Annotated in this window: 97 protein-coding genes and 3 pseudogenes (1 of these 100 running past the window's edge); 71 read left to right on the top strand and 29 right to left on the bottom strand. The window is 61.7% G+C overall.

What is annotated here, in order from left to right; genetic code table 11:
• The 3 genes in view from NVV77_RS10470 to NVV77_RS10460 are tightly spaced (each overlapping or abutting the next) and all read right to left on the bottom strand, a layout consistent with a single transcriptional unit that may run on beyond the window.
• Nucleotides 1-661 carry the 5' portion of a polysaccharide deacetylase family protein gene (locus tag NVV77_RS10470; protein WP_295412763.1) on the bottom strand. The gene continues 107 nt to the left of window position 1, outside the view, so the window shows 661 of its 768 coding nt (coding positions 1-661); its start codon is at nt 659-661; its stop codon lies off the left edge, out of view.
• Nucleotides 654-1,952, bottom strand: a complete 1,299-nt coding sequence (locus NVV77_RS10465; protein WP_295412760.1) for an O-antigen ligase — start codon at nt 1,950-1,952, stop codon at nt 654-656. The genes NVV77_RS10470 and NVV77_RS10465 overlap by 8 nt, the downstream gene beginning before the upstream one ends.
• Nucleotides 1,942-3,438 (bottom strand): GumC family protein, encoded by a 1,497-nt coding sequence (locus NVV77_RS10460; RefSeq protein WP_295412758.1) that lies wholly within the window; start codon nt 3,436-3,438, stop codon nt 1,942-1,944. Before NVV77_RS10460 ends, NVV77_RS10465 begins: the two co-directional genes overlap by 11 nt.
• A gap of 311 nt (nt 3,439-3,749) precedes the next feature.
• On the opposite strand from NVV77_RS10460, the gene NVV77_RS10455 reads away from it, so the two are divergent.
• The 6 genes from NVV77_RS10455 (at nt 3,750) to nadE (ending at nt 10,960) form a co-directional block, all read left to right on the top strand.
• Nucleotides 3,750-4,865: a hypothetical protein gene (locus NVV77_RS10455; protein ID WP_295412755.1), complete on the top strand. Its 1,116-nt coding sequence runs from the start codon at nt 3,750-3,752 to the stop codon at nt 4,863-4,865.
• A complete protein-coding gene (locus tag NVV77_RS10450; protein ID WP_295412753.1) occupies nt 4,862-6,073 on the top strand; it encodes a GNAT family N-acetyltransferase in 1,212 nt (403 codons plus the stop codon). The genes NVV77_RS10455 and NVV77_RS10450 overlap by 4 nt, the downstream gene beginning before the upstream one ends.
• A gap of 134 nt (nt 6,074-6,207) precedes the next feature.
• A complete protein-coding gene (asnB, locus tag NVV77_RS10445) occupies nt 6,208-8,157 on the top strand; it encodes an asparagine synthase (glutamine-hydrolyzing) (RefSeq protein ID WP_295412750.1) in 1,950 nt (649 codons plus the stop codon).
• A gap of 23 nt (nt 8,158-8,180) precedes the next feature.
• A complete protein-coding gene (locus tag NVV77_RS10440; RefSeq protein ID WP_295412747.1) occupies nt 8,181-8,444 on the top strand; it encodes an acyl carrier protein in 264 nt (87 codons plus the stop codon).
• A 15-nt stretch (nt 8,445-8,459) separates the two neighbouring features.
• Nucleotides 8,460-9,995, top strand: a complete 1,536-nt coding sequence (locus NVV77_RS10435) for a class I adenylate-forming enzyme family protein (protein WP_295412745.1) — start codon at nt 8,460-8,462, stop codon at nt 9,993-9,995.
• On the top strand, nt 9,995-10,960 hold the full coding sequence (nadE, locus tag NVV77_RS10430) for an NAD(+) synthase (protein ID WP_295412743.1): 966 nt from the start codon (nt 9,995-9,997) through the stop codon (nt 10,958-10,960). The genes NVV77_RS10435 and nadE overlap by 1 nt, the downstream gene beginning before the upstream one ends.
• A 9-nt stretch (nt 10,961-10,969) precedes the next feature.
• Here the strand turns inward: nadE and NVV77_RS10425 are convergent, their stop codons facing one another.
• The 3 genes from NVV77_RS10425 to NVV77_RS10415 are packed head-to-tail and all read right to left on the bottom strand — an operon-like array spanning nt 10,970 to nt 12,696.
• On the bottom strand, nt 10,970-11,371 hold the full coding sequence (locus NVV77_RS10425; protein ID WP_295412740.1) for a YciI family protein: 402 nt from the start codon (nt 11,369-11,371) through the stop codon (nt 10,970-10,972).
• Between the two features lie 60 nt (nt 11,372-11,431).
• On the bottom strand, nt 11,432-12,298 hold the full coding sequence (locus NVV77_RS10420; RefSeq protein ID WP_295412738.1) for an EamA family transporter: 867 nt from the start codon (nt 12,296-12,298) through the stop codon (nt 11,432-11,434).
• A gap of 29 nt (nt 12,299-12,327) precedes the next feature.
• Nucleotides 12,328-12,696 carry a GFA family protein gene (locus NVV77_RS10415; RefSeq protein ID WP_295412734.1) on the bottom strand — a complete coding sequence of 123 codons (369 nt, stop codon included), beginning with the start codon at nt 12,694-12,696 and terminating at the stop codon, nt 12,328-12,330.
• 135 nt (nt 12,697-12,831) lie between these two features.
• Here NVV77_RS10415 and NVV77_RS10410 point away from each other — a divergent pair, with 135 nt between their 5' ends.
• The 5 genes and pseudogenes from NVV77_RS10410 (at nt 12,832) to NVV77_RS10390 (ending at nt 18,652) form a co-directional block, all read left to right on the top strand.
• A complete protein-coding gene (locus NVV77_RS10410; RefSeq protein ID WP_295412732.1) occupies nt 12,832-13,893 on the top strand; it encodes an aldo/keto reductase in 1,062 nt (353 codons plus the stop codon).
• A complete protein-coding gene (locus NVV77_RS10405) occupies nt 13,886-14,569 on the top strand; it encodes a fumarylacetoacetate hydrolase family protein (protein ID WP_295412729.1) in 684 nt (227 codons plus the stop codon). Before NVV77_RS10410 ends, NVV77_RS10405 begins: the two co-directional genes overlap by 8 nt.
• On the top strand, nt 14,569-15,663 hold the full coding sequence (locus NVV77_RS10400; protein ID WP_295412727.1) for an AAA family ATPase: 1,095 nt from the start codon (nt 14,569-14,571) through the stop codon (nt 15,661-15,663). The genes NVV77_RS10405 and NVV77_RS10400 overlap by 1 nt, the downstream gene beginning before the upstream one ends.
• Nucleotides 15,664-15,812: 149 nt before the next feature.
• Nucleotides 15,813-17,600, top strand: a pseudogene (locus tag NVV77_RS10395) (cation:proton antiporter); the annotation flags it as partial.
• Nucleotides 17,601-18,211: 611 nt separating this feature from the next.
• Nucleotides 18,212-18,652, top strand: a complete 441-nt coding sequence (locus NVV77_RS10390) for an Rrf2 family transcriptional regulator (protein ID WP_295412726.1) — start codon at nt 18,212-18,214, stop codon at nt 18,650-18,652.
• A gap of 93 nt (nt 18,653-18,745) precedes the next feature.
• On the opposite strand, the gene purU is transcribed toward NVV77_RS10390, so the two are convergent.
• Nucleotides 18,746-19,600: a formyltetrahydrofolate deformylase gene (gene purU / locus NVV77_RS10385; protein WP_295412725.1), complete on the bottom strand. Its 855-nt coding sequence runs from the start codon at nt 19,598-19,600 to the stop codon at nt 18,746-18,748.
• 446 nt (nt 19,601-20,046) lie between these two features.
• On the opposite strand from purU, the gene NVV77_RS10380 reads away from it, so the two are divergent.
• Nucleotides 20,047-20,415, top strand: coding sequence for a hypothetical protein (locus NVV77_RS10380; protein ID WP_295412723.1), 369 nt, complete (start codon nt 20,047-20,049; stop codon nt 20,413-20,415).
• Between the two features lie 396 nt (nt 20,416-20,811).
• Here NVV77_RS10380 and NVV77_RS10375 read toward each other — a convergent pair.
• The 4 genes and pseudogenes from NVV77_RS10375 to NVV77_RS10360 all read right to left on the bottom strand — a co-directional run bounded on the left by NVV77_RS10375 (nt 20,812) and on the right by NVV77_RS10360 (nt 24,869).
• Nucleotides 20,812-21,620, bottom strand: a pseudogene (locus tag NVV77_RS10375) (ABC transporter permease subunit).
• Nucleotide 21,621: 1 nt separating this feature from the next.
• Nucleotides 21,622-22,476: an ABC transporter permease subunit gene (locus NVV77_RS10370; protein WP_295414424.1), complete on the bottom strand. Its 855-nt coding sequence runs from the start codon at nt 22,474-22,476 to the stop codon at nt 21,622-21,624.
• A 95-nt stretch (nt 22,477-22,571) separates the two neighbouring features.
• Nucleotides 22,572-23,722: pseudogene (locus NVV77_RS10365) on the bottom strand (ABC transporter ATP-binding protein).
• A 55-nt stretch (nt 23,723-23,777) separates the two neighbouring features.
• The gene (locus tag NVV77_RS10360; protein WP_295412721.1) at nt 23,778-24,869 is read right to left on the bottom strand and encodes a polyamine ABC transporter substrate-binding protein; all 1,092 of its coding nucleotides are present in this window, start codon (nt 24,867-24,869) and stop codon (nt 23,778-23,780) included.
• 437 nt (nt 24,870-25,306) lie between these two features.
• Between NVV77_RS10360 and NVV77_RS10355 the strand changes: the two genes are divergently transcribed.
• From NVV77_RS10355 to NVV77_RS10345, 3 genes are all read left to right on the top strand, one after another.
• Nucleotides 25,307-26,254: a pseudouridine-5'-phosphate glycosidase gene (locus NVV77_RS10355; protein WP_295412720.1), complete on the top strand. Its 948-nt coding sequence runs from the start codon at nt 25,307-25,309 to the stop codon at nt 26,252-26,254.
• The gene (locus NVV77_RS10350) at nt 26,251-27,135 is read left to right on the top strand and encodes a carbohydrate kinase family protein (protein ID WP_295412718.1); all 885 of its coding nucleotides are present in this window, start codon (nt 26,251-26,253) and stop codon (nt 27,133-27,135) included. The genes NVV77_RS10355 and NVV77_RS10350 overlap by 4 nt, the downstream gene beginning before the upstream one ends.
• Before the next feature lie 66 nt (nt 27,136-27,201).
• The gene (locus NVV77_RS10345) at nt 27,202-27,693 is read left to right on the top strand and encodes a hypothetical protein (protein ID WP_295412716.1); all 492 of its coding nucleotides are present in this window, start codon (nt 27,202-27,204) and stop codon (nt 27,691-27,693) included.
• A 35-nt stretch (nt 27,694-27,728) separates the two neighbouring features.
• Here the strand turns inward: NVV77_RS10345 and NVV77_RS10340 are convergent, their stop codons facing one another.
• Nucleotides 27,729-28,538 (bottom strand): siderophore-interacting protein, encoded by an 810-nt coding sequence (locus NVV77_RS10340; RefSeq protein WP_295412714.1) that lies wholly within the window; start codon nt 28,536-28,538, stop codon nt 27,729-27,731.
• A gap of 120 nt (nt 28,539-28,658) precedes the next feature.
• Between NVV77_RS10340 and NVV77_RS10335 the strand changes: the two genes are divergently transcribed.
• Nucleotides 28,659-29,630 (top strand): zinc-binding dehydrogenase, encoded by a 972-nt coding sequence (locus tag NVV77_RS10335; protein ID WP_295412712.1) that lies wholly within the window; start codon nt 28,659-28,661, stop codon nt 29,628-29,630.
• Nucleotides 29,631-29,647: 17 nt separating this feature from the next.
• Here NVV77_RS10335 and NVV77_RS10330 read toward each other — a convergent pair whose 3' ends face one another.
• Nucleotides 29,648-30,967, bottom strand: coding sequence for a homoserine dehydrogenase (locus tag NVV77_RS10330; RefSeq protein WP_295412710.1), 1,320 nt, complete (start codon nt 30,965-30,967; stop codon nt 29,648-29,650).
• A 163-nt stretch (nt 30,968-31,130) separates the two neighbouring features.
• Between NVV77_RS10330 and NVV77_RS10325 the strand changes: the two genes are divergently transcribed.
• The 4 genes from NVV77_RS10325 (at nt 31,131) to NVV77_RS10310 (ending at nt 34,744) form a co-directional block, all read left to right on the top strand.
• Nucleotides 31,131-31,421, top strand: a complete 291-nt coding sequence (locus NVV77_RS10325) for an STAS domain-containing protein (RefSeq protein ID WP_291421606.1) — start codon at nt 31,131-31,133, stop codon at nt 31,419-31,421.
• Nucleotides 31,418-31,783 carry a response regulator gene (locus tag NVV77_RS10320; RefSeq protein WP_035085423.1) on the top strand — a complete coding sequence of 122 codons (366 nt, stop codon included), beginning with the start codon at nt 31,418-31,420 and terminating at the stop codon, nt 31,781-31,783. Before NVV77_RS10325 ends, NVV77_RS10320 begins: the two co-directional genes overlap by 4 nt.
• A gap of 28 nt (nt 31,784-31,811) precedes the next feature.
• Nucleotides 31,812-34,145 carry a chemotaxis protein CheA gene (locus NVV77_RS10315; RefSeq protein ID WP_295412708.1) on the top strand — a complete coding sequence of 778 codons (2,334 nt, stop codon included), beginning with the start codon at nt 31,812-31,814 and terminating at the stop codon, nt 34,143-34,145.
• 110 nt (nt 34,146-34,255) lie between these two features.
• Entirely contained in the window at nt 34,256-34,744 is a 489-nt protein-coding gene (locus NVV77_RS10310) for a chemotaxis protein CheW (protein ID WP_035085422.1), read from the top strand.
• Between the two features lie 231 nt (nt 34,745-34,975).
• Here the strand turns inward: NVV77_RS10310 and NVV77_RS10305 are convergent, their stop codons facing one another.
• The gene (locus NVV77_RS10305) at nt 34,976-35,380 is read right to left on the bottom strand and encodes a hypothetical protein (RefSeq protein WP_295412706.1); all 405 of its coding nucleotides are present in this window, start codon (nt 35,378-35,380) and stop codon (nt 34,976-34,978) included.
• 154 nt (nt 35,381-35,534) lie between these two features.
• Entirely contained in the window at nt 35,535-35,888 is a 354-nt protein-coding gene (locus tag NVV77_RS10300; RefSeq protein ID WP_295412704.1) for a hypothetical protein, read from the bottom strand.
• Between the two features lie 163 nt (nt 35,889-36,051).
• On the opposite strand from NVV77_RS10300, the gene NVV77_RS10295 reads away from it, so the two are divergent.
• The 19 genes from NVV77_RS10295 to NVV77_RS10205 all read left to right on the top strand — a co-directional run bounded on the left by NVV77_RS10295 (nt 36,052) and on the right by NVV77_RS10205 (nt 61,162).
• Nucleotides 36,052-36,642 (top strand): chemotaxis protein CheD, encoded by a 591-nt coding sequence (locus NVV77_RS10295; protein WP_051960838.1) that lies wholly within the window; start codon nt 36,052-36,054, stop codon nt 36,640-36,642.
• A 171-nt stretch (nt 36,643-36,813) separates the two neighbouring features.
• The gene (locus NVV77_RS10290; protein WP_295412702.1) at nt 36,814-37,656 is read left to right on the top strand and encodes a protein-glutamate O-methyltransferase CheR; all 843 of its coding nucleotides are present in this window, start codon (nt 36,814-36,816) and stop codon (nt 37,654-37,656) included.
• Entirely contained in the window at nt 37,653-38,699 is a 1,047-nt protein-coding gene (locus tag NVV77_RS10285; protein WP_295412701.1) for a chemotaxis response regulator protein-glutamate methylesterase, read from the top strand. Before NVV77_RS10290 ends, NVV77_RS10285 begins: the two co-directional genes overlap by 4 nt.
• 112 nt (nt 38,700-38,811) lie before the next feature.
• Nucleotides 38,812-39,201: a response regulator gene (locus NVV77_RS10280; RefSeq protein ID WP_035085417.1), complete on the top strand. Its 390-nt coding sequence runs from the start codon at nt 38,812-38,814 to the stop codon at nt 39,199-39,201.
• 213 nt (nt 39,202-39,414) lie between these two features.
• Nucleotides 39,415-41,916 carry a methyl-accepting chemotaxis protein gene (locus NVV77_RS10275; RefSeq protein WP_295412699.1) on the top strand — a complete coding sequence of 834 codons (2,502 nt, stop codon included), beginning with the start codon at nt 39,415-39,417 and terminating at the stop codon, nt 41,914-41,916.
• A 153-nt stretch (nt 41,917-42,069) separates the two neighbouring features.
• Complete coding sequence (locus NVV77_RS10270) at nt 42,070-44,136, top strand: methyl-accepting chemotaxis protein (protein ID WP_295412698.1); 2,067 nt, start codon at nt 42,070-42,072, stop codon at nt 44,134-44,136.
• 298 nt (nt 44,137-44,434) lie between these two features.
• Complete coding sequence (locus NVV77_RS10265; RefSeq protein WP_295412697.1) at nt 44,435-46,441, top strand: methyl-accepting chemotaxis protein; 2,007 nt, start codon at nt 44,435-44,437, stop codon at nt 46,439-46,441.
• 161 nt (nt 46,442-46,602) lie between these two features.
• Complete coding sequence (locus NVV77_RS10260; RefSeq protein WP_295412696.1) at nt 46,603-48,642, top strand: methyl-accepting chemotaxis protein; 2,040 nt, start codon at nt 46,603-46,605, stop codon at nt 48,640-48,642.
• Nucleotides 48,643-48,895: 253 nt separating this feature from the next.
• Complete coding sequence (locus tag NVV77_RS10255) at nt 48,896-51,304, top strand: methyl-accepting chemotaxis protein (protein ID WP_295412695.1); 2,409 nt, start codon at nt 48,896-48,898, stop codon at nt 51,302-51,304.
• Nucleotides 51,305-51,654: 350 nt separating this feature from the next.
• Nucleotides 51,655-53,355 carry a methyl-accepting chemotaxis protein gene (locus NVV77_RS10250; protein ID WP_295412693.1) on the top strand — a complete coding sequence of 567 codons (1,701 nt, stop codon included), beginning with the start codon at nt 51,655-51,657 and terminating at the stop codon, nt 53,353-53,355.
• 149 nt (nt 53,356-53,504) lie between these two features.
• Complete coding sequence (locus tag NVV77_RS10245) at nt 53,505-55,127, top strand: globin-coupled sensor protein (RefSeq protein WP_295412692.1); 1,623 nt, start codon at nt 53,505-53,507, stop codon at nt 55,125-55,127.
• An 82-nt stretch (nt 55,128-55,209) separates the two neighbouring features.
• Nucleotides 55,210-55,569: a DUF1801 domain-containing protein gene (locus NVV77_RS10240; RefSeq protein WP_295412691.1), complete on the top strand. Its 360-nt coding sequence runs from the start codon at nt 55,210-55,212 to the stop codon at nt 55,567-55,569.
• A gap of 35 nt (nt 55,570-55,604) precedes the next feature.
• Entirely contained in the window at nt 55,605-55,967 is a 363-nt protein-coding gene (locus tag NVV77_RS10235) for a methylglyoxal synthase (protein WP_295412690.1), read from the top strand.
• 156 nt (nt 55,968-56,123) lie between these two features.
• On the top strand, nt 56,124-56,909 hold the full coding sequence (locus NVV77_RS10230) for an ABC transporter ATP-binding protein (RefSeq protein ID WP_295412688.1): 786 nt from the start codon (nt 56,124-56,126) through the stop codon (nt 56,907-56,909).
• Nucleotides 56,909-57,619 (top strand): ABC transporter ATP-binding protein, encoded by a 711-nt coding sequence (locus NVV77_RS10225; protein WP_295412686.1) that lies wholly within the window; start codon nt 56,909-56,911, stop codon nt 57,617-57,619. The genes NVV77_RS10230 and NVV77_RS10225 overlap by 1 nt, the downstream gene beginning before the upstream one ends.
• A complete protein-coding gene (locus tag NVV77_RS10220; RefSeq protein ID WP_295412685.1) occupies nt 57,616-58,620 on the top strand; it encodes a branched-chain amino acid ABC transporter permease in 1,005 nt (334 codons plus the stop codon). Before NVV77_RS10225 ends, NVV77_RS10220 begins: the two co-directional genes overlap by 4 nt.
• A gap of 50 nt (nt 58,621-58,670) precedes the next feature.
• Entirely contained in the window at nt 58,671-59,906 is a 1,236-nt protein-coding gene (locus tag NVV77_RS10215) for a branched-chain amino acid ABC transporter permease (RefSeq protein WP_295414422.1), read from the top strand.
• A gap of 126 nt (nt 59,907-60,032) precedes the next feature.
• On the top strand, nt 60,033-60,500 hold the full coding sequence (locus NVV77_RS10210; protein WP_295414420.1) for an MbcA/ParS/Xre antitoxin family protein: 468 nt from the start codon (nt 60,033-60,035) through the stop codon (nt 60,498-60,500).
• On the top strand, nt 60,491-61,162 hold the full coding sequence (locus tag NVV77_RS10205; RefSeq protein ID WP_295412684.1) for an RES family NAD+ phosphorylase: 672 nt from the start codon (nt 60,491-60,493) through the stop codon (nt 61,160-61,162). The genes NVV77_RS10210 and NVV77_RS10205 overlap by 10 nt, the downstream gene beginning before the upstream one ends.
• A 3-nt stretch (nt 61,163-61,165) precedes the next feature.
• Here the strand turns inward: NVV77_RS10205 and NVV77_RS10200 are convergent, their stop codons facing one another.
• Nucleotides 61,166-61,759, bottom strand: coding sequence for a bifunctional 2-polyprenyl-6-hydroxyphenol methylase/3-demethylubiquinol 3-O-methyltransferase UbiG (locus NVV77_RS10200; RefSeq protein WP_295412683.1), 594 nt, complete (start codon nt 61,757-61,759; stop codon nt 61,166-61,168).
• Nucleotides 61,760-61,834: 75 nt separating this feature from the next.
• The gene (locus tag NVV77_RS10195; protein WP_295412682.1) at nt 61,835-63,031 is read right to left on the bottom strand and encodes an ABC transporter substrate-binding protein; all 1,197 of its coding nucleotides are present in this window, start codon (nt 63,029-63,031) and stop codon (nt 61,835-61,837) included.
• Between the two features lie 223 nt (nt 63,032-63,254).
• On the opposite strand from NVV77_RS10195, the gene NVV77_RS10190 reads away from it, so the two are divergent.
• The 6 genes from NVV77_RS10190 (at nt 63,255) to NVV77_RS10165 (ending at nt 74,158) form a co-directional block, all read left to right on the top strand.
• Nucleotides 63,255-64,310, top strand: a complete 1,056-nt coding sequence (locus NVV77_RS10190) for a glycine betaine ABC transporter substrate-binding protein (protein WP_295412681.1) — start codon at nt 63,255-63,257, stop codon at nt 64,308-64,310.
• A 155-nt stretch (nt 64,311-64,465) separates the two neighbouring features.
• Nucleotides 64,466-66,037, top strand: a complete 1,572-nt coding sequence (locus NVV77_RS10185) for a bifunctional diguanylate cyclase/phosphodiesterase (protein ID WP_295412680.1) — start codon at nt 64,466-64,468, stop codon at nt 66,035-66,037.
• A 104-nt stretch (nt 66,038-66,141) separates the two neighbouring features.
• Nucleotides 66,142-66,558, top strand: coding sequence for a TIGR01244 family sulfur transferase (locus tag NVV77_RS10180; protein ID WP_295412679.1), 417 nt, complete (start codon nt 66,142-66,144; stop codon nt 66,556-66,558).
• A gap of 107 nt (nt 66,559-66,665) precedes the next feature.
• The gene (gene pyc, locus NVV77_RS10175) at nt 66,666-70,106 is read left to right on the top strand and encodes a pyruvate carboxylase (protein ID WP_295412677.1); all 3,441 of its coding nucleotides are present in this window, start codon (nt 66,666-66,668) and stop codon (nt 70,104-70,106) included.
• Nucleotides 70,107-70,460: 354 nt separating this feature from the next.
• Nucleotides 70,461-72,263, top strand: coding sequence for an ABC transporter ATP-binding protein (locus NVV77_RS10170; RefSeq protein ID WP_295414418.1), 1,803 nt, complete (start codon nt 70,461-70,463; stop codon nt 72,261-72,263).
• On the top strand, nt 72,260-74,158 hold the full coding sequence (locus NVV77_RS10165; RefSeq protein WP_295412675.1) for an ABC transporter ATP-binding protein: 1,899 nt from the start codon (nt 72,260-72,262) through the stop codon (nt 74,156-74,158). The genes NVV77_RS10170 and NVV77_RS10165 overlap by 4 nt, the downstream gene beginning before the upstream one ends.
• 54 nt (nt 74,159-74,212) lie before the next feature.
• Here the strand turns inward: NVV77_RS10165 and NVV77_RS10160 are convergent, their stop codons facing one another.
• Nucleotides 74,213-74,752, bottom strand: a complete 540-nt coding sequence (locus NVV77_RS10160; protein WP_295412674.1) for a glyoxalase superfamily protein — start codon at nt 74,750-74,752, stop codon at nt 74,213-74,215.
• A gap of 336 nt (nt 74,753-75,088) precedes the next feature.
• Between NVV77_RS10160 and NVV77_RS10155 the strand changes: the two genes are divergently transcribed.
• Together NVV77_RS10155 and NVV77_RS10150 are read left to right on the top strand one after the other, a co-directional pair.
• The gene (locus tag NVV77_RS10155; RefSeq protein WP_295412672.1) at nt 75,089-76,060 is read left to right on the top strand and encodes a murein L,D-transpeptidase family protein; all 972 of its coding nucleotides are present in this window, start codon (nt 75,089-75,091) and stop codon (nt 76,058-76,060) included.
• A gap of 52 nt (nt 76,061-76,112) precedes the next feature.
• Nucleotides 76,113-76,841, top strand: a complete 729-nt coding sequence (locus tag NVV77_RS10150; protein ID WP_295412670.1) for a hypothetical protein — start codon at nt 76,113-76,115, stop codon at nt 76,839-76,841.
• On the opposite strand, the gene NVV77_RS10145 is transcribed toward NVV77_RS10150, so the two are convergent.
• Nucleotides 76,838-77,530, bottom strand: coding sequence for a queuosine precursor transporter (locus NVV77_RS10145; RefSeq protein ID WP_295412667.1), 693 nt, complete (start codon nt 77,528-77,530; stop codon nt 76,838-76,840). The genes NVV77_RS10150 and NVV77_RS10145 overlap by 4 nt on opposite strands.
• Before the next feature lie 120 nt (nt 77,531-77,650).
• Nucleotides 77,651-77,935: a 50S ribosomal protein L28 gene (rpmB, locus tag NVV77_RS10140; protein ID WP_291421575.1), complete on the bottom strand. Its 285-nt coding sequence runs from the start codon at nt 77,933-77,935 to the stop codon at nt 77,651-77,653.
• Nucleotides 77,936-78,171: 236 nt separating this feature from the next.
• Here rpmB and NVV77_RS10135 point away from each other — a divergent pair, with 236 nt between their 5' ends.
• The 5 genes from NVV77_RS10135 (at nt 78,172) to NVV77_RS10115 (ending at nt 83,555) form a co-directional block, all read left to right on the top strand.
• Nucleotides 78,172-78,945 (top strand): DUF3108 domain-containing protein, encoded by a 774-nt coding sequence (locus tag NVV77_RS10135; protein WP_295412664.1) that lies wholly within the window; start codon nt 78,172-78,174, stop codon nt 78,943-78,945.
• A 1,169-nt stretch (nt 78,946-80,114) separates the two neighbouring features.
• A complete protein-coding gene (locus tag NVV77_RS10130) occupies nt 80,115-81,686 on the top strand; it encodes a hypothetical protein (protein ID WP_295412662.1) in 1,572 nt (523 codons plus the stop codon).
• A 3-nt stretch (nt 81,687-81,689) separates the two neighbouring features.
• Nucleotides 81,690-82,094, top strand: a complete 405-nt coding sequence (locus NVV77_RS10125) for an RNA-binding S4 domain-containing protein (protein WP_295412661.1) — start codon at nt 81,690-81,692, stop codon at nt 82,092-82,094.
• 187 nt (nt 82,095-82,281) lie between these two features.
• Nucleotides 82,282-82,620, top strand: a complete 339-nt coding sequence (gene fdxA / locus NVV77_RS10120) for a ferredoxin FdxA (protein ID WP_295412660.1) — start codon at nt 82,282-82,284, stop codon at nt 82,618-82,620.
• 368 nt (nt 82,621-82,988) lie between these two features.
• Complete coding sequence (locus NVV77_RS10115) at nt 82,989-83,555, top strand: CarD family transcriptional regulator (protein WP_035085351.1); 567 nt, start codon at nt 82,989-82,991, stop codon at nt 83,553-83,555.
• Nucleotides 83,556-83,686: 131 nt separating this feature from the next.
• Here the strand turns inward: NVV77_RS10115 and NVV77_RS10110 are convergent, their stop codons facing one another.
• The 4 genes from NVV77_RS10110 to NVV77_RS10095 all read right to left on the bottom strand — a co-directional run bounded on the left by NVV77_RS10110 (nt 83,687) and on the right by NVV77_RS10095 (nt 87,620).
• Nucleotides 83,687-85,687: a methyl-accepting chemotaxis protein gene (locus NVV77_RS10110; protein ID WP_295412657.1), complete on the bottom strand. Its 2,001-nt coding sequence runs from the start codon at nt 85,685-85,687 to the stop codon at nt 83,687-83,689.
• A 155-nt stretch (nt 85,688-85,842) separates the two neighbouring features.
• Entirely contained in the window at nt 85,843-86,235 is a 393-nt protein-coding gene (locus NVV77_RS10105; RefSeq protein WP_295412656.1) for a cupin domain-containing protein, read from the bottom strand.
• 15 nt (nt 86,236-86,250) lie between these two features.
• Entirely contained in the window at nt 86,251-86,787 is a 537-nt protein-coding gene (locus tag NVV77_RS10100) for an AAA family ATPase (RefSeq protein WP_295412655.1), read from the bottom strand.
• Nucleotides 86,788-86,789: 2 nt separating this feature from the next.
• Nucleotides 86,790-87,620 (bottom strand): methyltransferase domain-containing protein, encoded by an 831-nt coding sequence (locus NVV77_RS10095; protein ID WP_295412654.1) that lies wholly within the window; start codon nt 87,618-87,620, stop codon nt 86,790-86,792.
• 49 nt (nt 87,621-87,669) lie between these two features.
• Between NVV77_RS10095 and NVV77_RS10090 the strand changes: the two genes are divergently transcribed.
• The 6 genes from NVV77_RS10090 to NVV77_RS10065 all read left to right on the top strand — a co-directional run bounded on the left by NVV77_RS10090 (nt 87,670) and on the right by NVV77_RS10065 (nt 91,405).
• Complete coding sequence (locus NVV77_RS10090; RefSeq protein WP_295412653.1) at nt 87,670-88,476, top strand: ComF family protein; 807 nt, start codon at nt 87,670-87,672, stop codon at nt 88,474-88,476.
• Between the two features lie 31 nt (nt 88,477-88,507).
• Nucleotides 88,508-88,762: a glutaredoxin 3 gene (gene grxC / locus NVV77_RS10085; RefSeq protein WP_295412651.1), complete on the top strand. Its 255-nt coding sequence runs from the start codon at nt 88,508-88,510 to the stop codon at nt 88,760-88,762.
• A gap of 21 nt (nt 88,763-88,783) precedes the next feature.
• Nucleotides 88,784-89,611 carry a carbon-nitrogen hydrolase family protein gene (locus NVV77_RS10080; RefSeq protein WP_295412649.1) on the top strand — a complete coding sequence of 276 codons (828 nt, stop codon included), beginning with the start codon at nt 88,784-88,786 and terminating at the stop codon, nt 89,609-89,611.
• A gap of 64 nt (nt 89,612-89,675) precedes the next feature.
• Entirely contained in the window at nt 89,676-90,101 is a 426-nt protein-coding gene (locus NVV77_RS10075) for a DUF1178 family protein (protein WP_295412647.1), read from the top strand.
• Nucleotides 90,098-90,457 (top strand): MmcQ/YjbR family DNA-binding protein, encoded by a 360-nt coding sequence (locus NVV77_RS10070; protein WP_295412645.1) that lies wholly within the window; start codon nt 90,098-90,100, stop codon nt 90,455-90,457. Before NVV77_RS10075 ends, NVV77_RS10070 begins: the two co-directional genes overlap by 4 nt.
• 81 nt (nt 90,458-90,538) lie before the next feature.
• The gene (locus tag NVV77_RS10065) at nt 90,539-91,405 is read left to right on the top strand and encodes an aldo/keto reductase (RefSeq protein ID WP_295412642.1); all 867 of its coding nucleotides are present in this window, start codon (nt 90,539-90,541) and stop codon (nt 91,403-91,405) included.
• On the opposite strand, the gene NVV77_RS10060 is transcribed toward NVV77_RS10065, so the two are convergent.
• Nucleotides 91,402-92,376: a VOC family protein gene (locus NVV77_RS10060; protein ID WP_295412640.1), complete on the bottom strand. Its 975-nt coding sequence runs from the start codon at nt 92,374-92,376 to the stop codon at nt 91,402-91,404. The genes NVV77_RS10065 and NVV77_RS10060 overlap by 4 nt on opposite strands.
• Before the next feature lie 176 nt (nt 92,377-92,552).
• Between NVV77_RS10060 and NVV77_RS10055 the strand changes: the two genes are divergently transcribed.
• On the top strand, nt 92,553-93,014 hold the full coding sequence (locus NVV77_RS10055) for a hypothetical protein (protein ID WP_295412639.1): 462 nt from the start codon (nt 92,553-92,555) through the stop codon (nt 93,012-93,014).
• A 172-nt stretch (nt 93,015-93,186) separates the two neighbouring features.
• On the opposite strand, the gene ilvD is transcribed toward NVV77_RS10055, so the two are convergent.
• Nucleotides 93,187-95,040: a dihydroxy-acid dehydratase gene (ilvD, locus tag NVV77_RS10050; RefSeq protein ID WP_295412637.1), complete on the bottom strand. Its 1,854-nt coding sequence runs from the start codon at nt 95,038-95,040 to the stop codon at nt 93,187-93,189.
• Nucleotides 95,041-95,757: 717 nt separating this feature from the next.
• Between ilvD and NVV77_RS10045 the strand changes: the two genes are divergently transcribed.
• Complete coding sequence (locus NVV77_RS10045) at nt 95,758-96,483, top strand: DNA alkylation repair protein (protein WP_295412636.1); 726 nt, start codon at nt 95,758-95,760, stop codon at nt 96,481-96,483.
• 3 nt (nt 96,484-96,486) lie between these two features.
• On the opposite strand, the gene ubiG is transcribed toward NVV77_RS10045, so the two are convergent.
• Nucleotides 96,487-97,227 (bottom strand): bifunctional 2-polyprenyl-6-hydroxyphenol methylase/3-demethylubiquinol 3-O-methyltransferase UbiG, encoded by a 741-nt coding sequence (gene ubiG / locus NVV77_RS10040; protein WP_295412634.1) that lies wholly within the window; start codon nt 97,225-97,227, stop codon nt 96,487-96,489.
• A gap of 242 nt (nt 97,228-97,469) precedes the next feature.
• On the opposite strand from ubiG, the gene NVV77_RS10035 reads away from it, so the two are divergent.
• The 9 genes from NVV77_RS10035 (at nt 97,470) to clpB (ending at nt 110,387) form a co-directional block, all read left to right on the top strand.
• On the top strand, nt 97,470-98,735 hold the full coding sequence (locus NVV77_RS10035; RefSeq protein WP_295412633.1) for an aspartate kinase: 1,266 nt from the start codon (nt 97,470-97,472) through the stop codon (nt 98,733-98,735).
• A 69-nt stretch (nt 98,736-98,804) separates the two neighbouring features.
• Nucleotides 98,805-101,072, top strand: a complete 2,268-nt coding sequence (ptsP, locus tag NVV77_RS10030) for a phosphoenolpyruvate--protein phosphotransferase (RefSeq protein ID WP_295412632.1) — start codon at nt 98,805-98,807, stop codon at nt 101,070-101,072.
• 64 nt (nt 101,073-101,136) lie between these two features.
• A complete protein-coding gene (prfA, locus tag NVV77_RS10025; protein WP_295412630.1) occupies nt 101,137-102,213 on the top strand; it encodes a peptide chain release factor 1 in 1,077 nt (358 codons plus the stop codon).
• A 5-nt stretch (nt 102,214-102,218) separates the two neighbouring features.
• Nucleotides 102,219-103,115: a peptide chain release factor N(5)-glutamine methyltransferase gene (gene prmC / locus NVV77_RS10020; protein WP_295412628.1), complete on the top strand. Its 897-nt coding sequence runs from the start codon at nt 102,219-102,221 to the stop codon at nt 103,113-103,115.
• A gap of 340 nt (nt 103,116-103,455) precedes the next feature.
• Nucleotides 103,456-104,082 (top strand): DUF4167 domain-containing protein, encoded by a 627-nt coding sequence (locus NVV77_RS10015; RefSeq protein ID WP_295412627.1) that lies wholly within the window; start codon nt 103,456-103,458, stop codon nt 104,080-104,082.
• A gap of 521 nt (nt 104,083-104,603) precedes the next feature.
• On the top strand, nt 104,604-105,494 hold the full coding sequence (locus tag NVV77_RS10010; RefSeq protein WP_295412625.1) for an alpha/beta hydrolase: 891 nt from the start codon (nt 104,604-104,606) through the stop codon (nt 105,492-105,494).
• Between the two features lie 57 nt (nt 105,495-105,551).
• Complete coding sequence (locus NVV77_RS10005; protein ID WP_295412624.1) at nt 105,552-106,433, top strand: alpha/beta hydrolase; 882 nt, start codon at nt 105,552-105,554, stop codon at nt 106,431-106,433.
• Between the two features lie 278 nt (nt 106,434-106,711).
• Nucleotides 106,712-107,464, top strand: a complete 753-nt coding sequence (locus NVV77_RS10000; RefSeq protein WP_295412622.1) for an Abi-alpha family protein — start codon at nt 106,712-106,714, stop codon at nt 107,462-107,464.
• 307 nt (nt 107,465-107,771) lie between these two features.
• Entirely contained in the window at nt 107,772-110,387 is a 2,616-nt protein-coding gene (gene clpB / locus NVV77_RS09995; RefSeq protein WP_295412620.1) for an ATP-dependent chaperone ClpB, read from the top strand.
• Between the two features lie 52 nt (nt 110,388-110,439).
• Here clpB and NVV77_RS09990 read toward each other — a convergent pair whose 3' ends face one another.
• On the bottom strand, nt 110,440-111,438 hold the full coding sequence (locus tag NVV77_RS09990; RefSeq protein ID WP_295412617.1) for an MBL fold metallo-hydrolase: 999 nt from the start codon (nt 111,436-111,438) through the stop codon (nt 110,440-110,442).
• A gap of 98 nt (nt 111,439-111,536) precedes the next feature.
• On the opposite strand from NVV77_RS09990, the gene NVV77_RS09985 reads away from it, so the two are divergent.
• Together NVV77_RS09985 and NVV77_RS09980 are read left to right on the top strand one after the other, a co-directional pair.
• Nucleotides 111,537-112,454 (top strand): LysR family transcriptional regulator, encoded by a 918-nt coding sequence (locus NVV77_RS09985; RefSeq protein ID WP_295412615.1) that lies wholly within the window; start codon nt 111,537-111,539, stop codon nt 112,452-112,454.
• 59 nt (nt 112,455-112,513) lie between these two features.
• Nucleotides 112,514-112,855: a VOC family protein gene (locus NVV77_RS09980; protein ID WP_295412614.1), complete on the top strand. Its 342-nt coding sequence runs from the start codon at nt 112,514-112,516 to the stop codon at nt 112,853-112,855.
• 3 nt (nt 112,856-112,858) lie between these two features.
• On the opposite strand, the gene NVV77_RS09975 is transcribed toward NVV77_RS09980, so the two are convergent.
• Nucleotides 112,859-114,829 carry a M23 family metallopeptidase gene (locus NVV77_RS09975; protein WP_295412613.1) on the bottom strand — a complete coding sequence of 657 codons (1,971 nt, stop codon included), beginning with the start codon at nt 114,827-114,829 and terminating at the stop codon, nt 112,859-112,861.
• Nucleotides 114,830-115,343: the final 514 nt, after the last annotated feature.

Below are 115,343 nucleotides of genomic sequence, written 5' to 3'. Positions count from 1 at the left end.
CATAGGGCGTTGGATTGGGTGAAAGGTCGTGGCCGAAGAAAATCAGCCAGCCCGGATTGGACACGACTTCGTCGATCAGGCCGCGCATTCCCACTACGCTTTCATCCGGTTGCTGTAGCGCGTAGCTGCGCAGGAAGCTGCGGTCGGTCATGCCGCGATTGATGCCTGGAAGGCCGCCACGACTGGAGCGGTAGCGCCGCGCCAGTTCGGCCCGCTGCCTGAAGGATCCCGAATTATAGGGGAAGGCGAAATTGCGTGGCTGGAGATTGGGGGAGATGGCCGCCAGTGCGTCGGCATTGTGACTGAGATCGTTGTATAGCTGCCTTCGCGAGGCGTGCCGCAGGTTGATGTGTGAATGGGTATGGCAGCCGATTTCGTGTCCTCGCGCCACAAGCTCGGCGCAACCAGCCGCATCGATAAGATTGCGCGCCTCCTCCTCGCGTCCCAGCATGCCCGCCGCGATATAGAAGGTGCCGCGGCCTCCATGAGCCTCGAGTATCCCTGCCCCCTTGCTGAGGGCAGTATCGGGAACGTCGTCGAACGTGAAACTGACTATGGGTGTGTCGGTCCTGACCTCGACCATAGGCCCAGGAAAACGGGTCAGCAGCCGGTTGGTCACGCGACCTGCAAGATTGTCGATCACTTGGATGGGGTCAGGCATTGGACAGGGCCATAGGGTTTGCGCGGGTAGCCCGGCTTTCGGATCTGACCAGCATCGCTCTCGCCTGGAAATGCAGCCCGCAGCACGCCACCACGAAGGCGAACCACATAAGGCCCGTTCGCCCGAAAAAGACGCTTTCCATGCAGGCATTGACGAGACCAAAGAGCCATATTCGAAGGAAGAGGCGGGTCAGGTCTGGATTGTTGTTGTTGTTGAAGGCGGGCTTGATGTCGCGCAATGGCAGGATGATGAACGCCAATATAAAGACAATCGTGCCCCCCAGTCCGATATTGAGGAGAAGATCTATATAGCCATTGTGGGCTGAACCGGCGCCATAGGCCCAGCTTTCTATTTCCCAGCCTCCATAGAGATTTCCATAGGAGCCCCAGAATGTATTGATGCCCAGCCCGGCAAATGAGGATTCCGACATTTTGCCCAGCGCAATGCGCCAGATGTCGACTCTGTTGGTGAAGGTGGCATCGATCCCGAGCGAGGCAATGATTTCGGCGAAATCGGCGGAAAGAGTTACCCCAATAACTACGGCATTGAAGGCGAGAAGGCCCAGGAGGACGAGGGGCCAGCGGATCGGAGGGAAGCGCTCAATCACCCAGCAGACCGTGATGATTACCGGCAAGGAGGCAAGCGCGGTCTTTCCGCCCGTATTGAAGAGGAAAACGGCAGCACCAATTCCAAGCAGATAGGCACGCCAACGCCAGCCCTGGCTGTGCATGTAGAAGGCGCAGAATACCGCAACGACCATTGCCGAAGACGTGAAGTTCTTGTGCAGGAAATGCCCGCGCCACAGGCCGGCCAGCATCGGTTCGGCGATATCGCCAACCTGATGAATAGCGATCTGGGGCAAGGCGACAATACCCAGATAGGACAGGGCAACGGCACCGAACGTGGTCCAACCGAATAGGGCTGCGAAGTCACGCTCGCTTCTGGGCAGGGTAAGCACAAGATAGGCGTTGGCCATGACCAGCAGCTGAAACACGGTATTGCGCAGAGCCTGGCTCTGGTCGGCGGCCAACAGGCTCGACAAAATCAGCCACCCTCCGACCAAGGCAATGGAGCCCAGCCCCAGCACGGGATGGCTTGAGCTCAACAGGTGCGTGCAAACGGCCGATGCCGTGACCAGGAGAAGTATGACCTGCGCCAGCAAGGCGCCACTGTCCGCAAGGCTCGACAGGTCACGAAACGGCTGCGGACCGATCCAGAAGTAGAGCAAGATTGCGCCGGCGAGGCCAAGGCGCAACTTGTCGAGCACGGGGGAGGAGGCGCTATTGGGCATTGGCTCCTGCTGGCTTGGCGCGCGACTTCTTTGTCATCACAAGCAGATTGAAGAGGACCACGCCAAATGCCGCCAGGATGGCTCCGCCGGCAAAGCCCATCCCGATCAGCAGAACTGTGCGCGGCGGATAGCTCCGGCTGAGCGGGGCAATTGCCGGAGAAATCACCCGAACATTATTGGTGCTGAGTTCGCTGCGCTCGGCGATCTGTTGGGCACGCTCGAGATAGGCCTCGTAGATAGTAACCTTCGCCGTCGCGGCGCGCTCGAGTTGGCGCAGTTCGAGCTGGGATTGATCGTCACTGAAGACGGCGGCTTCCTGCTGGCCGGCCGCCAGGTTGAGCTGGTCGAACACGCTCCGGGCCCGTTCGAGGTCGCGACGCGCGGTTTCCACGATTCGGCCGGTTTCCCGGTCGATTTCGGCCTCGAGTGAAGCCAGTTGGGCACGAGCGGTCGTCAGGCCCGGATGTCGTGGCCCCAGGGTTGCCGAAAGGGAGTCGACCTGCTGGCGCGTGGTTGCATATTGCGTGCGCATATTGGCCAGTACAGTTGACTCCAGGGACGCTGCATTGAGCGCTCCTTCCCCGCTTGTGGCGGTGAGACTGGCATAGCGAGCCTCGGCATCGATCAGGCTCTCGCGGGCCGTGGCGATCTGCGTGTTCAGCTGGACCGCGGCCTGGGTGCTCAGTTGATCGGTGCCTATCATCTGCAGGCCGTGGTCGCGTCGATAGTTCGCTACGGCCGCCTCCGCCAATTCGGCGTCGGCGCGCAGTTCGTCCAACCTTTGGTTCAGGCCAGCCGAGGCATTTCGGGCCCCTTGCGCCTCGGCGTCGGCGAGCTCTGCCAGAAAAGCCGACACTACCGCATTGGTCAAAATTGCCGAACGTTCGGGGCTGCGCGCCCAGACAGAAGCCGTGACGACATAGGAACGCTCCTCGCGGCGCACCCGAATCCGTTCCGACAAGGCTCGCATGGCAGTGGTGAAACGGTCTTCAGGACTGTCGGCCGGCAGGAATGCGGCAAAGAGCGAGAAGTCAGGCTCCATCAGGTCCGGGTCATTTTCGAGGCCAAGTTCCCTGACGACGCGGGCGAGCACATTGGTCGAACCCAGCACCCGCATCTTGCTCTCGACATCGAGCAATTGGGCGTCGCCCTGGACATTGCTGGTATAGAGATCGTCGGCGACGACCCGCAAATTGCTGGGGTCGAGCAGAATATCGGAATAGCTGGTATAGCGTGGCTTGACGAGGGCGCCGCTGGCCAGGCCCAAGAGCGCCCCGAGCAGCGCGATGACCAGAATGCTGATCCAGAACCGAACCAGCCAACCCACAATGAGCCCGGCCGTAACCGCTTCAAACAGCCCTGCCTGTGTTGCATCGGGTGCATGACGCCGCTCGGAACCCTGGTAGTCGTTTTGCAGTCCAAGCGTATGGATTGTCCCCGCCGGCGCCGTTGCTGCAGGCCTAGTGGGTTTGAGCGTCTGATACATGAACAGTGGCCGTCCCTGGGATCCTCTATTGCCCTTATAAGTCACTCAAGGCGTGAACTCAGCGCCTTTTGGCCAAGGTAGTTAAGCGATCTTTGTTAACCGCCCCGCGCGATCCATGCCCGTGCTCGGCAGCGCTATGCTATTGAGGCGCATAAGGATCGCCGAGGGTAGGATATGTTGGGGGAAGACCCACTGAGCACGTCGGAAACAGCAAGCAGGGATTTGCCAGTGCCCAGCAATCAGATTTCCGTCGAAGGCTTTGCCGGAGAAGTCTGGAGCCGTCTGATTTCGGATTTCTACCGAGAAGAGCCATGAGCACGATACGTCCGCTGGAGCGGAGCGACCTGACAAAGGTGGCGAATTTGCTGGTGCGTACCTTTCAGGGCCGTGAGGATGAAGCCTCGCCGGAAATGGCCGACTACCTCGGCCAGCTTCTGCTCGATCTGCCCGACAAGGCTTCGGACATCCATTCGCTCGTTTACGAGCGGGAGAAGGGGCGTATTGCTGGGTTCATGGGGGTCTTTACTCAGTCCATGTCCATTGGTGGAAGAACGCTGCGTGCGGCTATCGGAAATTCCCTTGCGGTCGAACGCGATGCATCCGATCCCACGGCCGGAGCGCGGCTTTGCCGCAGTTTCTTCCAGGGGCCCCAGGATATCACGATCAGCGATCGATCCAATGCGACCTCGGTTGCCCTGTGGCGCGGCATGGGGGGCGATGTGCTTCCGCTCTACAGTCTCGACTGGATGCGCGTTCTGCGTCCTCTCGAAGCGGCCACATTCAGACTTCGCCGGCGCTTACGCCTGATTGGTCCAACCCTACCCCTGGTCAGGGGGCTCGATCATGTTGCTGCCGGTCTGGCGCGCCGACGCGGGCGTGACGTTATCGAGGCGCCGCAGCCGCCTCTCCGTCCCAGGGGGCTGAGGCGCAAGGATACCGATGCCGGTACCCTCATCCCGGCTATTCGGACACTGGTTGCCGAGGACCTCTTGCATCCGCTCTGGTCCGATGCGGGGATTGAGGCGCTCCTTGCCCAGGCGGGGCAAAAGCGCGAACTCGGACAGACGGTCATGCAGGTGGTCGAAGACGCCTCGGGACGGTCGGTGGGCGCCTACATTTACTATCTTCCGGTGCATGGCATTGCTCAGGTTCTTCATGTGCTTTCGACGCGGGCAATGACGGGCCCCGTGCTCGATGTCCTGCTTCTTGATGCCTATGAGCGTGGGGCGGTGGCCATTGGCGGCCGTGCCCAACCCCGGTTGATCGAGGCTCTGTTGGATCGCCGCGCAACCCTTTCGAGTGCCTATCGCTGCGTTTTCGGGGCAACCGACCCTGATGTTCTGGCTGCAGTACGGAGCGGCAACGCCGTAATCGGCGGGCTGGTTGGAGAATTCTGGACGCGCCTCAATGGAGATAGGCTCCGATGATGGATTCGCAGACGGTCCGCAGCGAGGATGCTGCCGCCGGCCCAATAGGGGCCTCCCTGGCCTCCTCTTGGCGGATCGAGGTGTTTTCCGATCCTGCCGACGTTTCGCCCGATTGGCCGCGGGGAGCCAGCGGGACGGCCCAGTGTCACGCCTTTCAGACTCTAGCCTTTCTCGAGACCTGGCAGGCCAGCTATGGGCAGTCGGACGACATTGACTTTTGCCTGGTCGAGGTCCGCGATGCTGTCGGCCGGCCCGTACTCATGGTGCCGTTCATCGTTCACCGATCAAGAAGCGGCCGCGTATTGGGATTCGCCGATTTGGGCGCCGCAGACTATAACGCCCCCGTCCTCTTTCCGGTCGAGCATGCCTGGACCATCGCCGGAGCGCGGCGCCTTTGGACGGAAATCACAGCTCTTCTGCCGGCCTTCGATCTGGTTCTACTCGACAAAATGCCGGAAAAGGTGGGCTCTCTGATCAATCCGCTTTACCTATTGGCAGACAGGATCAACCCCGAATCCTGCCATCTCACCCAGCTCGGCCGTCCATGGCCAGAGGTCGAAAAGCAGCTTCAGGGCGTCAAGAACCTGCGCAACCGTACCAGGGCATTGCAACGTTTGGGGGCCTGCGACCTGGTGATTGCCCAGACGGCGGAGCAGAGGGGCCAAATGCTTGAAACCCTTCTGGCCCAAAAGCAGCGGCGCTTTGAAGAGACCCGTGTTCCGGGCTTTGACGAACACCCGGAAAAGCGTGCCTTTTTCACCTTGGGGACGGAGATCATGGCGAGGGCCGGAGCCTTGCATCTGTCGGCTCTCGTGCTCGATGGCAAGATGCTGGCAACCTACTGGGGCTTGGTGCATGGCGGCCACTATTACGGCCTGTTCATTGGCAACGAGTCCGGCGAATGGTCAAAATATTCGCCTGGCCGTGTCCTGCATTATCTGTTGTTGCAGCACCTTAATGCGACCGGCTTCGTGTGCCTCGATCTTGGCATTGGCAACGAGGCTTGGAAGCAGTCGGTCTGCGATGTGACGATTCCGCTGTCCATGATGGTGGAAGCTCAGACATTGCGGGGCAGGTTGTCCTTGCTCTGGCGGGGCCTTCGCGAGCGGCTGGTTGCCACCTCGCTGTGGCAGAAAATTCGTCCACTCAAATGGGTTATTCTGCGCGGTTGGCGTGACAAGGCGGTGGGCAAAGCCTTTGAACAGTAGTGCCGATGCCGGTCGACCTGCCTGACATCCGTTAATGATAAATCCAGATAGTGGCGTGCCGTTCGGAACGTTAATTAGCGGGCTGAGGGGTTTAGGCGCTATGTTGGCCTCATGTCAGCGTTGCGAGGCATTTTGTGTGCGGCCTTGTCGGATATAGTTTAGCAGGATCGGAGCCAGGTCAGGGGCGCGAATTGTTGCGCGCCATGACCGGTGCCATTGCGCATCGGGGACCCGATGCCGATGGGATCTGGTTGGCGCCGGGTGTCGGGCTGGGTCACCGGCGACTCTCGATCGTCGGGCTTGCCGATGGGCAGCAGCCCATGCTTTCCGTGCAGGGTGATCTGGTGCTCGTCTACAATGGCGAGATTTTCAATTTTGTCGAACTACGGCGCGACCTCGAAGCCAGGGGGCGACGCTTCCGCACCGGTAGCGATACCGAGGTCATACTTCATCTCTACGAGGAAATGGGCGAGGCTGCCCTCGGCAAGCTGAATGGCGATTTCGCCTTCGCGCTCTGGGATGGCCGAAAGCGGCAAATGCTTCTGGCCCGCGATCGTGTCGGGGTGCGTCCGCTCTTTTACGCCATGCAAGGCGGCGGCTTCTACTTCGCCTCCGAAATCAAGGCACTCCTGACGGTTCCGGGGATCGAAGCGGAAATCGACCCCTTCGCGCTCGACGAGATTTTTACCCTTTGGGCGCCGATTGCCCCCCGTACCGGCTTTAAGGACATCCTGGAATTGCCGCCCGGTCACTTTATGATCGTTCGGGACGGCGTCGCAAAGATCTCGCGCTATTGGGATTTCGATTTTCCCGATGCTGTCGATGGCTATGATCCGCGCTCCGAGGACGAATTGGCCGAGGAAGTCCTCGCTCTCCTCGATGATGCCACTCGCATCCGCATGCGCGCCGATGTACCGGTTGGCGCCTATCTTTCGGGCGGGCTCGATTCCTCGATTACGACAGCGCTGGCCGTGCGGCACACGCCGAAGCAGCTCTCGACCTTCTCGGTCGGCTTCGAAAGCGTGGAACACGATGAAACCGGCTTTCAGCGCATCATGGCGGAGGCGTTGGGCACGAACCACGCTGCCGTGACCTGCCGGAATGGCGATATCGCTGCGATTTTTCCGCAGGTCATCGCGCATACCGAGCGTCCCATTGTCAGAACGGCGCCGGCACCGCTCTTCCTGCTATCCGATCTCGTGCGACGGAACGGCATCAAGGTGGTTCTTACCGGCGAGGGCGCCGACGAGGTTTTTGCCGGCTACGATCTTTTCAAGGAAGACAAGGTCCGGCGCTTCGCTGCCCGCCAGCCGGGCTCGACAAGCCGGCCGCTTCTCTTCAAGCGTCTTTATCCCTATTTGCCGAACCTGCAGGGGCAATCGGCGGAATACCTCACGGCCTTTTTCGGGGTGACGCCGGATCTGTTGCACGATCCGCTGGCCTCCCACCGACCGCGTTTCCGCTCGACCTCCGCGGCCAAGGTGTTTTTCTCGGGTGACCTGCGCGCCCAGCTGCAGGGCTATGATGCAGCCGGGATCATGGCCGACATGTTACCCGAACGCTTTGGGCGCTGGCATCCGCAGCATCAGGCGCAATATCTTGAAAGCCGCTTTCTCCTGCCAGGCTATATCCTCTCATCCCAGGGCGACCGGATGGCGATGGCTCATGGCATCGAGGGGCGCTTCCCATTCCTCGACTACCGGCTCATTGAGCTGGCCTCGTGCCTGCCGCCGCGCCTCTCTCTCAAGGGGCTGACGGAAAAACACATCCTGCGTCGTGCTACCCGCGATCTCTTGCCGCAAAGCATTGCGACACGGACCAAGCAGCCCTACCGCGCGCCTGACAGTCAGGCTTTTGCGGCTGCTGATGCGCCCGCCTATGTGGCTGACATGCTGGCACCCGCAAGCATCGCTGCCACCGGCCTCTTCAATCCCCAGGCCGTGGCCAAGCTCGTTGCCAAGGCCGGAGCCAGTGGCGTCGACGGTTTTCGGGACAACACTGCCTATATTGGTGTCCTCTCGACGCAAATCTGGCACCAGACTTTTACCCGAACGAGTAGTGCGACCGCCGTCGCCGCGGAATGACACCAATTTTGGGAGACTACTGTATGACTGACGCTATCAAGACCAATATCCGCAATTTCATCGTCGAGAATTTCCTGTTCGGCGATACGAGCCAGGTGATCGAGGACGCGACCTCGCTGATCGACAATGGCTATGTGGATTCCACCGGTGTCCTCGAGCTCGTCATGTTCCTCGAGCAGACGTTTGGCATCAAGGTTGCCGATAGCGAGATCGTGCCGGCCAATCTCGACAGTATTGGTGCGATTGCTGCCTATGTCGTGGGCAAACAGCAAAGCGCGGCTGCCTGACGGATAGGTGTGCCGATGCGGGTCGAGAGTTTTCTGTCTGATAGCGCTGGGCGCTTCTCCGAAAAAACTGCCCTTGTGGCGGGAGAAAAGCGCCTGACCTTTGCAGAGCTCGATGGTTTGAGCGACCGGCTTGCCGCCGGGCTCGCCGCCCACGGCGTGCGCCGCGACGATCGCGTGCTGATCCTGCTCGACAATAGCTGGGAGGCCGCTGTCGCCATTTTCGGCGTGCTCAAGGCTGGCGCCACCTTCAGCCCCATCAATCCCTCGACCAAGTCGGACAAACTGGCCTTCATAGCCGCCAATTGTCAGGCGCGCACCATCATTACCCATTCGCGTTTCGCCCAGGTTGTCGTCGAAGCCCAGGCAGACGGAGCGCCCCTATCTTTGATCGTCAGCGCCGGTCAGCCGATCATGCTTCCGGGAGCGGTTTTGCTGACAGAACTGCTGGAGGGAGTGTTCCCACCTGTCGCGCATGGTGGGATCGATAGCGATCTGGCCATGCTGATCTATACCTCCGGTTCGACTGGCCGCCCCAAGGGCGTGATGATGTCGCACCGCAATATCGAGGCCGCGGCCGGGTCGATCACCACCTATCTCGAAAACACTGCCGACGACATCATTCTCAACGTTCTGCCGCTGGCCTTCGATTATGGGCTCTATCAACTCTTGATGGCGGTAAAAGTCGGCGCGACGCTGGTGCTGGAAAAGTCATTCGCCTTTCCCGCGGCCATATTTGAAACCATGCGGCGCGAGCGGGTGACCGGCCTGCCCCTGGTGCCCACCATGGCGGCGATGATCCTCAATATGAAGGACTTGGAGCCGGGCAGCTTTCCGGACCTGCGCTATGTCACCAATACGGCCGCGGCTCTGCCGCCAGCCCATATCGAGCGCCTGCGCATGCTCCTGCCGGGCACGACCATTTTTTCGATGTATGGCCTGACCGAGTGCAAGCGCTGCACCTATCTGCCGCCCAGTCGGCTCGATGATCGGCCGGGTTCGGTGGGCATCGCCATTCCCAATACCGAGGCCTTTGTCGTCGACGATATGGGCCAACAAGTGCCGCCGGGCATTGTGGGCCAATTGGTCATTCGCGGGCCGCATGTCATGCAAGGCTATTGGGAAAATCCCGAGGCCACCGCCAAGGCGCTGCGCCCCGGCCCCAAACCCTGGGAAAAGGTGCTTTACACCGGCGATCTGTTCTATGCCGATGCCGAGGGCTTTTTGTATTTTGTCGGCCGCAGCGATGACATCATCAAGACGCGCGGTGAAAAAGTCGCGCCCAAGGAAGTCGAGGCCGTGCTCAGCGCCTGTCCGGGCATTGTCGAGGCCGTGGTCGTGGGCAAACCCGATCCGGTTCTGGGCCACGCCATCCACGCCATTGTGGTGCGGGGCAACCCCGCGCTCTCCGAGCGCGAGGTCATTCGCCACTGTGCCCAGCACCTTGAAGATTTCATGGTGCCCAAATCCGTAGAATTCCGCGATAGCCTGCCCAAGACTGATACGGGCAAGGTAAGCCGGCGTCTCGCCGCGGAAAGCCTGGAGAAGAGTTGATGAGCCGATTTTCTGCTGCGACGCTGGTCCTCGATGCGGAGGCAGAGGTCGAGCGCATCGTCACGGAAATGCGCCGACTGCTGCGCGCCGACCTCAAGCGCCGCGGCCTCGTGCTCGGCCTTTCCGGTGGCATCGATTCAAGCGTCTGCGCCGCCCTTGCCGTTCGGGCCGTGGGTGCCGAGCGCGTCTTTGGGCTCTATATGCCGGAAAATGATTCCGACCCGGAAAGCCTGGCGCTCGGCCAATCGGTCGCTGGAACTTTTGGCTTTGCCGCCGAGATCGAAGATATCGGCCCGGCCCTTTCAGCCATGGGCTGCTACGAGAGGCGTGATGCCTTCATTCGCCAGCTGGTGCCGGGCTATGGCGTGGGCTGGGTGTGCAAGGTGGTTATCGCCAATCCCCTCGAAGGCCTGGGCCTCGCCGTCTCTTCGCTCGTGGTGCAGCCACCGGGCGGCGAACAGCAAAAAATCCGGCTGACGGCCGAGGTCTATCAGGGCATCATTGCTGCGACCAATATGAAGCAGCGCACGCGCAAGCAGCTCGAGTATTTTCATGCCGACCGGCTCAATTTCGCCGTCATCGGCACGCCGAACCGGCTCGAATACGATCAAGGATTCTTTGTGAAGAACGGCGATGGGGCGGCCGACCTCAAGCCCATCGCCCATCTCTATAAATCGCAGGTTTACCAGCTGGCGCGACATCTCGGCGTGCCTGAAACGATCTGCCGGCGGCCGCCGACTACCGATACCTGGTCAATGGCGCAGAGCCAGGAGGAGTTTTACTTCTCCTTGCCCTATGACCGCATGGACCTTTGCCTTTATGGCCTCAATCACGGTCTGCCGGCCGCCGAAGTCGCCGCTGCGGCCGGATTGACCCATGCCCAGCTCGAAGCTGTCTGGGCCGACATCGAAAGAAAGCGGGTGGCGACGCGCTATCTGCACCTGCCGCCCTTGCTTGTTGCGTAGGGGGTCTGCCTATTCGGCCGGCTCGGCGATGACCGTGTCATTCTGCAAGGCGCTCGGCAGATAGATGCGGAGCGGGCGGATTTCGTAGGAGCCGAGGCCCGGGTTGGCGACCGCCAGTTTCTTGGCGAATTCTACCGCTTCGTCGATCGTGTCGACATCGGCGACGTAAAAGCCCAGAAACTGTTCCTTGGTTTCGGCAAAGGGGCCGTCAAAGACCACGTGTTCGCCATTGGCCTTGCGCAGCGTCTTGGCCTCGGTGGTGTTTTGCAGGCGCACGACCGGGCCGAGCCGGCCCTCGTCGCGCAATTCGTCCTGAACCTTGCCGAGCCTGACCATACAGGCGGCGTCTTCTTCCTTGGTCCAGGTGGAAACGGCCTTCTCGTCATTATAGCACAATACGGCGTAGAGCATGTTGCACCTTCCTCTCCCCGAGGGACGCACTATGCCCATCGCGAGACGAAAATCCAGTCTTTAGGGCTGCGGTTCCTGCACCGGCCGGGCAATGGTCGCGGTCGCGCCAATCGAGGCGATGATGATAGCCGCCATGCCTGCGACCTGTCCTGGCGTCAGTTTTTCGCCCAGGATGACAAGGCCGGACAGCGCTGCCAATGCCGGCTGGCCGCTCATCAAAATGCCGAAGAGCCGCGCCGGAATGTGGGGCAGGGCGACCATGTCGAGCGCGTAGGGAATGGCGCTTGAAAGCAGGGCAACCGCAAGGCCCAACGGCAGGATCGCCGGATCGAACAGAGCCGGGCCGGCGCTGGCAAGGCCGAAGGGCAGGGCGAGAAGAGCGGCGGTGGCGACGCCGAGCGCCGCGATATGGGCGCCGCCGCCTGTGCCGGCCTTCTGGCCAAAAATGATATAGCCTGCCCAGCAGGCGCCGGCGCAGAGGGCGAGGCCAATGCCCAGCGGAGAAATATCGCCGGCAAAACCGGTCCAGGGCAGCAGCATGGCAAAGCCGCAGACGGCGAGGGCAATCCAGACGAAATCGAGTGGTTTTCGCGCGCCGAACAGCGCCACGGCCAGGGGGCCGGTGAATTCGAGCGCCACGGCGATCCCGAGGGGAATGTGCTCGAGCGCGGCATAAAAGAAGAGATTCATGGCGCCCATGACCGCGCCATAAAGCAGCACGGCCCGCCATTGCGCGCGGCCCAGCTTGTAGCGCCAAGGCCGGAAGACGATGACCAGCACAATCGCCGCAAGGGTCAGGCGCAGCGCCGTCGCGCCATTGGCGCCGACCAGCGGAAACAGCATTTTGGCAAAGCTCGCGCCGGTCTGGGTAAAGACCATGCCGAGAGCGACGAGAAGAACAGGAACAAGAATGGATTGGGGCCGCACGGCGAAAGGCTTTCAGGAAATAGGCTTAGTCAATGGAAGAGCCCGGTATCAGCCGAATCCTTGTAGCGCACATTGGCCGCCGCGAGGAGTTTTGGATCGAGCAGCCGCGCATTGATACCGAGGTTTTCCCGGCCGGCCTTGCGCGGATACCAATGGGTGACACAGCCGCAGCCAGAGCAGCGGTGGAAATCGACGTTCTTGCCGCCCCAGGCATAGGTGTCGGTCGGGATCTTGGTTTCGATCATCACTTCGGCAATGGCATAATAGGCCCAGAGCACGCCATAGCGCCGGCAGAGGCTGCAATTGCAGTGGGTGATTTCGGCGGGCGCCTTGGGCAGTCGGATCGAGACGGCACCACAATGGCAGGTGGCAAGGACGTCCTCTGCTGCATTTGGCATGGTGTCTGGCCCCCGTTTGATGCTGCTGCTTAGCCGTTTCGGCGCGCGCGAGACAAGGCAAATCGCGCAGAGCAAGATTGACCCGACTCCCGCAATTCTTTAGCCCTGTTGACCGAGAACAAAGGAGGAATGCCGATGGAATATCGCTATCTCGGACGCTCGGGCCTCAAAGTCTCGGTCCTCACCATGGGAACCATGACTTTTGGCGGCAGCGAGAAGATCGGCAATACCAGCCCCTCCGATGCGGCGCGGCAGGTCGACCTCTGCCTCGAAGCCGGCATCAACCTCTATGACACCGCCAATGTCTACAATGCCGGTGTGTCGGAAGAAATTCTGGGCGATGTGCTCAAGGAAAACGGCCGCCGCCAGAAAGCGCTGATCGCGACGAAGGTCCGCTTCAAGATGGGCGATGGGCCCAACGACATCGGCCTCTCCCGCCATCACATCATCGAGCAGTGCAAGGCGAGTTTGAAACGCCTCAAGACCGACGTGATCGACCTCTATCAGGTGCATGAATGGGACGGCAAAACGCCCATCGAAGAGACGATGGAGGCGCTCGATACGCTCGTTCGTCATGGTCATGTGCGCTATATCGGCTGTTCCAACTATTCGGGCTGGCACATGATGAAGGCGCTGATGGCCGCAGAAAAGCGCGGTGGCCAGCGTTTCGTTTCCCAGCAGATCCATTATTCGCTGCATAGCCGCGACGCCGAATACGAACTCGTGCCGGTTTCGCAGGATCAGGGCCTTGGTATTCTCGTCTGGTCGCCGCTGGCCGGCGGGCTGCTGTCCGGAAAGTATCGCAGGGATAGTGAGCCCGAGAGCGGCCGCCATGTCGGCGGTTTCCGCGAGCCGCCGGTCTATGATTGGGAAAAGCTCTATTCGGTCATCGATACGCTCGTGGCCATTGCCGAAGCGCGCGGCGTGTCCGGCGCGCAGGTGGCGCTCTCCTGGCTGCTCGGTCGGCCGGGCGTCACCTCCGTCATCATTGGCGGGCGCAACGAAAGCCAGTTCCGCGACAATATCGCGGCCGCCAGTTTCAAGCTCACAGCCGAGGAGCGGAAGCGTCTTGACGATGTCAGCCGCCCGCCGCTGCTCTATCCATATTGGCACCAGTCGTTTAGTGCACAGGACCGGTTGAGCCCTGTCGATCTCGACCTGATCGGACCCTATGCCGAGGAGTTTTCGCGTGGCTGATTTTCTGTTCGAGCCGCATGCGCCTGTGTCCATTCCCATCGCCCGCGGCGGGCTCTTTGCCGTGCGCCGGGTCTATTGCGTGGGCCGCAATTATGCCGAGCACATCAAGGAAATGGGCAATGATGTGCGCGATCCGCCGTTCTTCTTTGCCAAGCCCGCAGATGCGGTCGTGGTCGGTGGCGCTGCCATTCCCTATCCACCCCAGACCGAGGATTTCCATCACGAGGTGGAGCTGGTGGTCGCCATCGGCAAGGACGGCGCTGACATCACAGTCGAGAATGCGCTCGACCACGTCTATGGTTATGCCTGCGGCCTCGACATGACCCGGCGCGATCTTCAGGCGATTGCCAAGAAGGCCGGCCGCCCATGGGAAATGGCCAAGGGTTTTGACCAGTCCGCCCCCATCGGCACGATCGAGCCGGCCAGCGCCATCGGCCATCCGCAATCGGGCAAAATCTCGCTCTCGGTCAATGGTGCCGAACGGCAAAGCGGCGATCTCGGCGACCAGATCTGGAGCGTTGCCGAAACCATCGCCTATCTCAGCCAATTCGTAACCCTCAAGGCGGGTGACATCATCATGACCGGCACGCCGGCCGGGGTTGCTGCGGTTGTATCAGGAGACGTGATCGAGGGGCGGATCGAGGGTGTTGGGACTGTCAGGACGGTGATCGACTGATGACGACACCGGTCTGGTCGGGACAGCAGGACGCGGCGCTGATTGCCGTGTCCAAGTGGCTCAAGGACAAGAATGGTCCGCAGGTCTTCCGCCTGTTCGGCTGGGCCGGCACCGGCAAGTCGACGCTTGCCGTGCATCTGGCGCAGGATATCCGCTCGGTCAAATATGCCGCCTTTACCGGCAAGGCCGCGCTCGTCATGCGAAAGCGCGGCTGCAAGGGCGCGCAGACCATCCACTCGCTGATCTATACACTGGTGTCCGAGAAGGAAGGCGAGCCGCGCTTCGTGCTCGATCCTGAAAGCCCGGCGGCCGATGCCGATCTCATCGTCATCGATGAAGTTTCCATGGTCGACGAGCAATTGGGCGCCGATCTCCTCTCCTTCGGCGTAAAAGTCCTGGTGCTCGGCGATCCATTCCAGCTACCGCCGGTGCAGGGCGCGGGTTTCTTCACCACCGAAGAGCCCGATGTCATGCTCACCGAAATTCACCGCCAGGCGGCCGATAATCCGATCATCCAGCTCTCCATGGCCGTGCGCGAAGGCGGCTTTCTCGAACATGGCCGCTATGGCGAAAGCATTGTCGTCGGCCGCGACAAGGTTGACCGCGATGCCGTGCTCGAAGCCGATCAGGTACTGGTCGGCCGCAACAAGACGCGCCTCACCTACAATGACCGTTTGCGCGAGCTGAAGGGCCTGCCCTTCCACGAGCCAGTCATAGGCGACCGCATGGTGTGCCTCCGCAACAATCCCAGAAAGCGCCTCCTCAACGGCCAGATCTGGATCGTCACCGACGCAACGCGGCGCTCGAATGGCAAGTGGTCCCTGGTGCTGGCCGACGACGAAGGCAAGGGCGAAGCCAAGGTGCTTACGCACAAGGCCTTCTTCTCGGGCGAAGAGGAAAGCATGGCCTGGACCGAGCGACGCCAGTTCGACGAGTTCACCTTTGGCTATTGCCTCACGGTGCACAAGGCGCAGGGCAGCCAGTGGGACAATGTCTATCTTTTCGACGAGAGTTTTGTTTTTCGCGAGGAGCGGGCGCGCTGGCTCTATACCGGCATTACCCGTGCTGCTGAGCGCATCACCATCATCAGCTGAAGTCACAGTTCAGCCAAGTTTGCCCTCTCTCTAGAGTTTCTCATCAGGCGCGGCCAAGGGATTGATCTTTCGGGGTCTTTGCTTCTTGCGCCTGACACGGTGATACCCCATCATCGTTATCGAGATTGCCCTAGAAATGAGGACCGTCCATGCCCCACGAGACCCCCCTGATCACCACGATCGTCGCGGGTTTGGTGCTGGCCTATATCTTTGGCATGCTGGCCAATAAGCTGCGCTTGCCGCCCCTCGTCGGTTATCTCTTTGCCGGTGTTCTCGCCGGCCCCTATACGCCCGGTTTCGTCGCCGATCAGGCGCTGGGCGCGGAGCTGGCCGAACTCGGCGTTATCCTCCTCATGTTCGGCGTGGGTTTGCACTTCTCGCTCAAGGATCTGATGAGCGTTCGGGCCCTCGCCATTCCGGGCGCCATCGCCCAGATCGCAGTGGCGACGGCGCTGGGCGCCGGCCTTGGGCTGATGCTCGGCTGGGATCTTGGTGGGTCGCTGCTCTTTGGTCTGGCGCTCTCAGTTGCCTCGACGGTCGTGCTGTTGAAAGCCCTGCAGGACCGGCGCCTGATCGAAAGCGAGCGCGGGCGCATCGCTGTCGGCTGGCTCATCGTCGAAGACCTCGCCATGGTGCTGGCCCTGGTGCTGATCCCCGCCTTTGCCGGGCTCAATGGCACCGATACCGGGCTTCACGATCCCTTCGTGTCCTTCGTCGAACGTATTCTCAATGCCGATGTCGGTATCTGGGGCGTCCTCGCCATCACCCTGATCAAGATCGCCGCCTTTGTCGGTTTCATGCTGATCGTCGGCCGCCGCGTCATCCCCTGGGCGCTGCATTTCACCGCCCATACCGGTAGCCGCGAGCTGTTCCGCCTGGCCGTGCTCTCCATCGCGCTGGGCGTGGCTTTGGGCTCTTCGGTGCTCTTCGGCGTGTCCCTGGCGCTCGGCGCCTTCTTTGCCGGCATGATCCTCTCCGAAAGCGAACTCAGCCATCGTGCCGCCAATGAAACACTACCGCTGCGCGACGCTTTCGCGGTGCTGTTCTTCGTCTCGGTCGGCATGCTGTTCGACCCTTCGATCATCCTCACCGATCCCTTGCCGGTGCTGGGCACGGTCTTCATCATCGTCGTCGGCAAATCGCTCGCCGCCTTCGGCATCGTGCTACTGTTCCGTCGTCCGGCCGGTACGGCGCTGACCATTTCGGCGAGCCTGGCGCAGATCGGCGAGTTCTCCTTCATCCTCGCCAGCATGGGCGTCAGCCTCGCCATCCTGCCCGAGGAGGGCCAGGACCTGATCCTTGCCGGCGCGCTGATCTCCATCGTCCTCAACCCCATCGTCTTCTTCATCCTCGAATTTTTGCGCCCGCGCGTCGAAGCCCGCTTTGGTGGCCGCGCCGCTGCCGCCACGCCCGAAACCCGCGTCGAGCCGGGCGAGCTTTCTGCCGCCTCGATGGGCCCGGCCACCACCGATATTCCGCGCGATGCCGCTATCGAGCGTGGGGCACCGGGAGCGGATGACGATGTCGTCGAGCCGCTGACGCTTACCGGCCACACGGTTCTCGTCGGCTATGGCCAGGTCGGACGCATCGTGGCCGATGGCCTCAAGGCTGCCGGCCGCGATATCGTCGTGATCGAGGATTCCGATCATGACGTCGCTGCCGCGCGCGTCGCCGGGCTCGAGGTCATCTATGGCAATGCGGCGAGCCAGAAGACGCTGAAACTCGCCAATCTCGGTGGGGCGAAAAACCTGCTGGTGGCCATTTCCAACGCCTTTGAGGCAGGCACGGTCTGCGAGAGCGGCCGAAAGCTCAACCCCGAGATCAGCATCATCGCCCGCGCCTATTCGGAAGAAGAAGAAGACTTTCTTCGCGGCCTTGGCGCTTCCATCGTCATTCGCGGTGAGCGCGAAATTGGCAAGGGCATTTTGGACCTTTTGCGCGACGAGGCTTCGGCCAAGCCCGCGGAGCCTGCCGGTCCGCTGCCGCCGAGCGAAAATATCCTGGCCCAGGCCGCGGCCATTGTCGCCGTGGCGGAGCCGGTCATTCCTATGCCGGTCGTTGCGGCCGAGACACCCGTAGAACCCGAAGCCCCCGTGGAGCCCGAAGCGCCGGTCGAGCCCATCGAAGCGATCCCGGTCGTCGAGGCATCCGCAGTCATCGAATTGCCCCCGCCTGCGCCGGAGCCCGAGGCGGCAGAAATTCCACCCGCAGAGCTGGTCGTGCTTGAACCGAGCGAAGGCGAGGTAGAGGTGGAAACCAGGGCAGAGGATACCCCGTCCATCGGTGAGGCCCCACCGGCCATCGACGAGGTCATCGTCCTGCCGCCGGAGACAAAGTCCGAAGAAGGGCCCGCCGTGGCTGAAACCGAAGCGATCGTGGCGGACGATATCGCAGAGCCTGCTGACGATGCCGAGACGGTCGATGAGGCACTTGTTGCGGAGCCGGTCGAAGCCGACGAAGATACATCCGGGCAGGTGGCCGAAGAGGCCAAGGAAACCGAACCGGATGTACCGGTGGTCAAGCCGGAGCCGAGGGAGTAGGCCGGGCCATGATGTCGCAAAAGGCCAAATATGCGTTGAGGGCCCTTGTGGCCCTGGCCCGGGCCGGCCGTGGCGAAAGCCGCATGATCGGCGAGATTTCCCGCGACCAGGCGATCCCGAAAAAGTTCCTCGAACAGATCCTGCTCGAACTCAAACGCGCCGGCCTCGTTTCCAGCCGCCGCGGCCGCATGGGTGGCTATGAGCTGGTCAAGGCGCCTGAAGAGATCATGTATGGCGAAGTGCTGCGCCTGATCGACGGGCCGATCGCGCCTTTGCCGTGTCTCTCAAAAATCGCCTATCGCAAATGCGAAGACTGCAAGGACGAGAGTTCCTGCGAAATCCGCCACGTCTTCGAGCGGGTGACCCTCGCCACCCGCGCCGTGCTCGACAGCACGAGCCTGGCCGACTCGCTCAATCTCGAAGACCTGCCGATAGACGAAGTCGCCTGAGTATTTTTGGTCCTTCGCCCATGATGTCGCCCACAACGCGTCACCCTCGGGTCGAGCCCGAGGGTGACGGTCTGCTGAGCAGGGGGAGAACCCTTATCCGAAAACCACCGTCTTCTTGCCGTTGAGCATGACCCGGCTTTCCAGGTGCAGCTTTACCGCCCGCGCCAGCACGCGGCTTTCGATGTCGCGGCCGGCGGCGACGAGATCGTCCGGGCTCAGCGCATGGGTCACGCGCGCCGTTTCCTGCTCGATGATCGGACCTTCGTCGAGGTCGGGCGTCACATAATGCGCCGTCGCGCCGATGATCTTGACACCGCGCTCATGCGCCTGATGATAGGGTTTTGCGCCCTTGAAACTGGGCAGGAATGAGTGGTGAATATTGATCACCTGGCCGAAAAGGCGCGTCGAAAGATTGTCCGACAGCACCTGCATATAGCGGGCGAGCACAACGAGGTCAGCGCCGACCGCCTTGACGATATCGAGCACCTGGGCTTCCTGCGCCGCCTTGGTGTCCTTGGTCACCGGCAGGTAGTGGAAGGGGATGCCGGCGTCCTCGGCAATCTTGCGGGCGTCTTCGTGGTTGGAAATCACCGCCGCGACTTCTGCGTCGAGCCAGCCGACGCGGATCTGGTAAAGCAGATGCAGCAGCGTGTGGTCGAATTTTGAGACCAGGATAACGATTTGCTTGCGGCGGCTTTCATCGCTGAGCGCGGTCTTCATGTCAAAGCGCTCGATCGGCGACTTCAGCGCCTTTTCGATTTTCTCCCGGCCCACGCCCTCGGGCGCGGTGAAGGCGAGGCGCATGAAGAAGCGACCGGTTTCCTTGTCCCAGAACTGGTTGGATTCCGCGATATTGGCGTTGAGCGCCGCCAGCTCCGTGGTCACGGCGGCAACAATGCCGGGACGGTCGGTGCAGGAGAGGGTCAGGACGAAATTGGCCGAGGACAAGGCGGGCCTCCGGAGAAAGATGCAGCCAGCGGTATCAATGGCTCCAGCATTTCCGTCAAGCCTTGCTTGCGCCTGTCGCGTCCCCTGGCCCGAAAAGTTGCCGTTAAACGGCGCTGCCCAAAAGGAAAAGGGCCGCTCGCCTGGAGCAGCCCTTCCCTGAGTCACAGGCCTCGAGAGGCCCGGGAGGTCGTGGTTTAGCTGGAGCAACCTCCGCGCATCACCACATTTCCCAGACTTTCTTCGAGCACCAAATTCTCAAAAGACACTGGAACACCTCCTTCTCGTTGGTTGAACATGAGGGAAGCTTGCGCCCGTTCGCCGGACCTGTCTAGTCACAAAACCTTCACGGGCTTCGCGCCCGTTCCGGTGTTGCATCACAAACCCAAGTTTATCCCCGCCCCCGACTGCCGGCCGCACACTCCCCCTCAAACAGGGGATTCCAAGAGATGTCCAGCACCACCCGCCTCATTCACAAAAGTGCCATTCCCGGCCATCAGGTCTCTGAACACCAGTGCCTCATCGAAACGCTCGAAGATTTGCGGTTCGAGCTGTCCTTGCGTCCGGATACTGGTCCGGTCGCCGGGCTCATGGCAGTCGCAGTCCGGCGGCTCATGGCCGATATCTATCGCCTGATCTCGCGCGAGCCTGGGGGCAGGGCATTGCTCCGCCTGCCGGCGGGCGCGGAAATCGAACTGGTGCAGTTGCACCGAGCCCTCGACGATGCAGAGACAGGCCTTGCCGCCTTCCGGCGCGCCCATAGCGATCCGGATGGTCCGCGCGAGGATGGCTGGCTGGTGCACCAGCCAGCGTCCTGATCTATCCATCTTATCCCCGCGACGAAAAATCGTGCCATGATCTCCCCGTTCCCACCGCAACACGCGGTACCGACGAAGTGCCGGGTGGGAAGACGGGCTGCTTGAGGTCGCTCAGGCGGATGCGTGGATGCCGACCACCGGCCAAGCGGCAGTGAGCCCCCGTTGCATCGCGTGATGCTTCCGACGGCGATCTGGACCGCAAAACCCCAAAAGGGGGCCGCTCGAGGCATGCGCAAGAAATCCCGATCGTGGGAAGCGGCTTTCGCCTCTTTTTTACTACCAATTTTCGGGGCGAAAGCCGCTTTTCACCGTGCGCCCAAAGGGCGTCGCGACCGTGCGCCGCCAGGCAGCGCGGATACTGGTGCTGGGCGGCGCCTTGGCCCCGCCCAAAAGGTCTTATGCCTTGGCCTTTTTGGGCTTCGAGCGCAGCTGGATGATGGTGGCAATGAGCACACCCGTTGCCACGAGACCGATGATGATGGTCGCCAGCGCATTGACGTCAGGCGACACGCCGAGACGCACCTTTGAGAAAATCACCATAGGCAGCGTCGACGAACCCGGCCCCGAGACGAAGCTGGCGATAACGAGATCGTCGAGCGAGAGCGTAAAGCCCAGCAGCCAGCCCGAAACCAGGGCCGGGGCAATGATCGGCAGGGTGATATCGAAAAAGGTGCGGACCGGGCTCGCGCCAAGGTCCATGGCCGCTTCTTCGAGGCTGCGATCAAAGTCGGAGAGGCGCGATTGCACCACGACGCAGACATAGGCGGTGCAGAAGGTGGCGTGGGCGATGACGATGGTCAGCATGCCGCGGCCGCGCGGCCAGCCCAAAACCCTTCCATCGCGACAAAGAGCAGCAGCAGGGAAAGGCCGGTGATCACGTCGGGCATGACGAGCGGGGCCGAAACCATGCCAGAAAACAGCGTGCGGCCCTTGAAGCGCCGGAAGCGCACGAGGGCCACGGCGGCAAGTGTCCCGAGGACCAGGGCAATGGTCGCGGCGATGGCGGCGATCTGCAGGCTCAGCCAGGCAGCGCCCAGCATCTGCGGATCGCGGAACAATTCGCCATACCACTTGGTCGAAAAGCCCGACCAGACGGTAACGAGACGACTCTCGTTAAAGGAGAAGATAACGAGCGAAACGATGGGCGCGTAAAGGAACGAGAACCCGAGGGCCGCTGCGATGGGGAGGAACCAGCCACGGCGCATCTTATCTCTCCACCACGGCGCTTTGCGCGCGCTGCAACAGCATGATCGGAACCACCACGGCCAGGAGCATGGCGACCGCCACGGCGGCCGCACGCGGCCAGTTGGCGGCGGTGAAGAATTCGTCCCAGAGCACGCGGCCGATCATCAGGGTTTCGGGGCCTCCGAGCAGCGAGGGGATAACGTATTCGCCAATGGCCGGAATGAAGACCAGCATGGAGCCGGCAATGATGCCCGGCAGCGAGAGCGGCAGCGTCACCGACAGGAAGGTGCGCAGCGGGCGAGCGCCGAGATCGGCCGAGGCTTCGAAGAGCGATACGTCGAGTTTCACCAGCGTCGTATAGAGCGGCAGGATCATGAAGGGCAGGTAGGTGTAGACAATGCCGACATAGACGGCGAAGTCGGTCTGCATCATCACCAGCGGTTCGATACCAAAAAGGCCCAAAAACTGGTTGATGACGCCATTGCCGCGCATGAAGCCGGTGAGCGCATAGACGCGCAGCAGGAACGAGGTGAAGAAGGGCAGGATCACCAGCATAAGCAAGATATTGCGCCAGCGATCGGGAGCCCGGGCAATGGCATAGGCCATTGGGTAGCCGACAAACAGCGTGATCACCGTCGAGATGAAGGCGATGCGGATCGAGGACAGATAGGCCGCGATATAGAGATTGTCGGTGAAGAGGCGGATGTAATTGTTGAGGTGCAGGGTCAGTTGCACCGTGCCTTCCTCGGTGGTGAGGAGCGGCGAATAGGGCGGGCGGCCGAACTGTTTTGTGGCGAGCGAAATGCCGAAAACCACGGCCAGCGGAATGAGGAAGAAGACCAGCAGCCACAGGACCGGGGCGGCAAGCACCAGCATGCGGCCGGAAATGCCGACCTTGGCAAGGCCACGCTCGACCGCGTTCCACGGCTTCAAGCGTCTTGGCGGCGGAATGGTGGGGGAATGGGCGGCGGTCATACTGTCAGCACCGAACCAGAGCTGTCGCTCCAGGTGACAAACACCTTCTCGTCCCAGGTGATGGCATCGGGATTGCCGCGAACCGAGTTGGTCTGGCTGACACGGATGCGTTTCCCGCTCTCCAGAGCCACCTGATACAAAGAGATATCCCCGAGATAGGCGATCTCTTCTACAATGCCCGAAGTGACATTGGCATCATGGGGCGTCTGGGGTTTTTCACGGCTGAGCGACATTTTTCGGGGCGGATAGCCCACCACAGAATCTGTTCGGGCGCGCAATCGACGCCGTGGCCGACATAGATGTCGCAGCCCAGTTCACTCGAACGGATGCGCACATGGCCCGGCTCGTCCTCGGTGACGATGCCTTCCACCATATTGGCTGAACCGATGAAGCCGGCAACGAAGCGGGAATTGGGGAATTCGTAAATGTCGGTGGGTTCGCCCACCATGGCGATTTCACCAAGGTTCATGACGCCGATGCGGGTGGCAAGGGTCATCGCCTCTTCCTGGTCGTGGGTCACGACGATGAAGGTGACGCCCAGGCTCTCCTGGATTTTCACCAGTTCGAACTGGGTTTCCTCGCGCAGTTTTTTGTCCAATGCGCCCAAGGGCTCGTCGAGGAGCAGGAGTTTTGGGCGTTTGGCGAGCGCGCGCGCCAGGGCCACGCGCTGGCGCTGGCCACCGGAAAGCTGGTGCGGCTTGCGGCGGCCATAGTCCTGCAGTTTGACGAGGCTGAGGAGTTCGGCGACGCGGTCATTGATCTCGCCCTTGGGGAGATTGTCGCGCTTGAGGCCATAGGCAATGTTCTGCTCGACAGACATATGCGGGAAGAGTGCATAGGACTGGAACATCATGTTGACCGGACGATTGTAGGGCGGGACTTCGGTCATGTCCTGGCCATCGATTTCGATGGTGCCCGAGGTCGGCTGCTCGAAGCCGGCCAGCATGCGCAGCAGGGTCGACTTGCCCGAGCCCGAACCGCCGAGCAGGCAGAAGAGTTCGGACTTGTAGATGTCGAGCGAGACATCGTGCACGGCCAGCACATCGCCGAACTTTTTGGTCACGTTCTTGATGCGGACAAAGGGCTTGTTATTGGCCGTATCGCGCCACGGCCGAGTATCGACGGCGAGCTGCTGGGACTTCTTCATGGCGGCATCCGAGGAGAGTGAAGGGGCGGCAGGAAAAGCCGCCCCTATGAAGATATTACTGGCCGGTTTTGATGCGGGTCCAGGTGCGGGTCAAGACCTCTTCGAATTCAGGCGAGTGCGCCTTCATGACGAATGCCTTGGCGATGGTCTCGGCGGGCGGGTAGATGCCCGGGTTCGACTTGACTTCCTCGTCGACAAATTCGAGCGCCGGCAGGTTGGGGTTGGCGTAGAACACGTAGTTGGTGATCGCTGCCACGACTTCGGGCTTCAAAATATAATCGATGAACTTATGGGCGTTTTCCGGATGCGGGGCATCGATCGGGATCGCCAGGAAGTCAAACAGCGTCGCGGCGCCTTCCTTGGGGATCAGGTAGGTCACTTCATTGCCCTGGCCGGCCTGTGCGGCAGCGTCGGAAGCGATGAAGATGTCGCCGGAATAACCGAGCGCCAGGCAGATTTCGCCATTGCCCAGGTCGTCGATGTACTGGCTCGAATGGAAGTAGCGGATCGAGGATTTGACCGAGTTCAGCAGTTCCTCGGCCTTGGCGAGGTCCTCTTCGCTTTCCGAGTTCGGATCAAGGCCGAGGTAGTGGAGCGCAATGCCAGTGACCTCAGAGGGGCTGTCGAGCACGGCAACGCCGCAACCGGCGAGCTTGGAGACGACTTCGGGCTTGAACAGCAGGTCCCAGCTTTCAAGATCGGCATCGGGGCCGAGAGCTTCGGTGACCTTGGCGACGTTGTAGCCGAGCCCGATCGTGTTGATCATATAGGGCACGCCATGGGCGTTGTCCGGGTCTTGGCTCGCGGCAGTTGCCATCACGGCCGGGTCGAGATTGCCCAGATTAGTCAGCTTGGACTTGTCGAGCGGCAGGATCAGGCCGGCAAGAATCTGGCGCTCGAGGAAATTGCCCGAGGGAACGACGATGTCATAGCCGGAATTGCCGGCGAGAAGCTTGGCGTCGACGATCTCGTTATTGTCATAGACGTCGTAGTTGACCTTGATGCCGGTCTCCGCCTCGAAATTGGCGATGGTATCTTCGGCAATATAGTCGGACCAATTGTAGACGTTGAGGACCGGTTCCTCCTGGGCCAAAGCGGGGCTTGCGGCCACCAGGGCGCCAAAGGCGAGGGCGAGCGTCTTGTTCATAACGTGGAAGCTCCTAGTAATAATTCGGGGGCATTGCCCCTCTTGCGAAGGGGCGGTTAGGTGCCGGCAAGCGGCAGGCTTTTGCGGCAAGCCGCGCTCAGGCCCGGGCGCTCATCTTTGAGTGCCCGGCGCAGAATTGGTGAACAATTGGGAACACGTCTCTAGGGGACGCCGAAGGGCGCCCGGGACTGTCGCTGCGATCGGCCCGGAGACGGGCGAATATCGATGCGCGGCACGCGCGCCATCAACAAAAGACCTGGTCAGCGAAGTGCCCTTTCCCTCTCTGATCACGGGCAAACTAAAGCCATTTTTTCAGAGCGACAAGACTGACAAACAGAAGTTTTTGCGGGGGTTGACCAGAGAACAACCCAGGCGCAAAAGCGCTGGCAACCTGGGGCAGAGCTTATGCGCCCCCGAACAGTTCCCAAGAGGCATGGATGAGCGGCAAGGCCTATCTCTCAGTATCGGCAGACGTGAAGGCGGCGCTGGCTGCCGGCAAGGCCGTGGTGGCGCTTGAATCCACCATCATCACCCATGGCATGCCCTATCCGCAGAACCTGGCAATGGCCAACGAAGTCGAGGACGTGGTGCGGGCAACCGGCGCTGTGCCGGCGACCATCGCCATCATGGACGGAAGGCTTTGCGTGGGTCTTGCCGGTGAAGACCTTGAACGCCTTGCCCTCGAAGGCCACAAGGCTGCCAAGGCGAGCCGTCGTGACGTCGCGGCGCTCCTTGCGAGCGGGACCACGGCCGGAACGACGGTTGCAACGACCATGCAGATCGCCGCGCTTGCCGGCATCAAGGTCTTTGCGACCGGCGGCATCGGCGGGGTGCATCGCGGCGCCGAGGACAGCTTTGATATTTCGGCTGATCTTGAAGAACTGGGCAAGACGCCGGTTACCGTCGTCTGCGCAGGCGCCAAGTCGATCCTCGATATTGCCAAGACCCTCGAAGTGCTTGAGACCAATGGCGTGCCGGTCCTCGGTTTCGGTACCGACCACTTCCCGGCCTTCTGGGCCCGCGAAAGCGGCTTCAGCGTCGATCACCGCTTTGACGATGCCGAGGGCGTCGCCAAGATGCTGGCCATCCAGTCCGATCTCGAAATGGGCGGCGTGCTGATCGCCAACCCCATTCCTGAAGCCGATGCCTGGGAAGCCAGCGCCATCGAAGGCTTTATCACCCAGGCTCTGGCCGACGCTGACGCCAAAGGGGTGAAAGGCAAGGCGATGACGCCCTTCCTGCTGCAGCGCATCTTTGAGCTGACGGGCGGCAAGTCGCTGGTGTCCAATATTGCGCTCGTGAAGAACAATGCGCTTGTGGCTGGCCAGATCGCCGTGGCCCTGGCGCATCTTCAGGCCGGCAAGGCACCCGTTCGCCGCGCATGAGCAAAAAAGTCCTCGTCGTCGGCGACGTGATGACCGACGTCATCGTCAAGCCCGAGGGGCCGATCGTGTTCGGTTCCGACCGGCGCGCGGCGATCGAAAGCCGTGCCGGTGGTTCGGGGGCCAATCAGGCCGTGTGGCTTGGCGCGGCCGGCGCCGATGTAGTGTTTGCTGCCCGTGTCGGGATGGTCGACAAGGCGAGCCATGAAGGGCATTTCCGCCTGCGCGGCGTGACGCCCATGCTGGCGGGCGATGCGCAGCTCGGCTCGGGCGTGCTCGTGACTCTGCTCGATCCGAGCGGCGAGCGCAGCTTCCTTACCGATCGCGGGGCCAATCTCAACCTGTGCGCCGACGACCTGCCCGACAGCCTCCTCGATGGCACGGGACTGGTGCTGGTCTCGGGCTACAGCTTCTTTGCGCCGGGGCCGCGCGCTGCCGTGCAGTCGCTGCTGGGTCGGGCCCGCAAGCGCAATATCCCGATAGCCATCGATCCGGCCTCGATCGGCTTTCTCGAAGAGGTCGGGCCGCAAACCTTCCTGGCCTGGGTTGGCGCGGCCGACTGGCTCTTTGCCAATGAGAGCGAAGCGGAAATGCTGGCGGGTGTCGCCGGCTTTGAGGACCAGGTGCGGATTCTTGGGGCGCAATTCCGACATGTCGTCATCAAGCGCGGGCGGTTCGGCGCTGCAGTCGGTGGGGCGCAGGGTGTCGATCTCAGCCGTCCGGCGCCGATCGTGAAAGTAGTCGATTCAACCGGGGCAGGCGATGCCTTCGCGGCGGGCTTTATTGCTGCGCTCACGGAGGGGCAGTCGGTCGAGGCGTGTCTTGAGCGCGGTATCGCCAATGGCGCTCGGGCGGTGCAATTCGTCGGCGGTCAACCGAAGTAGTCCTATTGCCGTTATTTCTCCATTAGGGTCAGTACCTTCGGGGCAAGCGAATTGTGAGGGATGCAAATGCTCAAGAAAGCTCTGGTGACCGGACTTCTCCTGGCGGTGGGAGTGCAGCAGGCCGCCGCTGACGGCAAGATTTTCGTGCAACTGCCCGACCTGACCTCCTATTCGGGAGCGGAGGCCGCGGCGTTTCTAGAGCGCGTCGTCCTCGCCAATGTCGTGTCAAGCAATTGCGGGGGCCATGAGGTGACGGACGAGGAATGGTCGCTGCTGACCGATTCCGCTGACCTCCTTGCCTATGGCCAGCTCAAGCTCAGTACCGACGACTACGACACCAATTATTACACCCCCGCCTTCAATGCGCTCGATGAAGCCGGGACCTGCGAGGAAAAAGGTCCCGACGTTGAAGCTGTGTTGAGCGAACTGGTTGAACGCGGCGGCTCGCGCGAGGCGCTGCCGGACCAGGACGTGGCCTATGAAGAATGGCGCGCGCTGATGGACCGGTTGCAGGCCGAGGCTAATGCGCCGACTTCGGGCAAGACCAAAACCAAGTAACCGGTGAGTGCCGGCCCTTGCGGGCCGGCTTGGCGCTAGTGCGGTTCGTGGGCGTCTGCGGTGCCGAGCAACCAGTAACCGGCTGCCTTGACCCATTCGGAACTGAAACCGCGCTCTTCGGTGAGGTGCTGGCGAACCGCTTTGCTCATGCCGCTCTCGCCCGCGATATAGGCATAGGCATCGCCCTTGGGCAGGTCCAACGTCCTGACCGTGTCGATGAGCAGCGTGGTGGTGCCAGCCGGAGCGCCATTGCGGTGGACATAGACGAGGTCGACATCGGCCTTGCTCTCAAAACCCTGCTCTTCGGCGGCAGAGTCGACTTCGACAACGGCGACGACGATGGCGCCTGCGGGCAATTCCTCGATGCGGCGGCCGATGGCGGGCAGGGCGGTTTCGTCGCCGACCAGCAGATACCAGTCATAGGTCGCGGGCACGACCACCGAACCACGCGGACCACCGATGACGAGGGTCTTGCCCGGCGCGGCAGCTGCCGCCCAGCTCGAGGCAGGGCCATCGCCATGCAACACAAAATCGAGTTCGATCCAGCCCTGCGCGACATCCCAATAGCGGGGCGTGTAGTCGCGCATTTCGGGGCGGGTGCCGGGTTCGAATTCGGCGCCATTGGGCCCGACAACCGGCAGGAGTGGCGTTACGCCTTCAGGAAAGAAGAAAGCCTTGATATGATCGGCATGGCCGGGAGAAACGAAGCCTTCCATGTCGCCGGTGAGTCGAACCCGGCGCATGAGCGGGGTAATGTCGGTGACGGCAGTCACGGTCAGCAAACGCAGACGGGTGTCGTGGCGAACGCGCTGCGGCGCGCGGGGATCGAGAGCTTCGGTCGACATGGCTTAAATCCTGAATAACACGCTCAGCAATTATTTCATGCCTTGGGGGATGGCAAGCGGGGCTTGAACACCAAAGCGCGAGACATATCTTTGCCGCATAGTAATTTACAGGAGCCGGTGATGAAGACCGCCATTTATTCCGAATTCGGCACGCCGGAAAAAGTTCTACAGACCAAGGAGGTGGAGCGCCCGCAACCCGGACCCGGCCAGGTCCTGGTCAAGATGGTGCTGTCGCCGGTCCATAACCATGACCTGATGACCATTGCCGGTCATTATGGGTTCAAGCCCGCTCTGCCGGCCGTGCCAGGCACGGAAGCGGTCGGCGTGGTTGAAGCACTGGGTGAGGGCGTTACCCATCTCAAGCAGGGGCAGCGCGTCGCCGGCGGCGCGGAAAAGACTTGGGCCGAATATTATCTTGCGACCGCGGCGCGGCTCGTGCCGGTGCCCGACAGCGTCAGCGACGAGACCGCCTGCCAGCTGGTCTCCATGCCGCTCTCGGCCAAGATGCTGCTCGATACGCTCGAGGTTGGTGCCGGCGACTGGATCGCGATCAATGCGGCCAATGGCGCGGTGGGCAAGCTGCTTGCCCAGTATGGTGCCGAAAAGGGCGTCAACGTCCTCGGCCTCGTCCGGCGCGATGCTGCCGTCGACGAAATGGCAGCGCTCGGGTTCAAGACTGTCGTCGCGACCGAAGGCGAAGATTGGCAGGAAAAAGTCCGCACGATCACCGGCGGGGCGCCGATCATTCGCGGCATCGAGTCGCTTGGTGGGGACGGCGCGGCACAGCTTTCCGGCATTCTGGCCGATGGCGCGCAACTGATCAGCTTTGGCGCGATGACCGGCCGGCCGCTGAAAATTTCGGCCGGCGAACTGCTGTTCCGCAATATTTCGGTCAAGGGATTCTGGGGCGCCAAGCCGCCGGTCAAGCCCGAGCGCATTGGCGAACTGCTGGGTGAACTGATCCGGGATGCGGCCGCCGGCAAGCTGGTGCTCGATATCGAGGCCGCCTATCCGATCACTGACGTGGCGGAAGCCGTGCGGGCCAGCGGCGAACCGGGCCGCAAGGGCAAGATCGCCATCAAGGGGAGCTAAGGCTCCCCCGCCCCTGCCTACGAGGTGTAGCCGAGCATCCGATCCTGCTCGCGCCGCAGGGCGAACAGTCGCGTCGAAGAATCGGGCTGGCTGTTGGCCGCCGTAAGAAGCGCGCCCTTGGCAATCGGTGCCGTGACCTTGCCGCCTTCGAGGAGGCCGACCGGCACGGCGCCTGCCGCGCGGGCATCGTCGGCCCTCATGGCATAGGAGCGGTAGCAGGTCTCGCCGATCGCATCGAGCGGTTCGCCGGGCAGTAGGTCGCGCTTGGCGACGGCGCAGACTTCGGCGACGGGCCGGGGCAGGGGGACCATGTCCGGCTTGCCGGTGAGCATGATACGCGCGCAGGTCAGCGGCACTTCAAGGCTCGTCAGGTGATAGGGCCGGAAGAAGGCATAGTAGGGCCCATGGCCGATGTGGAGATCGTCCATGCGTTCGATGATGCGCGGATGCTCCGCCTTGACGATGACGAAGACGCCCGGGGCGACGCCCTTGCCGATGGTGAAGTCGACGACGCCGGAGGAATTCAGAATCCCGCCATCGGCCTTGGGAATCAGCACCTTGGCCATGTCGTCACGGTCGGCCTTGGGTCCGTGCATGCCCGGAATATCGGGCATGAGGCCGGTGGCATTGGCAATGGCGGTCATCTCGACCGCGGTCTTCGACCCATCGACGAACTCCACCAGCATGCGCGGATTCATGTTCCGCCGGTCGGCTTCCTCGCGATAATCGTCGGGGACCGCGTCGTGCTTGAGGGGATTATTCTTGCCCTTGCCGGCCGCAACCACATCAAGACCAAGCGCGGTGACGAATTCGATCAGCTCCATGCAGGACGAGGGCTCGTCGCCGGCGCCGACGGAATAGACGACACCGAGGCGGTCGGCCTGGGCCTTCAGATAGGGTCCGATGGTGACATCAGCCTCGACGTTCATCATGACGAGATGCTTGCCATGCTCCATGGCGGTGAGGGAAAAATCGGCGGCAACGCCCGGCTTGCCGGTGGCGTCGATGACGACATCGATATTGGGCGTGGTGACGAGAGTTTCGGCCGAGGTGACGGCGATCTTGCCCTGTTCGATGGCGGCGGTGGCGGCAGCCGGGGAATCGACCACCTTGCCATGGCTGTCGTCGCCATAGGCAATGGTCATGGCGGCCAGCGCCGTATGGGGACGCCTTGTGGCGATCGCCGCCATTTCGACGCCCTTCATCAGGCTCATCTGGGTGACGAGATCGGTGCCCATCTCGCCCGAGCCGATAACGCCGACGCGAATGGGCTTGCCCGCATCGGCGCGGGCGGCAAGGTCACGGGCGAGCCCGGTCAGGGCGATCTTGGTGGTCATGGCAATTGTCCTGATACTGCCGCCTCGTTACAGCCACTTGCCCGCGGCGGCAAGCGCGCTGGAGGTCGCACGACGCTAAGCCCCGGCATCCGGGCGATTAGCACTTCTTAAACCGTTCCAGATGAATATGGCGAAGGAGAGAACTCCGGGGGCTGGCCACGAAATGGCACATCAGGAAGCAAGCGCGATTGCCTTGCCAGAGGTCATCGACCTCGACGCGCTGGACGCGATTCGTGACAAGCTGATCGACGCTGTCGAAGATGGTGCGGTGACCGTGGTCGCAAGCGCGGTGCAACGCGTGTCGACCAATGGTCTGCTGATGTTGATCAGCGCTGCCGAAAGCGCCCGTCGCAACCATAATGAATTTGCTGTCGACGCGCCGAGCGCCGCCATGTTGGCCGCGATCGATCGATTGGGCCTTGGCGCACAATTTTCAGGGATGATGAGACCATGACATTGCGCGTACTGACTGTGGATGATTCCAGAACCATCCTGGCCATGTTGCACCATACGCTGAGCAATGCCGGTTTCGAGGTGCTGCAGGCCGAAGACGGCAAGCAGGGCCTGGATGTGCTGATGAGCCACGACATCGACGTCGTCATCACCGACATCAACATGCCTGTCATGGACGGTATCGAGTTCATCAAGAATGTGCGGGCCAGCGGCCAGTACCAAAGCCTGCCGATCCTCATTCTCACGACTGAAACGAGCCAGGACAAGCGCGACCAAGGCAAGGCCGCGGGCGGCACGGGCTGGATCGTGAAACCCTTCGACCCCGACAAGCTGATCAGCGTCATCCATCGCGTGGTCCACTAACACTACCTTCTAAGGCTGGTACGGCGCCATGAGCGACCTAGACGACTTCAAGGCCACCTATTTCGACGAATGTTCCGAGCTGATGAACGAGCTCGAAGAACAGTTCGCAGCGATCGAAGGGGGCGAGCGCGACGCCGACCGGCTCAATGCTGTTTTCCGCGCCATTCACTCGATCAAGGGCGGTGCCGGTGCTTTCGGCTTCTCCGGGCTCGTGGGCTTTGCCCATGCCTATGAGACATTGCTCGACTATGTCCGCGATGGTCGTGTGGAGATGACCGATGACGTGGTCAGCCTCTGCATCCGCGCCAATGACATCGTTGGCGACTACATCAATGCCGCCCAGAGCGGCGAAGAGCTGGCTGCTGATTACGGCCAGGAAGAAAAGCAGCGCTTCGACGCCATTGCCCGCGGCCAGCGCGGCGGTGACGAAGACGAGTGGAGCGGCGAGATCATCGAGGAATTCGATATCGAATTCACGCCGGTGCGCGTCGAGCTTGCTGTCGATGATGGCGACGTCGTCGAAGCCGTTGAAGCTCCGGTTGCTGCCGAGCCCGATACGTTCGACGCCCCGCCCATGCCGGTCGAGCCGGGCCACTGGGAAGTGCGCTTCACGCCCTATCGCCAGCTCTATTCGCGCGCCAATGATCCGCTGCTGCTGTTCCGCGAACTGGCAGCCCTGGGCGAGATCAATGTCCGTGCCATTCTCACCGACATTCCGGCCCTGAGCGACTTCGAGCCGTTTGGCGTCTATTGCTCATGGGAAATCTCGCTCTTTGCGCCTGACCTGACGGAATCCGCGATCCGCGAAGTCTTCGAATTCGTCGATGGCGATTGCAGTATCGAAGTCGTGCCGCTCGGCCATGTGGTGCCGCCCGCGGCCGCGCCGGCTCCTGCGCCTGTCGCGGTCGTACAACCTGCCAAAGCCGACGAGAACCTCATGGCGCTGACTGAAGACGAAGTGGCTGCCGCTCCCGTGCGTCTCGTTGCCGAAGCTCCGTCCGCCCCTGTTGCCGCAGAGCCTGTGGCCGAAGAACCGGCTCTCAGCTTTGCCGATCTCGCCAATGAAATCTCGGCTTCTGCGCCGCCGCGGCCCGTGCCGCAGGCCGCTGCGCCCAAGCCCGCTGCCGCACCCAAACCCGCTGCCGGCGGGGAAGGTGGCGAAGAGGGCGGCAATCGCGCCGTTGGCGTGCAGTCGATCCGCGTCGATCTCGATAAGGTCGACCGTGTCGTCAACATGGTCAGCGAGCTGGTGATCACCCAGTCCATGCTGACCCAGCAGATGGATGAAAATCTGCGTGCCCGCTATACCGAGCTCGTTCGCGGCCTTGAGGTTCTGGCCCAGACGACGCGCGGCCTGCAGGACTCGGTCATGGCCATCCGCGCCCAGCCGGTCAAATCGGTGTTCTCGCGCATGCCGCGCCTGGTGCGCGAACTCGCCACCAAGACCGGCAAAAAGATCAAGCTCGAGACGATCGGTGAAAACACCGAAATCGACAAGACCGTCATCGAGCAGTTGTCCGATCCGCTGACCCACATGATCCGCAACTCGGCCGACCATGGCATCGAGGATCCAGAAAAGCGCAAGTCGCGCGGCAAGTCCGAAATCGGCACCATCCGCCTTTCGGCCGAGCAGGCCGGCGGCAATATTCTCATCATTGTCGAAGATGACGGCAACGGCATCAACCGCGAGCGCGTGCTGCAGCTGGCCCGCGACAAGGGTCTGGTTGCCCCCGATATCACCCCGACCGACGAGCAGATCGACCAGCTCATCTTTGCCCCGGGCTTCTCGACGGCCGATGCGGTCAGCGACATTTCCGGCCGCGGCGTCGGCATGGACGTGGTGCTCTCCAATATCAAGAAGATCGGCGGCTCCGTGCATGTCCGCTCCTGGACCGGCAAGGGTTCTCGCGTGACGCTGCGCCTGCCGCTGACGCTGGCCGTGCTCGACGTCATGCTCGTCAAGGTCGGCGAAAGCCCCTATGTGGTGCCGCTCTCCTCGATCGTTGAAACCATGCAGTGCTCGGGCGCTATTTTCGAGCGCGTCCCCTCCGGCGGCCAGGTGCTGCAGGTGCGTGGCGAATATGTGCAGGTCATCGATGTGGCCCAGCGCTTCGGCATGCATTCGAACAAGGCGCCGGACGATCGCTTCGTGGTGCTGTGCGAAAGCGAGGGTAGCCAGAAGGTGGCGCTCGTTGTCGACGACATCATCGGCCAGCAGCAGGTCGTCATCAAATCGCTCGAAGAAAACTTCGAGCAGGTCGAAGGCATTGCCGGCGGCACGATCCTGGGCGACGGCAATGTCGCGCTGATCGTCGACGTGCAAGGCCTGCGGGTCCACCAGATTCACCAGAACGCGGCCTAGTTGGCCAAGTGGCGCGGCGGCGACGTCGCGCCGGAATACGAGTAAAGCGCGGCTTATCAGCCGCTCACAGTGTGTAACCGGCCCAGAAGGGCGGCAGAAAGGCCAGGAAAATGGAAGCGCTCAGCCTCCGCGAAGACAATGGGGATAAAACGGCCGTCGTTGGCCAGAACACCCTGCAACTTATCGCCTTCTCCATCGGCGAGCAGACCTATGGCGTTGAGATCACCACGGTGCGCGAAATTCGCGCCTGGAACGGTGCGACCCCGCTGCCGAACACGCGCGACTTCGTGCGCGGCGTGATCAACCTGCGCGGCACTATCGTGCCGATCTTCGATCTGCGCGCCCGCTTTGGCGATGGCCAGACCTCGCCCACCAAAAACCACGTCGTGGTGGTGATGAGCGTCGGCGACAAGTGGGTCGGCATCCTGGTCGACGCTGTCAGCGACATTCTGACCGTGAGCCGCGAAGACATTCACAATGTGCCCGAAGGCAATGCCATCGATACGGAACTCCTCAACGGCATCATCACCCATGACAGCCGCATGGTGGGTCTCATCGACCTCCACGCCGTGGTCAATGGTGCCAAGCTCGACGGCTAAGGCCTGCAAGCGTGAGTCAAGGAGGGCGCTGCAAGGCGCCCTTCTTAGTTTTGGGGCGCGGAATGCTGTCTGACTCGGGGTGGGGAGCCGACAGTCTGCTTTTGAGGCAGGCTCTGCGAAAGCCGACCTGCATCTCCGAATGAGTTAGATATGACGGGTTAGGCATTTGCCAGAAACGCACGCCACCAGAATATGCCAGGTCGGTGCAAGTCGAGGCGCGTGTGCGATGCTTTAGCCTACGGTTGGCGCGTCAACTTCGTTGAGTGCAGCAAGGCCTGCATTGTTCTCAAGATACTCGCCCAAGCGGGGATCCTCGCAATAGAGCTGTTGCTCATCCACAATGTCATAGCTTGCGCCCAATTCATGCCGCAAAAGCCCAAGTAGCGTGTCCACCCCAGCATTGAAGCGATCACAAAGCGTTTGTGTCCACAGGCTCGGATCGGGCGGATACAGCGGGTTCAGATAGCCGGAATGCTCGAAGTCAAGCTGGACCCGCAGATCACAAGCAGGCTTCGAAACGAACAATTTCTCGTCCACTGGGCCTAGTCCCAATTCTTCACGGGTCTCGTTGTCACCCGCCCAGAGGCAACCACCCGCGCCATAATCGAAAAAGAACCTGAGGATGCTTTTTGTCATGGCGCAAGGCTAGACGCATGACGCGCGGCAGGAAAGTCCGCAATTTCGTTAGAAGCCCACTCTTGCGGATGATCGCCTGTGTCCGCCCATAGGAAACTGCGAGCGAGGCACCAACGGCGAGAATGGGGTCGAAAGCCGTCGAAGAGCCTTCTGCCTAGAACAGCTCGATCTCGCCGTGCGGCTGGTTGGCGGCGACGCCCGAGAGGGCAGGGACGCGCAGCTCGTCGAGGGTCAGGCTCTGCCAGATTTCGTCATAGACGCTTTCAGGCGCGGTCGGCGGAAGCAGCGAGAACTGGCGGGCGGCAAGTGCCATGTTGCGGCAGCGCTGCTCGATACGGTCCTGGCCCTGAAGGGCAGTGATGATCATCATCATGGCCTGGCGCACGGAAGCGTCCTTGCCGGCCGAAGAGTCGGTCAGAAGATCGAGGGCTTCGGTAATCCCTTCCAACATTGCGGCGGACTGACGGGCTGTCTCGTCGAGCTCTCTTGCCAGCTTCTGCAATGACATACGCATAACCTCAGGTCTACCAGCCCACACTATCCGAATATTTCTAAACCGCTTCTTGCTGCGACAGCCAGATCGGGACTCCCCGCGTAGCGTGGTTAGCGTTTGGCTAACGAGTTAAAGCTAAGGTCGGAAGCAAATGGACTCGACGGGTATTCGTAGACAAATGGGCCAGAATAGCTCCCTGCCTCCTGAATTCGACAGAGGTATCGTCACCACGGTCCATCAGGGTGATTGCCACGTTTCTTCGGCGCAGGATGTCACGTTTTCGACCGTGCTGGGGTCGTGCATCTCGGCCTGCGTAAGGGACCGCGTCGCCAATGTCGGCGGGATGAACCATTTCCTCCTCGCCGAACAATCCGGTTCGGCCAAGGATCGCTACGGCGCTTCGGCCCGTTACGGCGCCTTTGCCATGGAACAGTTGATCAACAAGGTGCTCTCGCAGGGCTCGGGCAAGAAGTCCAATCTCGAGATCAAGGTCTTTGGCGGCGGCAAGATCAATTCGGCGCTCGACGATGTCGGGGCCAAGAACATCGAATTCGTACGCCAGTTCCTCGCCGATGAAGGCTATATGGCCTCGAGCGAAGACCTCGGGGGCATGTTTGCCCGGCGCGTGCTGTTCAAGCCCCATTCCGGCCGTGCCTTCGTAAAGCGGCTCGACAGCGATGTCGGCGCCAATGTTGCCAAGGAAGAACTGGCGCTCGCCAAGCGCCGTGTCGTGGTGCCAGCGCCGGTCGACGATATCGAACTTTTCTAGGCCTCTTCGCGCAAATATTGCCCGGTGTTCCGGGCGGAATTTACGCAATCTAAGGAATGCACCGGCCACTATGACTTTCGCTCAACAGCATGGCGCTGATGTCGCGATCATGCGGGCGTAACGGTGACTTGCCGCTTTGCGGTGGGGCCTGGGGCAGTCGGGGAAGGTTTCATGGAACAGGGAGAAATTTCCCTCAGCGAGCGCGAGTTTTCGCGCATCAAAAGCCGCGTCTATAAGGTCGCCGGCATTTCCCTCAGCGACGCCAAGCGGACCCTGGTGGTGTCGCGCCTGTCAAAGATCGTTCGGGCGCTCGAACTCGCCAGTTTTGACGACTATGTCGACTATCTCGAAAAGGGCGCCTCGGCGAGCGACGGGCAGGACTTCGTCAACGCCCTCACCACCAATCTGACGCGCTTTTATCGCGAAGACCACCATTTCGATCACCTCAAGACCTATGTCGGTGGCCTGATCAGCGAGAGGCCGCGCGGCCAAAAACTGCGCATCTGGTCGGCAGGTTGTTCGACAGGGCAGGAGCCCTATACGATCGGCATGGATCTGCTCAATGCCTTTCCCGAACTCAAGCGCTGGGATTTCAAGATCCTCGCAACGGATATCGATACGGCTGTGATCGCCAAGGCGGCGCGCGGCATCTATCCTGAGAACGAGCTTTCGGGCCTCAGCGGGGAACGCGCCCGGCCATTCCAGAAACTCAATGACGGCACCGTGCAGGTACCGCAGGCAGCGCGCGAACTGGTCTCGTTCAAGCCGCTCAACCTGATCGCCGAATGGCCGATGAAGGGCCCGTTCGATGCCATCTTCTGCCGCAATGTGGCGATCTATTTCGACAAGCCGACGCAAGGGGCCGTCTTTGGCCGCTTCGGCAAGCTCCTGGCCCCCGAAGCCTTCCTCTACATCGGCCACTCGGAAAATCTGGGTTCGGGCGGGGAAGGTTTCCGCCTCGTGGGCAAGACCATCTACCAATCCAAGCGGATGAACAAACGAGAAGCAGCATGACTATCAAGGTTCTGGTCGTCGATGACTCGGCCCTCATTCGCGAGGTGCTCACCCGCATGTTGACGCGCGACGGCGACATCACCGTCGTCGGCACGGCAACGGACCCGATCGAAGCGCGCGAGAAGATCAAGCAGCTCAATCCCGATGTGGTGACGCTCGATATCGAAATGCCCAATATGAACGGGCTGGATTTCCTCGAAAAGCTGATGCGCCTGCGGCCCATGCCGGTGGTGATGGTGTCGACCCTCACCAAGAAGGGCGCGAGCGAGACGCTGCTGGCACTGGAACTGGGTGCCATCGACTTTGTGGCCAAGCCCAGTGCCGAATTTGCCGGTGGGCTCGATGCCTTTGGCGCCAGCCTGCGCGACAAGATCCGCGATGCGGCTCGCACCGATGTGCGCGGTGCAGCAACGCGCATCGAGGCGCCCAAGACATCGGTTAAGACGGCAGCCGCTCCCGATGGCGCGCTCATTGCCATCGGCGCTTCGACTGGCGGCGTCGAGGCGATCCGTGCTGTCCTCACAAACATGCCGGCCGATTGCCCGCCGGTGGTCATTGCCCAGCACATGCCGGCCGGCTTTACCGGCCGCTTTGCAGCGCGCCTCGATGAGCTCTGTGCCATCAAGGTGGTGGAAGCTGAGGACCGCATGGTGCTTGAGCGCGGCCATGCCTATGTGGCGCGCGGTGACTATCACCTGCGCGTCGAGCGCTCTTCGGGGCAGCTGAAATGCCGGTTGAGCCAGGATGAGCTGACCAGCGGCCATCGTCCGAGCGTGGACGTGCTGTTTGAATCGGTGGCCAAGGCGGTTGGGCATATGGCGGTCGGCGCCATCCTCACCGGCATGGGCCGGGATGGGGCGCGGGGTCTCAAACTGATGCGCGATGCCGGCGCCTATACGGTGGGCCAGAGCCAGGCTTCGGCTCTCGTCTATGGCATGCCGCGCGTTGCCTTCGAGGAAGGCGCGGTCGTCGAGCAGGCGCCGCTCGAGCAGGTGGCCGGCAAGCTTGCCAATGCGCTCGTTCGTTTGCGCTCGGCGGCTTAACGCCGAGCATGCAATCCGTCCGGTGCAATTGAGAGAATTGTAACCTCTCCCACCTAGGATGAACTTGAATACCGGGGCTCAGGCTCCGGCGCGTAAGAGGTAGATAGAGTCCATGCCTAAAGCCAGTGCTGTCAGCGTCCTGATCGTTGATGACCAGCAGTCCATGCGTGGCATCTGCAAGTACATTCTCAATCAGCTCGGCTTCAAGGACATCATCGAGGCCAAGTCTGGCCGCGATGCATTGGGCAAGCTCGAAGGGGCGAATGTCGATCTCATCATTTCCGACTGGAACATGGACGATATCGACGGGCTGACCCTGCTCAAGGTGATCCGCAAGCATCCGCGCACCCAGGCGATGCCCTTCATCATGGCGACCGGGCGTTCCGACGCCGAGCAGGTGAAGGAAGCGATTTCGGCCGGCGTCAACAATTACATCATCAAGCCGTTCGACGTTTCGACCATGAAAAAGCGCATCGAGGCCGTGATCGGAGCGCTGACCTGATCGCCTGAGAACAGAACCAATTGCTGAAGCGCTCGCAACCGGCCGGTTGCGGGCGCTTCGCCTTTTGGGGCGCCGCTTTGGGCGTAATAAGTAGTTAAACCTAAATGTGTATCGATTGCAGGACGCAATTCGTTCGATCCTGTGAGGCGTTTCGCCGGCCGGGAGGCGGTCTGGCTGGAGGGCCGGGGATCGGGCAGGCTCAGGGGGACGAGGGTGAGGATATTTCCGCAACTGCGCATCGCGCAGAAGCTGCCGCTGGCTTTGGTTGGTTCGGCGCTGGTGGTGAGTGCCGGGGTTGGCATTGCCAGCTATTTCATCGGCCTCGGCACGGTCGAGGAACAGCGCAACCAATCCATGCAGGCTTCGCTCAATACGGCGACGACGCTGGTCAGCGAGTATTTTTCGAGCGCCGAGGTTGATCTCCGGCTCTTCGTGCAGCGCTCCGACACTGTTACGGCGATGAAGAACCTCACTCGTGCGCTCGAGGAATTGCGCATGGGGCTCAAGGAACGTGCAGCGCTGCAATTGCAGGCTGCCTATGTCACCGAAAACCCCAATCCGGCGGACCGCGCCGCGGTCGATAGCGTCGGCGCCAAGGGCGCCACCTATGATGCACCGCACAAGCGTTTCCATCCCGGCTTCCGAACCTTGCAGGTCGAGCGCGGCTATTCCGACGTGTTGCTGATCAGCGCCACCGGGGATGTGGTCTATTCGGTTTCAAAGAACATGGACTTTGCCGGCAATGTCGTTGCCGACCCCGCTCTTGCTGTATCCGGGCTTGGTCAGGCCTTTGTCGCGGCCAAGGACCTTGCGGACGGCTCGGCTGCCTTTGTCGACTTTGCCGTCTATGGACCGGCCGGCGCGCCGCAGAGTTTCATGGCCATGCCGGTCTATGACAAGGACGAGAAAACGGGCGTCATGGTGCTGGCAATCTCGCCGGCGGCGATGAGTGCCCGGGTGTCCGCCCTGTCTGGCATGGGCAAGAGTGGCGAAGTGATCGTTGTGGGGGCCGATGGCCTGCTTCGCAGCGAGTCACCCAAGACCGCGGCCGACGACGTTCTCGTCACGACGCTGACCTCCGATGTCGTGACTGCAGCCTTTTCCGGCCAGGTCGGCGAGGGGATGAGCACGGACTATCGCGGTGCGCCCATGGTGGTGCGGGCCGAACCTGTCAGCGTGGGCGGCGTCACCTGGGCGGTCACGGCCGTGCAGCCGGAAGAAGAAGCCTTTGCCCCTGTTGTCAGCATGCGCAACATGACGCTGCTGGTGGGTGGTGTCTTGCTGGCCATTGCGGCTGTCCTGGGCTTCTTCTTTGCTCGTTCCATCAGCCGGCCAATCTCCCGCCTGACCCACACGATGGAGACATTGGCCGAAGGCGACCTTTCGGTGGAAGTTTTGGGCGGGGCGCGCGGCGATGAAATCGGCGCCATGGCCCGGGCCGTGGAAGTGTTCCGGCAGAATGGCCTGCGCATGGCTGAGATGACCGAGGCGGAAGCTGCCTCCATCATTCGCGGTCAGGCCGATCGCGCGGCCATGATGCAGCAATTGCAGCGCTCGTTCGGGCATGTGGTGGATGCGGCGATATCAGGCGATTTCTCGCGCCGGGTGGAAGCCGACTTTCCGGATGACGAACTCAACGCGCTGGCGCGTTCGGTCAATGGGCTCGTCGAGACGGTGGATCGCGGGGTTGGCGAGACGGGCGTGGTGCTGTCGGCGCTGGCCAATACCGACCTGACCCACCGCATGGAAGGCGAGTATCAAGGCGCCTTTGCGCGGTTGAAGTCGGACGTCAATGCGGTGGCCGATCGTCTCACAGACGTCGTTGGCGAGCTGCGGACAACGTCGGGGACACTGAAGACGGCGACGGGAGAAATTCTTTCGGGGGCCAATGATCTCTCCGAACGCACCACCAAGCAGGCGGCAACCATCGAAGAGACTTCAGCGGCAATGGAGCAGCTTGCGGCGACGGTTTTGCAGAATGCGCAGCGGGCGCAGGAGGCGAGCGCGGCGGCAGGCGATGTGACGAGTTCGGCTGAAGTCGGCGGGCAGGTGATGGCGCAGGCGACCGAGGCCATGGAGAAGATCACCCAGTCCTCGGCCAAGATATCGAACATCATCGGCATGATCGACGACATCGCCTTCCAGACCAACCTGCTTGCCCTCAATGCCTCTGTGGAAGCGGCGCGGGCCGGCGAGGCGGGCAAGGGTTTTGCGGTGGTCGCCGTGGAAGTGCGGCGCCTGGCGCAAAGTGCGGCCAGCGCATCTTCGGACGTGAAGCAGCTCATCGAGCAGAGCGCGACCGAAGTAAAGGGTGGCACTCGTCTTGTCAGCGATGCGGCGTCGAAGCTCGCGGCCATGCTTGAAGCAGCGCGGTCCTCCAATGACCTGATGACTGGCATCGCCCGCGAGAGCCGCGAGCAGGCGTCTTCCATCGAGGAGGTTAATGCAGCGGTCCGGCAGATGGACGAGATGACCCAGCACAATGCGGCGCTGGTTGAAGAGATGAACGCGGCCATCGAGCAGACGGAGGCACAGGCCACCAAGCTCGATCAGATCGTCGATATCTTTGCGACCGACGGGCGGAAGGTGGCTTCGGCCGCACCCGCAGAGCCGCAGGGTGCACGTGGCATCCAGCAAAAACTCAAGTCTGTCGCCAAAGCCTATCTCAGCCACGGCAATGCTGCGGTTAAGGCCGACGACTGGAGCGAGTTCTAGATCATTGTCACCTCGACAAAAAAGGGCGCCACTGGCGCCCTTTTTCTTGTTCTGTCCTACCATACAAGAAACACTGCATTAACCCCCCGTTCTCTAGGATGCGCGCGGACAGATTTGAGGTGACGGCACCGGGCAGGGTGCTCAGGGGGACGCATGAGACTTTTTTCCGCGCTTGGCAGCATCAAGCTGACAACGGCTATTTCCGGACTGGTTCTGGGTAGCATCGTCGTGACGATCATCGCCTATTCGGTCAGCAATTACATGGGACTGCATCAGCAGGCATTGCAGCAGGCCCAGCTCCAGCAGCGGACCGACCTCAAGACCGCCGCGACCATCCTCGAAAAGCGTCTCGCGAGTTCCGTGGTGACCTGGGCCGAGGACAATAATGTCGGCGCCTTCCAGACCTATTCCATCCCGCGCTTTTACGACAATGGCACGGTGGACTCGATCACCCGCGTGACCGGCGGAGAGGCCGTGGTTTTTGCGATCGACCCGGCGACCGGGCAGTTCTTGGCCAAGACGTCGAGTTTTGTCGGCGAGGGCGATGAGCGGGCCATCGACTTTGCCGTTGATCCGCAGAGTCCAGCCCATGCAGCCCTGTCGCAATCGTTGCCCTATGAGGGCGAAGTAGAGCTGCTGGGCAAAACCTATTGGGGTGAGTTCTTCCCCGTGCTCAAGCTCGACAATACCTTGCTCGGTGCTTTCTGGGTCGGTGCGGATCTCGGCGCGGCGGAAGCGTCGGCGCGTGCGTCGATTCCGGGCATGCTGGTGATCGGTGGCGTGCTGTTGACCGTGATGGGGGCGCTGGCGCTGATCGTTTCGCGGCAATTGACCAAGCCTGTGCCAAAACTCGCCGCGACCATGCAGGCGATTGCCGAGGGGAATTTTGATACCGAGGTGCTCTATGTCGATCGTCGCAATGAGATCGGCGCCATGGCGCGGGCGGTGGAAGTCTTCCGCGAGAACGGCCTGCGCGTCAGCCAGATGACCGAGGCGGAGGCGGCGCGCATCCTGTCGGAACAGGAAAGCCGCCAGCAGATGATGACCGATCTGCAGCGCTCGTTCGGGCATGTGGTGGATGCGGCGATATCGGGCGATTTTTCGCGCCGGGTAGAAGCCGATTTCCCGGATGACGAACTCAATGCGCTGGCGCGTTCGGTCAATGGGCTTGTCGAGACGGTGGATCGTGGGGTTGGCGAGACGGGCGTGGTGCTTTCGGCGCTGGCCAATACTGACCTGACCCACCGCATGGAAGGCGAATATCAAGGCGCCTTTGCGCGGTTGAAGTCGGACGTCAATGCAGTGGCAGATCGCCTGACCGATGTGGTTGGAGAGTTGCGGGCAACTTCGGGCACGCTGAAGACGGCAACGGGAGAAATTCTCTCCGGGGCCAATGATCTCTCCGAACGCACCACAAAGCAGGCGGCGACGATCGAAGAAACGTCGGCGGCGATGGAGCAGCTTGCGGCGACGGTTTTGCAGAATGCGCAGCGGGCGCAGGAGGCGAGCGCGGCGGCAGGCGATGTGACAAGTTCGGCGGAAGTCGGCGGTCAGGTGATGGCGCAGGCGACCGAGGCCATGGAGAGGATTACCCAGTCTTCGGCGAAAATCTCGAACATCATCGGGATGATCGACGACATCGCCTTCCAGACCAACCTGCTTGCGCTCAATGCCTCCGTGGAAGCCGCGCGGGCCGGTGAGGCGGGCAAGGGTTTTGCCGTGGTGGCCGTGGAAGTGCGGCGCCTGGCACAAAGTGCGGCCAGTGCGTCTTCGGATGTGAAGCAGCTGATCGAGCAGAGCGCGACCGAAGTGAAGGGGGGCACTCGTCTCGTCAGCGACGCCGCCTCGAAGCTCGCGGCCATGTTGGAAGCAGCGCGGTCCTCCAATGACCTGATGACCGGCATTGCCCGCGAGAGCCGCGAGCAGGCGTCCTCTATCGAGGAAGTCAATGCAGCGGTCCGGCAGATGGACGAAATGACCCAGCACAATGCGGCGCTGGTTGAAGAGATGAATGCGGCTATCGAGCAGACGGAGGCACAGGCCACCAAGCTCGATCAGATCGTCGACATCTTTGCGACCGACGGGCGGAAGGTGGTTTCGGCGGCACCCGCAGAACCGCAGGGTGCACGTGGTATCCAGCAAAAACTCAAGTCGGTCGCCAAAGCCTATCTCAGCCACGGCAATGCCGCGGTGAAGGCTGACGACTGGAGCGAGTTCTAGGTAAAACTCCGCTCAACTCCTTCATTAGAACTGGGGAAGGCTCGGAAGCGGGCCTTCCCCATTTTCGTCTGGGGAGCCCGTACTGAAAAAGCCGGGTATCGATGTCGATTTCATTGAGAGCATTTTCAATGCGGAGGTGCAAAAATGAAAATGATGTCGATCTAAATCATTGTAATACTTGATTAAATTCAACTCCTCTAAGATTCGCGCCACGCTGCTCATCCGAGGGACAAGAATGGCACGGTCTATATCCGCCTTTTTCGGGCGTCTAAGCCTGAGATTTATTATTGCGACTGTGGTGACCGCTGCCATCGTCGTGTCGATTACCGTCGTTGCGATCGGCATCTACCTCAACTTCTCCAGCACGATGATGCAGCAGGGCCGCGACCGGCAGGAGGCGAACCTGCGTACGGCCGCCACCATCTTTGCCGCGGCGACCAACAAGGCCGGCGGGACCGTTGTCAATTGGGGAGACGATGGTGCGCTGGGGCAGGTAACGTTGTGGGCGCTGCTGCCCTTCTTCGATACCGAACTGGTCGATGGCATCTCCCGCGTCACGGGCGGCGAAACGGCGATCTATATCGCCGACAAGGACACCAAGGACCTGGTGATCAATACCACCACCTTGGTGGATGAGGCTGGTGCGAGCCTCAAGGGTCAGATCATGGATCCGCAGGGTGCCGTCATGACAGCGATGAAGGAAGGGCGCTCATGGCTGGGTGAAGAGACGATCGGCGGCGAAACCTATTATGCTGCCTATCACCCGGTGGTCCGAGAGGACGGGGCGGTGGCCGGCGCGATCCTCGTCGGGGAAACGCTTGAGGCCATTGAGCAATCGGTGCAGGGCATGATGGTGCTTATGCTGACCATTGCGATGGTGACGACGCTGGTGCTGGGTGTTCTCGGCTACCTCCTGAGCCTTGTCATCACGCGTCCGCTGCCCCGCATTGCGGCGGCCATGGGAGCGATTGCCGAGGGGCGGTTTGAGACCGATGTTCCCTATGTCCAGCGCGGCAATGAGGTCGGCGCCATGGCCCGCGCCGTAGAAGTTTTCCGCGAGAGCGGACTGAAAGTTGCGCAGATGACCGAAGCGGAGGCGGCGCGCATCATTCGCGATTCCGAGGATCGTCAGGCCATGATGATCGAGCTGCAACGCGCCTTTGGCGATGTGGTCGATGCGGCCATCGACGGGGATTTTTCTCGTCGTGTGCCCGAGCAGTTTCCCGATGCCGAGCTCAATGGTCTCGCCAAGTCGGTCAATACGTTGGTGGGCAGCGTCGATCGTGGGCTCGGCGAGACTGGGGCCGTGCTAAATGCCCTGGCCAATACTGACCTGACCCAGCGCATGCAGGGCGAGCATCGCGGTGCCTTTGCCAAACTCAAGGCTGACATCAATGCGGTGGCCGAAAAACTGACCGATATCGTGACGCAGTTCCGCTCCACCTCGGGGGCCCTGAAGGCGGCGACCGGCGAAATCCTTTCCGGCGCCAATGATCTTTCCGAGCGCACGACGAGGCAGGCCGCGACCATCGAGGAAACCTCGGCAGCCATGGAGCAGTTGACATCGACCGTGATGGGCAATGCGGCCCGCGCCAGGGATGCGAGCGCCAATGCTGCGCAGGTCACCCAGACGGCCGAGCATGGCGGCCTCGCCATGCAGGATGCGACTGAGGCTATGGAGAGGATCACGCAGTCTTCGGCCAAGATTTCCAACATCATCGGCATGATCGACGATGTTGCGTTCCAGACGAACCTGCTTGCGCTCAACGCCTCGGTGGAAGCGGCGCGAGCGGGTGACGCCGGCAAGGGTTTTGCGGTCGTGGCGGTGGAAGTGCGGCGCCTGGCGCAATCGGCGGCTCAGGCCTCGGCTGAGGTGAAGGTCCTTATCGAGCAAAGCGCGGGGGAAGTGGCTTCAGGATCGCGGCTCGTGGAGGAGGCCGCGAGCAAGCTTGCTTCGGTGCTGGGTGCCATCCGCGACAATACCGTCTCGCTCGAGGCCATTGCCCGCGCCAGCCGTGAGCAGGCCGGCGCCATCGAGGAAATTTCGACCGCCGTGCGGCAGATGGACGAGATGACGCAGCACAATGCGGCGCTGGTGGAACAAACCAATGCTGCGATCGAACAGACTGAAGCCCAGGCGAGCGAACTGGACCGGATCGTTGATATTTTCCGGCTCGATGATCGCGGTGCCTCTGCGGCAGTCCCGGCGGAAAAGCGGAGCGTTTCAGCGTCGCCGCGGCGGACCCCGCCCACGGTGCGCAGCGCGGGAAATACTGCTTTGGCTGCTGACTGGGATGAATTCTAAGTAATAACAGGCATTTGTGTTCAATATTGACCCCGACTTGCTGCGTGCGGGTCGGGGTTCTTGTCTGAAGATCAGCAATAATATCTGGTTAATAGCGGGGTGCTAACATTCCCTGATAGTGCGCAAACTCGTCTTAATCGAGCGCTTGAGGGGGGTATTTCATGTTCAGCCGAATTTCGGCCTTCGTTGCCGATGTCAAAGTTACCTCTGCCATTGTTTGTCTGGTCGTGGTGACGATTATTCTGTCGATCAGCGCCGTGACATTTGCAGTCTATTCAAGCCTCGGCACGGCTCTTCGGGAGCAGGCGATCGAACAACAGCATGCCAACCTCAAGACGGCGGCGACGATCCTTTCCGGCAATCTGCCGGGTTCCGAGGCCAAGTGGAGCGAGACCGGGGATCTCGATGGTCTGGTTGCCTGGGCCATGCCGCGCCAGTTCCTCAATCATGACCTTGTCGACTCGATCGTGCGGCTGACGGGAGAATCCGCCACGATCTTCGGCTGGGACGAGGCGCAGCAGGATTTCGTGCGCATGACGACGACGATCGTCGATGAAAAGGGCGAGCGTATTCTCGGCACGGTTCTGGGCAAGACCAGTCCGGCCTATGACTCGGTTGCGGCAGGCACGGCCTATTTCGGTGAGGCGACCATCGTTGGGCGGCCCTATTACACGGCCTATCAGCCGATCGTCGATCAGGGCGGCAAGACGCTTGGCGTGCTCTATGTCGGCGTCGACCGGGCAAGGGTTGACGGAACGATCCAGCAATTGCTGCAATTGCTGCTGGCGGTTGGTGGTGGCGTGCTGGTTGTTCTCGGTGTCTTCGGCTTCTTCGTCGCGCGGCTACTGCTGGCGCCCGTGCCGCGGCTGGCCAAGGTCATGGAGACCATTTCGGGCGGCGACTACGACGCCGTCGTTCCCTATGTCGCCCGCAACAACGAAGTGGGCGCCATGGCCAAGTCCGTCGAAGTGTTCCGCGCCAATGGCCTCAAGATGACGGAGATGACCGAGGAAGAACGGCTTGCCTCGCAGCGTCGGCGCATTGAGCGCACCGACATGATGGTTGCCTTGCAGGCAGCCTTCGGGGAAGTGGTCGATGCTGCGATTGCCGGCGATTTTTCCAAGCGCGTGCATGCCCAGTTTGCTGATCCCGAACTCAACAGTCTCGCGGGCAGCGTCAATCGGCTGGTGGAAACCGTCGACCGCGGATTGAGCGAGACCGGGGAGGTGCTGTCCCGGCTTGCCGAGGCCGACCTGACGCACCGCATGGCGGGGAACTATCAGGGGGCCTTTGCCAAGCTCAGCGGCGATACCAATGGCGTCGCGGACAAGCTATGCGATGTCATCGGCCAATTGCGCGTGACCTCGCGGGCGCTGAAAATGGCGACAGGAGAAATCCTCTCCGGCGCCAACGACCTTTCCGAGCGGACCACCAAGCAGGCGGCGACGATCGAAGAAACCTCGGCCGCCATGGAGCAGCTTGCCTCGACCGTTGCCAGCAATGCGGAACTGGCGGGCAAGGCGGGAGCCGATGCCGAAAATGTGTCGCGCGAAGCCGAGGCAACAGGGGTGGTGATGGGCGAGGCCAATGAGGCCATGGAGCGCATCACCCAATCCTCTGCCAAGATTTCCAATATCATCGGCATGATCGACGACATCGCTTTCCAGACGAATCTGCTGGCTCTCAACGCTTCGGTGGAAGCAGCGCGGGCGGGCGAGGCGGGCAAGGGCTTTGCCGTGGTTGCGGTCGAGGTGCGGCGCCTCGCGCAATCGGCGGCGCAGGCCTCGGCGGAGGTCAAGGAACTGATCGAGAAGAGTGCCACGGAGGTGAGCGGCGGCTCGCGCCTCGTCTCCACTGCGGCGAAAAAGCTCGAAAGCATGCTCGACGCTGTGGTGCGCAATGCCGAGGTGATGCAGACCATCGCCAAGGCGAGCCGGGAGCAAGCCCAGGCCATCGAGGAAGTGGGCACGTCGGTGCGGGTGATGGACGAGATGACCCAGCACAATGCGGCGCTGGTGGAAGAGACCAACGCGGCGATCGAGCAGACCGAGTCTCAGGCGGCCGAGCTCGACCGGGTCGTCGATATCTTTACCGTCGATGAAAGCCGGGCCGAGCCTGCAGTGCAATCGCGGCGTCCGACAGCGCCCGTCTTCAAGTCCAAGGGCAATGCGGCGTTGTCGCCCGACTGGGACGAGTTCTGACCTTTTGGTTCTCAGATCGAAGCATCAAGACGGCGCCCCTTTGGGCGCCGTCTTCATTTGCCGATATGCTTTACCGGCACTTAACCCAAATCATGCATTGCTACATTCGGACGCAGACATTGCAAATCATGGTCCGCTTCGGCGGCCACCAGACAGCCCTCTCATAGGCGCTTTCTCTTGGCTTGGCCGGGGGACGGCAGTGGCCTGTGCGAGGGGATTCCGCCCAGAAGGGCGTGGAGGCAATTGCGTTGAAATGAAGTTTTCCGATCTTTCCATTCGCGCCAAGCTGGTAACGGGCGCCGGGGTTTTGTTTGCGGTAAGCATGGCCGGGCTCATCGCGGGCGGCATCGCCCTGATGTACCAGACGGCGGGCACCGAAGCGCAGGAGCGCGCTAGGGCGCTCGTTGCCTCCTATTCGCAGATGGCTTCCGGCCAGCTCGGTGGCATCGTCAACATGACCCAAGGCGTGGGTGCTGCGATCGAAGGCGCCATTCAGGGTCCGGTGATCGACCGCGATCAATTGGGCCGCATCGTCACCCAGGCGATCGAAGCGCGGCCGACACTGATGGGCATGACGCTGGCTTTCGAGCCGAACCAGCCCGACGGCCGCGACGCAGAATTCATTGGCCATGCCTATTCAGACCAGGCGGGTCGCTTTGTTCCCTATTTTGCCCGGCCCAATGGCGAACTGATCGTCGAACAGCTCGATATGTCGCCGGAGGCCGGAACCGGCGAATGGTATGACCTGCCGATCAAGGAAAACCGCAATACGCTGGTGCCGCCCTATAGCTACACCGTGGGCGGCAAGACGGTGCTGATGACCACGGTCAGCGTCGTGATCCGCAAGAACGAAAAGCCAATCGGCATCCTGACCTCGGACCTGACGCTCGACACGATCGCCGGCGTGATCGGTCAGCTCAAGCCGTTTGGCGTGGGCACAGTGCAGATCATCAGCAATAACGGCCTCTGGATCGTCAATCCCGATCCGGCGCTGGCCGGTACGGCGGTGGCGCCCGATGTCGCCGCGGCGCTGCAGGACACCGCGCGCATGGAACAGGGCATGGCCTATGCTGATGCCGATGGCGTGCAGCAGTTCGCCGTGACCACGCAGATGCAGTTCCCGGGCGTGCCCGAGCAGTGGACCATGATCATGCAGGTGCCGCTGGCAACGATCTATGCCGGCGTCGATAATACCCGCAATCTCGCCATCGGCGCCGCGGCGATCCTGGCGCTGGTCGCGCTGGGTCTGGTGTGGTTCGGCGCAGGTTTCATCTCCGGTCCGATCCAGAAGATGACCGCCATCATGCGCGAGCTGGCGCAGGGCAAATATGACCTCGAAGTGCCCTATCAGCAGGGCAAGGACGAGATCGGCAATATGGCGCGGGCCGTGGAAGTGTTCCGCGAAAACGGGCTCAAGATCAGCCAGATGACCGAGGCGGAGGCTGCGCGCATCGTGGCGGACGAACAGCAGCGCCGCGCCATGATGACGGACCTGCAGGCCGCTTTCGGCGAAGTGGTGGATGCCGCCATTGCCGGCGATTTCACCAAGCGCGTCCATGCCGAATTCCCCGATGCCGAACTCAACAGCCTCGCGCGCAGCGTCAATTCGCTGGTCGAGACGGTCGATAGTGGCGTGTCGGAAACCGGTATCGTGCTCGGGGCCCTGGCGCAGACTGACCTCACAGTTCGCATGCAGGGCAATTTCAGTGGCGCCTTTGCCAAGTTGAAGAACGACGCCAATGCCGTGGCCGAGACGTTGAGTGATGTCGTCGGCCAGCTCAAGCACACCTCGCGCTCGATCAAGACGGCAACCGGGGAAATCCTCTCGGGCGCCAATGATCTCAGCGAACGCACGACCAAGCAGGCGGCGACCATCGAGGAAACCTCGGCGGCCATGGAGCAGCTGGCTCATACCGTGCTGCAGAATGCCGACCGGGCGCGCGATGCCAATGCCGATGCGCAATTGGTGAGCCGCACGGCCGAAGAGGGCGGCGAAGTGATGAGCCGCGCCACCAAGGCCATGGAGCAGATTTCCACCTCCTCGGGCAAGATCTCCAACATTATTGGCCTCATCGACGATATCGCCTTCCAGACCAACCTGCTGGCCCTCAACGCTTCTGTGGAAGCGGCGCGTGCTGGCGATGCCGGCAAGGGTTTTGCCGTGGTGGCCGTGGAAGTGCGGCGGCTTGCCCAGTCGGCCGCCCAGGCCTCCTCGGACGTCAAAGCCTTGATCGAGGCGTCCTCGGGTGAAGTCGGGGCCGGTACCAAGCTCGTGGCGGAAGCGGCGGCAAAACTCGCCGCCATGCTTGAGGCGGCGCGCTCCAATTCGGCGCTGATGGAAGGCATGGCCCGCGACAGCCGCGAGCAGGCCGCGGCGATCGAGGAAGTGACTGTTGCCGTCCGTCAGATGGACGAGATGACCCAGCACAATGCGGCGCTGGTGGAACAAACCAATGCCGCCATCGAGCAGACCGAAGCCCAGGCGAGCGAGCTCGATCGGATCGTGGCGGTGTTCCACACCGACGATCGATCTGCCGCGCCCCAGCCGGCAGTGTCCAGGTCTCACCGCCCGGCACCACGACCGGTTGCAAGCCAGAAAGCGGCCAAGGCCTATCTCAGCCAGGGCAGCGCTGCCATCTCGGCGGACTGGGACGAGTTCTGATCGAGACCACGGCGCGGACGACTAGTTCGCCAAGCACTGAAAGCAAAGGGGCGCCGAGATGGCGCCCCTCGTTATTCGCCGGGACAGAGTGCCCTCAATAAAGGCGCGCTTATCATCGCCCAAGATTTAGTAACGATAGATGCAATCGCGAATGCGCATTCGTACGTAGAGTATAGTCGAATTATCTACTGACGGATTTTGTCATATTAATTCGACGCATGTCTTTTTTACATGCGGTTCGTAAAATACGAAAAACATTCTACTTGGCAAGAAAGCCTTTGTTAACCCTCGGGGCGCAGCCTCATAAAGAGGACGATAGGCGGCTGTCGTCCCAGACAAGAGGCCAAAAAATGCGAGCGCTGGGCTTTGGGCAGGGTGCTTCGATACGTGATCTCGAGGCCAAGTGTGCGGCCATATCGCGTAGCCAGGCAGTCATCGAATTCACCCTTGAAGGCAAGATCATAACGGCCAACGAGAACTTTCTCGGCGCGATGGGATATCGCCTCGACGAAATCGTCGGCAAGCACCATTCGATGTTCTGCGATCCTGCCTTTGCGACGAGCGAAGAGTACAGGAATTTCTGGGCCGAGCTCCGGCGCGGTTCATTTCAGTCCGCGGCCTATCGGCGGCTTGCCAAGGGCGGGCGCGAAATCTGGATCCAGGCGAGCTACAACCCGGTCATGGACAAGTCCGGCAAGCCGGTAAAGGTCATCAAGTTTGCCACCGACATTACCGAGCAGGTAAGCCGGGCGGCCGATCACAAGGCGCAGGTGGAAGCGATTTCACGCGTCCAGGCCGTCATTGCGTTCAAGCTCGATGGTACGATCATGGAGGCGAACCAGAACTTTCTCGCCACCCTAGGCTATCGCCTCGAAGAAATCGTCGGGCGGCATCATTCCATGTTCTGCGACAAGGACTTTGCCGCAAGCGCTGAATACCGCTCCTTCTGGCAAAGATTGGGGGCGGGCGAATATATCTCGGCTGAGTTCCAGCGTTTTGGCAAGGGCGGCAAGGAGATCTGGATCCAGGCCTCCTACAACCCCATTTTCGATGCCGCCGGCAAGGTGGTAAAGGTCGTCAAGTTCGCCACCGATATTTCCGAACGCAAGCGGGCCGAAGGCATTATTGCGCTGCTGACGCAGAGCCTTGCGCGCATGTCCAACGGGGACCTTGGCGGGCGGATCGATACCAGCTTTACCGGGCAATACGAGCAGCTCCGGCAGGCCTTCAACCAGTCGCTGAGCCAACTCGAAACCATTGTTGGTGGCCTGCGCAATGCGTCGGGTTCACTCAAGACCGCGACCGCCGAAATCCTGGCTGGGGCCAATGATCTGTCGCAGCGCACGACGCGCCAGGCGGCAACCATCGAGGAAACCTCGGCCGCCGTCGAGCAGCTTGCCGGGACCGTTGCCGACAATGCAACGCGGGCGGCGACAGCCAGCGAAAAGGCTCGTAGCTTGGCCGAAGACGCGACCAAGGGCGGCATGGTGATGGGAGACGCGACCGCAGCCATGGCGGCCATCGAGGCCTCGTCGGGCAAGATTTCAAACATCATCGGGTTGATCGACGATATTGCCTTTCAGACTAACCTCCTTGCCCTCAACGCTTCGGTAGAAGCGGCGCGGGCGGGCGATGCGGGCAAGGGTTTTGCGGTGGTGGCGGTGGAAGTGCGGCGCCTTGCGCAATCGGCGGCGCAGGCTTCGGCCGACGTCAAGGCCCTGATTGAGACCAGCGCCGGCGAAGTGAGGACCGGCGCCCAGCTCGTCGAACAGGCGGCACGAAAACTGGACGACATCCTGCACGGGGCTGAGGACAGTTTTGGATTGATCGGGGAGATGGCCAAGGCCAGCCGCGAACAGTCGAGCGCGCTCAATGAGGTGGCAACCGCCGTTCGGCAAATGGACGAAATGACGCAGCACAATGCGGCGCTGGTGGAACAGACCAATGCGGCCATCGAACAGACCGAAGCCCAGGCGGCCAAGCTTGACAGCATTGTCGATGTCTTCCGCCAGGAGCCAAGGAGCACACGGCAGGAGCGCTCGGCGGCCTAGCTACAACTGCCTTTTCTTTGGGCAATTTTGAACCGGTAAACCGGAAATTTACCAAGAGTGCCATAGGGTTCTGGGGTTGATCGTGACCAAGATTGGGAACTTGCGCGCGGTTCAAGCCAAGTAATCCCGACGTTCGTCAAAGGCCGGTCATGTCTAAATCTTCTCACGAGCTGCTGCAGTCGCGGCTGGATTTCGTTCAACTCGATGAGGAGGCCCGGTCGCGCCTCGTGCGTATCCGGCCGCTGATCGAAGCCCATCTCGTGCCGGCGCTCGAGCGGTTCTATGGCCATATCGCGACCGTTCCGGCCGTGGCGCGCTTCTTCGATGGCAAGCCGCAGATGAACCGCGCCCAGGGCAAGCAGGTCGGCCATTGGAGCGCCATTGCCTCGGGCCAACTCGATGCCAACTACTTTGAAGCGAGCACGCGCGTCGGCCTTCGACATGCGCTGATCGGGCTCGAACCGCGCTGGCATATTGGTGGATACAGTCTCATCATCGAAACGCTGGTGACCGGTATCATCACCGATTACATGGCTACGGCGCTGACCCCCACCAAGGGTGCGTTCGGGCGTTCGGTGCCGCGCGATCCCAAGGAGATCATGAAGGACGTTGAAGTGCTGACCGGCTCGCTGGTTTCGGTACTCAAGGCGGTCCTGCTCGACATCGATATCGGCGTCTCGGCCTATTTCGAAAAGCTCAATGAAGATACCAAGAAAGCCGACGATGCGGCCAAGGCCAAGATCGAGGCTGCTGTGTCCGCCGCCGGCGCGGTGCTGCAGGATGTGGCGCGGGGCGACCTGACGACGCGCGTGACGGCCGAGCTCGAGCCCGAATTCGACCAGATCAAGCACGATACCAATGCCGTGGCCGAGCGGCTCAGCACCATTGTCGCGCAATTGCAGCAGACCTCGCGCCAGATGAAGGTGGCGACGAGCGAGATTCTGTCGGGCACCAATGACCTGGCCGACCGCACGACCCGCCAGGCGGCGACGATCGAAGAGACCACGGCGGCGATCGAACAGCTCTCGACAGCTGTGGTGGAGAACGCCAAGCGCGCGGCGACCGCCAGCGACAAGGCGCGTAGCGTGGCGGAAAGCGCGACGACCGGCGGGGAGGCGATCACCGCCGCTAATGGCGCCATGGGTGCAATCGAAACCTCTTCGGCCAAGATTTCCAACATCATCGGTCTGATCGATGACATCGCCTTCCAGACCAACCTGCTTGCCCTGAACGCTTCGGTGGAAGCGGCGCGCGCCGGCGAAGCAGGCAAGGGCTTTGCCGTCGTCGCCGTGGAAGTGCGACGGTTGGCACAGTCGGCTGCCAATGCCTCCTCGGAAGTGAAGGCGCTGATCGAAACCAGCGCTGCCGAAGTGCGTAGCGGCACGCAATTGGTCGCCCGCGCCGCCGAAGTGCTGCTCGATATTCTGGCCGGTGCCCAGGAGAGCGCGACCTTGATCGATACGATCGCGCAGGCCAATCGCACCCAGTCCGCGGCGCTTGAGGAAGTGACCGTCGCCGTGCGGCAGATGGACGAAATGACCCAGCACAATGCGGCGCTGGTGGAAGAGACCAATGCCGCCATCGAACAGACCGAAGCCCAGGCCAGCGAACTCGACAAGATCGTCGATGTGTTCCGCATCGAGGGCCACCAGCGTCTTGCGGCAGCGCCCGTTTCTGTCCGCCAGCCCAAGGCCGTGGCAAAACCCGCCGCAAAGCCCGTGCCCAAGAGCCATGGCAATACGGCCCTGGCGCAGGATTGGGACGAGTTCTGAGGCCTGCTGACAGCACCTGTCATCGCAAGCGGTGAAAACAAGGCGTCGCCCATGAGGCGGCGCTTTGCTTTTGGATGGCGCGATGCAGGATCTTCCTGGTCTCGGTGATCTGCTCGATCCACTACCCGAAGAGATCGGCGCCCTGGCGCGCGACCTGATCGGACTGGTGAGGGGCATGCCGGGATTGACGGGGAAAGTCATGCGCGGCTGGCGCTCGGTCAATTTCCGTCACGCCAGGGCCGGACATGTCTGTGCGGTTTTTCCCCATGCCGACAGGGTCTCGCTCTATTTCGAGCACGGGCGGGTGCTGGCCGACCCCGAGGGACTGCTGATGGGCGAAGAACTGAAGAAGGGGCGATTCCTGCGGCTCTACCCCGGTGCGCCGATTCCGGAGGCGGCCATCTATGTGCTGGTCAGCGAGGCCATTGCGCTTTTCGCCTGAGCCGTGCTTGAAGAGAACCGGTTAGGGAGACAAGCATGGCTCGCATTGGCCTTGTGGCGCATGACGACAAGAAGGATGACCTTTGTGCCTGGGCCGAACGGCATCGGCACAAGCTTGTCCAGCATGAGCTTTGGGGCACAGGAACGACCGGGAGCCGCGTCATGGCGGCGACGGGGCTTGAGGTTTCCCTACTCAAGAGCGGACCTTTGGGAGGCGACCAGCAGCTTGGTGCGATGATCTGTGAAGGCCGGCTCGACGTGCTGATCTTCTTCATCGATCCGCTCTCGGCCCAGCCGCATGATGTCGATGTGAAGGCGCTGACGCGCCTCGCAACGCTCTACGATGTGCCGCTTGCCAACAATCGCTCCACGGCGGACGCGGTTCTCGCGGCCGTCTGAGCCTCTGATATCTATTCAAAAATCGATTTCACCGGGCCTTTTTGTCCCCAGGGGCCGCGCAGTGGCGTTGACCATAACTCCTGCTTGTGAGCAGATGCCCCAAAATTGCCCGGATTTAACCGGGCGGCATGGCATTCAGGAAATTCGGGGCGCTTAGTGACCACCGATTTGGTTATAGACGTTCGCAACGTCTCCAAAAGATTTGGCGGCCTCACGGCCGTCAACAATTGCTCGCTCTCGGTCCGGCGCGGATCGATCACCGGGCTCATCGGGCCCAATGGCGCGGGCAAGTCGACCCTGTTCAACATGGTCGCTGGCAATATCACGCCCGATAGCGGCCAGGTCATCTTCGATGGCGCCGATGTCACTGGTATGAAGCCCTACCAGCTTTTCCGCATCGGCATGTTGCGCACCTTCCAGATCGCGCACGAATTCAGCCAGATGACTGCGCTCGAAAACCTGATGATGGTGCCGGGCGACCAGCCGGGCGAGCATCTGCTCTCGACCTGGTTTCGGCCCGGGCTGGTGAAAAGCCGCGAGACCGACGTCCGCAAGAAGGCGCTCGACGTCATCGACTTTTTGAAACTCGGCCATGTGCGCAACGAACTGGCCGGGAACCTTTCGGGCGGTCAGAAAAAACTGCTCGAACTTGGCCGCACCATGATGGTCGACGCCAAGGTTGTGCTGCTCGATGAAGTCGCGGCCGGCGTCAACAAGAGCCTCCTCAATGATCTGGCCAGCAATATCGAGCGCATGAATCGCGAGCTTGGCTATACGTTCTTCGTCATCGAGCATGACATGGACCTAATCGGCCGGCTCTGCGATCCCGTCATCGTCATGGCGCAGGGCGAAAAGATCGCCGAGGGCCCGATGGCCGAAATCCGCGCCAATCCCCAAATCGTCGAAGCCTATTTCGGCTCGCCTGCCGAGGTAGCTGTCTGATGCCGCTTATTGAGCTGAAACATGTCGTTGGCGGCTATGGTGGCGCGCCGATCTTGAACGGCGTCAATATCGCCATCGAGAAAAGCGATATCGGCGTCATCGTCGGCCCCAATGGCGCCGGCAAGTCGACGACGCTCAAGGCCATCTTTGGCCTGCTGAAAGTCACCGGCGGCACCATCGATTTCGGTGGCGAGAACATCGCCAATTCCCTGCCCGACAAGCTCGTGCCCAAGGGGCTGAGCTTCGTGCCGCAGGAAAAGAACGTTTTCACCTCGATGTCGGTCGAAGAAAATCTCGAAATGGGCGCCTTTACGCGCACCGACGATTTTTCGAGCACCATGGAATGGGTCTACGAGATGTTCCCGGTGCTGCGCGAGAAGCGCCGGCAGCCGGCGGGCGAGCTTTCGGGCGGCCAGCGGCAGATGGTGGCGATGGGCCGCGCGCTGATGAGCAAGCCGACGCTGCTGATGCTCGACGAGCCGTCGGCGGGTCTTTCGCCGCGCTATGTCATTGAGATTTTTGAGACTATCCAGCGCGTCAATAAGGAAGGCGTTGGCATTCTCATGGTCGAGCAGAATGCAAGACAGGCCCTGGCCTTTGCCTCCAAGGGTTTCGTGCTTGCCAGCGGGCAGAACCGCTTCACCGGCACCGGGGCGGAGCTGATCGCCGATCCGGAAGTCGCCAAGAGTTTCCTGGGGGCTGAGCCGTGACCGAACTCATTTTCTTCACCAATCAGGTGGTCATTTCCGGTCTCGTTCTCGGCTGCATCTACGCCCTGGGCGCTATCGGTATCACCCTGGTCTTCGGCATTCTGCGCTTCGCACACTTTGCCCATTCCGAACTCATGACCGGCGGCGCGTTCATCGCCTTCCTGCTGGCGAGCCTTTTTGCCGCCTGGGGCATCGTGACGCCGATCCCCACCGGCTTTGTCGTCCTGCCCATCGCCATGGTTCTGGCCGCCATCCTCGCCCTGGGGATCGACAAGGGTTTTTATGCGCCGCTGCGCAAGCGCGGCGCCAAGCCGGTGACGCTGCTGATTGCCTCGATCGGCGTGACGCTGATGATCCAGGGGCTTATCCGTCTGTTCTTTGGTGCGGGCTCTTATTCCTTCTTCGAGACCGAGCCCAAGGAAGTGTTCCGCATGGACATGACCAGCATAGGCTCGACCAGGCCGCTGGTGATCACCGAGCCGCAGGTGCTGATGATCCTCGTCACCCTGGTGTCGGTGCTGGCGCTGCATTTCTTCCTGACGCGGTCGCGGCTGGGTAAGGCCATGCGAGCCATGGCCGACAATGCCGACCTCGCTCAGGTTTCGGGCATCAACACAGCGCTCGTCGTGCGCGTGACCTGGATCATAGCTGGCGCGCTGGGCTGCATGGCAGGCACGATGCTGGCACTGGACGTGACGCTGAAACCGGATCTCGCCTTCAACATCATCCTGCCGATCTTTGCGGCCGCCATCGTCGGTGGCCTCGGCCAGGCCTATGGTGCAATTGCCGGGGGCCTGCTGATCGGCTTTGCCGAAACGCTGGCCGTGTTCAACTGGACCATGCTGCTCCGGCCGCTCAATGCGATCCTGCCCGATTGGATGCAATTGCCGCCGACGCTGGCTCTGGTGCCCACCGAATATAAGCTTACCGTCGCCTTCGTCATTCTCGTCGTCACCCTGCTCGTGCGACCGACCGGCATTTTCAAGGGAGCCTCGTCATGATCCAGCGTTCCCTGACGCTTTTCGGCGGCCTTTTCGTTCTCATCCTGCTCATGGGTTGGGTGATGGGTGCGCCCTTTACCTCTTCGCGCCTCGTCGAAGCTGCCGCCTATGCGCTGATCGCGCTTGGGCTCAATATTCAGTGGGGCTATGGCGGGCTGTTCAATTTCGGCATCATGGGTTTTCTCATGGTGGGCGGCGCTGCCGTCACCTTCATTTCCTATCCGGTCAATCCGGTCTTCTGGGGCAGTGAAGGCCCGGCCATGCTCGGGCGGGCACTGCTGGCCTTTGCGGGCGGGGCCCTGATCGTCCTAGCCGCGCGCAAGGCTGATCGCATCGGCATTACCGGCAAGTGGAAGGCCGCGCTGACCGTTCTCGCCTGGTTCGTCGCCTATGTGCTCTATCGCAGCCAGCTTGATCCGGCGGCCGCCTATATCGAATCGGCGGCCGGTGGCGGATGGGTCGGTGGTCTTGGCGGCCACCCGATCCTGGGCTGGGTTTTTGGTGGCATTCTTGCTGCTGGTATCGCCTATGTGGTTGGCAAAATCTGCCTTGGCCTCAGGACCGACTATCTCGCCATCGCGACCATCGGCATTTCCGAAATCATCCGCGCGCTGATCAAGAACATGGACTGGCTGACGCGCGGCACATTGACCGTGTCGCCGATCCCATGGCCGACGCCGCTGCCGCAGGATTTCCAGGCTGGTGGCATGAACATCGCCACGTCGCTGCTTGCCGCACGCGCTGGTTACCTCTTGCTCGCCTTGGTTGTGCTCGGCGTCGTGCTCTGGCTGATTTCGCGCGCCTATGCCGGGCCCTGGGGCCGCATGATGCGGGCCATCCGTGACAACCACATTGCCGCGACCTCCATGGGCAAGAACGTCACCGCCCGCCAGCTCGAAATTTTCGTTTTCGGCTCGGTGCTGATGGGCATTGGCGGCGCCATGCTGGTCAGCTTCGTGCAGATTTTCGATCCCTCGAGCTATCAGCCAATCAACCACACCTTCCTCATCTGGGTCATGGTGATTGTCGGCGGCGCGGGCAACAATTGGGGCGCCCTGTTTGGGGCCGTGCTGCTCTGGCTGATATGGGTGGTATCGGAGCCGCTGTCCAAGGCCGTATTCGAATTCGTCAGCACATGGTCGACGCAATTCGGCTGGGGCGCCATCCCGGAAATCGAGGCGCGTTCGGCTCAGATGCGCGTCTTCGTGCTCGGCCTGGTCATCACCATTGCGCTGCGGTTTGCACCCAAGGGTCTCATTCCCGAAGTGGTCAAACGCGAGAGCTAATTCGTCCAATACTTGACAAATGTCCAAATATAGACAATTTTGATCTCGAAGGAGATTGAGATGTCCACGTTTGGATTTGGTGAAGTGCCGCAGGCTGTCTTTGCGGATCACGCTCAAGTTCTCGGTATTGAACGCTTCGAGCCCCCTAATCGGCGGCGGCTGAGCGCACCGGCGCTGCGCAGCTTTGCAGCTATTGCCGACCTCTGGGGGCTCAATGAGGAACAGCGCCGACTGGTGCTGGGCTATCCGAGCCGCTCGACCTATCAGAACTGGATGAAAATCGCCCGCGAGCAGGGTGAGGTGACGCTCGACGTCGATGCGCTGATGCGCCTGTCGGGCGTGTTCGGCATTCATCAGGCCCTGGGCGTGCTGTTTGCCGATGCGCAAGAACAGTTGGGCTGGCTCAGAGGGCCGCATGATGCGCCGCTCTTTGGGGGCCAAAAGCCGCTGAACCTGATCACGTCTGGGTCGTTGGATGGCATCGTGCTGGTGCGGCGCTTCCTCGATGCGGCGCGGGGTGGGCTCTATATGCCGCCCAACGGGCTCGATGCCGATTTCCCGGCGACGACGGCGGGAGATATCGTGTGGCGCTAGAGACGCGGCACCCACCGGCCCCGCAACCGAGTTTCCGGCTGATCCCGTCGCAATTTCCACCCATCGGGCTTTTCGACACGGTGTCGCGCGCCGCCGATCTCTATGCGGTGATGGAATTGGCGGGCTGGACCAATGACCGGCTGGTTGCCGAACGCATTGCCCGGCTGCCTCGGGACGAATGGGTATTTGGCCGGGCCAATTCCTCCATCGTCATGGCGGCATTTCTCCACGCAGCACCGGGGGGCGGGCGCTTCTCAGGCGCAGACCTTGGTGCCTGGTATGCAGCGGACAGGATCGAGACGAGCCTTGCCGAAGTGGCCCATCACCTCCGGCGCGAGGCCTTTGCTCGTCGACAGGTGAGTGCCACACGCTGCTTTCGTGTCTATGTTGCCCGGCTGGAGGGCGCCTTTGTCGATCTCCGCGGGGCTGACGAACCAGCGCTCTATGATCGGCAGGACTATGCGGCAAGCCAGGCCTTTGGCGAACAGCAGCGGGCCGCGGGTGAAGACGGCATCGTCTACGATAGCCTGCGTTTTACGGGCGGGATCGCCATCTGCGCCTATCGGCCGAGCAAGGTGCTCGATGTGACCCAGGCGCAGCACCTTTCGGTGATGGTGCGCACCGACGGGCCCGCCATCGAGGTGGAGACACTGTCGCAATAGCGTCTAGAACATCCGCCGCGCCGTGACCCAGAGCCATTCTGTGGGCTTTGCGTCATAGCCGCTGCCCATCTGCGTTTCGATCGCGACGTCGCGCCAACCGGCCGAGGCATAGTCGGCTAGAAGACGCTCGGCACTGGGATAGTTGAAATAGCGACCGAGGCTGTCGTGACCCTCGCCATTGCCCGCCTTGAAGCTGGCGGTGAAAACGCCACCGGGCCGCAGGGCGCGATGGATACGGCCGAGGATGTCGACGAGGCTGGATGCGGGGGCGTGCAGCAGGCTGGCACAGGCCCAGACACCGTCATAGGTGGCGTTGGCGTCGAGGTGTTCGAAGCGCAGGATGCGGACCGGACGCCCGATGCGCCTTTCGGCTTCCGCAGCCAGTTCCGGCGTGCCGTCTGTCGCATCGACATCAAAGCCGAGGGACAGCATATGCGCAGCGTCCCGTCCATTGCCGCAACCGAGTTCGAGGATCTTGCCGCCGGCAGGAACCAGAGCCAGGAACGCGTTGAGGCGTGCGCCCGTGGGCGTCATGACATGTTCGGCATAGACAGCGGCGTTCTCGGCGTAAAAGCGCAGCGTCGGATCGTCGGCCATCAGGCATTCTCCAACAAAAAGGCCCGGGATTGCTCCCGAGCCTGAGACTTTATCGATCGAAGCCGTGTGGCCAAATTACTGGATCGGGCCCTTTTCGACGAAAGCGCCGCCTTCGACGGCGAGCTCGACGATGATGCCGTCAACGTCGCCAGCGGCGTCGAAGTCGAGCGCGCCACCGGCGCCTTCATAGTCGATGTCGGTGCCGGCCTTGATCAGCTCGACAGCCTTGGTCCATTCGCCGGGCAGGATCTTTTCGCCCGGAGCCGAGGACACGTCGCGCAGGGCGGCGGCGAGACCTTCACGGCCGGCCGAACCGTTCTTCTCGATGGCGAGAGCCAGGAGGAAGGCGGCGTCATAGGCCTGCGGAGCGTAGGTGGCGTTGGCGGTAAAGCCCTCACCGGTGAAGGCGTTGTAGATGTCAACGGCTTCGCCCGTCGGGGCGCCGGCGCGGGTCGCGATCAGGCCTTCGACGGCAGCAGCGTCGATGCCGTTGAGGAGGTCATCGCCGACCATGCCGTCGCCGCCAACGAAGGTGGTGAAGTTGCCCGATTCCACAGCCTGACGCAGCACGGTGTTACCCGAAGCGTTGGCATAGGCGAGGATCACGAGGTTCTGCGAGGCAACGAGGTTGCCGAGCTCGGCGCGGTAGTCGGCCTTGCCTTCTTCGTGTGCGAGGTTGGCAGCAACCGTGCCGCCGCCGGCGGTGTAGGCGGCAGCCAGAGCATCGGCAAAGCCCTTGCCGTAGTCATTGTTCACATAGGTGATGGCGATATCGTTGACGCCCTTGGCGAGCAGCAGGTCAGCCAGCTTCACGCCCTGGAGCGCGTCGGACGGGGTGGTGCGATAGACAAGGTCATTGTCTTCGAGCGTGGTCAGGGCCGGAGCCGAGGAAGCCGGCGAGATGAAGACCACGCCACCCGAGAGACCCGAGCCGTTGAAGGCGCCGATGGTTTCACCGGTGCAGAGCGCGCCGACGACGCCAGTGACATTGTCGGTGTTGATGAGCTTGTCGGCAGCGGCGGCAGCGGCCGTCGCGTCGCAGGCGCCGTCGGCGGAGATGAGCTTGAGCTCGCCGCCCAGAACGCCGCCCTGCTCGTTGATCTGCTTCACGACCAGTTCAGCGCCGCCAAAGATCGGCGGGGTGAGCGATTCAATCGGGCCGGTGAAGCCACCGATAAAGCCGATGGTGGCGCCGGTGTCCTGGGCCAGCGCCGGAGCGGCGATGGACAGAGCAGTGGCGGCGACCGCCAGGGTCAGGGTTTTCTTGAACATGGACGTCCCTCTGTTGCCGTTGTGTGCCGGGTGGCCTTGCCAGCCTCCTCCTTGCAGCGACACAACGAATACCGGGGGGCGCCTCACGCGCCCCGCTGATGGGGACTGTTGCACATTTTCGTGTAGGGAGTCACCGGGGGTCTTGGGCAAAATGGTGAACGCTCGCGGTTGCTTAAGGCAAGCCGATTGCGCATAGACTGGCGCCGGTGGAATGAGGATGCGCATGCGATTTCGGCGGCCTGTCATTGCCGGCTTGATGCTGGCCTTTCTGGTGGGGCCCGCCCTGGCGCAGATCACTGTGCTCGACAGCGCCCAGGATCAGCCACAGGGGGCCGTGCCCGCGGCGCCAGAGGCCCAAGCGGTTGAGACGCCCGCTGCACCACCACCTCCTTGCGGCACTCAGCCGATGACCATTGCGCGCATGAGCTGGCCGTCTGCGGCGCTCCTGGCCGATATTCATGCCCGTATTCTCAATGCCGAATTTGCCTGCGAGGCCCAGGTGGTGCCCGGAGACCTGGCAGCGACGGCCTCGTCCATGGGCTCGACCGGCCAGCCTGCCGTGGCCCCGGAAATGTGGGTAACGCGCATTGCCGATGTCTGGAATGGCGCGGTCGAAACGCAGATGGTGCGCAGCATTGCCCCGAGCTTTGCCGAAGCGACAATGGAGGGCTGGTTCATCCCGGCCTATATGGAAGGCGCCTTTGGCGGAACGCCAAGTGCGGCGGCCCTGCAGCCACTGCTCTCGACCCAGACCAGTGAAATGCCCGTCCGCTTCATTTCCTGCCCGGCGGACTGGGCCTGTTCGGTTATCAATCGCAATCTCATTGCGGCCTATGGCCTTGGCAGCCTCGTTCAAGTGGTCGAGCCGGCCAATCGCTTCGAAATGGATGCGCTGATTGCCGAGGCGGTCAGCCGGCAGGAGAATTTCATTCTCTACTATTGGCAGCCGAATGCGGTCCTGGCGCAGCTCGATTTCCGGGCGCTTGATATGGGCGCCTATGATGAAGAGGCGATGAAGTGCCTTGCGCGCCTGGCCTGTGCCACGCCCACGCCTTCTGCCTTTCCGGCGGAAACGGTTGTTATTGCGCTGGCCGAGTGGGTTTTTGCGGACGCGCCTACGGTCGCCTCCTATTTCCAGCGGGCCACTTTGCCGATTGCGGAAATGAATGCGCTGCTTGGCCAGCTCAATGAGCCCGGCGCCACGGTCGAGAGCGTCGCAGAGCGGTTCGTCGTGGCGCGCCGCGACCTCTGGGGTGCCTGGCTCGGCGCAACGCCCTGAAGGGTTTACACGCCATATACCATAAGTTCTGGCGGCGATGATTTGTCATCGAACCGTCATTCGGCGTGCCGCCCGGTGACGTAAGGTGCTCCCAAATGCGCCTTTAAGCCCCTGAACTGTTTATGAATCTTTCGTTAAGAGAGCGGAGCCGAGCGATGCTTGCTCGTGGTATTTCCCGATCGGGCCGTGCCTTTCGCAAAACCAGCGCGGGTGACCAGGACATTCGTCAGGTCGACCAGTTCGTGCGCATACTCTCGGGCTATCGCGCCATAGCGGCTCTGGTGGGCCTCTGCTTTTTGGGTGCCGTTGGCTCGGTCCTGCTGCTGGCCGGCCGTTCCGCGGATCGGCTTGAGCCACTGATGGTTCTTGTCGCCATCGCGCTTTCTACCCTGGGGATTGCCGGGCTTGTTGCCGGTCATCGCATGATCCGCCGTGACCTCCTGCACTCCGCCCGGGCCACGCGGGCAGTCATGGCTTCGGTACATCGCGATGCACTGACCGGCGTTTTCACGCGCTCCTATTTCATGGAGGCGCTGCGCAATGACGTGCATCACGGCTCGGACAAGTCGCTGGGCTATCTGCTGCTCGATATGGACAATCTGAAAGTCCTCAATGATGGAGCTGGCCATGCGGCAGGAGATGCGGCCCTGACCCATCTTGCCAAGACCATCGGCGCGGTGATGCCGGGCGCGGTTGTCGGGCGTCTGGGGGGCGATGAGTTCGGCATCGCCATTCCCGATTGCGACAATCGCGGCGCGCTGCGGCGGCTTGGGGAAGAATTGCTGCGCCGGCTCGACCAGCCGGTCAATGTCGCAGGACGCCCGACGCGCCTCTCGGCGACCATCGGCATGGCACTGGCGCCGGCCGATGCCACCGATGTCGACGATCTCATCGCCAAGGCGGATCTCGCGCTCTACAAGGGCAAGAAGGCCGGGCGGCGGCAGGTCGTGGCTTTCGATCCCGACATGCTGGGCGATGAGCGCCATCGCCGTTTCATCGAGCGCGAACTGCGCGCCGCTTTGCTGATGGACGAGCTCGAACTGCATTATCAGCCGGTCTATGGCGCAGATATGCGTGTGCGCTCGCATGAGGCGCTGCTGCGCTGGCGGCATACGGTGCGCGGCATGATCCCGCCGGCGCAGTTCATCGGCATTGCCGAGGAAAGCGACCTGATCGACAAGCTCGGCGACTGGGTGTTGCGCCGGGCCTGTGCCGACCTTGAAGTGCTGGGTACGCCCGTGGCGGTCAATGTGTCGCCGGCACAATTGCGCCGCAGCGATTTTGCCAAGCAATTGGGTCTTGTGGTCGAGGAAATGGGCGTCGACCCCGGCATGCTGATCGTCGAGGTTACCGAGACCGTGCCCATGGTGGCGGGTGCAGTAGAGCAGGCCAATCTCGATGCGATCCGGGCCTTTGGGCTGAAAGTCGCCATCGATGATTTCGGGGCAGGGCATGCGAGCCTGCAATATCTGCGCGGCTTTGCCTTCGACATCATCAAGATCGACCGCACCTATATCGCCAATCTCGGCGACAGTCGCATCGACGCCATGATCGTCGGGGCCATCTGCGATATTGCCCGCTCTCTCAAGGTTGATGTCATTGCCGAGGGCGTCGAGACCGAAGCGCAACTCGATATGCTGCGCCGGGCCGGGTGCAGCGCTTTCCAGGGGTATCTCCTCGGACGGCCGGCACCGCTGAAGGGCCTTTCGGTTGCCAATGCGGCCTAACCGTAACTCTTAGTACACTTCGACTAACCGACAGTTGCATGGCTTGCCGCCCGGTGGATATAAGGGGGGCGGGAAGCCAATGGGCGAATTCGGGGAGTAGCGACTTGGACTTGAAGCGGATCAACGATCACGTCAGTGTTTCTGGGCAGATCAGCCCCGAAGATGTCGCCACGCTCAAATCCCTGGGTTTCGTTGCCATCGTCAACAACCGTCCAGACGGTGAATCGCTTGACCAGCCGGCGGGTGATGAAATCGAGGCTGCCGCCAAGGCGGCCGGGCTTGCCTACCACGCCATTCCGCTGGGGCGAGAGGGCGTCAATGCCGATCTCGTCGAGAAGACCAAGGCCGTCATCGAGGGGAGCGACGGCCCTGTATTCTGCTTCTGCCGTTCCGGTACGCGCTCGACCACGCTTTGGGCGCTGAGCCAGGCCGGTGAAATGGATGCCTCGGAAATCATCTCGCAGGCGGCGGAAGCCGGCTACGACATGAGCCATCTGGCCGGCATTCTTTCGAGAAGCTGACATAACCAACTTGGCGGCGTGGATGGCCCGCCATCCATTCTACCGACATTGCTGAGCCGGACCCGGGCAAACGGGTCCTCAACCTCTCCTGCTCGGAATTTAAATCGATGCCAATCAAGAAAATCCTCGTCGCCAATCGCAGCGAAATCGCCATCCGCGTGTTTCGCGCCGCCAACGAACTGGGGCTGAAAACCGTCGCGGTCTATGCCGAAGAAGACAAGCTGGCGCTGCACCGCTTCAAGGCCGACGAGGCCTATCTGATCGGCAAGGGCAAGGGGCCGGTCGAGGCCTACCTGCAGATCGAAGAATATATCCGCATCGCCCGCATTTCCGGCGCCGACGCGATCCATCCCGGCTATGGCCTGCTGTCGGAAAGCCCGGAATTCGTCGATGCCTGCGATGATGCCGGCATCATCTTCATCGGCCCGCGGGCCCAGACCATGCGCGATCTCGGCAACAAGGTGGCCGCGCGCAATATGGCGATTGCCTCAAAGGTGCCGGTTGTGCCGGCGACGGAGGCGCTGCCGGACGATCCGGAGGCAATAAAAAAACTCGCTGCCGAGATCGGCTATCCGCTGATGCTGAAAGCCTCGTGGGGCGGTGGTGGCCGCGGCATGCGCCGCATCATGGATGAAAAGACGCTGCTTTCGGAAGTTTCGGAAGGCAAGCGCGAGGCCAAGGCGGCTTTCGGCAAGGACGAGATGTATCTCGAAAAGCTGATCGAGCGCGCCCGCCACGTCGAAGTGCAGCTGATCGGCGACGATCACGGCAATCTCGTGCACCTTTATGAGCGCGATTGCTCGGTGCAGCGCCGCAACCAGAAGGTGGTCGAGCGCGCGCCAGCGCCCTATCTCTCCGATGCTGTCCGCAAGGATCTGACCGACGCCGCCGTGCGTCTCGGCAATGCCGCGAACTATCGCGGTGCCGGTACGGTTGAATTTTTGATGGATGCCGATACCGACAAGTTCTACTTCATCGAAGTGAACCCGCGCATTCAGGTCGAGCACACCGTCACCGAAGAAGTGACGGGGATCGATATCGTCAAGGCGCAGATTCACCTGCTCGATGGCGCCGTGATCGGCACACCGGAATCGGGCGTTCCCCTGCAGGAAAATATCCGGCTCAACGGCAATGCCATCCAGTGCCGCGTGACCACGGAAGATCCGGAACAGAACTTCATTCCCGACTATGGCCGTATCACCGCCTATCGTGGCGCGACCGGCTTTGGCGTGCGGCTCGATGGCGGCACGGCCTATTCTGGCGCTGTGATCACCCGCTACTACGATCCGCTGCTCGAAAAAGTCACCTGCTGGGCGCCGTCGGCCGAAGAGGCGATTGCGCGTATGCATCGCGCCTTGCGCGAGTTCCGCATTCGCGGCGTGGCGACCAATCTCGCATTCCTTGAAAACATCATCACGCATCCGGACTTTGTCGAGAACCGCTACACCACGCGCTTCATCGATACGACGCCGGAACTGTTCAACTTCAAGCCGCGTCGCGACCGTGCGACCAAGCTCCTGAGCTACATCGCCGACGTGACCGTGAACGGGCATCCCGAAGTGCGCGACCGTCCGCGTCCGCCTTCCGATGCCGCGGCGCCCTTCGTGCCCGAATTCGATCCGCTGATCGTCATCGAAGGCAGCCGTCAGGTATTGGATCGCGATGGTCCGGTGGGTCTTGCCAAGTGGATGAAGCGCCAGGGCCGCGTGCTCTTTACCGACACGACCATGCGCGACGCGCATCAGTCGCTGCTGGCAACGCGCATGCGCTCTTTCGACATCACGCGCATTGCCCAGGCCTATTCGCGCGGCCTGCCGAACCTCTTCAGCCTCGAATGCTGGGGTGGCGCGACCTTTGACGTGTCCATGCGCTTCCTCAACGAGGACCCGTGGGAGCGCCTAGCCAAGGTGCGCGAAGGCGCGCCAAATATTCTGACCCAGATGCTGCTGCGCGGCTCCAATGGCGTCGGCTACACGAACTATCCCGACAATGTCGTCAAATTCTTCGTCAAGCAGGCGGCTCGGGGCGGTGTCGACGTTTTCCGCATTTTCGACTGCCTCAACTGGGTCGAAAACATGCGCGTCTCGATCGATGCCGTGGCCGCCGAGGGCAAGGTGGCGGAAGGCGCCATCTGCTACACTGGCGACCTCTTCGATCCCGATCGCTCCAAGTATGACCTGAAATACTATGTCGGCCTTGCCAAGGAACTGGAGGCCGCTGGCGTCCATGTTCTGGGAATCAAGGACATGGCGGGCCTCCTCAAACCTGCTGCTGCCAAGAAGCTGATTTCGACACTGCGTAACGAAACGGATCTGCCGATCCATCTCCACACCCATGACACCTCGGGCGCTTCGGCGGCGACGGTGCTGGCGGCGGTGGAAGCCGGTGTGGATGCGGTCGACGCGGCCATGGATGCCCTGTCCTCGACCACCTCACAGCCAACGCTCGGTTCGCTGGTTGCCGCCCTCGATGGTTCCGAACGCGATCCGCAGCTCGATTCCAAGGCGATCCGTCAGATTTCCTTCTATTGGGAAGCCGTGCGCACGCAGTACCGGGCCTTTGAGAGCGATCTCAAGGGCGGCGCCTCGGAAGTCTATCTGCATGAAATGCCGGGCGGCCAGTTCACCAATCTCAAGGAACAGGCCCGTTCGCTCGGTCTTGAAACCCGCTGGCACGAAGTCGCCCAGACCTATGCCGACGTCAACAAGATGTTTGGCGATATCGTCAAGGTGACCCCGTCTTCCAAGGTCGTCGGCGACATGGCTTTGGCCATGGTCTCGGCCGGCATTACCCGTACGGATGTCGAAAATCCGGACAAGGACATCGCCTTCCCCGATTCCGTGGTTGGCTTCTTTGCCGGCGATCTTGGCCAGCCACCGGGTGGTTTCCCGCAGGCGCTGCAGAAGAAGGTGCTCAAGGGCCGCACGCCGCTCACCGAGCGCCCAGGTTCTTATTTGAAGGACGTCGACCTCGAAGCCGAGCGCAAGAAGATTTCGGGCGAAGTCGGTGTGCCGGTCGACGACTTCCGGTTGGCCTCCTACCTGATGTACCCAAAAGTCTATTCGGATTTCGAAAAGACCCGGGATCGCTATGGCCCGACCGAAGCCTTGCCGACTCCGGTCTACTTCTATGGCCTTGAGGAAGGCGACGAGCTGCTTGTCGATATCGAAAAGGGCAAGACGCTGGTCGTCAACTATCTCGGCCGCGCCCCGACCAATGAAAAGGGCGAAGTTCGCGTCTTCTTCGATCTCAACGGCCAGCCGCGCACAATCGTGGTGCCGGACCGGTTGAAGGCTGGCGAAGTCAAGGTTCGGGCCAAGGCCGTGGCCGGCGACCCCAAGCAGGTCGGCGCGCCAATGCCGGGCGTGATCTCGACCCTTGCCGTCAAGGAGGGCCAGAAGGTCGAGGCCGGGGACGTCCTGTGCTCGATCGAAGCCATGAAGATGGAAACGGCAATCCATGCCGAGGTCGATGGCGTGGTGGCGGAACTGCTCATCCGTCCGGGCGATCAGATCGACGCCAAGGATCTGCTGGTGCGGCTGGAGTAGGGTTCAAACTCCATCGTCATCCTCGCGCTTGAACCGAGGATGCTTTACTTAGCGATGACGCCAAAAGTGCAGAGCCCTCGGGTCAAGCCCGAGGGTGACGCCAAGCGGGATGCCGATCTCATCGCCCGTTTTGGCGTCTTGCTCGGCGAGGCGCCAAAAACTTTGCGAAATTTGCGCAATTTGCACCTTGAATGGTACGCGCAATGCGACTTTTATAGGCAGGCATTGATTTGCCCGATCCCGGTCGACGGATCCCCGCCTCCCCCTTCGGGCTCCACTTTTTAAAGTCTGGATAGTCCCTTGCCTACCCTCAAGGCTGGCCGCGAACGTTCACGCGGCGATGCTCGGGCTCACTTGGCCGCCGTATATGCCGGCAAAGGCCGAAGCCCGTTGTTGCGCATCACCTTCTTCTCCCTGCGGCACTATTGGCAGGCGAGCCTGGCCATTGGTGCAACAATCATCGCCTCGGTGTTGCAATTGATGATCCCGCGCCTGCTCGGCCATGCGGTCGATCAGGCACAAAACGTGCTGAGCACGGCGGCGGAGGGGGCCCAGCAGGCATTGCTGTGGAGCGCGGTGACGCTGCTCCTCGTCTCGGTGGCGCGCGGTCTCTTCACCCTGGTGCAGAACTATTATTCGGAATCGGTCGGCCACCATGTCGGCTACGAGCTGCGCCTCGCCTTCTACGACAAGGTGCAAAAGCTCTCCTATTCCTACCATGACCGCGTGCATTCGGGCGACCTCATCACCCTGGGCCTGCTCGATCTCGATGGCGTGCGCATGTTCTTTTCGACCGGCTTCGTGCGCACGATCCTGCTCACCGTGCTGATCGGGGTCGGCGCCTATATGCTGCTGAGCACCGATGTGGTCCTGGGCCTTCTTGCCCTGAGCTTCGTGCCCTTCGTTGCCTGGCGCTCCTCGGTAGCGCAATTGATGTTGCGCGCCACCTGGGTCGTGCTGCAGGAACGCCTCTCGATCATGACCCGCGTCATGGAAGAGAACCTTGGCGGTATCCGCGTGGTGCGCGCCTTTTCGGGCCAGCTCTTCGAGCTTGCCAAATTCGACAAGGCGTCGAAGTCGGCGCTCGAACTGGCGCATGATCGCGTGCTGATCCGCGTCAAGAACACCTCCATGATGACGTTCTCCTTCTTTGCCGCCATGGGCCTGGTGCTCTGGGTCGGCGGCAACAAGGTCATCGGTGGGGAGATGAGCGTCGGCACGCTGGCGAGCTTCCTCACCTTCATGACCATCCTGCAGATGCCGGTGCGTCAGCTTGGCCTGATGGTTAATTCCTTCGCCCGCGCCGATACCTGCGGCGAACGCTTTTATGCGTTCATCGATCAGGCCATCGAAATCGAGGACAAGCCCGGCGCAGTGCCGTTGCAATTGGGCGAGGGCACGCTGCGCTTCGAAGACGTGCATTTCACCTATCCCGGTGCCACGCATCCGACCCTCAAGGGCATCAGTTTTGAAGGCCGGACCGGCGAGACCATCGGCATTGTCGGCGCGCCGGGTAGCGGCAAGTCGACTATCGCCCATCTCATCCCGCGCTTTTACGATGTCACCTCGGGCCGCGTGACCATTGATGGGCAGGATGTGCGCGACGTGACCATCGAGTCGCTGCGCCGGCAGGTCGGTGTGGTGCAGCAGGATTCCTTCCTCTTCACCACCACGATCGAGAACAATATCGCCTATGGCGATCCCCGGGCCAAGGAAACCAAGATCGAGAAGGCGGCGGAAAGCGCGCAGCTCCACAACTACATCATGGGCCTGCCGACCGATTATGACACAGTGGTGGGCGAGCGCGGGGTGTCGCTCTCGGGCGGCCAGCGCCAGCGCCTCGCCATTGCGCGTAGTCTCGTCATGCGTCCCGCCGTCATGGTGTTCGACGACTCAACGGCGGCTATCGATGCCGGCACCGAGCATCGCATCCGCTCGGCCATCCGCGCCTATGCCAGCGATCGCGTCACCATCATTATCGCGCATCGCCTCTCATCGCTGATGCATGCCGATACAATTCTCTTCCTCGAAGATGGGGAGATCGTCGAGCGCGGCAGTCACGCCGAACTCTTGGCTCTGGGTGGGCGCTATTCGGCGCTCTATGATCTCCAGACCCGACCGACCGAGGATATCGACGTAGAAAGGGCCGCCCAATGAGCGTGGTCGAGGACGACGAACGAGACGTCGCAAGCTTTCCGGGCCAGCGGCCGCCGCGCGCGTCGGTGGGCAGCCATCGCATCGAGGAAGAGGTCTTTGGCAAGGCCTATGACCCCAAGACGGTGCGCCGCATCTGGGCTTTCGTAAAACCCTATCGGATGAAGATCTACCTTTCGGTAGCCGCCGTGCTGGTCTTCACGGCGACCCAGCTTGCCATTCCGCTGATCATTGGCTGGGCCATTGACGGCGCCATGGTAGCGGGCGGCAACGCCAATAACCTGACCTGGGCCGTGGTCGCCTTTGCGGTCGCCGTGCTTTTCAATTTCGTCGCCTCCTATGTGCAGGAAACCCAGGTTGGCCAGGTCGCAGAAAACGTCCTCTTCGACATGCGCCGCGCCATGTTCGCGCAATTGCAGCGTGTGTCCCTGAGCTTCATGGACAAGACCGAAGTCGGCCGGTTGATGAGTCGCCTCCAGGGCGACGTCAATTCCATGCAGGAATTCCTGGAAACCTCCGTCATTTCCGTGGGCGATATCGTGCTGCTCTTCGGCATTGTTGCCGTCCTGCTGACACTCGATCCGTGGCTGGGCCTGCTGACGCTCGTCACCATGCCGGTGCTGTTCATCGTCCGTATCTTCTGGCTGCCGCCGGCCAAGCGCGCCTTCTGGGCGGCGCATGAGACGAACTCGCTGACCAATGGCGCCATGGCCGAAGGCATCAATGGCGTGCGCACGGTGCAGAACCTCGAACGCCAGCAGGTCAATTTCGACCTCTATGACGACAAGGCCTATCACAACCTCGAAACCCAGCTCACTGGTAGCAAATATGCGCAGGTTATGGTCCCCATCGTCGACAGCCTCACCGGCATCGCCATGGCGACCGTGGTGCTGGTCGGCGGTTCCTTGGTGCTCAACGGCACGCTGCAGGTCGGCGTCATCGTCGCGTTCCTCTTCTACATCCAGCGCTTCTTCGACCCGATCCGCTCGCTAACCATGCAATATTCGATCATGCAGCGCGCCATGACCTCGGGTCGCCGTATCACTGAAGTCCTGGATCTGCCGGTCACCATTACCGACAAGCCTGATGCCCTGACGCTGACTGGGGACATGGATGGCTCGGTTGCCTTCCACGATGTGGTCTTTGGCTATGATCCCGCGCGGCCGGTGCTCAAGAACGTGTCGTTCCGCGTCAATCCCGGTGAAACAGTGGCGCTTGTCGGGCCGACCGGTTCGGGCAAGACCAGTGCCATGGCGCTCGTTCATCGCTTCTATGAAGTGCAGGGCGGCGCGGTTTTGGTTGGCGGCCACGATGTGCGCAATGTCACCCAGGAGAGCTTGGGCGAGCAGGTCGCCATGGTGCTGCAGGAGCCGTTCCTCTTCACCGGCACGGTGTTCGACAACATCAAGTACAACAAGGCTTCGGCGACCCGCGAAGATGTCATTGCGGCGGCCAAGGCGGTTGGCGCGCATGAATTCATCGAGCGTCTGCCGGGCGGCTACGACAGCCGGCTGGAACAGCGCGGTTCCAACCTGTCGCTGGGCCAGCGCCAGCTTCTCAGCTTTGCTCGTGCACTCGTTGCCGACGCAAAGATCCTGGTGCTCGATGAAGCTACTGCGAACATCGATTCCTACACCGAGCGGCAGATCCAGAAGGCGCTCGAAATCCTCCTCAAGGGCCGGACGGGCCTTGTTATCGCACACCGCCTCGCCACCATTCGTGGGGCGGATCGGATCATCGTGCTGCAGAGCGGCGAAAAGATCGAGGAGGGCAACCACGACCAGCTCATGGAATTGGGCGGGCTCTATTCGCGCCTCTACAACATGAACTATGCCAGCTTCGACGATATTCCCGACGAACTGGTGGCCGAGGCCAATGCCAAGGCAGCGAGCACCTGAAGCTCTCATCCACCGTCATGGTTCCCGCCATGACGGTGGATACTTCTCCTGGGATTAGTACCCCACGATTTCCATGAAGCGGATATGGTTGTTGAAGGGATCGGTAACGGTCACTTCCAGCCGGTCATCGCTCTTCTCCAGTCCCGGCTTCATGTAGCGATAGTTCTTGCCGATCAGTTCGGCATGAAAGGCGCGGATGCCTTTCATGTAGACGCACATATTGCCGCCGGGCGTCGCGTCGCCGGCATGTTCGGAGAGGTGCAGCCGCAGCCCGGCGCGGGAGACCTGCATATAGACCGGAAAATTTTCGCCGTAGCGGTGCTCCCAGTCGAGCGAGAAGCCCAGGAAGTCAAAGTAGAATTCCTGGGTTTTGGCGAGGTCGAAGATGCGCACGATGGGCACGGCCTGTTCGAAGGCGATGGCGGGCGTTTCTTCCGCTTTCTCGATCTTGCTTGAGAGCACGTTCCAGCTCGGAAAATCGAACTGTCGCGCCACGATCTCGAGCGCCCGTGTATGAGCAATCTCGGTGCCGTCCTGTTCGAGGGCCAGCTTTAGTGCCTTGGCCATGGCTTTTGCATCGCGAAAATCGCGCATGGTTCCGTCTCCACATGGGCGAAACGTCGTGGTCAGCGCTCGCATTGCCGACGGCGTCGCCCGGAAGGAAAGGGAAAGCGCGTGTCGAAAGAGGAAGGCATTTGCCATGCCTGAAATCAGGTGCGAGCTGCGGGCCGCCTTCAGGCCGCTGCAGGCTTTCTAGCCGGTTTGACGGCATCTGTCATGGCGTCAATGCTTGCTTCCGGCATCCACACTATTGCGTGAAAGTGGGGAGCTTTTCGGCTCCGTGGGCGGCGTGATAAGGCTTCCTTCACCCAGCCTAGTCATGCTGCGCTAACCATTGCCCCCCGGGGGCGGATTTTTCGGGCCCTGTACGTGACTGCCAATCTCTTTCATCGCATCGCAGCTGTCGTCATCATCCTGTGGCTGGGGTTCGGGCTCGCCGCCTGTTCCAATTTCGTCAAGGGCGGCGATAACAGGCACAACATTCCCCTGGCTGCGGCTACGGTGAAGGCGCTCTATGACATGGGGTCCTCGCCGGCCGAGGGCATGGTCGTGCGCATCTTCAAGCGTGAAGAGCAGCTCGAGGTGTGGAAGCGCACGAGCTCGGGCCAGTACAAGATGTTCAAGACCTACGAGATCTGCTCCTATTCCGGCGATCTCGGCCCGAAATTCAGGGAAGGCGATTATCAGAGCCCGGAAGGGTTTTATACGATCACGCCGGGCCTGATGAACCCGAAGTCGAACTATTACCTCGCCTTCAATACCGGCTTTCCGAACAAGTTCGACCGTGCCCATGGGCGCTCGGGCTCGAACCTGATGGTGCATGGCGACTGCAAGTCGGTCGGCTGCTATGCCATGACCGATGCCGGCATTGCCGAGATCTATGCCCTTGCCCGCGAAAGTTTCAAGGGCGGCAATCCCAGCTTCCAGGTCCAGATCTTCCCCTTCCGCATGACCACGTCGAGCCTGGTGCAGAACGCGCAGAACCAGCACATCGACTTCTGGAAGAACATCAAGGAAGGCTACGACTATTTTGATCTGACCAAGACGCCGCCGGCCTGGGATGTGTGCGAGCAGCGCTATATCTTTAATCCGACTTCGTCGGGCCTTGATGCCATGGGACCGTGCCCTGCGACTTACCAGAATGCCGAAGTCGAAGCCCGCAAGGTCGCCGATGCCAAGGCGCTCTCCGACGTAGCGGCCGGGATCGAGCGTCAGGCTGCCAATGAAGCGGTGCTCAAGGAACGAAGCGAGGCTGTGTCGGGCTTCTTTTCGGGCATCGGCAATATGATTACGGGCAATCAGCAGCAGGCCGCGGCCGTCGCTGCAACGCCTGCGCAATAGTACTGGTCCTTAGTTCGGCCCCAGTTTGATGTGACCTCGGAGCGGAATCCGAGTGAACGAGGAGCTAAGCGGCGTGGACGAAAAGCCGAGCGAAAAGCCGTCGCCGGAGAGCAAGAGCGTTGGGGAAGCCCCCGACGTCCTGGTGGGAGATATCGAGTCTTCCGTTCTCACCGCGCGCCGGCGGCCGCGGCGGCGCCTCAAGAAAAGCCTGATCTTCAGCGTCTGCGCCTCGATCATTGGTCTCGGCTCGCTCGCAGCCAGTGCCTGGATCTATACGGACATGCGCCGGGAAATGGTGCGGGTCTCGACCGAGATTGCCCAGTTGCGCCTGAGCCTTGATCTCTATGTTCAGCGGAGTGCGGCCGCGACGCCGGCTGCGGCGACTTCCACCGAAGCGCCGGATGCGGAAGCCCTCGCGGCGCTCGAAAGCCGCCTCGCGATTCTTGAACAGAACTGGCGCGGTGTTGCGGCGGCGGCCGAAACAGCACCGCAAGCGACGCCTTCGCCCAATGGTCCAGCGGTCTCCGCGGAGAGCGACGGCGATTGCCTGCCCTCGGGCATGCGGCTGCTCGTTGCCGCGGGGGATTCCTACCCCGTCTGCGGCACCGAGACGACGATCGAAGTGATGAATGTCAACAATGGCTATATTTCGCTGACCGACGGCACCACCGTGCCCTCGGGCGGAACCGTGCCGTTGCCGGGAACGGCCTGCATGATCGCGGTCACCTCCGGCGGTGACGAGGCCACCACCGGTTTTGCCGAGATCCGCGTCACCTGTTAGGCAAGCGTCGTGCTTCTCAGTGGCGGCAGCGGCTTGAACTTGCCCATCAGCGCGCGATAGGGCGCGAGCAGCACCAAAGCGGCCAGGAATTTTACGAGGAAATCACCGGCGGCAAGCGAGGTCCAGAGCGGGACTTCCGGGCCAATGCCGAGGAAAGGCGCGGGAAAGGCCAGGGAGCCGTCCTGAAGGCCGAAGAGCGCATCGATACCGGCCAGGGCGGGCGCGAAGGCAACGGTAAAGAAGATCGCCGTGTCGATCATGGAGCCGAACAGCGAGGCCAGCAGCGGCGGCAGGAACCAAGCTCGCGATGCACGCAGGCGCGAGAAGATGCTGATATCGAGCAATTGGCCGGTGACGAAGGCTGCTGCCGAGGCAAGCGCGATGCGCTGCGTCGTTGCCGGCGTGCCACCGGCGTTCCAGGGCAGGGGATTGAAGCTCAGGTAGAACGACACCGCCAAACCGACCAGAAAGCCGACCAGCACGACGCGGCGCGCATTGCTGGGGCCATCATAGCGATTGGTGAGATCGGTGATGAGGAAGGCGAAGGGGAAGGTGAAGGCGCCCCAGGTCAGGAGGTCGGCGAGATTGACCGAGCCGAGCTGAACCTGAAAGGGATAGAGCACCAGGATATTGGACGCGGCAACGACCACGACCATGGCGGCCACGGCCGCCAGGAAACGAGACAGCATCAGAATGCACCTCTTTTGTCCGCTGGCCGGCAGGAGACCGGTGCGGGAATGAGACTTACATAAAAAGCAAAAGCCGCGCGGCCAGGGGCACGCGCGGCTCAAATTCTAGCAGAAGCGCGATTAGCCGGCGAGGGCGGCGCGCACTTCCTTCTTGATGCCCAGGGCGACCGGGGACAGGTCGGCATCATCCTGCTTGATCAGGAAGGCATCGAGGCCACCGCGGTGCTCGACCGAACGCAGAGCCGCAGCAGAAATGCGCAGCTTGATCGGACGCTGCAGAGCGTCGGAGATCAGGGTAACGTTGATCAGGTTCGGGAGAAAACGACGACGGTGACGGTTGAGAGCGTGCGAAACGGTGTTGCCCACCAAAACGCCCTTACCGGTCAGTTCGCAGCGACGTGCCATAGTAGATATCCTATTTGTGTAAAGGTCCTGCGTGGCGGGAAATCCCGCTACGGGCCTCGATTGTGATGAAATCTGCGGGCGTCTTAGAGAAAACGGCCCCATCCGTCAAGCTGCGCGGGCCTCAAACACCCGCGAGTGCCTTGCCAGTACCATAAGAGGGCGGCACCTTGAACCTTTATCGGTGATTCGCGAGCGCGCTCCTTTGGGGCCCATGCCGCACGAGACGAGACACTATCTTGATCCGAACCAGCCTTGCTGCCTCCGCCCTTCTTCTAGGCCTCTCCCAGGCGCAAGCCGCGCCGGTCGATGCGACAGCCAGCTATGTGCTCACACTCGGCGGCATCAATGTCGCCATGATGCATATCGACCTCGATGACGATGGCAGTTCCTATACGCTGGGCGTCAAGGCCAATGTGGCTGGGCTGGGCGCGGTGGTGGCCAGCGGCACGGCCAATGTTACCGCCAAGGGCAGATCATCGGGTGGGGCGCTCCGTTCGGAAAGCTTTGCGCTCGAAACCAGGGCCAATGGCGAGCGCTTTACCGTCGATGTCGGCTATGCCGGCCAGAATGTCTCATCCTTCAAGGTCGAGCCGCCGGTCAGCGATTACGACCGCATACCGATCGAGCGCAGCCATCTCGCAGGGGTGGGCGACTTCGTCTCGGCTTTCGTCCTCAAGGGCAATGCGCTCGACAAGGGTCTTTGCGATCGCCGCATGCGCATCTTTACCGGCGTCGAGCGCTTCAACCTCGATATGAGCTTTGTCAGCGATGACAACGCCACCTCGCCGCGCACCGGCTATCAGGGGCCGGTTGTTCTCTGCTCGATTGCCTACGAGCCGGTTTCCGGTCACTACGAGAACAACGAGATCACCAATTACCTCGCCGACGAGAGCCGCATCCTCGTCTGGTATATGCCGCTGGGCGACAGTGGCTACTTCATTCCCTATCGCGTGCTTCTTGGCACTTCCATGGGCGATCTCTCCATGGTGCTGACCAAAGCCGAGTTCTGACCCGCTGTCCCAAGTCGATACGGTCAAAGGCTTTTTTCTCAACTTTGCATTTTTATGTCCCGGATTTCCGGGATTTTGAAATTAAGGGCGCTGCGGCGTCCTTTTTTGTTTCGGTAACAGGTCGGCAGGAAAGCCGCGTTGGACGTGGTTTTTAAGCCCTTGTTTATGCTTGTGAATGCGTTTTCAGCCGATTTGGGACGATCCGCGACCGCCTAGTGCGGACGTGGGGTCGGGATGCCTATCTATCGTGGAGAACAAAGCAGGATTTAGGGGGCGGTCGTGATTCCCACCCTGTTCGTTCCGGTTTTGGCCCAGAGGTTAATCCGGCGGTCCCCAAGTCACCAAAACTGTGTCAAAGCGGTATTCTCTGGTGCTCGGCTGTCTGTCCCAGCAAAATCGCAGTTTTTTTCGCCAAGCCTCCGTACCAGTCCGGCACGTCAACGAGAGAATTGATAATTTTGCATCGCCAAACCCCGTCAAACCGGGCAGCAAGAAATTAATGCGGCGGAAATTTTGCGCCACGCGGCATTAGGCACTTCTTCAAAAAGAGTTGATTCTTCAAGAAATTAGCGGCTTGGTAAGCAATCTAAACAGCAAAGGCGACCAAAACGGGCAGGCCCCGCAAAGCTTTCAGTCGTCTTGTGTGTTGAGCGTGCTCACACCTACGACATGTGGATGAGAACAAACCGAGATTCATGAGTCGCAACCGATTCTGTCCCTGTTCGTTCTTTTTCCGTTCCAAATCTTAAAACGAGCGGGCAGTGTCACAAAAAGGCGTGCTTTCGTGGGACAAATGTTCTCGCCCCTCGCCATGGCAGGTTCGGCACCCTAAATAGAGGGGCGATGACTTCTTTCTCCTCCCAGTCGGTCAAGGCCATTTTGGGGGGGGGCCGCCGGCTCCGCCCTGGGTGGTTCTTTTTTTCCCTCTTTTCTCTCTCTTTTTTTTCTTTTCTCTTCTTCCCCCCCCCGTCCGCTCGGTTTCCCCCCCCCCACCCCCGCCCGCCCCCCCGGCCCCCCCCGCCCCCCCCCGCCCGCGGGCCCCCCCGAGCCCGGGCCGCCGAGGCCCCCCCCCAACCCCCACCCACCGGCAAAAACCCAAAAAAAAACCCAGAGCCCCCCCAGAGATTCTCGACGGCACAGTGCTGCTCCGCCACCTGAAAGACAAACGTATGGTATCTCCCGAGATCAATGAGCGCGGCGAAGTAAGGCTGGAAGGCCACCTTCTCGGCACGCTCGAAGGCTTCCGCTTCACCCTGGCGCGCTCCGATGGAGAGCTAGACGCCAAGGGCACCCGCACTGCAGCGGACCAGGTCGTGGCGCCGGAGATCCGCAATCGCGCCGATCGCCTTGCCGGCGCGCCCAATGAGGAATTTGTTCTCGCAACCGATGGTCGTCTGCGCTGGCGCGGCGATGTGGTTGCCGAACTTGCCGAAGGCGACAGCCTCTATCGGCCGCGCATCATCATCCTCGCCGACGAATCGCTGACCGGCGTCGATCTCGAGCGCGTGCAGGATCGACTGGCGCTCTGGCTGCGCCACCACATCAACACGACGCTCGAACAGGTCATGGCGCTCGAAGCCCCGGCTGATGTCGAGGGTCCCGCTCGCGGCATCGCCTTCCAGCTGTTTGAACATCTGGGTCTTTTGCCCCGCGGCCAGGTTTCCGACGAGGTCAAGAACCTCGACCAGGACGTGCGCGGCAAGATGCGCAAGCTTGGCATCAAGTTCGGCGCCTATCACATCTACCTGCCGCTTTCCCTGAAGCCCGCGCCGCGCGAACTGGCCCTTATTCTGTTTGCGCTCCGCAATGGCGGCATTCGTCAGCCGGGTGTCACCGATATTCCCCATATCGTGCTCTCGGGCCGCACCTCGTTCCTCGTCGATCCGGAAGTCGATCCGCGTCTTTATGAGATCGCTGGCTTCAAGGTCGCCGGCAAGCGTGCCGTCCGCGTCGATATTCTCGAACGCCTCGCCGACATTATCCGCCCGCTGATCGCCATCGACCCCGCCCGTTTCCAGGGCGAGCCGCCGGCCGGTGCCGCCGAAGGCAATGGTTTCCGCGTCACCGTGGAAATGACGAGCCTGCTTGGTTGCTCGGGCGAAGATTTCGCCTCGATTCTTTCCTCCCTCGGCTACCGCGTGCGCCGCACGCCCAAGGCGGCGGCCCCTGCCGCGGAAGCCAGTGCGGAAGCGCCGGCACTCGATACGCTCCTGGCTGACAGTCCGGCAGAGGTCGATGCTCCGGCCGAAGACGCGCCGGCCATCGAGGCTGTTGCCGAAACGGCAGTCGCAACGGAAGCCACGGTTGCCGCCGAGGGTGTTGTCGATGAGGCCAAGGCTGCCGAGCCTGCAGCGCCAGCCGAGCCGGAATTCGACGAAATCTGGTTCCCGGGTGGTCGTCGCCACAACGAGAACAATCACCACGGAAACCGCCGTTCGGAAAATCGCCGTCGCGACAATGCCGAGGGTGGAGAAGCTAAGACCGAAGGCCGTGCCCGTCCGGATCGCTCGCGTCCCAAGGGCCCGCGTCGTCCCGAAGGCGAAGCCGCTGCCGCGCGTCCCGCTGGCAATGGTCGGCCGGCCAATACGCGCCCTCGCAATGAAGATCGTCCGCGTCCTGACCACAAGAACGAGCGTCCGGACCGTGGCGATCGCCGTCCGCCGCGCGAAGAACGCAAGGTGGCTTTCGATCCCGATAGCCCCTTCGCTGCCCTTGCCGCCCTGCGCGGCAAGACGGAGTAGGATTTGACGGGGCCGGGCGAAACGCTTCGCAAGGAGCGGCTCGACCGGTTCCTTTTCTTCTCGCGCGCCGTCAAATCACGCACCCTGGCGCAAAAACTCATCGAAACCGGTGCCATCAGGGTCAATTCCGAACGGACGGACCGTACAGACCACAAGGTGGGTGCGGGCGATGTGCTGACCATGTCGCTGCACGGCCGGATCCTGGTCTGGCGCATCCTTGATGCTGGGACGCGGCGGGGGCCCGCCAGCGAGGCCCAGGGGCTTTACGAAGACATTTCGCCGCCTTCTCTGCCCAGGGCCGAGCGTTCGCCCTATGAGGCGGCCATTGCCGAGCGCTCTGCCGGCGCCGGCAGGCCGACGAAGAAGGAGCGGCGGGAAACAGATGCGCTGAGGGGCGAGGACGACTAGGTCTGCCCTTGTTCCGAACCGTTGAGCCGTTCGGCAGGCACACAATTTCAGCACAGCCTGATTCTGCGCCAATCCGTCCCGCGCTACCGCCTTGCCCGAAAACTGAAAAGAGTTTAGCACCAAACGCGTTGAGACTGCCGCCGCGCCAGCCCCCAAGCCGCGGCGCACGCCAAGGACTGCCCTCTCTATGACCTATATCGTCACTGATAATTGCATCGCCTGCAAATATACGGACTGCGTGGAAGTCTGTCCGGTGGACTGTTTCTACGAAGGCGAGAACATGTTGGTCATTCATCCCGATGAATGCATCGATTGCGGCGTCTGCGAGCCGGAATGTCCGGCCGAGGCCATCCGGCCCGACACCGAGAGCGGTCTCGACAACTGGCTCGAACTCAACCGCAAATATGCTGCCGCATGGCCCAATCTGACCGAGCGCCGCGATGCCCTGCCTGAGGCAAAAGAGCGTGATGGCGAGACCGGCAAGCTTGAAAAGTACTTCTCCGAAGAGCCCGGCGAAGGCGACTGATGGCTCCGGCGCTTCTACTGGTGCCGAGAAGTTAAGCATTAGCAAGGATTTGTCATCGCTCTGTCACGGGCAGACGAGGACGCGGAAGGGACGAGTCGCGGAGGCGATTCGTTCCTTTTGATTTTGCTGAATTTTTGTGCTATGGTCTTTGTAAATGCAGTTCAGCCCTTCACCCAGACCGTGCCGCAAGGCACGATTTTTTTGACACAACATTCCCTGTTGCATGGCGCTTCGGAACAAAGCGGAACCGAAGACCGTGGGTGTTCGTACTGTAAAAGGGCCCGTTGAAGCGGGCGAAGTAGTTTGGATGGACAGTCCTTCCCGCAAGGAACTGGCCATTCTGGGGCGTCAACAAGGAGTTCCAGCATATGGTAGCCAAGAAGTCTCAGCAGCGGCTCGGTTTCAAGACGGGTGAGTACGTCGTCTATCCGGCCCATGGCGTCGGTCTGATCGTCAACATCGAAGAGCAGGAGGTCGCAGGCCTCACTCTCGAACTGTTCGTGATCAGCTTCGAGCAAGACAAGCTGACCCTTCGCGTTCCCGTTGCCAAGATCAAGTCCGTCGGCATGCGCAAGCTTGCCGAAGAAGACGAAGTCAAGAAGGCCCTCGAAACCGTTACGGGCCGTGCTCGCGTCAAGCGCACCATGTGGTCGCGCCGCGCCCAGGAATATGAAGCAAAGATCAATTCGGGCGACCTGATCGCCATTTCCGAAGTCGTGCGCGATCTCTATCGCTCCGACGATCAGCCCGAGCAGTCCTATTCCGAACGCCAGCTCTTCGAGCAGGCCATGGACCGCATGAGCCGCGAAATCAGCGCCGTCAACAAGCTGACGCTGACCGAAGCCGTGCAGCTCATCGAAAAGCAGCTCGCCAAGAGCCCGAAGCGCACTAAGGCGGATGCCGCTGAATCGGAAAGCGACGAGGAAGCTGCGTAAGCGGTTTCGTCCAACGAGAATGAAGAAAGGCCGGCAGTGATGCCGGCCTTTCTGTTTTTGGTTTTCTCAACCATCGGCCCGACACCTCCCCCTTGGTGGGGGAGGATGGCAAGGGGCGAGGGCGCCCGAGCTTAGAATTCGCTCCAGTCTTCCGAAATCGCTGCATTGCCCTGCGACAGATAGCGGGCTGCAGCAGGCTTTGCAGCGGCAACGGGCTTGGCCCACGGCGCGGCCGGTCGCGCGACGGCACCACCGTCGAGCCTGAAAATCTCAACTACGCTGTCGAGTTCGCTGGCCTGGCCTTCGGTCTGCTCGATGGCCGCATTGGTCTCTTCCACCAGCGCAGCATTGTGCTGGGTCATTTCGTCCATCTGGCGCACCGCGACAGCAACTTCGTCGATGGCCGAAGCCTGTTCGCGGCTGTCGCGGGCAATGCCGTCCATCAGTGAATTGCTGGAGCGGGCCATGTCGAGCATCATGTTGAGCTTCTTGGCCGCTTCAATGACGAGCTGCGAACCGCTGGCGACTTCCCGGCCGCTCTGCTCGACCAGTTGTTTGACGTCGCGCGAGGCTTCGGCGGTCGACTGGGCAAGGCGGCGGACCTCGACGGCCACCACGGCAAAACCCTTGCCGGCCTCCCCGGCACGCGCGGCTTCCACCGAAGCGTTGAGCGCGAGAAGGTTGGTCTGGAAGGCGATGTCGTCGATCAGCCCAATGATGTTGGAAATGCTGGCCGAAGAGGCCGAGATGCGTTCCATCGCAGCCGTGGTGTCGCTCATCACCGCGCCACCCTCTTCGGCAGCAGTGGTCAGGGCGCCGGAAGCCTTGCTGGCCTCATGGGCGCGTTCGGCGTTCTGCTGCACCGTCGAGGCAAGCTGCTCCATGGCAGCCGATGTCTCTTCGATCGTCGCGGCCTGGCGGGTGGTGCGCTCGGCAAGATCATTGGTGCCGGAGAGGATTTCGCCCGTCGCGGTTTTCAGAGCCCGCGAGGTGTTGCGCAGGCGGCCGACGATTTCGGTCAGGCGGTCGCCCACGGCATTGGTATTGGTCTTGAGGCGGGCGAAGGCGCCCTCATAATGGCCCTCGACGCGCTTGTTGAGGTTGGCGTCGGCGAGAGCCGACAGCACTTCGCCGCTCTCATTGAGGCCGCGATCGACGGTTTCAACGAGGCCATTGAGGCTCGATGCGATGGCGTTGAGGCCTTCGTCACCAAAATTGCCGGAAACGCGATAGGTGAAGTCGCCACGGCTGGCGGCTTCCACCACGGTGTGCACTTCGGTTGCCATACGGTCCATGACCTCGGCGCGGGTGACGAGGGCGCGGGCCCGCTCGGCCTCCTCGGCGCTGAGCGCGGCGATCTGGCGGGCATTTTCGCGGAAGATTTCCACGGCGCGGCCCATATTGCCGATTTCGTCGCGGCGGCCGGCTTCCTCGATGCTGATGTCGAGCTGGCCGTCGGCGAGGAGGGCCATCTTGTCAGTGAGAGCGCGGACTGGCGCAACGATGGCGCGACGGCCAATCAGGATGGAGAGGACGAGGCCCAGCAGAATGCCCGCCGCGGCGGTCGCCACGACGACGACGAGCGCGGTATTGGCGCGGGCTTCCGCGTCGGCGCGCATGGACCCCATCAGTTCACCCGAATAGGTGCTGTAGAGTTTTACGGTATCGGTCACGACCTTCTGGGCCGCCAGCGCTTCATCGAGCGCTGCACGAATGCGGATGATATCTCCGCTCGGGGTCACTGCCAGCATGGCATCGATCTTGCCAAAATATCCGGTCATGACCGGCTTGATGTCTTCGAGCAGGCGACGCTCTTCGGCGTCCGCCGCGGCTTCAATCTTGGGAAAGCGGCCAAGCATTTCTTCGCTGCGGCGGGCGGCTTCAGCGACAAAGTCTGCCGAGCGTTCCGGCGCCATGGCCAACTGATAGGTCATGCGCGAAATGGCGATGATGTCCATGCGCAGGTCCATGGCCTCGCGCGCCGCCTCTTCCTTGGCGCCGACGGTCAGCATGGTGTCCTTGAGACTGGTGATCTCGCGCCAGCTCACCGTGCCGAGAATCACGGCTGCGGCGGCCATGACCACGATGGTGAGCAAGAATTTCTGGAGAATGGGCATATGCTTGAGGGACATAGGGCTCCTGTGTCCGCTCCTGCGGACCCGAGTGAAACACATCTCCCCCCAAAAGCCCTTCGGGCCTTGGTTTTCCCATTACCCAATCTTGGATAATTTTCCGTAAGCGGCCCGTGCTGCGCCGGTTCTGCCGGCACGTGGGCGCAGACATCACCTCAAAGCCGGCTGGCGCTTTCGGGCAGCAGCACAACGCTTTCCTGCTCATTGGGATCGGTCCGGGCGATCAGAGCGCGGGCAATGCTGTCGGTCGGGTTGAACGGCTGATGCGGCACGCCGGCCGGGATATAGACATAGTCGCCCTGGTGGACCTCATCCAGAAATTCGAGATTGGGCCCGTGATAGAACGAGGTCGAGCCTTCGAGCTGGTAGATCGCCGTCTCGTGGTTCTCGTGAAAATGCGGCTTGGCCTTGCCGCCGGGCGGCAGCACCAGCATGTGCAGGCAAATGCCGGTCGAGCCGGCGCTCTCGGCCGAAATGCCGGAAAAATAGTCCATGCCCTGCTTGCCGTGAAAGCTCAGGCTGCCCCGGATGACCTTGCATTCTTTCATTTTCGTCCCTCCCTGTCAGTTGAGACGATAGGCTCCGCTTTCGAGCGCGGCAATGACGGCATCGAGGGTTTTGGCGCGGTCGAGCCCGGAGGTGTCGAGCACATGGCCTGCATAGGCCCCGAGATCGGCGAACTGGCCATGAAGATCGGCAACGACAGCGGGGTCGGTGAGGCTGTCGCCACCCCGCGCCGTGCAGCGGGCAATGGCCTCTTCGACCGGCGGACGCAGGACCAGGTAGTGGAGCGGCAGGCCGAGCGCCTCGAAGGCCGGCAGCCACCAGGGGCGCACAACTCCATCAAGCGCAACAAGATAGCCGTGGCGCGCATAGCCACCGGAGACATCGGCGGCGATCTGCATGACCACGCGGTTCTGATCGTCCGATTCGGGCAACCACGGCGGGATATGGCCGTGCTTGATATTGCCCCAGAAATCGTCGGAGTGGACATGCACTTTTGGCACGCCCGGCAGATGCGCCAGGGCGTCGGCGACGGTGGTTTTGCCCGAGCCGGGCGATCCCGAAATAATGGCGATATGGCCGGCAAGATCGAGCATATTTAGCCCTTCTTCAGAATATCGCCGAGGCTGACCTTGGCGCTGCCCGGACGCAACGGTTTCTGTTGACTCTCATGCGGCACCCATCCGGCGAGCCAGATCACTTCCAGCGTCGCCCGCACGCGGCCATCGTCATCGGCAGAGGCCTCCTGGTAGGCCGCCGCCGCCTGCGTGAGCAGGTTCTTGGTCGCAAAGCGCCGGGGCCGGTCGGTCAGGGGATTGGCAGCTCCGAGGGCTTTCAGCTCCGCCATCAGCGCAAAGGCATTGGCATAGCGGACGCGGTGGGTTTCGACATCGGCCACCGGCAGGGCGAAGCCGGCGCGCTGCAGCAGGGCCCCCGCATCGCGCACCTGCGCCATGGGCGCGACGCGGGCCGACGCGCCGCCGGTAACGGCAAGATCGGCGGCCAAAAAGGCCTCACGCAGTTCCGAAAGGCTTTCGCCGCCGATCATCGCGACCAGCAACAGGCCATCCGGCCGCAGCCGGGCCCGCAGGCGGGCCATATGGCCGGGCACGTCATTGACGGCTTGCAGATGGAGCAGGGAGACGACGAGATCAAAATCGCCGTCAGGCAGGTTCGGGAAGTCGTCGTCACCGGCAAAGGCTTCCACCTTGTGGAAGCTGACCGTGCCCGATGCGGTGGCAACCTCTTGGGGCAGCAGGTCGACATCGGGGGCAATCAGCACTGCGTCGGCGAAATTGCGCATGTGTGCGCCAAGCCTGTCCGCGAGATCGTCAAACACCAGATCGCGCACGAAATTCTCGCGCGATGGGCGTCGCTTCAGATTGCTGGCGAGCTGGGCGGGATCAAACAGGCGGGGCGGCTGGGACAAAACCGAAACTTCTCAAAAGAACTGGCCGATGCAGCGGCCTTGAAGCACTATGGTCCTTATGGAGAGCGGGGCGCGCGAAGTCAAAGGCGGGGGTTTTGGAGGCCTTCTGCTGCAGGGCCCGCGGCGCCTTGCCCTGGCGCTGCTTGACCAACTCTACCCGCCCGCCTGCGCCGCTTGTGGCACGCCTATCGCCGAGGGTGTTGGCCTTTGCTCTAAGTGCTTTGCCGGGCTTGTGCCGATCACGGCGCCGCTTTGCCCCGTGCTCGGCCTGCCTTTCGAGGTGGCGCTGGGCCCTGACGCGCTCAGTGCCGAGGCTTTGGCCGATCCGCCGCCCTTTTCCCGTGCTCGCGCCGCCGTGCGCTATGGCGAGATAGCACAGGCGCTGGTGACACGGCTCAAATATGGCGACCGGATCGAACTGGCCCAGTTTTGCGCTCGGTTGATGGCGGGCGCCGGCCACGACTTCTGGAGCGCGCGGCCGCTGCTCGTGCCCGTACCGCTGCACCCGAGCCGGTTGCGTTTTCGCCGCTACAACCAGTCTTACCTCCTCGCAAAGGCGCTCGGCCGTCAACTCGGTCTCGATGTCGATCCGTTCCTCGTAAGACGGCACAAAAAGACCCGTTCGCAGATCGGGCTTTCGGGCGATGGTCGGGCGCGCAACGTGCAGGGCGCATTCTCTGCCCATCCCGACGCACTGGTGCGTATCAGGGGGCGGCGCGTGGTGCTGGTGGACGACGTCTATACGACCGGAGCGACCGCAAAGGCCGTCACGCGTGTCTTATTGCGCAGTGGGGCGAGCGAAGTTGATGTTCTGACCTTCGCCCGCGTTGTCAGCGGCGAAGAAGTGCCCATATAAGAACGAACCTGATTTTTGGAGCCCCAGATCCATGGCCATAGTTGAAATCTACACGACCCCAACCTGCCCCTATTGCCACGCCGCCAAGGCACTGCTCGAGGACAAGGGCGTCGATTTCACCGAAATCACCGTGCTCGATCCGGCACTGCGCGAGGCCATGACGCACCGCGCCAATGGCCGCCGCACCGTGCCGCAGATTTTTATCGGCGAAACCCATGTCGGCGGCTATGACGACATGTCGGCTCTCGACCGCGCCGGCGGACTCGATCCCTTGCTGGCTCAGTAAAATCCTTCCAGGTTCCAAAGAATGAAAATCGCCGCCATCCAGATGCGTTCGGGCCTTGATCCGGAAGCCAATCTTGCTGCGCTCGAACCGCTCCTCACCGAGGCGGCGGCGCAGGGCGTCGACTATGCCCTCACCCCGGAAGTGACGATGATCTTTCCGGAAAACCGGGATCAGCTGCGCTCGGTGGCGGCGCCCTTTGAAGGGCATCCCCAGCTTGCCAAGGTCGGCGAACTTGCAAAGCGGCTGGGCATCCACGTGCATATCGGCTCGCTGCCCATTCCGCTCGAAGACGGGCGCTTTGCCAATCGCTCGGTGCTGTTCGCGCCGACGGGCGAGAGGATCGCGACCTATGACAAGATCCATCTCTTCGATGCCGACATTGCCGGGCTCAATGCCTATCGCGAAAGCGCGACCTATAAGGGTGGCGAAGACGCTGTCACCGCGCCGCTCGGCCCATTCACCCTGGGCTTTTCCATCTGCTACGACATGCGTTTTCCAAAACTCTACAACACACTTGCCCATGCCGGCGCCAACCTGATCGCTGTGCCGGCGGCATTCACCGTGCCGACGGGCCAGGCGCATTGGCACGTTCTGCTGCGCGCCCGGGCCATCGAAACCGGCTCCTATGTCATCGCCGCAGCACAGGGTGGCACCCATGCAAATGGGCGGTCGACCTATGGCCACTCGCTCATCATTGATCCATGGGGCAAGGTCATTGCCGAGCTCGATCACGACGAGCCGGGCGTGCTGGTGGCCGAGATCGATCCGCAAGCGGTGGTAGAAGCACGCCAGCGCATTCCGGCGCTCGCCAACGCCCGTGACTTCGCCAAGCCGGGTTTGCACGGATGAGCCTGGCTCCTATATGCTAGGAGAAAGGCGCGCTTCTTAGCGCCGGACAAGAAACGACAGAATCGTGATCCAGTACGCACTCCAGTGTTCGAACGGGCATCGCTACGACGCCTGGTTCAAAAGCGCTGCCGCCTATGACGAGCAGCAGGCCCGCGGCATTGTTACCTGCGCCGTGTGTGGCGAAGCCCATGTCGAAAAGGCGCCGATGGCCCCCGCCGTGGCGCGCACCGACAACGAACGCGTGCCCCTCTCCGCTGCCCATCCTGACGCCAAGAAGTTTCGCGAGATGCTGCGCGAGTATCGGAACAAGGTGACGACCGAGGCCGACTACGTCGGCGATCGCTTTGCCGAGGAGGCTCGAAAAATCCACTTCGAGGAAGTCGAAGCCCGCGGCATTTATGGTGAGGCCACGCGCGACGAAGTTGCAGCCCTCCTTGAAGACGGCGTCGATTTCCTGCCGCTGCCCGACGTTCCCGAGGAACATAATTGAACCTCTACGACCGCACCCAATACGACAAGGTTTTGGCCGCCCTTCCGGGTGTAACCTTTGTCGATCAATGGGATGCGCGCGTCGCCAAGGTTGGCGGCAAGGTTTTTTGCCTTCTCTCCGACGCGCCGCCGCTGCGTCTGGTGTTTAAATGCGGCGAAGACAGCTTTGATATTCTGACAGCCCTTGAAGGTGTCGAGCAGGCTGCCCATTTCGCCAAGCGCCAATGGGTTTCGGTGACTGAGGGCTCGCCCCTCAGTGCCAATGACCTTCTCGCCTATATCGGGCGCTCGCATGCTCTGGTTGCCAAAGGGCTGACCAAAAAGCTGCGGGCCGAGCTCGGTATCCTCGAGGGCTGAAAGACATTCAAAATCCTATGTGTGGGGTCGTTGCCTGTCTTCAGGCCGCTGCCTTTCGCACCCATCTATGGAGTGATTGAGATGACCAAACTCGACGCAAGCCTGTCGGGCAGCTTTGCTATCGGCGGAGACCTGAAGGTCAACCGCCTTGGCTTTGGTGCCATGCGCATCACCGGCAAGGGCATCTGGGGACCGCCGGAAAATCACGACGAAGCCATCCGCGTGCTGAAGCGGCTGCCGGAACTCAATGTCGATTTCATCGATACTGCCGAAAGCTACGGTCCCTATATCAGCGAAGATCTCATCGCCGAGGCCCTGGCGCCCTATGCGCAGGGCACGATCGTTGCCACCAAGAGCGGCCTCACCCGCACCGGTCCGGATGAGTGGCACCACGTCGGCCGCCCCGAATTCCTGCGCCAGGGCGTCATGACCAGCCTTCGCCGCCTGAAGCTCGAACGGCTCGATCTCTGGCAGTTGCACCGCATCGACGCCAAGACACCACGCGCCGACCAGTTCGAAGTCATCGCCGCCATGCAGAAGGAAGGCCTTATCCGCCATGTCGGCCTCTCCGAAGTCAGCGTTGCCGACATCGAGGAAGCCCAAAAGTACTTTAAGGTCGCGACCGTTCAGAACCTCTACAATTTCGCCAATCGCAAGAGCGAAGCCGTGCTCGACTATTGCGAGCAGAACGGCATCGGCTTCATTCCGTGGTTCCCACTGGCCGGCGGCGATCTCGTCGAAGGCCATGACGACGCCAAGGCGATCCTCCAGAAGCACAATGCATCGGGCAGCCAGATTGCGCTTGCCTGGCTCCTCAAGCGCTCGCCGGTCATGCTGCCCATTCCGGGCACCGGCAAGGTGAAGCATCTCGAAGACAATGTCGCTGCTGCGGCGGTAAACCTCAGCGACGAGGATTTTGCGACGCTGGACGGGATCGCCGGCCGCTAAACGGCCAGCACGATACCAAGGCCAGTACCCCAAGGGTCGGAGACCGAAATGTCTTCGGCCCCTTCTTTTATCTCGATGCCAGCTGCCGACAGCCGCGCCTTCGCTCCATCCAGAATCGCCTGGTCGGAGGCAAGGAGGTTGAAGCCGGCAAGGCCCGTGGCTGCCGGATTGCGCCGGCCCGCCCCGGCACTCTGCCATGTGTTGAGCGCAACATGGTGGTGGTAGCGCCCCGAGGACAGGAACACGGCATCCGCCCGACCGCTGGTGATGTCGAGCCCAAGCGCGGCTGCATAGAAGGCGCGGGCGTCCTCGATATTGCCGGCGCGCAGGTGGATATGGCCGATGCGCGTGCCGGTTGGGGCGCCGGCAAAGGTGTCATTCTCGGTATCGGTGAGCGCGAGGAGGCTATCGAAGTCGATAGCCTCGGTGCCCATGATGACGGTGTCGCCGTTCCAGCTCCAGAGCTCGGGCGCCCGATCGGCGTAGACCTCGATGCCATTACCCTCTGGGTCGTCGAGATAGACCGCCTCGCTGACACGATGATCGGCAAAGCCGGTAAACTGGTACTGCGCCATGGCCGTGTGCACCAGCCAGCGCGCCAGTTCGGCGCGCGAGGGCATCAGGAAGGCCGTGTGATAGAGCCCCGCCTCGCTGGGCGGCTCAACCGGCGCATCGGGGCGATGCTCGAAGGTAACGAGGGTAATGCCATCGACACCGAGCCGCGTCGTTTCTGCCGTGCTTTCCAGCACCGAGAGGCCCAGAATCTCGGAATAGAACCGCGTCATCAATTCGGGATCGCGCACTCGCAGCGTCACATCGCGCACGTGGAGCGGCGTCGAGGTGGCAAAGAGCCCGTCATATTCAGGCAGGATCGAAAAACTGCCGCCTTCGGCCCGCAGGGCGCCTGTGAGGGCCGCCGTGGCGGTGGCAGCGCCGGCAAGGCGCAGAAGGTGGCGGCGGGTGATCGTCATGGCTCTCTCCGGGGCTTTTGCGCTTGGCTAGCATGCCCTTGAGCCCGGGAAACGACACGGATGCGTGTTCCGCAATCGCCACCAGCGAACGCAGCGTTCGGCCGGTGCAAACGCCGGGCTTGACCGAATGAGCCGGTCGTTGAACCTTAACGCCACAGAGCCCGTGGGAGGGGTACGTGAAAAAGCTTCTGACTGGTGCCGTTTTGACTTTATTGTCCGCCGCGCCTTTGCAGTCGGCGAGCGTCCTTGATCCCTATCTAGGCAATCCCGGCGATTGCTATGCGCGAAAATACGATGAGGCGCATCTGCGCGATCATCCGCGGCAGATGGTCGAGACTTTCTATCTCAGCCATCACGGCGACTGGCAGGACCCGGTGGGCGAGTTGACCTTGAAATTCGGTTTCTCGACCCGCAATGGGCGCGACTACGAGGGTGTTGCCATCTGCAATGACAGTCGGTGTGGCGTCGAAGGAGATGGTGGTGCCTTCACGCTCAAGTCCAGTAATGATGGCGTCCGGCTCGATGTCGATGCGCAGCTGGGCCTATGGGCGGAAAGCGCAGTCGACGTCATCGACCTCAGCGAAACCGATGATACGGTATTCCTGCTCTACCCAGAGAGCCGCAAGGCCTGTCAGTAATTTGGGGAGGTTAGGGTCGGCCCAATAGGGAGGGTGGAATCCCCGCTATCGGGCCTGACCAGTTCAGCTGTCTTGGCAGACCGCTGAGTGGCTGAGCGGGGCTTTAGCACCGCTCTTCGTGCTTGTCACGCTCTTGTCGCAAATTCACAGGCCGTCGTATCGGCCTCGCGCCTTAGTTCCAGAGCTTGTCGATGGCCTTGGTGTCGCGCACGGCGCCCTTGGCGGCGGAGGTCACGAGGGCGGCATAGGCCTTCAGGGCGGTGGTCACCTTGCGCTTGCGCGGGTGGGCCGGCTTCCAGCCGAGCTTGTCCTGTTCGGCGCGGCGGTTGGCCATTTCGGCGTCCGAAACCAGCACGTTGACCGTGCGGTTGGGGATGTCGATCTCGATGATGTCGCCTTCACGCACCAGACCAATGGCGCCGCCTTCGGCCGCTTCAGGGGAAGCGTGGCCGATGGAAAGGCCCGAGGTGCCGCCCGAGAAGCGGCCGTCGGTGAGGAGCGCACAGGCTTTGCCGAGACCCTTCGATTTCAGGTAGCTCGTGGGATAGAGCATTTCCTGCATGCCGGGACCGCCCTTGGGGCCTTCATAGCGGATCACCAAAACGTCGCCGGGCTTGATCTCGTTGGAGAGGATCGCCTTGACGGTCGAATCCTGGCTTTCGAAGACGCGGGCCGGGCCGGTGAATTTCAGGATCGATTCATCGACGCCTGCCGTCTTCACGATGCAGCCATCGAGCGCGATATTGCCCTTCAAGACGGCGAGACCGCCGTCCTTGGAGAAGGGGTTTTCCGGTGAGCGGATGACGCCATTGGTGCGGTCGGTGTCGAGATCGGTCCAGCGGTTGGACTGGGAGAAGGCTTCCGTCGTCCGCACGCCGCCGGGAGCGGCCATGTAGAAATTGCGCACGGATTCGGAATTGGTACGAGAGATGTCCCACTTGTCGATGGCATCGCCCATGGTCGCGGCGTGAACCGTCGGCTCCTTGCGGTTGATCAGGCCGCCGCGATCGAGCTGACCCAAAATCGCAAAAATGCCGCCGGCGCGGTGGACGTCTTCCATATGCACGTCGTTCTTGGCCGGCGCGACTTTTGAGAGCACGGGAACGCGACGCGACAGGGCGTCGATGTCGTCCATGGTGAAGTCGACGCCGCCTTCATGGGCCGCGGCCAGAATGTGCAGCACGGTATTGGTCGAGCCGCCCATGGCGATATCGAGCGCCATGGCGTTTTCGAAGGCCTGCTTGGTCGCAATGGAGCGCGGCAACACGGTTTCGTCGTCCTGCTCATAATAGCGGCGGGCGAGGTCGACGATCAGGTGACCGGCTTCCTGGAACAGGCGCTTGCGGTCCGAGTGGGTCGCGAGCGTTGAGCCATTGCCCGGCAGCGACAGGCCCAGGGCTTCGGTGAGGCAGTTCATCGAATTGGCGGTGAACATGCCTGAGCAGGAGCCGCAGGTGGGGCAGGCGGCTTCTTCGACGGCCTGCACTTCCTCGTCGGTATAGTGGTCGTCGGCAGCCATCACCATGGCATCGACGAGGTCGAGTGCCTGCAGCTTGCCCTTGACGATGGCCTTGCCGGCTTCCATCGGGCCGCCGGAAACGAAGACCACCGGGATGTTGAGGCGCATGGCAGCGTTCAGCATGCCGGGCGTGATCTTGTCGCAATTGGAAATGCAGACCATGGCGTCGGCGGTATGCGCGTTGACCATATATTCGACGCTGTCGGCGATGATGTCGCGGCTCGGCAGCGAATAGAGCATGCCGTCGTGACCCATGGCGATGCCATCGTCCACGGCGATGGTGTTGAATTCCTTGGCAACGCCACCGGCCGCCTCGATTTCACGGGCAACGAGCTGGCCGAGATCCTTCAAATGCACGTGACCGGGCACGAACTGGGTGAAGGAATTCACCACTGCGATAATGGGCTTGCCGAAATCGCCGTCCTTCATGCCGGTTGCGCGCCACAGGCCACGCGCGCCGGCCATGTTGCGGCCATGAGTGGTTGTGCGGGAGCGATAGACAGGCATGGCGGTTTCCTCAATACGTTGTCGCCGGTGGGGCCGGAGTTCCCTTTTCTTTAGACCCATTCCAGGGCAGCTTCAAGGATTTTCCGTACCGTACCGTACGGTACGGTTGGTCTGCGAGGCCGGATGACGAGCTGCTATCGTGTTGGGAAGATGGACGGACCCCGGAGCGGCATTCGCCTCGAAGTTTTTTGTAGTTGAAGCGGATACCGCTCCGGAGTGCCCTCTTTTCGGGCGGGAACTATCGGCGACTTTTGATCGCTCGTCGCAAGCGGCCAGCCCCGAACGTGCATGGGAGACGATCCCCAGCCGGGCCCCCTCGCTACTGTCGTCTGCAGACCGTCCATGCGAGGTTGGATGGGGGTAGTATGAGGGCATAGTTGGGGACGGGGATAAGATGGATAACCTTTGTCCACCTCCAACCACGGTGTCATCCCCGCGAAAGCGGGGATCTCTGTTTTGGGGCAGGGAGATTCCCGCTTTCGCGGGAATGACGCGGTGATGGAGGGAGGGGAGATGGATTGCCGGGACGGGCCCGGCAATGACGACGAGAGGGGTATGGGACTTCGTCACAGGCTCCTCTGCGGAGAGAACCCCTCACCCTGACTTTTCGCTGGACGCGAGAAGTCAGTCCCTCTCCCGCAAGGGGCGAGGGAATGCGCGGTGGGTGCCTATTGTTTCGGAGCACCATCGCCTAAAACAGGCTCAGGGGGAGCATCCATGACGGAAATCACGCTGACCGCCGAGGCATTCCTTGCCGCGCTTTGGGCGAACCAGTCTGACGATGAACTGGCCAAGATCGGGCGCTATTTCAAATCCGGCAAAGGCGACTACGGCGAAGGCGACCGCTTTATCGGCGTGCGCATGGGCACGGTCTTCGCGCTCGCCAAAGAGCATGTGCTGATGCCGCTCGATGAGATCGAAAAGCTGCTCGAAAGCGATATCCACGAAGCACGCGCTGGCGCAGTTTCGATCATGGCCAAGCAATTTGGCCTCAAGAAAACCGCGCCGGAGCGGCGCGGCGAATTGGCCGCGCTTTATCTGCGCCGTCATGACCGGATCAACAATTGGGACCTGGTCGATCTCGGCGCGCCGCAGATCGTCGGCGTCTGGCTGCGCGACCGGGATCGTTCGGTGCTCTACACCCTGGCCGGCTCCAAAAATCTCTGGGAGCGGCGCACGGCCATGTTCGCGACCATGGCCTTTGCCCGAAAGGGCGATCTCGACGATGTCTTTGCCATCGCCGAAATCCTCGTTCACGATCCTCAGGATCTGATCAACAAGGTGGTTGGCGGCGTGCTGCGCGAAACCGAGCGCACGGCGCCGGAGCGATTGCGCGCCTTTCTCGATCGGCATGCCGACACCATGCCGCGCGTCGCGCTGCGCTACGCCATCGAGCATTTTTCCGCGGAAGAACGCGCCGAATGGCTCAAGCGCGGAAAATGAGGATCAGGCGGCGGGGCGTTCCGCGAGCAGCATGTAGTTGACTGCCATATCGGAGGAGAGGCGCCACTCGTCGGCTATGGGATTGAAAGTAACGCCCTTGCCGTCGGTCACTTTCAACCCATTGCGCCTGAGCAGGCTACGGATTTCGTCGGGCGTAAGAAACTTCTTCCAGTCATGCGTGCCCCTGGGCAGCCAGCGCAGCACATATTCGGCCCCGAGAATGGCGAGGGCATAGGCGCGGGCGGTGCGGTTGAGCGTGGCGGTGAACATCAACCCGCCCGGCGCGACGAGGTCGGCGCAGCTCTTCATATAGAGCGGCACATTGTCGACATGCTCCACCACTTCCATGTTGAGCACGACATCGTATTTTTCGCCTGCCTCGACCAGCGCCTCGGACGTAGTCACGCGATAATCGATATCGAGCCCCGACTTATCCGCGTGGATCCTGGCAATGCTGATATTGCGTTCGGCAGCATCGACACCGGTCACGGTGGCGCCAAGCCGGGTAAGGGGTTCACAAAGAAGGCCCCCGCCACAGCCGATATCGACGATCTTCAGCCCTTCGAGGGGGCGCATGACCGATGGGTCGCGGCCGAAATGCAGAACCAGATTGTCGCGGATATAGCTCAGGCGCACCGGGTTGAATTTGTGGAGCGGCTTGAACTTGCCCTTGGGGTCCCACCATTCCTCGGCCATGGCCGTGAATTTGGCGATCTCGGCGTCGTTGATCGTGGTCTGGGACATTGCTTGCTCCTTGTGATGCTCATATGGCCCAGCTTGCAGGGGCGGTTCAAGGCGCGGGGTGACGCAGGGGCGCGATCACAGGTGACGCTGAGTGCGATCCCAGTTGATCCCGGCGCGGCTTTGTGGCATTTCCCCGCGCTAATGAAGCGTACCGCCGGGTTCGGCGAAACTGCTTTGGATTGTCGCGCTGCCGACCGCAAAGTGAGACCACTTTGCTGGCAGCGCTCTAGTCGGGGAAGAACGTGGCCCGTATCGTCGTCAAGTTCGGTGGCACTTCGATGGCCAATATCGAACGCATCCGCCATTCCGCTCTGCATGTGAAGCGCGAAGTCGAAGCCGGCAATGAAGTGGCCGTCGTCGTTTCCGCCATGTCGGGCAAAACCAATGAACTGGTTGGCTGGGTCAACGAGGCCAGCAAATTCCACGACGCGCGCGAATATGACGCCGTGGTGGCTTCGGGCGAACAGGTCACGGCCGGCCTCATGGCGATTGTCCTGAGCGAAATGGGCATCCAGTCGCGCTCGTTCGCCGGCTGGCAGGTGCCGATCCATACCGACGATTCTCATGGCGCGGCGCGCATCACCGAGATCGATCCGACCGAACTCAACAAGCGCCTCACGGATGGCTGGGTGCCTGTCATCACCGGCTTCCAGGGCATTTCGCCCCATGGCCGGGTGACGACGCTGGGTCGCGGTGGTTCGGATACCTCGGCCGTGGCTGTTGCCGCTGCCGTGGGCGCTGATCGTTGCGATATCTATACCGATGTGGACGGCGTTTACACGACGGACCCGCGCATCGTGCCCAAGGCGCAGCGCATGACCAAGATTTCCTTCGAGGAAATGCTGGAGATGGCCTCGCTCGGCGCCAAGGTGCTGATGATCCGCTCCGTGGAAATGGCCATGGCCCACAAGGTGCGCCTCCTGGTGCGCTCCAGTTTTGATGACCCCAATGCGCCCCAGATTGCGCCCGATGGAAAGCCCGGTGTCCCCGGCACGCTCGTTTGCGATGAGGATGAGATCATGGAAAAGCAGATCGTTTCGGGCGTGACGCTCGCCAAGGCCGAGGCCAAGATCACCCTGCGCGACGTCAAGGACAAGCCCGGCGTTGCCGCCGCCATTTTCGGCCAGCTGGCTGACGAAGGCATCATCGTCGACATGATCGTGCAGAACATTGCCGATGATGGCGCGACCACCGACATCACCTTTACCGTGCCCGACAGCGAATATGACAAGGCGGTCAAGGCGCTCGAAAACAATGGCGGCAAGTTTGAATATGCGCGCCTGTCCGGCTCCAAGGGCGGGGCAAAGGTCTCGGTCGTGGGTGTGGGCATGCGCAGCCATGCGGGCGTCGCGAGCTCGATGTTCAAGGCCCTGGCCGACAAGGGCATCAATATCCAGCTGATCACCACTTCGGAAATCAAGACCTCGGTCCTGATCGATGAAGAATATGCTGAGCTTGCGGTTCGCGCGCTGCACACCTATTACGGTTTGGACAAGAAGGACGCCTGATCTCGTTTCGAGGGGAAAGGAGCCGCGTCCGATCAAGGGGGGCGGCTCGGCGGGGCCGCCGATAACGGGATGGTCACGACCATAGGCGGCCCAAGGGTGCTGCTGCGGCAATTGCGCGAAACCATGGCGGAGCCTCTGGCTTCGCAGGCGCGGCTCGACAAGATCGTGGGCCTGATTGCCGACAATATGCGGGCCGATGTGTGCTCGTTCTACGTGCTGCGCGATGATGGCGCGCTCGAACTTTTCGCCACCAGAGGCCTCAAGGCCGAATCGGTCCACATGACCACGCTGCGTCTTGGCGAGGGCTTGGTCGGCCTCATCGCCTCGGAGGCCGAACCCCTCAGCCTCGACGACGCGCCAAGCCATCCCGGTTTTGCCTATCGCCCCGAAACGGGCGAGGACAAATATAATTCATTCCTCGGCGTGCCGGTCCTCAGAGCCGGGCAAACCCTGGGGGTTCTGGTCGTCCAGAACGCCGAGCGGCGCCACTATGGCGAGGATGAAACCGAGGCCATGCTGACTACGGCCACAATCCTCGCCGAGATGATCGCGACCTCGGATTTCGACAATCTGATCAAGCCGGGGTCCGATATCGATCTCAGGCGTCCCCGCATGTTCAACGGCGTTAGCTTTACCGACGGCATCGCGCTCGGCACCGTGGTGCTGCACGATCCGCGCGTTGTGGTCGTCAACTTCATCGCGGACGATACCGAGGCGGAAAAGGCGCGGCTCGACAAGGCCCTGGCCAGCATGCGCGTCTCGATCGACGCCATGCTCGACCATGGCGACATGCAGCCCAGTTCGGACCATCGAGAGATTCTCGAGACCTATCGCATGTTCGCCAATGACCGGGGCTGGGTGAACCGGCTGACCGAGGCGATCGACAATGGGCTTTCGGCCGAGGCGGCGGTGGAGCGGGTGCAGAACGATACCCGAGCCCGCATGTTGCGCCAGACCGATCCCTATATTCGTGACCGGCTGCATGATCTCGACGATCTCGCCAATCGCCTGCTGCGCGTGCTGACCAATACGAGCCAGCCGGCGCATCGCGAATTGCCGGAAAATGCCATTCTCGTCGCCCGCAATATGGGGCCGGCGGAATTGCTTGAATATGACCGCAAGAAGCTGCGTGGCCTGGTGCTCGAAGAGGGCGGGGCGACAGCGCACGTTGCCATTGTTGCCCGTTCGCTCGGGCTTGTGGCGGTGGGGCAGGCCGATTCGATCGTCTCGATGTGCGAAAGCGGTGATGACATCATCATCGATGGTCCCGCGGGGCAGGTGCATCTGCGGCCGACGCCTGACGTCGAACAGACCTATGTCGACAAGGTTCGCGTTTCCGCCAAGCGCCGGGCGCATTATGCCGCGCTCAAGAACAAGCCGAGCGTGACCAAGGACGGCATCGACATCACGCTGCTGCACAATTCGGGGCTCGTGGCTGACCTGCCCATGCTCGACGATACGGGCGCCAAGGGGGTTGGGCTTTTCCGAACCGAGCTGCAGTTCATGATCGCGAGCAAGCTGCCGCGATTGCAGGAGCAGGTGGATCTTTACGCCGAAGCCATGGCGATTGCCGGCGAACGACCCATCGTGTTCCGCCTGCTCGACATCGGCGGCGACAAGGTCGTGCCTTACCTGCGCTCCATGGCGGAAGAGAATCCGGCCATGGGCTATCGCTCGATCCGTCTTGGCCTAGACCGGCCAGGCCTGTTGCGGACCCAGGTCCGGGCCCTGCTGATGGCGGCCAAGGGACGGCCGCTCAAGATTCTCGTGCCCATGGTGACGGAGACTTTTGAGTTCCGTCAGACCAAGCTCGTGGTCGCCAAGGAAATGGAGCGCCTGCGTCGCGCGGGTGAACCCGTGCCGTCGCGGCTTGAGCTGGGCGCCATGGTGGAAGTGCCATCGCTTCTCTTCGAGCTCGATCAGATCATGCCTGAGGCGGATTTCGTTTCCATTGGTTCGAACGATCTCGTGCAGTTCCTGACGGCTGCCGACCGGGCCAATCCGCGTGTCTCCAAGAATTATGATGCCATCGCTTTGCCGCGGCTGCGCGCCATGCGGCTGGTCGTTGATGCGGCACGCCGGCACAACAAGCCGGTGACCATGTGTGGCGAATTGGCGGGCAAGCCGATGGAGGCCCTGGCGCTGATGGCGATCGGCATGACACGGCTTTCCATGGGGCCGGCCTCGATCGGGCCGATCAAGGAATTGGTGCTCAATGTCGACCTCAAGCCGATCCAGGATTCGGTTGCGGCGGCGCTGAGCGTTGGCGCCGATGGCGTTGCCATCCGCGATCTTCTCAAGGAATGGGTAGAGAAGCAGAACCTGCCAATGGGCTAGTTCTGCTTGCGATTGGCGGGGATGGCGATTATCCAGAGCCCCGATAGCTCCGGAAAGATCCCGAATGCCCGCTTTGCCTGAGGACAAGCTCGACGCGCTTGCCACCCGTTTCCAATATATCGAAGCTGCCCTTTCCGGCGGCGCGAGCCCGGACGAGCTGGCAAAACTCTCCAAGGAGCATTCCGATCTCAGCCCGATCGTGGGCGAAATCAATGCCTATCAGAAAGCGCAGCGCGACCGCGCTGAAGCCGAGTCTCTTGCCAAGGGGCCGGACAAGGACATGGCCGAAATGGCCGCAGCGGAAATCGAAGAACTCGATGAAAAGATTGAGCTTCTTACCCAATCGATCCGCGTCATGCTGCTGCCCAAGGATGAGGCCGACGAAAAGTCGATCATCCTTGAAATCCGCGGCGGTACGGGCGGCGACGAGGCGGCTTTGTTCGCGGGCGATCTCTTCCGCATGTATGAGCGCTATGCGGCGCTGCGCGGCTGGAAGGTCACGCTGATGGAAGAGAGCCCGGGCGAAATGGGTGGCTACAAGGAAGTCATCGCCAATGTGTCGGGCAAGGGCGTTTATGCGCGGATGAAATATGAGTCCGGCGTGCACCGCGTGCAGCGTGTGCCGGCGACGGAGGGCTCAGGGCGCATTCATACTTCGGCGGCGACGGTGGCGGTGCTGCCCGAGGTCGAAGACATTGATATTGATATCAAAAATGAAGATATCCGCATCGATACGATGCGTGCTTCGGGTGCCGGCGGACAGCACGTCAACACCACCGACTCGGCGGTTCGCATCACCCATTTGCCGACCGGGATTGTCGTCACCTCGGCGCTGAAGTCGCAGCACCAGAACCGGGCGCAGGCCATGGTGGTGCTCAGGGCGCGGCTTTATGAAATGCAGCGCGAAGAGCGAGATAGCGCCCGCTCGGCGGAGCGCAAGGGGCAGGTGGGGTCGGGGGATCGCTCGGAGCGTATCCGGACCTATAATTTCCCGCAGGGGCGCGTTACCGATCACCGGATCAACCTGACTTTATATAAGCTCGACAAGGTGATAGCGGGCGAAGCGCTGGACGAGTTGATCGAGGCTCTGATCACCGAAAACCAGGCGGCGCAGCTGGCCGCGATGGAGAGTTCCAACTGAGCGAGGTGGTTACTGTCGGCGCGCTTTGGCGGCGGTGGCGGGACGAACTAAGCCAGCGTGGCTTTGCGACGGCGACGCTGGACGCCAAGCTCTTGGTGGGGCACGCGCTCGGTTTTGGTGCGCTGCAATTGGCGACGCGCGAGAGCGAGTTGGTTAGCAGACTGTTAGCATCTGATGCCGCCGAGTTGCTGGGAAGGCGGCTGACGGGTGAATCGGTGGCGCGGATCATCGGGCACAAGGAATTTTATGGGCTCGAATTTGAGCTCAACGAGGCAACGCTGGAACCGCGACCCGATACGGAACTGCTGGTCGACCTGGCGCTGAAGGCGCTGCCTCAGGGTGGGCGGTTTGTTGATCTGGGGACCGGGTCTGGGTGCATTCCGATTTCGGTTTTGGCCAATCGTCCGGATGCACGCGGGGTGGCGAGCGATATCAATCCGCGGGCGCTGGAGATGGCCGGGCGCAATGCTGAGCGGAATGGGGTGAGTGGGCGGCTGGAGTTGCGGCAGGGGGATTGGTTTGGGGCACTTGCTGGAAGGCCCCCTCACCCGGCGCTGCGCGCCGACCTCTCCCCCGAAGGGAGAGGTGAAGAGGGTTTTGATCTCATTCTCTCCAACCCGCCTTATATCTCGTCTGCTGTGGTTGAAACACTCTCCCCCGAGGTTAGGGATTTCGATCCGCGGCTGGCGCTGGATGGTGGGCCGGATGGGCTGGGGCCTTACCGGGTCATTGCGGCGAAGGCGGCGGACTGGTTGAAACCTGGCGGGCAGGTACTGGTCGAGATCGGCTATGACCAGGGGGAGGCGGTGGCAAAACTCTTTGCGGCGGCTGGTTTTTCGCAAATCGTGGTCGAGAAGGACCTTGCCGGGCTTGATCGTGTGGTTTCGGCGCACCACATCTAGCGTGTCAAACAGCACAAACCCGGCATAGAATACTTTGTGCTGGTCAAGATCGGCGAAAGCCGCTAGTTTGATCTTGCTGTCAATGGCGCATCATGGGCGCCGCGGCGACCACACCCTATATCCAAATCTTGCGGCAGGGGCCGTGCTCCATTCCTTTTGGAATGAAGCGGGATGAGAAGGGCGGATTTTCCGAGGGCGCTGCACGAAAGCATACGGTCTTCATGAAACCAGTATAACCCCATCCTTGTGCGAAGTTCGCGGGATGTGGGGCCAGACCGGCCAAAAGTCCGGTCCGCCCAGATGTGACGCTTAACGATCTAGAGTTAGACAAAGCGACCCGATGAGACCAAACCAGAACAAGAACCGGCAGCGTGGCCGGAACGGTGGACGCAAGCACGTCAATCCGTTGTCGCGCAACTATGAGAGCAACGGTCCGGACGTAAAGGTCCGTGGCAATGCGGCTCATGTCGCCGAAAAATACCTGCAGCTGGCGCGCGATGCCCAGTCGTCCGGTGACTCGGTGATGGCGGAGAATTATCTCCAGCACGCAGAACACTATTTCCGCATCGTCTCTTCCGCCCAGCAGGCCATGAACGGCCAGCGTGACGGCCAGAACCAGGACGATAACGAGTTCGATGACGATGTCTCGGAAATGAACTCGCGCTTCTCCTCGCCCCAGCCGGTGCAGGTCAACAATGGCCATGAGGCCAATGATGAACAGCCCGGTGTCGTGGCCGCGGTCGCCGAAAGCGGCGAGCCGGTTGCGGCAGAAGGCGGCGAAGCCTCGCCCCAGCCGGTTGCTGCCGAAGGCGGCGAACAGCCTGCCCGCAAGCCGCGCGAACGTCGTCCGCGCCGCCGTCGTCCGGCTGGCGGGGAAGGCAATGTCGATCCGGCCAATGCGCCGCAGCCCGATGTCGGCGAATTGCCGGCATTCCTGACGGCAGGTACGGCTCCGGCAGCGGAGTAAGAATTTTGAAGAAAGGGCCGGGCGAAATGCCCGGCCTTTTTGTTTTGGGGCCCCGGATTTCAGAGGAAGTGTGCACTCTGGACGCATCGTGTCGCCGTGAGGCTTTCGAGGGCAACACCGAGAATAAGCTCCAAGTGAACACTGCCGGCTTTGGACCGGGGCCATCATGGGCCCCGTCCTTCGAGAGAGTGTCTATTTTGAGCGGTTGGTCCATCTGTGAGGTCCCCACCTCCACAATGCTGCCCTCGGACTTGATCCGAGGGCCAGTGCGGGAGCCGCCTAGCTTGTGTCGGGGGTGAGTGGCTCTCGGGTCAGGCCCGAGGGCCCCTTCCTTTCCTTTCCGTTCCGCCGTTCAACGTTTTGGGCATGCCGCCGAAATCGGACGCCGTGCCACTCTAAATCTATGCGGCCATGGCTGCGGCACGAGAGCGACGTCCCGGCCGAAACAGTTTGTTTGGCTCCGCTGTCGAAAACGCCGCCCGTCATTCGTCGCCCTGGTATCTGCAACAGAGGGAATGACCATGATGAAACCCTTAGCCCGTTTTCTTGCGGCGACAGCCTTCGTCTTCGCCATTCCATCCATTCAGGCCCAGGAGGCCGGCATGTCCCTGCCCACCCCGACCAAGTCAGGCTATGCGCCCGTCAACGGGATCGAACTGGCCTATGCCGTTTTCGGCGCGGGCGAACCGCTTGTTCTGCTGCATGGCGGACTGCAGACCATGGACGATTTTGGTCCCGTGCTCACCGAACTGGCGCGGGACCACCAGGTGATCGCCGTCGATTTCCAGGCGCATGGCCGCACCTTGCCCTTCGACCGCCCAATGAGTTTTGAAGCCTTCGCGACCGATGTCGCTGAGCTGATCAAATGGCTGGGGCATGACCGTGCCGATGTCGTGGGCTATTCCATGGGTGGGATCACCGGCATTCGGCTCGCCATCGACCACCCCGAAGTGCTGGACCGGCTGGTGGTCGCCTCGGCGCCCTATGCCTATGCCGGCTGGCACGACTACAATGCCCAAGGCATGCGGGGCATCGGCGCGCATCTGGCAGAGGGCATGATGCAGACCCCGCTCTACGAGGCCTATAAGGCGATAGCGCCTGACCCCGCCAATTTCTCAAAACTTCTCGAGCAGATGGGCGCCTTTATCGGCAATGACTTTGACTGGTCTTCCGAAATCGGGGAGATCAAGACCCCGACCCTGGTTGTCGTTGCCGATTATGACGCCGTGCGCATCAGCCACGCTGCCCACTTCTTCGAACTTTTGGGCGGTGGCCAGGCTGATGGTGGATGGGCCGGCGAAGGTATGACGCCAAACCGTTTTGCCGTCATTCCCAGCGCCACGCACTACAACATCAATACCGATCCCCGGTTCGCCCAGGCCGTCATCGACTTCCTGGCGATAGAGGAGTGACGGGACTAGGCTAAAGCCGGGGTCTGGCGAGGGTTTTCGGCGCTCAAGGAGGAAACGATGCTCAAACCAATCATCGGGGTGCTTTTTGTGCTCGTCGTGCTGGCAGCACCCACAAAAGTCATGGCGCAATCAGGAGGGGAAAACACCATGTCGCAGGCGATCGAGAGCGGATATGCGGCGGTTGAGGGAACCGAGCTCTATTACGAAATCCATGGACAGGGGGAACCCCTGGTCATGTTGCATGGTGGGGTGGACCCTTCCCAGGTGTTTGGCGCGCCGCTGGCGGAAATGGCCGGAACTTTCAAGGTGATCGCCATTCACGCCCGTGGGCATGGGCTGAGCCGGGATAGCGACGCGCCCTGGTCGATCGAGAGGGCCGCCGACGATGTTGCCGCGGTGCTCAGGGATCGCGGCATCGAAAAGGCCAGCGTCATGGGCTATTCGTTCGGCGGCAAGATCGCGCTGCAATTCGCGATCCGGCATCCCGATATGCTCGACAAGCTGGTGATCGTGTCGACCGGATATTCCAGGGGCGGGGAATATCCGGAAGTCAGGGCCGCTTTCGAGCAAATGCCTGCCATGGCCGATGCGATCGGCAACAGCATCGCCCAATCGCCCCTGGCGGAACTCTATCCGGACGTCGATTGGCCGGTACTCATGCGCAAATCCGGCGCGCTCGGTTTGCAGGACCATGATTGGTCCGAAGGGATCAAGGGCATCAAGGCGCAGACACTGCTTGTTTTCGCCGATGCTGACTATGTTCGGCCTGAGCATATCGCCGAGTTTTATAAACTGCTCGGCGGGGGACAGAGGGATGCGGGTATCGATGGGTCGTTGCGCTCTCCCAATCAGTTGGCGGTGGTTCCGGGAACCAATCACTACAACATAATTGGGGCGCCGGCGGTGTTTCAGTTCGCGACTGAATTTTTGCGGGATTAGGCGAGCGTAGGCGATAGGCGGAGCTCAACTCATGCTGCCAATTGGCAGCATGACGCGAGGTGCAAAGAGCTGAACTAGACCCACGGCTCGATAACATGGGTGAGCTCCGATACTAGCGACCTCCTTAGCCAGACTTCAAAATGCCCGAAATCGATACCTAAGGGACCTAGGCACGTAACTGGGTCGTTTAGTGGCGGAATCCGGATCGACAAGATCGAGATAATTTAGGAAGGTCAGTAACTTACCCGCCGATGGCAGGCTACTTGGGGGACGATTCGATGGCGGGTACTGACCTGACCACTGCTGTAGCTGTGGAAGTTGCGAAGCAACTTCCCATCAAGGACGCCTACGGTGACATCCTCTCTCCGGCCGCCAAGCAAGCGGGAGGCTTGGTTGAGGATCTAGCGAAGACAATAAGACTCGCGCTGGCCCCGTTGCAGTACACGGCGGCATTGCAGGATCGCTACGTAAATTTCCTAAACCGGTCGGTCCGGCGCGTTCCAGATGAACAGCGTATCTCTCCACCACCACAGATCCTCGGGCCGGTATTGGAGGGAGTGAAATACGAGAGCGCTGATACTCCCCTGTCCGACATGTTCTCGCAGCTTCTGAGCCGTGCTTTCGACCGAGAACATGTCAGTGAGGCGCACCCTTCCTATCCGGCGCTGATACGTCAACTGTCGACGGACGAAGCCATCCTGCTGCAGGCATTCTACGCACGCGAATTGAGCGGAGCGTATCTTAACTTTCAGTGGAAGATGGACTTCGACCAAGCCACCAACATGTTTTCCAACCGCGTCGTCGAAGTCGACGACCTGCCAAGGGATTTGCTCGTTTTTCCCAAGAATGCGGACTTCTATATGGAACGGTTGGGGGTCTTGGGCCTGGCAGGTGTGCCTCAGATTGGAAATCAAGAACCACTAGCTGACACTTCCAACCGCCAGATCGGAATTCGAGCGAAGCACCACATCCGGTTAACGCCATCGGGATTGCGTTTCATGGCAGCGGTATCAGAGCGCCCTAGCGACTAGACGGCGATCAACGCACTTCGAGGCCAAAACTGGTGCGAAGAACCTGATATTCGCACCGTGCGTCCAGAGAATGTCCGCCGTTGCCAGCGTTGTGCTAACAGACCAAGCAGCCACGTCTCACAGACGGCCCCATCAAATGAACCGTATCCGATTTAGTCCCGCCGCGGCATTGCTCGTTCCAAAAACCTCCCCATATATCGTCGTGTGACGGAGCGCGCCGGGTTGCCGGGCGTTTTGCACACGACGCTTCCGTCGTCATGCCGGTGCCTATCGAGGGCTGGGTGGCGAGCGAGACAAGGAGAGTTGAATGAATATCGAAAAATATACCGAGCGCTCGCGCGGCTTTATCCAGAGCGCGCAGACGGCAGCGCTGGGCAAGGGCCATCAGCAGTTTGCGCCGGTCCATCTACTTAAAGTGCTGCTCGATGATGACCAGGGGCTTGCCTCGGGTCTGATCGAACGTGCGGGTGGCGACGCCAAGGCGGCGCGGGCCGGCGTGGAAGCGGCGCTCAACAAGATTCCAAAAGTTTCTGGCGATGCCGGGCAGCTTTATCTCAGCCGCGAACTGGCGCGTGTTTTCGACACCGCCGAGAGCGCAGCGCAGAAGGCTGGCGATAGCTATGTGACGGCCGAGCGGCTGCTCTTGGCGCTGACGGTTGAAAAAGACACTGATGCGGGCAAGATCCTGGCTTCGGCCGGGGTGACGCCGCAGGGGCTGAATACGGCCATTGAGGAAATTCGCAAGGGGCGCACGGCTGACTCGGCTTCGGCCGAAAATGCCTATGATGCGCTCAAAAAGTATGCGCGGGACCTGACGCAGGATGTGCGTGAGGGCAAGCTTGACCCTGTCATCGGGCGTGACGAGGAAATCCGTCGCACCATTCAGGTGCTGAGCCGCCGGACCAAGAACAATCCGGTGCTGATCGGTGAACCCGGCGTGGGCAAGACGGCGATTGCCGAGGGCCTCGCCATTCGCATCGTCAATGGCGATGTGCCGGAATCGCTCAAGAACAAGAGCCTGCTTGCGCTCGACATGGGCGCGCTGATTGCCGGCGCGAAATATCGGGGCGAGTTTGAAGAGCGGCTGAAGAGCGTGCTCAATGAAGTGACCTCGGCCGAGGGGCAGATCATTCTGTTCATCGACGAAATGCACACGCTGGTCGGCGCCGGCAAGAGCGATGGCGCCATGGATGCGTCCAATCTCCTGAAGCCGGCTTTGGCGCGCGGTGAACTGCACTGCGTGGGCGCGACGACGCTTGATGAATATCGTAAGCATGTCGAAAAGGACCCGGCGCTGGCGCGGCGTTTCCAGCCGGTGTTTGTGTCCGAGCCGACCGTTGAGGACACGATCTCGATCCTGCGTGGCTTGAAGGAAAAGTACGAGCTGCATCACGGCATTCGCATTGCCGACTCGGCGCTGGTGAGTGCGGCGACGCTTTCCAATCGCTACATCACCGACCGGTTTTTGCCCGACAAGGCCATCGACCTGATGGACGAGGCGGCGGCGCGGCTGCGCATGGCAGTAGACAGCAAGCCTGAGGCGCTGGACGAGCTTGATCGGCGCATCATGCAGCTGAAGATCGAGCGCGAGGCGCTGAAGAAGGAAACCGATGACGGGTCGAAGACACGTCTCGATCGGCTGGAGCATGAGCTTTCCGGGCTTGAGGAACAGGCACAGGTTCTGTCTTCAAAATGGCTGGCGGAAAAAGAGAGGCTGCAGGGGTCCACAAAACTCAAGGAAGAGCTTGATGCGGCACGCAGCCAGCTCGAAATCGCGCAGCGCCAGGGCGATCTCGCCAAGGCCGGTGAGCTGGCCTATGGCGTCATTCCCGATCTCGAAAAGCGGCTGAAGGCGGCTGACGATCCGGATGGCGACGGCAAGCCCGACGCGGTCATGGCCAAGGAAACCGTGGAACCGACCGACATTGCCCAGGTGGTGTCGCGCTGGACCGGCATTCCGGTCGACCGGATGATGGAAGGTGAACGCGAAAAGCTGCTCCATATGGAGACGTCGCTTGGCGCTCGGGTCATCGGGCAGGCGGAAGCGGTGGCGGCGGTGGCCAAGGCCGTGCGGCGGTCACGCGCCGGCCTGCAGGATCCGAACCGGCCGATCGGCTCGTTCATGTTCCTGGGGCCAACGGGCGTGGGCAAGACCGAGCTGACCAAGGCCTTGGCGCAGTTCCTCTTCGATGATGAAACCGCCATGGTGCGGCTCGATATGTCCGAGTTCATGGAAAAACACTCCGTGGCGCGGCTGATCGGCGCGCCTCCGGGCTATGTCGGCTATGACGAAGGTGGCGTCCTCACGGAAGCCGTGCGGCGTCGGCCCTATCAGGTTGTGCTGTTCGACGAGATCGAAAAGGCGCATCCGGATGTGTTCAATGTCCTCTTGCAGGTGCTCGATGATGGGCGGCTGACGGACGGGCAGGGGCGCACGGTCGATTTCCGCAATACGGTTGTCATCCTCACCTCGAACCTGGGTGCTGAATACCTGGTCGATCTCAAGGATGGCGAGCCGGTGGAACTGGTGCGCGGCAAAGTGCTCGATGCGGTGAAGGCGGCATTCCGGCCGGAATTTTTGAACCGTATCGACGAGATCCTGCTGTTCCATCGCCTTGGTCGCGAACATATGGGGTCCATTGTCGACATCCAGTTCGGGCGGCTCGAAAAGCTTCTCAGGGATCGCGACATCAGCCTTGAACTGACGCCGAAGGCGCGGGAGTGGCTCGCCAATGAAGGCTATGATCCGGCCTATGGTGCGCGGCCGCTGAAGCGCGTCATCCAGCGCGAAGTGCAGGATGGCCTTGCCGAGGAAATCCTGTCGGGCAAGGTTTCGGACGGCGACCGCGTGGTGGTCGATGCCGGCGATGAAGGCATTGTGCTTTTGCCCGGCGGTCATGCCGAAAGCAGAGCCGCCGAATAAGCGAAGAGAGATTTGGGAAAGGGCGCCGGTGACGGCGCCCTTTTTGTTTGCCTCAGGCGCGGAAATCGGGCGGGGCGGCGAGGTAGCGATAGGCATTGCCGTGGCGCTCGACAAAGCCGAGGGCGGGGAAATCGAGATGCATGCCGGCGACCATCACATCGTCAGTCGCCGCCATGTCAAAGAAACGCTGGCGGGTGGCGATGGCGGCGGGGATATCGGCGTCGAAGGCGATCGACCAATCGGGGCGGGAGAACTGATAGGCCGGCGCATGGACGACGTCGCCCCAGATCAGCAGGACCTCGCCCTGGCTGTCGAGGCGGAGGCCCATATGGCCCGGCGTGTGTCCGGGCATGGGCAGGGCGGTGACGCCGGGGGTGATTTCGCTTTCCCTTGCCATGGCCAGTTCCTTGCGGCCCTCGGCATAGGGCGCAAGCTGGGCGCGCGAGAAGCGGAAATTGCCCTGGATGTCGGCTGGGAGTGAAGCAAAGAGCGCGTCGTCATGGGTAAAGGCCCATTCGGCATCGGCGAGCACCAATTGTGCATTGGGCAATAGGCGGGCGCCCGACGCATCGGTCATGCCGCCGACATGGTCGGCATGGGCATGGGTGAGAAAGAGCGTGTCCACGTCTTGAGGGGCGATGCCCGCCTCGGCGAGACTGTCGCGCCAGGCGCCGAGGGTTGGGGCCATGGCGGATGTAGCGCCGGTATCAACGGCGATGAGGCGATCGCCGGAGCGGATCAGATAGGTGTTGATGGAGATGGTGAGCGCGGCCGGGTCGTGTGGCTTGTGGGCGATGCGGGCGGCTTCCTGGGCAGCCTCGTCCTCAAGGCCGAGTAGGACCTGACCCGGCAGGGTGGAAAAGCCATCGGCCAGGGCAAAAAGCTCGATATCGCCGACGCGGCGGCGGATCACGGCGCTTTGCTTGTTGGCCGGCGCGCCTTCGGCGGCTTCGGCGCTGCTCGAGCGGATAAGGCTTGGCAAAGCAAGCAGGGCCGGGGCGGCGGCCAGTGAGGCGAGCAGGCTGCGGCGGGAGAGAGCGGGTTGCGTCATGATGAACCTCCAGTGTCGATGACAACGGGGCATCAGGTGGGTATAAGCGAATGGCGTATTCAGTCGGTCTCCTGTTAGGGCTGCCATAAGGGTTCATTATGGATGGTCTCACCTTTCGCTGCCTGGCGCTTGCCATTGAAACCGGATCGCTGACAGGGGCGGCGCGGCGGCTGGGCGTGAGCCAGCCGGCGGTCAGCCAGAAAATCGCCGGCCTCGAGGCCGACCTCGGCCAGCAATTGTTGGTGCGCTCGCGCCATGGCGTGCGGCCGACCGAGGCGGGGCTGCTGGTAAATACGCATGGATTGCGTGTGCTGGCCTCGCTTGCCGAGATGCAATCGGGCTTGGAGGATCTGCGCGGACAGGTTGCCGGCAAGCTGCGCGTCACCGTCAACATGCTGTTCGGGCAGGCTGTGATGGGGCCCGTGCTCGCCCTGCTGCGGGCGCGCCATCCCGGCTTGCGCGTCGATGTCATCACCAGCGACGTGGTGATCGATCTTGAAGCGGAGGGCGTCGACATTGCCGTGCGCGGCGGCCGGCCTGGGGATGGGCCGGGGCTGGTGCGGCGCATCGGGGCCATGGAGGGCGTGCTGGTCGCCTCGCCTGCCTATCTCGATTCTGTGGGGCGGCCGGCCGGGCCGGAGGATCTGCAGCGCCTGAGCTATATTCAGTATCGCGACGATCCGGAGGAGCATCATTTGGCGCTGGTCCATGGCGGGGCGGCTTTATCCGCACCCGTTTCGGTGGCCTTTTCCGCCCAGCATCCCGATCTGACCCTGCATGCGGTGCTCAGCGGCATCGGCTTCGCCAAGGCGCCGCTGTTTCATATGCGCGAGCGGCTGGACGCTGGTACGGTGGAGGAGGTGCTTCCAGGATACGCGCCTGCGCTAAAGCCGCTTTACTTCGCGCATCGTGCGCATCTGAAGGACACGCCCAATGTGCGCGCCTTTCGCGCGGTGCTGGTCGAGCATCTGGCCGGATTGCCGGGTTTTGTGATCAGCGCCGATCTGGCGACGTGAGGCCTTGTATTTTTGGCCATGCTGAACTAGAACATAACAAGAACGAAAGGCGCGAGAAAATGGCTGACAAGATCGACTATATCGAATTCCCCTCGACGGACCGGGCCAAGAGCAGCGCCTTTTTCGAGGCGGCGTTTGGCTGGGGCCGCACCAGCTATGGGCCGGACTACGACGGACTCGAAAATGCAGGGATTGACGGCGGCGTCGATCAGGCGGAAGGCCGCGTTGCGGCGACCATGGCGATCGTGCGGACAGAAGATCTCGATGATGCGGAAAAGCGCGTGATCGCCGCCGGCGGCGTGATCACGCGCGAACAGTTCGATTTTCCGGGCGGGCGGCGTTTCCATTTCCGCGAGCCCGGCGGCAATGAGCTTGCCGTCTGGGTTTCGCGCGCGGAATAGGTTTTACGGCGTCGTGGCGGCGGCGACCTGGGTCGGGGCGCCTTCGCGGGCCAGCAGGTCGTCGATCTGGGTCATGGCCTGGGCAAAGGCGTCGCGATATTGCGGGGCCAGCACATTGTCCTTGGGCAGTTTCACGCTCAGGGGATCGACGAGATTGCCGTTGATGAGGATTTCGAAGTGAAGGTGCGGGCCGGTCGACTGGCCGGTGGAGCCGACATAGCCGATGAGCTGGCCCTGGCGGACTTTTGAGCCGACGCCGAGCCCGTCGACGAAACGAGAGAGGTGGCCATAGGCAGTCTCGTAGCCGTTGACGTGCTGGATCTCGATCTTGTTGCCGTAGCCGGACTGCCAGCGATAATACTGGATCGTGCCGTCACCGGCCGCATAGATCGGGGTGCCGGAGCGGGCGGCGAGATCGACGCCGGTATGCAGTTTTCGCGTCTTGAAGATGGGGTGGATGCGATAGCCGAAGCGCGAGCGCAGGGTGCCGCCGCCTTCGAGCGGGCGGCGATTGAGGAAGCGCTTGCCGGTTTCGCCATCGGGGTCATAGAAATCGACGGTGCCGTCTTCGGTAGCGAAACGGTAGAGCTGGCGCTTGGTGCCCGAAAGATTGAGCGAGACATAGAGCAGTTCGGGCTTGGCGTCCGGCGTGTCCTGGGTCTCGAGAATTTCGATCGTGTCGCCGGCCGAGATGCGCTTGGTCATGTCGACGTCATAGGCGAACATGCCGACGATGCGCTGGATGGTCTCGTCGTCGAGATCGTGCTTGCGACCGGTTTCCCAGATCGAGCGATAGACGGTGGGCAGGTTGCCCACATTGATCTGCTCGATGTCTTCCTCTGGGAAGTCGACCCAGTCGGGCTGCAGGCCGACGACATATTGGCCGTTGTCGCTAAGGGCGACGGTGGCGATATGCGGATCGCCCTGCATGCCTTCGGGGCGATAGATCGACATGCGATAGGGCACGAGGCTGTTGGTATCGCTGGTCAGCGGACCATAAAGAATGCGCAGGCGAATGCCAGCCGGCAGGCCGCCCGAAGGCATGAGATTGGCCAGGGTGTTTTCCACCATGGAGACCTGGGCCACCGTAAAGCCATTGCGCACGAGGGTCGCCGATAGCGGGCCGATCTCGCGCACCGTCAGAAAGCGCTCGGTGCGGCCAGGGCCGTTATTGGCGGCAAGCGTCGTCTTGGGAACGACCGTCACATTTTCGGCAATACCATTGGGAGACGTGGGTGTGCTTTCCCTGGCGAGCGCATCAAGGCTGGGGCCGAGCGCTGCATAGGCCAGGGTCGGGGGCGCATCTTCCGTATAGAAGGTGGCTTCGGCCGAACCGCGGACGAAATCGGCGGCCACTTCATCGCTGATGGCGCGCGCGGGAATAAAGCTTGCCGGCATCTCGGCCTGGCGCACCGCGACTTCGCCATCGACATCGGTGCCATAGACGTCGGCATTGAGATCGAGCGACACGGCCTGCAGGGGTTGGGTCGCATTGAGAATGGCTACGGGATCATAGGCGGGAGCATCGGCAGAGAGCGAGGTGGCCGTGGTCGCGAGCGTCGCGCGAAGGCGGGTGAAGGGCTGGTTGCGCAGGATCTCGCGGCCATCGACCACCTGACGGATGGAGGCCTCGATGGTTTCGAGATCCGAGCGGGTCGCGGCAACCGGACGGATGCGCGAGGATTTTGCCGTGATGTCGGTGGCGAACGGTTGCTCGAGCCGCGGGGCGGCGAGCTGCAGTGCCTTATAGGCTGTCGAAAAGGTGTCCTGTCCCTGGAAGGACACATAGAGAGCGGCGCCCATCAGCAGCACAGAGGTCAGGCCGGTCATCACCGTGCCGCTCAACCAGGCAAAGCTCAGCTCGCGACCCTGCGGGATTTCACCGTCGGTCGACTGAACTGTCAGAGCCGGGCCATCTTCAAACCCGCTGGCGCGCAGCAGGGAAGCGTGGCGATTTCGTTGCGCAGCGTTCAACGCGCCGTCCTTCGATATTGAATGGGTCTTCCCCCTAAGGGCCGAAGCGACCGGCCTCTTCTCTATATATAGGCTTAGCGTGGGCGCAGCCTAAGGAGAGAGGCCAATGATTTCAATGGCCGTCATATCTTCCGCAAATGCGGCGAAAGCGCGGAGTTTTGGGAGGTCGGCTCACTCAGGGTCATGCTTGTCCCCATAAAGGGGAGAAGGCGCTGAAAAATCTGCCGAAAACGCAAATGGCCGGAGGCGCCTGAAATCTCTGGTGATCCAGTCGTGTTTTCCACAAAGCGGCGGGCGCCAAAATCGGAAAATGTCGTTTTTGTCAGGGAGGGGGTTTACAGGAAAACGGGTCGCCCCTATAACCCGCTCATCGCTGAAGAGCGCGGCGCCAAACGGCGGCGGGCACAGAAGCAAGTCACTGAAAACGAACGAAAAATTCGACAATTAAGTGACCTAGAAATTCGGTTCTACCGAAATTCTGAAAAGCGGTGTTGACAAGGAACTCTGGTTCACT

The organism is Devosia sp., assembly GCF_024707125.1.
GTDB lineage: Bacteria > Pseudomonadota > Alphaproteobacteria > Rhizobiales > Devosiaceae > Devosia.
Note: the sequence above shows the minus strand (reverse complement) of the source record. Positions and strands in the feature narration are given on the sequence as shown.

What these genes read in the sequence shown, in the direction of transcription:
- NVV77_RS10105 (WP_295412656.1), bottom strand. Translation starts at nt 86,235, where the DNA reads ATGAAAGAATGCAAGGTCATCCGGGGCAGCCTGAGCTTTCACGGCAAG.
- ptsP (WP_295412632.1), top strand. Translation starts at nt 98,805, where the DNA reads ATGGTCACGACCATAGGCGGCCCAAGGGTGCTGCTGCGGCAATTGCGC.
- NVV77_RS10415 (WP_295412734.1), bottom strand. Translation starts at nt 12,696, where the DNA reads ATGCCAAATGCAGCAGAGGACGTCCTTGCCACCTGCCATTGTGGTGCC.
- NVV77_RS10425 (WP_295412740.1), bottom strand. Translation starts at nt 11,371, where the DNA reads ATGCTCTACGCCGTATTGTGCTATAATGACGAGAAGGCCGTTTCCACC.
- NVV77_RS10450 (WP_295412753.1), top strand. Translation starts at nt 4,862, where the DNA reads ATGATGGATTCGCAGACGGTCCGCAGCGAGGATGCTGCCGCCGGCCCA.
- NVV77_RS10080 (WP_295412649.1), top strand. Translation starts at nt 88,784, where the DNA reads ATGAAAATCGCCGCCATCCAGATGCGTTCGGGCCTTGATCCGGAAGCC.
- NVV77_RS10245 (WP_295412692.1), top strand. Translation starts at nt 53,505, where the DNA reads ATGTCTAAATCTTCTCACGAGCTGCTGCAGTCGCGGCTGGATTTCGTT.
- NVV77_RS10350 (WP_295412718.1), top strand. Translation starts at nt 26,251, where the DNA reads ATGAGCAAAAAAGTCCTCGTCGTCGGCGACGTGATGACCGACGTCATC.
- NVV77_RS10045 (WP_295412636.1), top strand. Translation starts at nt 95,758, where the DNA reads ATGACGGAAATCACGCTGACCGCCGAGGCATTCCTTGCCGCGCTTTGG.
- NVV77_RS10325 (WP_291421606.1), top strand. Translation starts at nt 31,131, where the DNA reads ATGGCACATCAGGAAGCAAGCGCGATTGCCTTGCCAGAGGTCATCGAC.
- NVV77_RS10060 (WP_295412640.1), bottom strand. Translation starts at nt 92,376, where the DNA reads ATGACGATCACCCGCCGCCACCTTCTGCGCCTTGCCGGCGCTGCCACC.
- NVV77_RS10215 (WP_295414422.1), top strand. Translation starts at nt 58,671, where the DNA reads ATGGGTTGGGTGATGGGTGCGCCCTTTACCTCTTCGCGCCTCGTCGAA.
- NVV77_RS10460 (WP_295412758.1), bottom strand. Translation starts at nt 3,438, where the DNA reads ATGTATCAGACGCTCAAACCCACTAGGCCTGCAGCAACGGCGCCGGCG.
- NVV77_RS10410 (WP_295412732.1), top strand. Translation starts at nt 12,832, where the DNA reads ATGGAATATCGCTATCTCGGACGCTCGGGCCTCAAAGTCTCGGTCCTC.
- NVV77_RS10400 (WP_295412727.1), top strand. Translation starts at nt 14,569, where the DNA reads ATGACGACACCGGTCTGGTCGGGACAGCAGGACGCGGCGCTGATTGCC.
- NVV77_RS09990 (WP_295412617.1), bottom strand. Translation starts at nt 111,438, where the DNA reads ATGACGCAACCCGCTCTCTCCCGCCGCAGCCTGCTCGCCTCACTGGCC.
- NVV77_RS10300 (WP_295412704.1), bottom strand. Translation starts at nt 35,888, where the DNA reads ATGTCATTGCAGAAGCTGGCAAGAGAGCTCGACGAGACAGCCCGTCAG.
- NVV77_RS09985 (WP_295412615.1), top strand. Translation starts at nt 111,537, where the DNA reads ATGGATGGTCTCACCTTTCGCTGCCTGGCGCTTGCCATTGAAACCGGA.
- NVV77_RS10010 (WP_295412625.1), top strand. Translation starts at nt 104,604, where the DNA reads ATGATGAAACCCTTAGCCCGTTTTCTTGCGGCGACAGCCTTCGTCTTC.
- NVV77_RS10370 (WP_295414424.1), bottom strand. Translation starts at nt 22,476, where the DNA reads ATGCTGGTGCTTGCCGCCCCGGTCCTGTGGCTGCTGGTCTTCTTCCTC.
- NVV77_RS10280 (WP_035085417.1), top strand. Translation starts at nt 38,812, where the DNA reads ATGCCTAAAGCCAGTGCTGTCAGCGTCCTGATCGTTGATGACCAGCAG.
- NVV77_RS10380 (WP_295412723.1), top strand. Translation starts at nt 20,047, where the DNA reads ATGTCCAGCACCACCCGCCTCATTCACAAAAGTGCCATTCCCGGCCAT.
- pyc (WP_295412677.1), top strand. Translation starts at nt 66,666, where the DNA reads ATGCCAATCAAGAAAATCCTCGTCGCCAATCGCAGCGAAATCGCCATC.
- NVV77_RS10285 (WP_295412701.1), top strand. Translation starts at nt 37,653, where the DNA reads ATGACTATCAAGGTTCTGGTCGTCGATGACTCGGCCCTCATTCGCGAG.
- NVV77_RS10190 (WP_295412681.1), top strand. Translation starts at nt 63,255, where the DNA reads ATGCGATTTCGGCGGCCTGTCATTGCCGGCTTGATGCTGGCCTTTCTG.
- nadE (WP_295412743.1), top strand. Translation starts at nt 9,995, where the DNA reads ATGAGCCGATTTTCTGCTGCGACGCTGGTCCTCGATGCGGAGGCAGAG.
- NVV77_RS10090 (WP_295412653.1), top strand. Translation starts at nt 87,670, where the DNA reads ATGGTCCTTATGGAGAGCGGGGCGCGCGAAGTCAAAGGCGGGGGTTTT.
- NVV77_RS10165 (WP_295412675.1), top strand. Translation starts at nt 72,260, where the DNA reads ATGAGCGTGGTCGAGGACGACGAACGAGACGTCGCAAGCTTTCCGGGC.
- NVV77_RS10440 (WP_295412747.1), top strand. Translation starts at nt 8,181, where the DNA reads ATGACTGACGCTATCAAGACCAATATCCGCAATTTCATCGTCGAGAAT.
- NVV77_RS10295 (WP_051960838.1), top strand. Translation starts at nt 36,052, where the DNA reads ATGGGCCAGAATAGCTCCCTGCCTCCTGAATTCGACAGAGGTATCGTC.
- NVV77_RS10335 (WP_295412712.1), top strand. Translation starts at nt 28,659, where the DNA reads ATGAAGACCGCCATTTATTCCGAATTCGGCACGCCGGAAAAAGTTCTA.
- NVV77_RS10255 (WP_295412695.1), top strand. Translation starts at nt 48,896, where the DNA reads ATGAAGTTTTCCGATCTTTCCATTCGCGCCAAGCTGGTAACGGGCGCC.
- NVV77_RS10310 (WP_035085422.1), top strand. Translation starts at nt 34,256, where the DNA reads ATGGAAGCGCTCAGCCTCCGCGAAGACAATGGGGATAAAACGGCCGTC.
- clpB (WP_295412620.1), top strand. Translation starts at nt 107,772, where the DNA reads ATGAATATCGAAAAATATACCGAGCGCTCGCGCGGCTTTATCCAGAGC.
- NVV77_RS10465 (WP_295412760.1), bottom strand. Translation starts at nt 1,952, where the DNA reads ATGCCCAATAGCGCCTCCTCCCCCGTGCTCGACAAGTTGCGCCTTGGC.
- NVV77_RS10435 (WP_295412745.1), top strand. Translation starts at nt 8,460, where the DNA reads ATGCGGGTCGAGAGTTTTCTGTCTGATAGCGCTGGGCGCTTCTCCGAA.
- NVV77_RS10195 (WP_295412682.1), bottom strand. Translation starts at nt 63,031, where the DNA reads ATGTTCAAGAAAACCCTGACCCTGGCGGTCGCCGCCACTGCTCTGTCC.
- NVV77_RS10115 (WP_035085351.1), top strand. Translation starts at nt 82,989, where the DNA reads ATGGTAGCCAAGAAGTCTCAGCAGCGGCTCGGTTTCAAGACGGGTGAG.
- NVV77_RS10200 (WP_295412683.1), bottom strand. Translation starts at nt 61,759, where the DNA reads ATGGCCGACGATCCGACGCTGCGCTTTTACGCCGAGAACGCCGCTGTC.
- NVV77_RS10315 (WP_295412708.1), top strand. Translation starts at nt 31,812, where the DNA reads ATGAGCGACCTAGACGACTTCAAGGCCACCTATTTCGACGAATGTTCC.
- NVV77_RS10130 (WP_295412662.1), top strand. Translation starts at nt 80,115, where the DNA reads ATGGTATCTCCCGAGATCAATGAGCGCGGCGAAGTAAGGCTGGAAGGC.
- NVV77_RS10340 (WP_295412714.1), bottom strand. Translation starts at nt 28,538, where the DNA reads ATGTCGACCGAAGCTCTCGATCCCCGCGCGCCGCAGCGCGTTCGCCAC.
- grxC (WP_295412651.1), top strand. Translation starts at nt 88,508, where the DNA reads ATGGCCATAGTTGAAATCTACACGACCCCAACCTGCCCCTATTGCCAC.
- NVV77_RS10355 (WP_295412720.1), top strand. Translation starts at nt 25,307, where the DNA reads ATGAGCGGCAAGGCCTATCTCTCAGTATCGGCAGACGTGAAGGCGGCG.
- NVV77_RS10015 (WP_295412627.1), top strand. Translation starts at nt 103,456, where the DNA reads ATGAGACCAAACCAGAACAAGAACCGGCAGCGTGGCCGGAACGGTGGA.
- NVV77_RS10160 (WP_295412674.1), bottom strand. Translation starts at nt 74,752, where the DNA reads ATGCGCGATTTTCGCGATGCAAAAGCCATGGCCAAGGCACTAAAGCTG.
- NVV77_RS10330 (WP_295412710.1), bottom strand. Translation starts at nt 30,967, where the DNA reads ATGACCACCAAGATCGCCCTGACCGGGCTCGCCCGTGACCTTGCCGCC.
- NVV77_RS10110 (WP_295412657.1), bottom strand. Translation starts at nt 85,687, where the DNA reads ATGTCCCTCAAGCATATGCCCATTCTCCAGAAATTCTTGCTCACCATC.
- NVV77_RS10360 (WP_295412721.1), bottom strand. Translation starts at nt 24,869, where the DNA reads ATGAACAAGACGCTCGCCCTCGCCTTTGGCGCCCTGGTGGCCGCAAGC.
- prfA (WP_295412630.1), top strand. Translation starts at nt 101,137, where the DNA reads ATGCCCGCTTTGCCTGAGGACAAGCTCGACGCGCTTGCCACCCGTTTC.
- NVV77_RS10305 (WP_295412706.1), bottom strand. Translation starts at nt 35,380, where the DNA reads ATGACAAAAAGCATCCTCAGGTTCTTTTTCGATTATGGCGCGGGTGGT.
- NVV77_RS10065 (WP_295412642.1), top strand. Translation starts at nt 90,539, where the DNA reads ATGACCAAACTCGACGCAAGCCTGTCGGGCAGCTTTGCTATCGGCGGA.
- NVV77_RS09980 (WP_295412614.1), top strand. Translation starts at nt 112,514, where the DNA reads ATGGCTGACAAGATCGACTATATCGAATTCCCCTCGACGGACCGGGCC.
- NVV77_RS10290 (WP_295412702.1), top strand. Translation starts at nt 36,814, where the DNA reads ATGGAACAGGGAGAAATTTCCCTCAGCGAGCGCGAGTTTTCGCGCATC.
- NVV77_RS10320 (WP_035085423.1), top strand. Translation starts at nt 31,418, where the DNA reads ATGACATTGCGCGTACTGACTGTGGATGATTCCAGAACCATCCTGGCC.
- NVV77_RS10145 (WP_295412667.1), bottom strand. Translation starts at nt 77,530, where the DNA reads ATGCTGTCTCGTTTCCTGGCGGCCGTGGCCGCCATGGTCGTGGTCGTT.
- rpmB (WP_291421575.1), bottom strand. Translation starts at nt 77,935, where the DNA reads ATGGCACGTCGCTGCGAACTGACCGGTAAGGGCGTTTTGGTGGGCAAC.
- NVV77_RS10005 (WP_295412624.1), top strand. Translation starts at nt 105,552, where the DNA reads ATGCTCAAACCAATCATCGGGGTGCTTTTTGTGCTCGTCGTGCTGGCA.
- fdxA (WP_295412660.1), top strand. Translation starts at nt 82,282, where the DNA reads ATGACCTATATCGTCACTGATAATTGCATCGCCTGCAAATATACGGAC.
- NVV77_RS10390 (WP_295412726.1), top strand. Translation starts at nt 18,212, where the DNA reads ATGATGTCGCAAAAGGCCAAATATGCGTTGAGGGCCCTTGTGGCCCTG.
- NVV77_RS10100 (WP_295412655.1), bottom strand. Translation starts at nt 86,787, where the DNA reads ATGCTCGATCTTGCCGGCCATATCGCCATTATTTCGGGATCGCCCGGC.
- NVV77_RS10225 (WP_295412686.1), top strand. Translation starts at nt 56,909, where the DNA reads ATGCCGCTTATTGAGCTGAAACATGTCGTTGGCGGCTATGGTGGCGCG.
- NVV77_RS10345 (WP_295412716.1), top strand. Translation starts at nt 27,202, where the DNA reads ATGCTCAAGAAAGCTCTGGTGACCGGACTTCTCCTGGCGGTGGGAGTG.
- NVV77_RS10260 (WP_295412696.1), top strand. Translation starts at nt 46,603, where the DNA reads ATGTTCAGCCGAATTTCGGCCTTCGTTGCCGATGTCAAAGTTACCTCT.
- NVV77_RS10270 (WP_295412698.1), top strand. Translation starts at nt 42,070, where the DNA reads ATGAGACTTTTTTCCGCGCTTGGCAGCATCAAGCTGACAACGGCTATT.
- NVV77_RS10235 (WP_295412690.1), top strand. Translation starts at nt 55,605, where the DNA reads ATGGCTCGCATTGGCCTTGTGGCGCATGACGACAAGAAGGATGACCTT.
- NVV77_RS10240 (WP_295412691.1), top strand. Translation starts at nt 55,210, where the DNA reads ATGCAGGATCTTCCTGGTCTCGGTGATCTGCTCGATCCACTACCCGAA.
- NVV77_RS10000 (WP_295412622.1), top strand. Translation starts at nt 106,712, where the DNA reads ATGGCGGGTACTGACCTGACCACTGCTGTAGCTGTGGAAGTTGCGAAG.
- NVV77_RS10250 (WP_295412693.1), top strand. Translation starts at nt 51,655, where the DNA reads ATGCGAGCGCTGGGCTTTGGGCAGGGTGCTTCGATACGTGATCTCGAG.
- ubiG (WP_295412634.1), bottom strand. Translation starts at nt 97,227, where the DNA reads ATGTCCCAGACCACGATCAACGACGCCGAGATCGCCAAATTCACGGCC.
- NVV77_RS10185 (WP_295412680.1), top strand. Translation starts at nt 64,466, where the DNA reads ATGCTTGCTCGTGGTATTTCCCGATCGGGCCGTGCCTTTCGCAAAACC.
- ilvD (WP_295412637.1), bottom strand. Translation starts at nt 95,040, where the DNA reads ATGCCTGTCTATCGCTCCCGCACAACCACTCATGGCCGCAACATGGCC.
- NVV77_RS10455 (WP_295412755.1), top strand. Translation starts at nt 3,750, where the DNA reads ATGAGCACGATACGTCCGCTGGAGCGGAGCGACCTGACAAAGGTGGCG.